The following is a 115,343-nucleotide window of genomic DNA, read 5'->3' as shown; positions in this document are numbered from 1 at the left end:
CTTTCTTCATAGCCTTGTCAGCCTGCTCGTCAGTAAGCGTGCCGTCATGTGAACGCATTGAAATGGAGTATGAAACAGACTTCTTGCCCTTTTCGATCTGCTCGCCCTTGTAAACGTCAAAAAGCGTTACCTTTTCAAGTATCGAGCCAACAGCCTTGCTTATAGTCTTTTCAAGAAGAGCCGCAGGAATATCGTCATCACAAACGATAGACAGATCTCTTGTTGTAGCAGGATACTTAGGCAGTGGCTTATATGTCTTCTGAGCAACACAGCTTGCCATAAGCTCAGGAACATTTATCTTGCCCACATAAGCTCTTGCGTCAATGCCGTAGTTCTCCAGAACTCTCGGGTGAAGCTCGCCAAAAATGCCGATCTCCTCACCATTTACTTTAACAACAGCAACTCTGCCTGGGTGGAAAGCATAGAACTCGTCAAAGCTACATTCAGCAGTAGCCTTTTCAAATTCAACTTTCTGTGCGCCAAGCTTAGAGAGCAGACCCTCGACAAAACCCTTTATGTCATAGAAATCAGCCTTTGTTTCAGTGTCATAGAAACCAAAACCAAGTCTTTCAGGCTCGTTAGGAAGCACCTCTCCCTCAACAGGTATATACTCGTTTCCTCTCTCAAAGATATAGCACTCAGGGTTGCGGTAGCTGTAGTTTCTTGCAAGCACTTCACATACAGACGGAATGATAGTCGTTCTCATAACGCTGGTGTCCTCGCCAAGAGGGTTTGTGATAACAACTGTCTTTCTCAGTTTTGAGTCAGCAGGAAGATTTATCTTGTCAAAATACTTAGGCGAAATAAATGAGAATGTAGATATCTCGTTAAGACCCATAGCGAGCATAGATCTCTGTATATGTCTGTCAAACTTCTGCACCTCGGTGAGCTTAGCCTGAGCAACGCCTCTTACGATAGTGTTTGGAATCTTGTTGTAGCCGTAAAGTCTAGCAACTTCCTCTGCCACGTCAGCCTTGCAGGCAATGTCCACTCTGTACCAAGGTGAAACTACCTTGCCGTCCTTTATCTCAAAGCCAAGTCTTGTGAGATATTCAACCATGTCGCTCTCAGGTATTTCAGTACCAAGAAACTTATTTATCCACTCAGGGTCAAAATCAACCGTCTTAGGCGTTTCGTCCTCGTAATTCTCATCAATGTAAGTCTTTACGACCTCACCTGCACCAAGCTCTTCAACAAGCTGGAAAGCTCTCATAAGAGCCTCGTAGCACTCATGTGGGTCAAGACCCTTTTCATATCTTGCAGAAGCGTCACTTCTCATGCCAAGCTTCTTGGCTGTAGTTCTTACGCTTGCGCCGTCAAAGCAAGCAGACTCAAATACAACAGTAGTTGTATCGTCCATGATACCGCTGTATTCACCACCCATAACGCCTGCAACTGCAACAGGTTTTTCAGCGTCAGCAATAACGAGCATCTCTTCTGAAAGCTCTCTTACCTCGCCGTCAAGAGTTGTGATAGTTTCTCCTGCTTTAGCGTTTCTGATGTTGATAGATGCGTCCTTAACATATCTCAGGTCAAAAGCGTGCATCGGTCTGCCGTATTCAAGCATAACATAGTTTGTGATATCAACAAAGTTGTTGATAGGTCTAACGCCGCAGCCTCTGAGTCTTTCTCTCATCCAACGAGGTGACGGACCTATCTTTACATTCTTAACGATACCGGCCATATATCTCTTGCAAAGGTCAGTGTTGTGTATCTTTACCTTGAGCATATCGTTGATATCCCCGTCAATGCCCTTGAACTCAGGCTTCTTGACCTTCAGCTCAGTGCCGAAAGTAGCCGCAGTTTCTCTTGCAAGACCGATAACAGAAAGGCAGTCAGGTCTGTTTGAAGTTATCTCAAACTCAACTGTCGTATCATTATATCCTATAGCCTCATGTATATCCTTGCCTACTGTCTTGTCGCAGTCATCGCCAAGAATGAAAATTCCGTCCTCTATAGCATATGGGAAATCGTGAACAGAAAGTCCAAGCTCGCCCAGTGAGCAAAGCATACCATTAGAAGCAACGCCTCTCAGCTTGCCCTTTGTTATCTTCACCTGCTTGCCCTCATGTAGAACAGATGACTTGTGCTTTGCAACAGGCACAAAATCGCCCTCATGAACGTTCTGAGCGCCGGTAACTATCTGAACAGGCTCGTCCTCTCCCACGTCTACCTGAGTGATGAACATATGGTCAGAATCAGGGTGACGCTCCATAGAAACTACCTTGCCCACAACAACGTTAGAAATATCCTTGCCCTCCTGCTCAAAGCACTCTACCTTTGAGCCTGAAAGCGTCAGAGCGGAAACAAAATCCTTTATCGGCATATCGCAGTCTACATAGTCTGCAAGCCATTTCATTGACAAATCCATTTATTATTCCTCCGTAATCTTATCATTTACCGCAGTTTTGTATCTTCTCGTCCAAGTCCTTTAAAAACAGCGGTCTATAAATATAGAAATCCTTCCACCGCTTTATGTTCACAGTATATTTTATCCCGAAATTATCAGTTATCTCAGCTTTCATGCTGTCATTGACACCCTTTGTGCTGTGAACTATGGTCTTGAACTCTCTAATATCCGTATATTTTATAAGCAGTTTAGCCTTAGGCACATACATATATCTGTCAAGTAGATAAAAGGTCTTGTATTTGAACTCGCTTCCCTCTATCTCGCTTTCCAAAGCCAGCATATCCTGAGCGTCAAATTGCTCCAGCCTTGCAAGGTTCCCTCTGTATTGTTTTACCTGCCTTTTAAATCCTCTTATTCCGATAAAAAGCAGGATACCAAGAAAAATCACCAGAAACCCACATAACACTAGCATATCCCATGCACTCTGCTGTTCTTTTACAAGCATGACCGATAACCCACCGCCAACGCCTACTATCAGCGCCATAAGTATGCTGATAGCCGCCGACGTTACAAGCTTAGCCTTTGACGGCACAAGCTTTCTGTAAAGCCTGCTCTGGCTCATAACTTCATTCATCAGAACTGCTCTAAAAATCTCATATCGTTCTCATAAAGCAGACGCATGTCATTGATGTTGTATCTGCCCATTGTTATTCTTTCAAGACCGATACCAAATGCAAATCCGCTGTAAACCTCAGGGTCAATGCCACAGCCCTCAAGTACCTTAGGGTGTACCATACCTGCGCCGAGAAGCTCTACCCAGCCCTCCTGCTTGCACATTGAACAACCCTTGCCATGGCAGTTGAAGCACATAAGGTCAACTTCAGCAGAAGGCTCTGTGTATGGGAAGTGGTGCGGACGAAGTCTTATCTGAGTGTCCTCGCCATAAAGACGCTTCATAAGAAGCTCCAGCGTACCCTTAAGGTCAGCCATAGTGATGCCCTTGTCAATAACAAGACCCTCTATCTGGTGGAACAGCGGTGAATGTGTAGCGTCCACTGTGTCAGAACGGTAAACTCTGCCAGGTGAAATAATTCTGATAGGCGGCTTTCTCTTTTCCATTGTTCTTATCTGAACAGAAGAAGTCTGTGTTCTAAGAACAACGTTCTCATTGATGTAGAATGTATCCTGCGTATCTCTAGCAGGGTGAGATTTAGGCATATTCAGTGCCTCGAAGCAATAATGGTCTGTTTCAACCTCTGGACCGTCAACGATATCAAAGCCCATGCCAAGGAACACTTCCTCTACCTCTTCAAGAGTAGCGTTCAGAGGGTGAGGTCTGCCTATTCTTGTTTTCTTGCCCGGAAGCGTAACATCTATAGCTTCCTCTGTAAGCCTTACCTGCTCCATTTTGCTCTTAAGCTCTTCCTTACGCTTATTGAGAGCATTCTCGATATCAGCTCTTACCTTGTTTGCAAGCTGACCGATAACAGGTCTTTCCTCTGCGGAAAGCTTGCCCATTTGCTTAAGTATGGAAGTTATCTCTCCCTTTTTGCCAAGAAATCTTACTCTGAAATCTTCCAACAGCTTGGCGTCATCAATATGTGAAAGTTCTTCTTTCGCACGCTCGTCAATGCTTTTCAACTGTTCTTTCATTACTTATCCTCCTATAAAAATAAGCCCTGCCCCGACTAAACAGGACAAGACTTTGAAATTCTTGTTTATACCACCTATCAGTAAAGAGCCAACACTCTTCCGTCCTTAACGCAGACAGACGTTCACGCTTACTAAAGACTATCTCTCATTCGGCATGACCACTCGCAAGTGAACTTCATTTTGTCAGGATATAAAGCCGCTTTCAGAAAACGCACACACGCCGCAGCTTCTCTCTGAAGACCCTTAGCAAAACTACTCTCTCGGTCATAGTGTTTTAAGTGTATTGATACAATAATATGTTATCACATTCTGCCCCACATTTCAAGGGCTTAACAAAAAGTTTACAACTACAGCCCATGCTTATGAAGTCTGTCCCACTTCATATCCTCCTCGGAGTAATAATCGTCCTCCTCGTCCTCTATCTTGTTGTATTCCTTGTGTGGATAACCTATCTTCTCATAAAAGTCATTGATAAGCACAAGCTTGCCCTTAGTGTCCTGAAAGCTCAGAGCTATCATACCGTCCTCAGGCACAAAAGCTTTCTCCCTGCCCTCTTTGTCCTTTACCACAAAGCTTGACTTCTCCACATTTTTCAGCACGCAAACGAGTCTTCCCTTGTTTGTCTGATAAGACTTCTCTATCTCCTCATAGTAAAGACATATGTGCAGATAGCTTTTAGAAAGCCCCATGCGCTGAGAGTGTTCAATGTGATCCTCATATATCCTCGTGTAAACATCAGCGTCCCGTGAAAGCGAGTAATACCAGTACATAAGCCCGCCCACAGAACAATTGCAAGCCCCCAGCAGTATAAGCAGGACCTTTGCAAAGACCGCACTTGCAAACACCGCACCAATTATGATGATAACGACCCCAAGCAGGATATTCTTATACATATTCCTCTGCATTTTCCTGTATTCTTCGATATCATGTGCCGCCTTGACCTGCCTCTCCGCCCTTGACAGCTTCGGAGGATATTCATAAACCGCCTGCAAAACATTCACCTCACAACTCTTTGACTTTTCCATAGCAAGTACAGATTTTGTATAGCGTTTTTGTTACATATTTACAAATAGCGTATAATATGCTACAATATATTCATTACCTAAGGAAATACACTGACCAACAAGGTTTATTATACACATCATTTCCGTTTGGGCAGGTCTCTACATATACAACTAAATAAGACTTTGTAAACTCTCCGTATAAAAAATCAATAGTGTTTTTAAAATTGGACGTTGTGGTTACTATATCAGTTTCGTCAAATGAAATAGTGTAAACATCATTATAACTAGAATTTTGTGGTGTGCTTTCACTTATGCACAACTCATAAAATTCTTCAAGTGTAGTGTACTCTTCTCCGTAAGTCCAAAACTCCGTATAGTGATTATTTACATATTCAGCCTTGCTATTTGAATACTCCTGCAACTCTTTTTTCATCGCATCAATATCTGCCTGCGTTATCTTATCACTTTTCTTAGTTGTCGCCGTCACGACCCCCGAATACTTGCCATAGTGATTATTATTCGTCTTTTTGTCGTCCTGCTTGCAAGCCCTTATCTTGAACTGATACTTTGTCGCAGGCGCAAGCTTCTTCACAGTGTAGCTTGTCCCTGTGGTCTTGCCTATCTCTTTCCATTTGCCTTTTATGTTCTGATAAATGCGGTAATTTGTACAGCCTATCTTCGTCCAAGAAAGCTTAACGCTGTCAGTGCCAACACTGCTTACCTTCAGCCCCTTGCAAGCCTGCGGATTGGTCGCCGTGTTCCAGTTTGCGGAATATTCTCCGTAAACTTTCTTGCCCTTTACAGTCTTGTATGCCCTTACTTTAAAATTTTCTCTCGTTGCATTAGGCAGCTTCTTAACTGTGTAGCTCGTACCCTTGCAATCCCCAAGCTTGTTGTACTTGCCGTTTTTTCGCATATAAACAGTGTAACCGCTCGCACCCTTTACCTTGCTCCAGTTGAGCTGTATCTCACTGTTTGAAAGCGTCTTAGATTTAAGCCCCGTTACCTTGCCAACACTCGCCGCTTCCGCAACGATAGCCGTCTGTGAGAATATCCCCATATCCTCCGCCGCAGGTACAACAGCCCCCGTACCCATAAGCATTGCCGCCATAACAACAGCCGCCGTTTTCTTCATACCATTCTTCATAAAAAGCACCTCTCCCGATTCTCTATAATTCCCCATATGTCATGGTAATATTATATAATACCATAAAGCCAAATATTTGTCAATACTTTTACAAAAAAATATAAAATGTTGAAAATTGCAAAATAAAATATCCTGCAAAATTCCGTAGGGGCGAACACTGTTCGCCCGTCGAAGCAACAAACAAAAAGCACAACACCCACCAAGAGCATTGTGCTTTTATCATATCTAAATCAATCAGCTATTCTTCTTGCTGTCATTCTCTCTTATCTCAACACGGCGTATCTTACCGCTGATAGTCTTAGGCAGCTCGTCCACGAACTCAACTATTCTAGGATACTTGTAAGGCGCAGTTGATTGCTTAACATAGTTCTGAAGCTCCTTAGCAAGCTCAGGAGAAGCAGTGTAGCCCTTTGCAAGCACGATAGTAGCCTTAACTACCTTGCCTCTGATAGCGTCATCAGCCGCCGTGATAGCGCACTCAAGTACAGAAGGGTGTTCCATAAGGATACTCTCTATCTCGAAAGGTCCTATACGATAACCCGAAGCCTTGATAAGGTCGTCCGTTCTTCCAACATACCAGTAGTAGCCGTCATCGTCCATGTAAGCAGTGTCGCCTGTGTGATACATACCAAATCTCCAAGCGTTGTCCGTTGCCTCAGGGTTTCTGTAATACTCCTTGAACAGCGCAGGGTTCTCGCCTCTCTTAGCGTAAACAACGATCTCGCCTGTCTCGCCTACCTTAACAGGCTTGCCCTCGTTGTCAACTATACCGATATTGTAAAGCGGTGTAGGCTTGCCCATTGAGCCCGGCTTTGGCTCCATGCCGTAAAGATTGCCCACAAGCACAGCGCCCTCTGTCTGACCGAAGCCCTCCATAAGCTTAAGACCTGTGTACTCATACCACTTGTTGAATACCTCAGGGTTAAGAGCCTCACCGGCGATACAGCTATATTTCAGTGAAGAAAGGTCATAGTTTTCAAGACCCTCCTTGATGAAAAATCTGTACATTGTCGGAGGTGCGCAGAAAGAAGTAAGCTTGTAATCCTGAATTACTTTCAGCACGTTTGCAGGAATAAATCTGTCGAAGTCATATACAAAAGTTGTTGCACCGCAGATAAACTGACCAAACATCTTGCCCCATGCACACTTAGCCCAGCCTGTTTCAGAAACAGTAAGGTGCAGTGAGTTCTCGTCAAGATGATGCCAGTGCTTAGCAGTGATAATGTGTGCCGCAGCCAGTGAATACTTGTGCAGTACCATTTTAGGATATCCAGTCGTACCAGAGCTGAAATACATAAGCATTGACTCAGTAACGTGTGTTTCGATCCTCTCAAAAGTCTTTGGATACTTGTCCATTTCGCTGAGAAAATCTATCCAACCCTCTTTAGCACCGTGAGTGATAAACTTCTCTTTCATGCCGCTGTACTGCTCAAGAGCTGAATCCACCTGATTAGGAACATCGTCCTCCGCAGTTGCCACGATATAAGATATAGACGCAGCGTCAAAGCGGTAAACATAGTCTTTTTTCTTGAGCTGACAAGTTGCAGGCACAAGGATAGCGCCTATCTTCATAAGACCGTAAGCAAGGAACCAGAACTCATAATGACGTTTAAGAACAGCCATAACAAAATCGCCCTTCTTAACTCCGTGTGCCAGCATCATGTTAGCCACCTGACTGCTCTTTTCAGAAAGATCCTTGTAAGTGAAGATATGCTCCTCACCCTCCTCGTTGACCCACTGCATAGCCACCTTATCAGGCACGTTCTTAGCCAGCTCGTCTATAACGTCATATGAGAAGTTGAAGTTCTCAGGCAGGTCAAGCTTAAAGCTTTTAAGTCTGCCCTCGCTGTCAAGCTCCTCGTCAACAAACCTCTTGTAAAAATCAGCCATTACAAAACTCATATATGAAATCCTCCGTTTTAATTATATCCTGTTTATCTCATGACAAATGCTCACTATGTCCTGCGGAACTTCCGCAATATACTTCGCACCTGCATTTTCAAGTTCTTCTCTGCCCCTGAAGCCCCATTCACAGCCAATGCAGTCAAGACCCGCATTTTTTGCCGTCATAACGTCCACATCAGAATCTCCGATAAGCACAGCTTCCTCAGCCTTGACCCCAAGCGTGCCAAGAATATTGTATATTATCTCAGGCGCAGGCTTTGTCGGAACACCGTCCTTTTTGCCCTCGATCAGGTCAAAATCTTTCTCACCGAAAATATTCTTTACAATGTAGTTCACAAAGCCGTCAGGCTTGTTTGAAGCCACCGCCGTCATAATGCCCTCATTGCGAAGCGTGTCAAGCACCTCGCAGATATGCTCATAAGGCTTGGTCTTGTTCACACATCTCTTGTTGTATTCCTCAGAGAACTCAGCATGATACTTTTTGATGTTCTCCTCGCTTCTCAGCTTCTCAGGCAAAGCCCGCTCAACAAGCTTCAAAGTACCATTTCCCACTAAATGCTTGTAGGTATCATAATCAAACACAGGAAACCCATATCTCTCAAGAACCGCATTCATGGCGTCCCCAAGATCATAAATAGAATTTACAAGCGTTCCGTCCAAATCAAAAATAAATAGCTTTTTCATAAAACCAGCTATATAAAAAGCCTTTCCTCCCTCCGACTTTCCATAAACTTGTCGGTCACCATGCACTAATTCTTACACTTATCGCAAGTTTATACACATATCATAACTTTGTACACTTATCATAAGTTTGTACATCAATCGCAAATTTATACACTTGTCTAAAAATCACGAGATTTATTATACACTGATATTGTGGCTTGTTTATGAACATACACACCTGTAATTGTTAAATTAAAATTCACAAAGATATCTATGTGATACATATTTACGTGAATAAGCAAATTGTTTTAAACAAATATAGTCTGTTCAGCAAATATTTTAAGCCCTATACATATTAAAATAACTCCCCCAACTATCCTTGCCTTGCTTTTGAGTTTTCCGCTGAATTTGTTACCAAGCATAAACCCACAGAACGATAAGGCCGCCGTAACAACACATATAAAAGCTGCCGACCTGACTATGCCCACACCAAGTGCCGCAAAGCTTATGCCCACAGCCAGTGCATCCACAGAGGTGGCAAATCCCTGCACAAGCACCGCCCCGAAAGTGAGCCTGCCCCCTGTCTGGATCTCATCGTCCCCCGAACCGCATATCATGTTCAATCCTATGAACCCAAGCAGTATCAAAGCTATCCAGTGGTCGAACCTCTCTATGTATTCCGCAAAATTCATGCCCAGCGCATAGCCGATCGCAGGCATTATCCCCTGAAAAAGCCCGAATATGATACCGCACATCAATGCTCCCCTGACTCTCCCCTTTCTGACACAAAGCCCATTAGTCACCGATACCGCAAAAGCGTCCATAGAAAGTCCACACGCAGTAAGAAAAAGCTCAAAAATACTCATATGATCCCCCTGTATAATTTATAAAAAACAGATTTACATTTAATCTTGACTTCCCTTATATTTTTATCTGCACCCACACTTTTTACGCCTGCTACCACGCCTTTTCTGTAGGGGCGAACAGCGTTCGCCCATCGAAGCAACAAACCCATGCTTTTATCAAATAAAATAGCCCCACTCAACAAAAAAACGCCATCTCCGTAAAATACAAAATAACATCTTTGCATTTTCCGAAAACAGCGTCATACCGTTATATTTTATTAATCCTCACACTTTGAAGCAAGAAGCGAGCTGTATTGATTTCTGAACTGTTCAAATCTGCCCTCGTCAAGAGCCTCTCTTATCTTCTCCGTGAGCGTGTTGTAGAAATACAGATTGTGCATAACTGCCAGCCTGCCGCCCAACTGCTCCTCAGACTTGAATAGATGACGAATATATGCCCTGCTGTGATTACGGCAAGCAGGACAATCGCAATGCTCGTCAATAGGTCTAGGGTCAGTTTCATACCTTTTATTAGTGATGTGCATAATGCCGTTCCATGTGAACAGCGTTCCGTGACGTGCATTTCTGCTTGGCATTACGCAATCAAAGAAGTCCACGCCCCTGTAAACAGCCTCTATTATGTTTGTCGGTGTGCCAACGCCCATGAGATATCTCGGCTTATCCTTTGGCATAAAAGGCTCGACCTTTTCGATAATGTTATACATTACCTCAGTAGGCTCACCCACCGCCAGACCGCCAATAGCAAAGCCCGAACAGTATTCCATTTCTCTTATGCGCTTCATATGCTCGATACGCAGATCCTCATAAGTACAGCCCTGATTGATACCGAACAGCATCTGATGCTTGTTTATAGTCTCCTCAAGTCCGTTGAGCCTTTTCTGCTCAGCGACACATCTCTCAAGCCACCTTACCGTTCTATCACAGCTTGCCTTTGAATAGCTATGCTCAGCAGGGTTCTCTACACACTCGTCAAACGCCATTGCGATAGTAGACGCAAGGTGCGATTGTATCTGCATACTCTCCTCAGGGCCCATAAAAATCCTGCGACCGTCAACATGAGAGTTGAAGTACACGCCCTCCTCTTTGATTTTACGCAGCTTGGCCAAAGAAAATACCTGAAATCCACCGCTGTCTGTAAGAATAGGCTTGTCCCAGTTCATGAACTTGTGAAGTCCACCCATTTTGTATATAACGTCATCGCCCGGTCTGACGTGCAAATGATAGGTATTGCAAAGCTCCACCTGCGTTTTAAGCTCGTTTTTTAAATCAATGGAAGAAACTCCGCCCTTTATTGCCGCCGAAGTTCCCACGTTCATAAATACAGGCGTCTGAATAGTTCCGTGAACAGTTTCAAACTGCCCCCTGCGTGCAGCACCCTCTTGTTTAAGTAATGTAAACATAAATTCTCCTTATAAATTATTTTTTCAGCCTATTCCATATCATACAGCTTCATAGTTTCAATATTTCTGTACTCATGCTTTTCATAATATCCAATAAGCTCTCCCTCATCATTTCTGAGAGCTATCATGTAAACGTCCTTATTTTCCTTTTCGTTGCGGAAAGTATACACCTTGTTGTTGCCCTTATCCTTTTTGAACCATGCAATGACCTGCTCTATCTTGTCATTAGAATCCCCGTTGTGACAGCCCTTTATGGATCTGCCCACAAGAGCCGCTCCTCCACGCTTTTCATATCTTTTGACCGCTGTCGGGTTCATATATACTATCGTATGCTCAAGGTCACAAATAACCACAGGTGCATCGTCTGCGTCAATAACGCTCTTAAAAAAGTTATTTTCCATTTCCGTTCTCCTTTATGATATCATTCCTGCCCCTTATTCCTTTAAGCACCATATCCAGAGGTACACCAAATGTTTTTATGCAAAGCACCAATACAATAGGTATCGCTGTAAGTGCCAAATAAAGCTCCCAACGTTCAGGAAAAGCCTTTGCAAGATATGCCTGATAACCATAGTATGTGAGCATATAAACAATAGTCCTGTGCCAGAAGTACACCTGCAAAGTCCTGGAGCCGCACTTTGTTATCAGTGGAATCTTCACATCAAGCCCAATACCAAGCACCGCCAAACAAAGCAGTGCCGAGATACCCATAACAAGAAGCCTGCTCAAAAAAGTGCAATCCATGTCCGTTGCTTCAGATATGGAAAAATAAGAGTTTCTTCCCGTAAGAAGCATTCTCAGCGGATAAACAAGCTTTGTTTTTTCAAAGCAGAAATAAGCCCAAATGCCTATCACTCCCAAGGACAGCACCCTCATATACCACTTCTTCACAAACTCAGCCACCTTTTCAGGGTCAAGCACATATCCGCAGTAGTAAAACGGGAAAAACACCACTATCCTGGATAGCTCATATTCATCGCCCACGCTAGGGTCATACCCTGCCGCAAGTGCCGTCACCATAGACGCCGTAAGCACCGCCCAAGGTCTGCTGTTTCTTAACAGATAGCAAAGCCCCATAAACGCCGCCATTGCAAACATATACCAATATACACCGTCGCCGCCTAAAAGGTCAAAGAATATCTCGCCATCACTGTTTTCCTTGTCAAAATCCGTCTGAAATCTCACCTGCGACCAATAATTCAGGCATTTCATTAACATTCCGATAACAACAAATCCAAGCGTCTTTCCAAGCACTTTCCTGCCGTCATCATGCCCCCTGTTGAACAGTCCTGATATGAATAAAAACAACGGCATATGAAAAGCATACAGAAACACAAATGCGCCGCTGAAAACCTTTGCCTGCGGTACACCTGTTTCACCACCGCCGTCACCAAAAAGCTTGACAGTGCTGTCGTCTATCAAATGCCCCAAGACCACAAGCACTATAAGCAGAAATTTCATATTGTCATATAAATAAAGCCGCTTTTTCTCCCCTGACTTAACGTCATTCATATAGAAAAAAACCTCCGTAAAACAAAGTTTGAAATGAGATATCATCGCCGCAGGCGATACCTTAATTCCTCACTCAGATATTATGAGCATACAATCACCAAAGCTGAAAAATCTGTATTTCTCCTCCACAGCTATCTTGTAAGCATTCATAGTGTTCTCATAACCCATAAATGCAGAAACAAGCATTATAAGCGTGCTTTCAGGCAGGTGAAAATTAGTAACAAGTCCGTCAAGCACCTTGAACTCAAAACCAGGATAAATAAATATCTCCGTGTAACCGTCACATGGAACTATCTTTCCGTCATTGAATGCCGCCACGCTCTCCAGCGTCCTGCATGAAGTAGTACCCACCGCAATAACACGTCCGCCATTTTTCTTCGTTTCATTTATCATATCTGCAGTTTCACGGCTAAGCTCATAATGTTCCCTGTGCATCTTATGGTCAAGGACCTTGTCCTCCTTAACAGGTCTGAACGTGCCAAGACCAACGTGCAAAGTAACATACGCAATGTTCACACCCATTGCCTTTAAGTCCTCAAGCTGTTGTTCAGTGAAATGCAGACCGGCAGTCGGCGCAGCAGACGAGCCAAGCTCATGAGCATAAACCGTCTGGTATCTGTCCTTGTCCTTCAGCTTTTCAGTAATGTAAGGTGGCAAAGGCATCTGACCTATCTCGTCAAGTGTGGCAAAGAAATTCTCCTCGCACTCAAATCGTGCGATACGGTTTCCGTCCTCCAACACATCAATTATCTCCGCTTTCAGCTTACCGCCGCCAAAAACAAATCTTGTGCCTATCTTAGCTTTTTTGCCAGGTCTGCAAAGGATCTCCCAGACCATGTTCTCTTTCTGCTCCACAAGCAAAAACTCAATGAACGAGCCTGTGTCCTCACGCTCGCCGTATATCCTCGCAGGAAGCACCTTTGAGTCGTTAAGCACAAGCAAGTCACCTTTTTTGAGATAATTGCATAGATTATAGAAATGGTCATGAACCACCTCTCCCGTCTGCCTGTTTATCTTCATCATTCTCGAAGCATTTCTAGGCTCGACAGGGGTCTGTGCAATAAGCTCCTGTGGCAGGTCATAATAAAAATCCGATCTTTTCATGTTGTTGATATCAAGCATTTTAAATATCTCCTATTTATAATAATATAATAATGTACATGAATAACTTTGTAGGGGACGGCGCCCCCGACGTCCCGATGTAAAATTCCCGACCCAATAGCCGTCACCGCTCTGTAAGTCTAATTAATTTCATATAAACTTATTAATTTACAGAAAATTAAAATATTTTTATCTATATGTATTGACAGAACGCTAAATATTTGTTATCATTAAACAGAACAGATAGAGGTGCAGTTGAAATGAGTATCATTTTTCGTGTGACCCCACACAACAGCGTCCCAACGCCTATGGTAAATGAGAAAGGTAAAACTGCCGAAGCGGAGTATCGGGAACACTCCTGCTGACTGTTAGTTTAATAGACTATCAGTTGTCATCATTACAAATGGTGGAGTGCTATCGGCATAAATTTTTATGTCAACATTCTTATTATATTGTATGATGAACTGGTTTTCAACCAGTTTTTTTATTATTTGTTTATTTTTTATGTTTTGTGCAAAATAACATTTGAACAGTGCGTGATTTTAGTGTATAACGCCAAAGAAAATTGTTACCATGGCACAGGAAAAGGAGTTTTAATAATGAAAAAGTACAATGTCGGTATCATCGGTGCAACAGGAATGGTAGGTCAGAGATTTTCTCTGCTTCTTGACAAACACCCATGGTTCAATGTAGTATGCGTTGCCGCTTCACCACGTTCGGCAGGCAAAAAGCTCAAGGACGCAGTTGCAGGTAAGTGGAAGCTTTCAGAGCCTCTGCCGGAAGCTATCGGTGAGCTTACAGTTCTGAACGCCGAGGAGGACGTTGAGAAGATCGCTTCAATGGTAGATTTCGTATTCTGCGCAGTTGATATGAAGAAAGACGAGATAAGAGCCCTTGAAGAAAAGTATGCAAAGGCTGAATGCCCTGTTGTATCAAACAACTCCGCACACAGACATACTCCTGATGTTCCAATGGTCATTCCTGAGGTAAACCCTGAGCATATCGAGATAATCGCTTCACAGAGAAAAAGACTTGGCACAAAGAGAGGATTTATCGCAGTTAAGTCTAACTGCTCACTCCAGTCTTACGTTCCTGCTCTTGCTCCTCTTATGGATAAGTATAAGGTAACAAAGGCTCTTGCCTGCACATATCAGGCAATTTCAGGCGCAGGCAAGACATTTGAAAGCTTCCCTGAGATCCTTGACAACGTTATCCCTTATATCGGCGGCGAGGAAGAAAAGTCTGAGAAAGAGCCTCTTAAGATCTGGGGTCATATCGAGGGCGACGTTATCGTTGACGCAACAGCTCCAGCTATCACAACACAGTGCCTGAGAGTTCCTGTTTCCGACGGTCACACAGCAGCAGTTTTCGTATCATTTGAGAATAAACCTTCTAAGGAAGAGATCCTTCAGGCTTGGAAAGATTTCAGCGGTGTTCCACAGGAGCTTCAGCTTCCAAGTGCTCCAAAGCAGTTCCTTAACTACTTCACAGAGGACGATCGTCCACAGGCTAAGCTCGACAGAAACCTTGAGGGCGGCATGGCAGTTTCTATAGGCAGACTGAGAGAAGATTCACAGTATGACTATAAGTTCGTTTGCCTTTCACACAATACACTGAGAGGTGCGGCAGGCGGAGCAGTTCTGCTGGCCGAGCTTCTTGCAGCAAAGGGCTATTTTGACTAATATAACACATATATACGCACGAAAGGAGTGCTGTTTATGAAAAAGACTATTTTCACAGGCGCAGGCGTTGCTATCGTTACACCTATGAACGCTGACGGCTCTATCAACTTTGACAAGCTGGGTGAGCTTATCGATTTCAACATCGACAACGGCACAGACGCTATCATAATCTGCGGAACAACAGGCGAAAGTGCTACCATGACAGATGAGGAGCATATCGAGTGTATCCGCTATGCTGTTGAAAAGACAAATCACAGAATTCCTGTTATCGCAGGCACAGGCTCAAACCATACAGAGTATGCCGTAAACCTTTCTAAGAAGGCTGAGGAGCTTGGTGCTGACGCTCTGCTTTGTGTTACACCTTATTATAATAAGACTTCACAGGCAGGACTTATCGCACACTTCTCCGCTATCGCAAAGGCTGTTACACTGCCTATCATTCTTTACAACGTACCGTCAAGAACAGGTGTGAACATTCTTCCTGAGACCTGCCGTGAGCTTGCAAAGATAGACAATATCGTTGCTATCAAGGCAGCAAGCGGAAACATCAGCCAGATAACACAGGTAGCAGCTCTCTGCGGCGATGACCTTGATATCTATTCAGGCAACGACGATCAGATCGTTCCTATCATGGCTCTGGGCGGAAAGGGTGTTATTTCAGTTCTTTCCAACTGTATGCCATTTGAAACTCACGAGATCGCACAGCTTTGCCTTGATGGAAAGTATGACGAAGCAAGAGAAAAGGCATTCAAAACACTTGATTTTGCAAAGGCACTTTTCAGCGACGTAAACCCTATCCCTGTCAAGGAAGCTCTTAACCTTATGGGCTTTGAGGTCGGCGAGTGTCGTCTGCCGCTTGTAAGAATGAGCGATGATAAGATAGAAAAACTGAAAGCGTCAATGAACGCTCTCGGACTTATCAAGTAAAAAGAAATACAAAGGGCGGAGAAATTCGCCCTTTATGTTTATAACAAAATTTTAAGGTGTGCTGTAGGGGCGAACAGCGTTCGCCCGTTTCCCTGCACATACTGGTCAATAAATAAAAAGAAAAGGAATGATATAAATGACCAAGATCGCAATATGTGGCGCCTGCGGAAAAATGGGCAGGTTCATATATGACGTTATATCAGAGCGTGACGACTGCACAGTAAGCGCCGGTATCGACAAATTTGGCGAGGCTTATGCAGACTTCCCTGTAGTAAAAGAGCCTGCCGACCTGCCTGAAAAGCCTGATGTAATAATCGACTTCTCACACCCTTCCGCACTGGACGGACTTCTCAGCTATTGCCTTTCAAACGGCACTGCCCTTGTAATAGCTACCACAGGCTATACAGAAGAGGATACAGCGAAGATACACAAGGCTTCCGAGCAGATACCTGTTTTCTTCACATTCAACATGACCCTTGGTATCAATCTTCTTGCAAATCTTGCAAAAACTGCTGCAAAAGTTCTTGGCGGTCAGTATGATATCGAGATAATCGAGAAGCACCATAACCAGAAGATAGACGCTCCGTCAGGCACTGCTATCATGCTTGCAGACGCAATAAACGAGGAGCTTGACAACAAGTATCACTATGTTTACGATCGTCATTCTGTAAGAGCAAAGAGAGAAAAGACAGAGATCGGTATGCACTCTGTCCGTGGCGGCACTATTGTTGGCGAGCATGAGATAATCTTTGCAGGCAGAGATGAAGTCATCTCCCTCAAGCACGAAGCTCATTCAAAGCAGGTTTTCGCTGTTGGTGCAGTGAATGCAGGCGTTTTCCTTTGTGGAAAGCCGGCAGGACTTTACGCAATGAGCGATCTTCTTGCTTCACTTTAATTAAATATCAGATACAGTGGGCGTCCTTGACGTCCTGCTCTTTCGGAGATTTTTTTTACACTCTCAGGCTGCTGTTTTATACGGCAGCCTTTTTTTCATACAAAAAAATAGCCGTGCGTGATTTTTTCCCGCACAGCCATTTCATTACATATTCTTATCAAGCTCCAAAGTCGTTTTCTCACGCTTTGTGAGCTTTTTCCATTGTGCTTTGTACTCTGCATAGACCATTTTCCACTCGGCTTCATCAGGAACATATCCACCGAAGCAGGTCTTTTCAAAAAAATCTATAAGACCGCCAAGCTCAACTCCACGCCTCTTAACAAGATATTCTCTTATCATTTCAGGCGTGTATCCCGATAGCTTTTCATTAGAAGCTATGGTCAAAAGCCTTACCACACGCCTGTAAAGCCTTATGACTTTGTCGCCGTTATCTCTGAATTTAAGTGACAGTCTGAAAAATACCTCGATAATTCTGTTAAGGAATACGAAAACCACAAGCACAAACGCCACACCGATAAACAGTACGATCCTGCTGAAATAGCTTACAAAAGTTGAAACATCAAAGTTCGTACCATTTGCACTGTAGTCACGCTGATAGCCCGGAACTGTCGGGTCAAAAGTCATCCAGCCAATGCCTGTGATAAAGACCTCTACAAAAGCGTGAGCATGGCTATCTCTTACCACAAACTCTCCACGTTCATTCTTTTCATATGCTGCAAAGCCCTCAACATACCTTGCTGGAAGTCCCAGTATTCTCGCCATAAGCGTCATGCTTGTGGCATAGTTCGTGCAGTTTCCACGCTTGCTCGTGAAAAGAAAATATGCGATAGACTCATCGTCAGGCTCATACTCGTTATCGTAAACATAGCCGTTCTGCTCAAAATAATCCACAAGCGCCTGAGCTTTCTCATAATCATTTTTGCAGTTTTCCGTTATGCTCTTTGCAAGAGCCTCCATTTTTCCACCTTTATCGTCATATGCAGAAACGTCTGTGTACAACGCATATATCTTATAAATATTCAGCGCTTGATTTGATGTGACATCTCCGTTTGTCAAACCATAAGAAAGCAGCAGTTTGAACTGATTTTCGGTCATATCAAGATTTGCCGCAGCCTGTCTTTCGTTCTCCGTTTCAGGGATATACTCAAAGCTAATGCCAAGCTTATTTCCTGCGGTGTCATATGGTCTGTAGACCTCACTGTGAGTTGTTTTGATATAAACGTTGTTCTCACCTGGGGTTATCATCAGCGGGGCAGGGATATAGCTAGGGGCAAAGCTGTCGCTGAACTGATTCATGACTGCCTTTTCACTGAACAGATCATCAGGAAACTGTGACCTGTCCACGCCAAGATCCTTGGTGTAATCCTTATCTGCAAGTGACTTTGCTATGCTGTAAACATAGCTCGGTGAGTTCACCTCGTTGTCACCGTAAAGATGAACATTTTTGTCAATATCAAAATCGTAGAAGCTATCGTCTGTTACCCACTTCTCGTTTCTGAAAAGGTCAAAGGATTGTCTGCGGAGGTAAATGACCTGTTCGTCAGAGGTTGTGGTGAAGTTGAAAAGTATCTCGCCCGTTGCGTCTGCGCCAAATCTTGGGGAAGACTCATCACTAAGATTGTCATATGTGCCACTGCTTTTGATATTCACATCAAAGAAGTTGCTGTTTTTTTCAAGATAAGATGTCTTTGAGGAAGTCGGCATAAGCATTGCAAGCGCACCCACAAGGGTAACGAAAACCGCCGATGCCGCCACATAAGAGCCGTTTATAACAAGGTCATGCTTGCTCTCATCTGAAACAAGTCTGCTGTGCACCATAAGTGCAATGAACACAGTGAGCATTATGGTTATGTCAAGAGTATCCATTGAGTCGGCTCGCTTTCCGTAAATAAAAAACGGAAAAAGCACAACGAGCATCGTTCCAAAGCTTCTATAGCGCACAATGGTGAAATAATAAAGCACCGAAATGATAAAGAAGCCTAGTCCCACAAACAGGAAGTAGAAATATTCATCTATCTGACCTATCTCCTGCCTGTTTACATAAAACCAATTGATAAATGATTTTCCAGAATGTTCAAATCCAGCACGAAGAAGCTGAAAGCCCAAAAACAGCACTGCCACCATAAGGGCGGTATAGACAAGACCTCGCAGGACTTTTTTCGGCTTCAGCCACTCAAAAAGAGCAAACAGCAGACATTCATAGACCACATATCCAAAAGTATAAAGTCTGACATTGTCTACAAGATAGGTCTTAAAGATTATGTTCATGACCACTGCTCCAAGGAGCAGCGGCAAAGCATATTTTGAAAGAATATTCACAAGGGTGTTTTTTATCTGAGCAGTTTTAGTATTCAAAAGCCACACCCCCTATGTCATTTTACGAAACTCGAAAGTTTCGTCTACAAGCCACATATTTTCTGTCTGCTTATCAAGGCCGCTAAGACGTGTTACTACAAAAGAGCCGTTAAATTCTTCCATGAGAGAAGAAAAATCCCCCTGAGAAGTCGCCATGCAGGCTGTGAAGCAGATAGGAGCTGTCTTGCCTATCTCATGAGAAAAGGCAAAACGCTTTTCCTGCGGATATGGTGCTATTGCCGCAAGGTCGTTTTGAAGCTCTATTATATCACCTGCCTGCTTTATTTTCATGCTTTTCCAGCCGTCAAGATAATAATTATACTCACTCTCGAAGCCTTCCATAATAAGCATTGAAAGCATTGCAAGGCTCGCTTCGACTATATTATCAATATTCATAGCAAACATAGGGTCATGATTTTCGCTTGGTATATCAAGGAAAAACGCCTGACTTGAAGCCGTGACCTTTTCATCAAGGCGCACCATAAGCTCGTCACGCTTTGAAGAAAGCTTCCAGTTTATTCTTTTCAGCGGGTCGCCTATCTCATACTGTCTGTGGTCATAGCCCGGAACGCCTGTAAGACCAAGTGCATTTTCATCTGATTCGCTTTCGTTATCGTCAAATGAAGCGTTCTCGGAAGTTGCTTTAAGAAGCTCTGTTTGAGAGCCAGTGTCAGGGATATTCGGCATTATCTTTATTTTTCCCACGGCTTTTTCATAACGTGAACTGTCAAGGTGCAGGGTGATTATTCCAAGATAGTCATGCAAACGTATGCTTTTTATTTTCACTGTGCCAAGACCTGCATAGCGTGTTTTCAGCTTAATGCTGACGCTTTGCTGTCTGCCGCCTGCCACGATAGTTTTAAATTCAAGTGGGCTTACAGCACCGATATTATCTGAACACTCTGCCGTTACCTCAACAACGCATGAGGGAATAATGCGTATTGCATTTAAAAGCATTATGTCAGCGTCAAACTCCTCGTTCTTTGCACTTATTTCTGTGGAAAGCTTTATGGCTGCCACAAGTTTATGCTTGGTAAGAAGAAGTGCCGCAAGAGATATCACAAAGGCTATGGCTAAAAGATAAAGCACAAGCGTACCGCCGCTTCCGTTTATATAAACTCTAAGCAGTATCGCCACCGCCACGCAGGTAAGATAACCTAAAAGATTTTTCATGGGGTCATATCCTCTATTTCTCTATTGCGTCAGGTGATTTTACTGTAAGAGCGATATTTTCAAGAGCTTTCCTTTCATTTTCAAAGGCGGATTTGCCTTTAGGAGAAAGCATAAGTCTATGTGCAAGAACGTCAGGCATAACAGCCTTGACATCATCTGGCATGACAAATCCTCTGCCCTGAACAAAGGCATAGGCTTTTGAAGCTTTGAGAAGTGCGATGCTTCCACGGGGAGAAACGCCAAGCTTTACATAATCTGAATTTCTTGTTGCGGTAACAAGGCTCAGGATATATTTTCTCACGGAAAGCTCTACGGTTACATTTTCAGCGTAGCCCATAAGCTCACGGACGTTTTCAAGGGTCATGACAGGCTGGATATTCTTTGCAAAGCCTGATCTTTCGGCTCTTGACATGATATCAAGCTCATCATCATATGAGGGATAGCCCATTGATATCTTCATAAGAAATCTATCCATTTGGGCTTCAGGCAAATGATAAGTGCCGTAAGTTTCCACAGGGTTTTGTGTGGCAAGCACCATAAAGGGCAATGGAAGTTCATGAGTTTTACCGTCAATTGATATCTGATGTTCTTCCATGACTTCAAGCAAGCTTGACTGAGATTTTGGGGAGGCTCTGTTTATTTCGTCTGCCAAGAGGAAATTGCACATTGCCACACCCTCTTTATACTCAAGCTCATGAGTTTTCTGGTCTATCATAGAAAAGCCAACGATATCGGACGGCATAACGTCAGGGGTAAGCTGGATACGGTTATATTTGCCGTCCACTGACCTTGCAAGGGCTGATACAAGCTGAGTTTTGCCTACTCCAGGTACGTCCTCGATAAGAACATGACCGCCGCAAAGCATGGCTGTGATTATTTTAAGCACAGAGTCTGTCTTGCCGACGATAACTTTTTCGATATTATCTGTGAGAAGTTTTACCTTTTGGTTCAATTTTTTTATCCCCCTTTTTATCAGGTGTTCTGTTTGGTGTGAGCGATATCATTTTTCTTTTTAAAAGAACCACATTTTCGATACCTGTGGTATGCGGGAACATATCAACGGGCTGGATAAGCTGTGCTTTATAGCCTATTTTTGCAAGAAGCTTCAAATCACGCTCGAGAGTTTCTATTTTACAGGAAACGTAGACTATCTTTTCAGGTCTGAGTTTGCCCAAGGCTTCAACAAATTCTTCTGTTGTGCCTGCTCTTGGAGGGTCAAGGAAAACTGTATCACAACTCTCCCCTGCCTGCGCAAGCTTTGTCATGAACTCACCTGCGTCCTCATTATAAAATCTGATATTGTCAAGCTTATTGAGCTTGGCATTTGAAACTGCGTCCTTTACGGCTTCGGCATTAAGCTCAACGCCTGCCACGTCTGCACCGCTTTTTGCAGCGATAAGACCGATAGTACCTGTTCCGCAATATGCGTCGATAACTTTATCGCCTTTTTTAAGCTCTGCACAAGAAACTGCTTTAGAATAGAGCTTTTCGGTCTGCTCGGGGTTTACCTGATAGAAAGAATGAGGTGAAATTCTGAACTTACAGCCGCACATCTCGTCGGTGATATAGCCTTTGCCGTACATTATAATATCACGGTCGCCCAAAGTAAGAGGAACTCTGCCTTTATTAACGTTTTGGACGATAGTGGTTATATACGGATGTTTTTCAGTGATAGCTTTAACGAAATTTTTCTTTGCAGGAAATATGGGGGTAGCTGTAACTAGCACGAGCATTACCTCGCCTGTTGTTTGGGAGGTACGGATAAGGGTATGCTTAAGAAGGCCCTGACCACTTTCCTCGTTATATGGAAGGATACGGAAGTCAACCATAAGCTCTTTAAGGGTAGCGACTATTTGCTGTGCTCTTATATCCTCCAAAAAGCAATCGTCAGTTATTATCATGCTATGGGTAGAGGACTGATATACTCCTGAGACGATACGCTTTGAGCTATTGACCTTATAGACAGTTTGGACTTTATTGCGATAATTATAGGGGTCGTCCATAGTTATTATCTGCTGAGGTCTGCAAAAGCGGCTCAACATTCTATCGGCTTTTGCCTGCTTCCATTCTATTTGCTGGGCGTAGACCTTATCCAACTGACAGCCGCCGCAACGTTTAAAGCAGCTACATTTTTTCTCGCCTGTTGACTTATCGATAGTGGTATGTTTATTCATCACATTTACTCTTTTCATTATGTATAAATTTTATTTTAAGTATACCATTTTATATGAATAATGTCAACAAAGGCGGTTATAACAATTAAATTTAGCATGTAGTGCTACAATAGATATTGGACAAAATTAAGAAAAAAGAAAAGAGAGATAGACAAAAATCTGATAAAATAAAGTTACCACACCAAATTCAAATCAGAAAGGAAGCCTATCTCTCATGAATAGTATAACACAAGATATGAAGTTTCGTCAATCCTTAATGAATTACGCAAAGAAATATGGAGTGAGCCGAGCGAGCAGAAAATACAATAAATCACGTTCATATATATATTTCTGGCTGAAACGCTGGGACGGAAGTGTGGAGTCCCTTGCAGTTAAATCACGCCGACCGCATCATCATCCCAATGAGCATACCAAGGAAGAAATAGATCTTATCAAAAGGTATCACAAACGGAACCCGACACTTGAGCTTCCCGAACTATGGCATCGTCTCAGGAAGCAAGGGTATACACGCTGTCTTGAAAGTCTTTACAGGGTTATGAAAAAACTAGGAATGCTTCCGAAAAAGCCGAAGAAAGCGACGTATAAACCAAAGCCATACGAGCAGATGACATACCCCGGAGAACGTGTTCAGGTGGACGTAAAGGTAGTTCCGAGAAAGTGTATAGCTGACCCAGAGATGAAGCTGTACCAATACACGGCGATCGATGAGTATACCAGGATAAGATTTTTATACGGATATGAGGAGCAAAGCACCTATTCTTCAGCAGACTTTGTAAAAAGGCTGGTGAAATGGTACAAACGCAGAGGAATAACGGTGAAATGTATTCAGACCGACAATGGATTTGAATTTACTAACCGCTTTTCGCCAAGCAAAAGAGACAAGAAAACGCTGTTTGAGAATACGCTCTCACAACTTGGCATTGAACACAAACTCATTCGTCCATATACGCCTAGGCACAATGGCAAAGTAGAGCGCAGTCACCGAGAAGATCACAACAAATTCTATTCGTGCCATAGGTTTTATTCCTGCGACGACTTAAACGTGCAGCTAGCTGCACGTTTAAGTCGAACAAACAACCGTCCTATGCGTCCCCTCAAATGGTTTTCGCCTATCGAATTTCTTAATAATAGTGTCCAATATGATTGACAAACCTACAGGCGGTTATAACAATTAAATTTAGCAGTATGCTCATGGGGTATAGCTAAGGTGTGTCGGTATAAATATTCAATTTTCAAGCTTCAGACGGAGTGCAGGAAGTGCTTTTCTGTGCGATCAGAACCTCTCATCGTGTTCACCTAACTCACGTTGACAAAATGTTTCCTCATACACTGTCGCTCCGCAAGGTTTCCGATTTGTGGTGAAACCTCTTCTACTTATACACGAAAAGTGGGTATTTTGTTGCAGAAAAAATGCAACAATTGCAGAAATGTTGCCAAATTAAATTATAAATCATTTGTTTGCACAAATTTCGGGGTGTGAATTGGCGAATTTGACGGAAAACGCATGAAAATTGTATAGTATTTGGGTATAAAAATACCGCCCGACCTTAGTCAAGCGGTTACTTGTATTATTCAATATCAATAAGTCCTGCGTTGAAACGAAAATTGACCCACACGCTCACGTGGAGCGTGGCTGGGATAAACTACAAAAACATAACGTCAGCATAATATTTCAACTCACACGCTCACGTGGAGCGTGACCGCCTCGCCGTAGCGGAGCAGTAAAAATTATTAAATTTTTATGCCTTTTGATTTAGCCTCTTCTTCTTCAGCTAAATAATCTTCGTAAGCTTTCTTTACTTCGTCCGGTGCATTTGGGGATATGCCGCATAATCCGTCATCATCAAATTCCGCATAGTCCAACCATATTGGCATTTCTCTCATATTATCACGTTCCTTTTAAACTAATATATTTTTCTTTAGCTAGCTTAACTATTTCTCGGGAAAATTTCAACTCACACGCTCATGTGGAGCGTGACTTCTATTATATCACTTTTGCCCGATTTGTCAACATTTCAACTCATATGCTCACGTGGAGCGTACGTTAAAGTTACATATTTAGCAAAAGTTTAATTCTAAATAATCAGGCATTTCCAAACTGTAGGGTACATAGCCAGGATTTTCTGTGAATGTTTTATCCTTATCATATTCACCATTTACATATTTATCTAAGTTAATAGATTGCTCTAAATATTCAAAGTTCCACTCAAATTTACAAGCTTCCCAAATAGTCATATCTGAATATTCTGCAGAAGGACTACTCAAAAGTTCTTTAAGCAACTTTTTTTCTTTATGCGAAAGTTTCCAAAGCTTTTGGTCTTCTGCATTTTTATTATCAACATAATCTGCTGAATTAAATAAAATTCTAACCACCTTAGCAGCATATCCATAATAAACGTTATTATAAAATTTGAAATAAGGATGTCCTTGCCTTTCAGAATCGGGATTTACAGCGATACTTACATTATTCTGATTATCCCTACATACAGTTGACATTTCATCTAAGTATTCTTTCAAAAATAATTTAATCATTGCATGATACCTCTCTTTTTTTTACATTATCGTATTTCAACTCACACGCTCACATGGAGCGTGACCAAGCAGGCAATGTCAGGCGTAATGCTGTACTACATTTCAACTCACACGCTCACGTGGAGCGTGACGCGCGGCAGAAGTGCTATAAATTTAGGAAAGTTATTTCAACTCACACGCTCACGTGGAGCGTGACCAAGGGCTAGTATGCCCGCAGGAGCCGTGAATATATTTCAACTCACACGCTCACGTGGAGCGTGACATGGTTCTTGTTTTAAGTATATCGTTTGACAGAGTATTTCAACTCACACGCTCACGTGGAGCGTGACTGAATTTTTTGACAATGAAATGTATATCCCCAAAATTTCAACTCACACGCTCACGTGGAGCGTGACGGGAAGATTTTGACTTTACTTTGAATAAATTAAATTTCAACTCACACGCTCACGTGGAGCGTGACGATGCACGCCCCACGATCTGACAGCTGACACGCAATTTCAACTCACACGCTCACGTGGAGCGTGACCGGGTCATAAATTCGTCAAACAGTATATATTTAATTTCAACTCACACGCTCACGTGGAGCGTGACTTGTAACTCTCGGATTTGCATTACATACCATGCATTTCAACTCACACGCTCACGTGGAGCGTGACCAACCATTTACAAAAACTCATGTAAAGGATTTAAATTTCAACTCACACGCTCACGTGGAGCGTGACATAACCAATATCACACGGCTTCTTATCTCTGTCATTTCAACTCACACGCTCACGTGGAGCGTGACTCCCAACTATCTGTCAAAATGTCAGGGGCTGTTATTTCAACTCACACGCTCACGTGGAGCGTGACAATTTGTCAACAGTACAAAGGCTCTTGAAATGAATTTCAACTCACACGCTCACGTGGAGCGTGACTACTCGCTTCACCGCTTTAACACTTTACTATACTAATTTCAACTCACACGCTCACGTGGAGCGTGACAGAAATGAATATTATTCACTAAAAAAGATTAATATTTCAACTCACACGCTCACGTGGAGCGTGACAATATAACGAAAATTGTATTGACGAGATAAACAATTTCAACTCACACGCTCACGTGGAGCGTGACAAATAGCATTTTTGTGGTTGCCACGTTGCAACCGATTTCAACTCACACGCTCACGTGGAGCGTGACCGACTCGTCCGAAGTGCAAGGCTTTGTAAAATAATTTCAACTCACACGCTCACGTGGAGCGTGACCGTGCAGATTTCCCGAGATTAGCCGAATGGATTATTTCAACTCACACGCTCACGTGGAGCGTGACATATCGATATTTTCAAGGTTTTCCCTCTTTGCCATATTTCAACTCACACGCTCACGTGGAGCGTGACTTGGTCATATGCTACACGCCATCGTAAAACGTCCATTTCAACTCACACGCTCACGTGGAGCGTGACTCTAATTGGTCATGAACGTTTTAAGGACGTTTTCGCATTTCAACTCACACGCTCACGTGGAGCGTGACAATTTGTCAACAGTACAAAGGCTCTTGAAATGAATTTCAACTCACACGCTCACGTGGAGCGTGACAAGGTCGTTGGTTCAAATCCAGCTCCCGCAACCAATTTCAACTCACACGCTCACGTGGAGCGTGACGTATATCAATTCCAATGACTGGAAATGACAGTGCATTTCAACTCACACGCTCACGTGGAGCGTGACGCGAATTTTTAGTTACTAGAAATGAAAATATCGGATTTCAACTCACACGCTCACGTGGAGCGTGACTGAGTTCCAATTTCTAATCGGTCATGAACGTTTCATTTCAACTCACACGCTCACGTGGAGCGTGACAAACCCTTTGTTACCATATCACGCACAAATGTTTATTTCAACTCACACGCTCACGTGGAGCGTGACGCGTTAAAATTTTACAATGACAAAACAACGCTAAATTTCAACTCACACGCTCACGTGGAGCGTGACTGATTTAACACTTGCACTTGAATATTCTGACAGCATTTCAACTCACACGCTCACGTGGAGCGTGACCTTGCAAAATTGTTGTGTTCTGCCACTCGCTTCTCATTTCAACTCACACGCTCACGTGGAGCGTGACAACAGGAAAACGCCGCCGCATTTCGATAACTGGCATTTCAACTCACACGCTCACGTGGAGCGTGACCACATGGCATACAGGCTATAGCCAGTACGTGAAATTTCAACTCACACGCTCACGTGGAGCGTGACGGCTACAGTGGCAGACCATGCCGCTAAGATCGCAATTTCAACTCACACGCTCACGTGGAGCGTGACTCACTTGATTTTGAATATTGTGTTCCAAAATAGATTTCAACTCACACGCTCACGTGGAGCGTGACTTATCAGATAGCTGATGAAATGCTCAAATACTGTATTTCAACTCACACGCTCACGTGGAGCGTGACGGTTCGCCCTGTGCGAACATTGGTGAGATTGAACGATTTCAACTCACACGCTCACGTGGAGCGTGACTATGCAAAAGAAGCTGGCAAATCTGCTGACAGTGCATTTCAACTCACACGCTCACGTGGAGCGTGACGGCAGAGGCACAAGGCTCTGCGAGGGAAAGACAATTTCAACTCACACGCTCACGTGGAGCGTGACCAGTCCATTATTCGGGATTGTGTTATAAATTGGTCATTTCAACTCACACGCTCACGTGGAGCGTGACAGGGTATGCACCCTGGGCTGGAAGAGGGGAAAGGATTTCAACTCACACGCTCACGTGGAGCGTGACTCGTAGAGAATGCCTGTGTAAAGAATGTATACTCATTTCAACTCACACGCTCACGTGGAGCGTGACGAGTAGTTTTCTATGGGGTTATATTCCAATGACAATTTCAACTCACACGCTCACGTGGAGCGTGACATTTGTGGCAGGGATACAGGTGCATACGCATTTTATTTCAACTCACACGCTCACGTGGAGCGTGACCAATGCACTGGAAATTGTGACCACGCAATCAGCATTTCAACTCACACGCTCACGTGGAGCGTGACTGCCCATTGTAATTTTGGTCATAACTGTAAAAAATTTCAACTCACACGCTCACGTGGAGCGTGACCATTTCAGCCGATGTAAAAACTGTAAATAATTTATTTCAACTCACACGCTCACGTGGAGCGTGACAATTTCGGAAGAATGGAAAGACTTGGCAGAGGAAATTTCAACTCACACGCTCACGTGGAGCGTGACAAATGCTTGAATAGTTGCAACTATTTTTGTAAAAATTTCAACTCACACGCTCACGTGGAGCGTGACGCATGAAATAATCGGAGAGGCTGCAATAACAACTATTTCAACTCACACGCTCACGTGGAGCGTGACCTCCACATTAGACTTTACCATTTTTTGAAAACTATTTCAACTCACACGCTCACGTGGAGCGTGACTTTGCAGACAAGTTTGGCGAACGTGATTTTTACATTTCAACTCACACGCTCACGTGGAGCGTGACGGGATATGAAGAAGAAAATTCCGTCAGGCTACAATTTCAACTCACACGCTCACGTGGAGCGTGACATCCACCCATAAAACTTTTGTGCAATAGGCAAAATATTTCAACTCACACGCTCACGTGGAGCGTGACGCGTATGGCTTCGGGTCGCTCACACTGGATCTGCATATTTCAACTCACACGCTCACGTGGAGCGTGACTGAACCAACTAATAAAATTGTTGTAACACAGTCACATTTCAACTCACACGCTCACGTGGAGCGTGACTGGTCTTGTCTCATTATCGGTTTGCTCTCAATGAGATTTCAACTCACACGCTCACGTGGAGCGTGACGCGGTGAAATCCAGCTAAGAGACCAAGACGGCAATTTCAACTCACACGCTCACGTGGAGCGTGACCAATGACGTGATATCCAAACGGCTGAAATCTATCAATTTCAACTCACACGCTCACGTGGAGCGTGACACGCTACCGCCTGTGAAAATAGTCACCCGTGACATTTCAACTCACACGCTCACGTGGAGCGTGACACTGGAAAACTATGGTGAAATCAATCCACAGGCATTTCAACTCACACGCTCACGTGGAGCGTGACGAATTTGTTTGACTATACTGACAAAACCTATCATGATTTCAACTCACACGCTCACGTGGAGCGTGACCGATTATACGCAGATCTTCATCAATCCCCATAAATTTCAACTCACACGCTCACGTGGAGCGTGACTCCGAATACAAATAGACTTTCAGAACGCCCATAGATTTCAACTCACACGCTCACGTGGAGCGTGACTTTCAGCTTCCTCAAAATTGCCATCGTCAATAAATTTCAACTCACACGCTCACGTGGAGCGTGACTCAAACGCCTTTATCAGCTCGTCCGAAACGTGCCATTTCAACTCACACGCTCACGTGGAGCGTGACATAGATACTATCATATAATTTCAGCGGATGTTGAATTTCAACTCACACGCTCACGTGGAGCGTGACACAGACTCTAACAGCGGCTCATGCTCTTATGGATATTTCAACTCACACGCTCACGTGGAGCGTGACCGTGTATGTATGGGGATTTTCAAAATTTTAGAAATTTCAACTCACACGCTCACGTGGAGCGTGACGTAGGGAACCTCTGAATAGCCACTCAGCTTCACATTTCAACTCACACGCTCACGTGGAGCGTGACATGTAGCCAATATCACATGGCTTCTTATCTCTATCATTTCAACTCACACGCTCACGTGGAGCGTGACCCTATTGCGTATCTCAAAAAGTCCTTATCCATAAATTTCAACTCACACGCTCACGTGGAGCGTGACACGAGCCTTACAAAATTATGGTAAAAGATTATCATTTCAACTCACACGCTCACGTGGAGCGTGACTGAAGAACGTCGTCAATCCGCAAACCATAACGGAATTTCAACTCACACGCTCACGTGGAGCGTGACCGGCGTGGAGCGACCAACAGGAGCGACACGCAATAGATTTCAACTCACACGCTCACGTGGAGCGTGACTGCGGCGCGCCCAAGCGTGAGCGCGGAGTATCGATTTCAACTCACACGCTCACGTGGAGCGTGACCTGGCTCAGCTGAACACGCTTGTGCAGAAGTTGCGATTTCAACTCACACGCTCACGTGGAGCGTGACATATAAAATGTTCAAATTTTAAAGATGATGATTATTTCAACTCACACGCTCACGTGGAGCGTGACGTAGCTACAAATATGGTATACTATAGATACAGTAATTTCAACTCACACGCTCACGTGGAGCGTGACTTAATCAATAATTGATAAAAATCAAATATTATAATTTCAACTCACACGCTCACGTGGAGCGTGACGGTGACTTTACATTTATGGGAACATATGGAAACATTTCAACTCACACGCTCACGTGGAGCGTGACTCATTGCTAACCTATTCGGCGGCGTTAATGCCGCATTTCAACTCACACGCTCACGTGGAGCGTGACACAGCCGCCGAAACCAATCAGCCGCCTATGGTCATTTCAACTCACACGCTCACGTGGAGCGTGACATAATAACCCCCGCAGGGGGTTTTAAAATTCGGATTTCAACTCACACGCTCACGTGGAGCGTGACCCAATAGTTTAAATACCGTAACATTATCAAGAGATTTCAACTCACACGCTCACGTGGAGCGTGACTATTCTTTGAGAAATTCAATGACCCTTTTCTAAATTTCAACTCACACGCTCACGTGGAGCGTGACGGCGACCTGTACCCCTTTCTGACGGAATGGCTTTATTTCAACTCACACGCTCACGTGGAGCGTGACCCAGAAATTCGGAAAACTGGATTAAAAACATTTTATTTCAACTCACACGCTCACGTGGAGCGTGACTTTTAGTATTAGCAGTAAACTTATTTGTGATCGGTAATTTCAACTCACACGCTCACGTGGAGCGTGACTGAATTTAATCAACCATATTTTTAGGATAACATAAATTTCAACTCACACGCTCACGTGGAGCGTGACGTGAATTTAATCAACCATAAAAGAAATAAAAAGTCATTTCAACTCACACGCTCACGTGGAGCGTGACCTTGCTATATACAATATATTGTATGCTTATATTTTATTTCAACTCACACGCTCACGTGGAGCGTGACGATACAATTATTTATATATGTGATTTTGGCAAAATTTCAACTCACACGCTCACGTGGAGCGTGACACCATATTTTTAGGATAACATAAAAGAAATAAAATTTCAACTCACACGCTCACGTGGAGCGTGACACAGTAAGGGAAGGGAATAAACCAAAAACCAAAATTTCAACTCACACGCTCACGTGGAGCGTGACGCTAATACTAAAAAGCGGAAAAGCTAAAATGAAAAATTTCAACTCACACGCTCACGTGGAGCGTGACGAAATAAAAAGTCAAGTGTAGAACAGTAGAACAAATTTCAACTCACACGCTCACGTGGAGCGTGACCTGCCAAAAATTACAAAAAATTATCGGTTAATGTGATTTCAACTCACACGCTCACGTGGAGCGTGACTTAATCAATAATTGATAAAAATCAAATAATATAATTTCAACTCACACGCTCACGTGGAGCGTGACGCAATATGGCAGGGACAGAAAATGCCTATGCAGCATTTCAACTCACACGCTCACGTGGAGCGTGACTCTCGTAGCACTGTTCTACAGATACCGCAAAGATATTTCAACTCACACGCTCACGTGGAGCGTGACTCGGGTGCAGATATCCTCAGCGTTTTTCCTTTACATTTCAACTCACACGCTCACGTGGAGCGTGACATGATGATATCAAAATCATCAGGTGAAAACCTGTCATTTCAACTCACACGCTCACGTGGAGCGTGACCGTGTACAGCCAAACCTAGCAAGAGATGATACTAATTTCAACTCACACGCTCACGTGGAGCGTGACGAAGGTTTTTACGCCAAAGCAAATTGCAATTATCATTTCAACTCACACGCTCACGTGGAGCGTGACCTTGTAACTCTCGGATTGGCATTGCAGACCATACATTTCAACTCACACGCTCACGTGGAGCGTGACCCTCTACATTTACCATTCTTGTAAAGATACGCTATTTCAACTCACACGCTCACGTGGAGCGTGACCTGCATTATTATCACCACGTTTTAGCCCTGTTGTGTCATTTCAACTCACACGCTCACGTGGAGCGTGACGTGGGTATAGAAAACCTCATCAATCGGAATTTGTTATTTCAACTCACACGCTCACGTGGAGCGTGACCTCGTCAGGTGTAGCCTTATACAGCTTGTCAAAAATTTCAACTCACACGCTCACGTGGAGCGTGACGGTCATGATCGTGGGCAACAATCAGAGCGGCATTATTTCAACTCACACGCTCACGTGGAGCGTGACTAGTAAACAAATTAAACAATTAAATATGGATCTATTTCAACTCACACGCTCACGTGGAGCGTGACAAATAAGTTTACTGCTAATACTAAAAAGCGGAAATTTCAACTCACACGCTCACGTGGAGCGTGACCATGGGCGTGGCTATCGGTTCGGAAATCGGTTTTATTTCAACTCACACGCTCACGTGGAGCGTGACGAAGGTTTTTACGCCAAAGCAAATTGCAATTATCATTTCAACTCACACGCTCACGTGGAGCGTGACAAATTTCCGCAAGATCACCGCAAGCTCTGATACATTTCAACTCACACGCTCACGTGGAGCGTGACGGGATTGAGTATTAAAATTTAGGCGTATTTTAGTATTTCAACTCACACGCTCACGTGGAGCGTGACGCGGGATTCTATAGCCGCAAATAACATATTTGTCATTTCAACTCACACGCTCACGTGGAGCGTGACAAATCTTGATGCCGATGATTCTATTGAGCGTATAGATTTCAACTCACACGCTCACGTGGAGCGTGACTTAATCAATAATTGATAAAAATCAAATATTATAATTTCAACTCACACGCTCACGTGGAGCGTGACGCCATGAATGACCGCCCACATTTATAAACGTTTCATTTCAACTCACACGCTCACGTGGAGCGTGACAACATTGTATGAATTATGATACAATTATTTATATATTTCAACTCACACGCTCACGTGGAGCGTGACCATGTGGTCATTTTGAGTATATAGGGCGGTTATATATTTCAACTCACACGCTCACGTGGAGCGTGACTCAAGAGCATCCGCAAATTCCAGAACTGAATCAATTTCAACTCACACGCTCACGTGGAGCGTGACATAAAAATAGTAAACAAATTAAACAATTAAATTATTTCAACTCACACGCTCACGTGGAGCGTGACTTAGCAGTAAACTTATTTGTTTTGTGATTGGTAATTTCAACTCACACGCTCACGTGGAGCGTGACTAACTATCTTTTGCGGAATGCGTTTATCCAGGCTATTTCAACTCACACGCTCACGTGGAGCGTGACGCGGTTTTATGGATATGTTAATATACTTAATTAAAATTTCAACTCACACGCTCACGTGGAGCGTGACGTGTGTTTATGGATAATTTGCACAAAAAATCAACACATTTCAACTCACACGCTCACGTGGAGCGTGACAAACACGCAATAGGCTTCGGTCCTCTACATGACATTTCAACTCACACGCTCACGTGGAGCGTGACCTCGCTCAATCGTAACCGAATTCATCGGGCGTGTATTTCAACTCACACGCTCACGTGGAGCGTGACAACCCCAAATTGGGTACAAATATGTACAAATTTATTTCAACTCACACGCTCACGTGGAGCGTGACCGCTCTTTGGCACTGCGTGTTTGCAGTACCAGCAATTTCAACTCACACGCTCACGTGGAGCGTGACGTCTTATTAGTTTTAATTTCTTTAAGGTATTTCATTTCAACTCACACGCTCACGTGGAGCGTGACCAAGATTTAAGAATTGGTCAAGCTGATACAGAAATTTCAACTCACACGCTCACGTGGAGCGTGACTCTCGTTCCTGCACTGCCCTGCTCTCCATTAATATTTCAACTCACACGCTCACGTGGAGCGTGACAATATGAAAACGGCGTAAGACCAATCCCATTTGAAAATTTCAACTCACACGCTCACGTGGAGCGTGACCGTTACTAGACGAACCACCACCGCTAACATCATCATTTCAACTCACACGCTCACGTGGAGCGTGACACTCCGAAACCTCTTTCATACTGAAACCGCTGTTATTTCAACTCACACGCTCACGTGGAGCGTGACAAGCGTTCCACAGAAATTCAACAACAGCTTTTACAATTTCAACTCACACGCTCACGTGGAGCGTGACACTTGATGTTGTGTATATCTGGTGCTTGCTCAACGTGATGCGGACTTATTTTTTTATTTAATGGGTATCGGTTTGATTTTGTTCACTGTGCATTCATAAATAGCATGGCATTTTCATGCGAACTTACTAGGGATTTGTGGATCACTTGGGGTACGCAGGTCAAAATATTAGGACACCTTCGGGGTCATAGGTCTCTTTGGTGCCGTAGTGTTCTACTCTATGCTTCCAATTGTTGCCTAAGTAATATATCCGCAGACTATCATGCTTTGGGTCTATTATTTTCAGAAGTTTATCTTTCACTTTCAGAAAAGTGCCATAGTCTACGTCTATTTCAAACACGCTGTTCTGCACTCGCTGTCCATAATTTTGACACTCTTTCGACACTTTTCTCAGCCTTGTTTTACCCTTATTATCTGTTGTTGATACATCATAGCTTACTAAGGTCATCATTTATATCACCTCTATTTCAGCAAATAGTTCGGGTACTCATCTAGCTCGCCACGGATATATTTTGCGAGAAGCGAGCTTTGCACATATGGGAGTAGCCCTTGCTGTATCTTTTCGCCTAGATATGGGTGGACTATGCTTGTGCGCTTACGCTCCTGCCATGCGGTGAGGACTTTTTTCTTGCCCTCTTTGGATAGGTATACTGCGCCACTGACCTGAGTTTCAAAGTCCTCGGGCTTTATCATTTTCAAGTTTATCATGGTAAGCACAAGTCGCTCCACCACGCTACGAAATTCCTCTACAAGGTCGCAGGACAGGCTGCTTCTGCCTGAACGCAGGGCGTGGTAAAAGCCGAGGCAGCTATCAAGTCCTACGCTTTCAAGGGCTGATGTATATGATGAAATTGCGATAGTATACAGAAACGAGAGCATGGCGTTTACTCTGTCGAGGGGTGGGCGTTTGGTGCGGTTGGCAAGGTAAAAATCTTCTTTTTGGTGGAGTATCAGTCGGTCAAATATATCAAAATATGCCTTTGCACAGCTTCCCTCTATACCCATGATGATATCTTTATCGGAAGTTTCATAGACGGTCTTTATGCCGTTTTCAAGATATTTTATACAATCTGTAAGCGCTCCGTCACTGTTTATATCCGGGTTATCGTGGAGCGAACGTCTGATAAGATAACGTGTATTTGAAAGCTTTGCGGCGACAGTATTCCTGATAAGGTCGAGCTGAGGGGTAGAAAAAAGCTCAAACTGCTCTTTTCGCAGATAGACGTTGCCCTTTGTTTTGCCCTGAACTCTTGCGAGAAATTTACCTTGAGGAGAAATAAAATTAACGGCTATGCCATATTCTGCACACTTGCCCATAAGCGCAGGTGAACAGCCCGAATAGCTGAAAATATAGATATCCTCAATATTAGTAAAAGGCACACGGAACTTCTCGCTGTCCTCTGCCCTGCACACTATGTTTTCGCCGTCAAGTGTGAGGTAGGCAGTTTCTTCGAGAATATAAAGTGAATTGAGCAGTTTACGCATTGTTTTCGCCTCCGTTCATGGAGAAAATCGTATTTTTCACGCTATATTTCTTCACTTTTGGAAAGCACATATCCGACAGTGAACAGCCTGAACATTTCTGACCTTTTACACGCTTTGGGATAATATCCGCTGCAAGTATCTCACGCATTTTTCCAAGATAGTCGCAAAGCATTTTATCATACTCTGCGCCCTGAGTATCAAAGGGCAATTCTGATCGTCTGCGCACATCTGCATAGTACAGAAAACATCGGCTATTGCAATGAAACACGTTATCCACGCAAAGCTTCTGCGCATAGACTTGTATAGCGTCGGTCTGATTGAACTCCCCTGATTTGGGTCTGGTGGGTTTATACTCCACAATTTCCACACGGAATGTGCCGCCCAGAGTATCTATATAGTCGCCGCATTTGTCACGGACGAACTCGATACAATCTACAACTCCGAAAATATTGTACTTAGGGTCATCGTTATACACTGCCACGTCACTTCGGACGATCTTACGCTTATTTTCAAAGTTACGCTCACCGCTGTGGACGTTCTCATGGAGGAGGTTTGCTTTGACGACAAAGGCGTTTTCAGCCCAGTCGTCATTAACTTCTAAAAGAGCAAACCTGCGTGGACAATACATATAATGCTGTATGTCACGGATATTGATAGTTACATCTTCGCTCATCAGAGCTTTTCAATAAGGGTAACGCCCTCAGGCATATCCTTATCTATGGTGATGTCATAGTCTGAGTAATGTCTTGGAGTTGTCACGCCGTCTTTGAGCTTAACTGACACCTTGTCAAAGAGGATATGTGCAGGGGCATTGCCCAGGGCGGAATCATGCTTGAACACGATAAGCTTACGCATACAAAGCTTTCCTCTTGCGGCGCTTCTGTCATGCTCGAACATATTGATGATAGATGTCCAAAGAAGCTCAAGGTCGTCCTCGCTAAAGCCTGTTATCTTCTGAGCGAGCATTGCGGAAACATAGCCCTCGCCACGATAGAGAGCGTATGGGATTATGCTCTTTTTGCCCATTTCGGTCTCACCGCTCTGCTGTCTGTCTTCTGTTGTTCTTGCCTGTCTTGTGATTGTGATATTCTGAGCAAAAACAGGGTCGATACTTCTTGCAAAGTTGAGCTGTACAGGACCTCTTACAATGCCGCACGGGTCATCGCCTGTACTCATTACTGCACCGAAAGTTCTTACGTCAAAGTAGTTCTGACAGATATAGTCACGAGCCTGCTTAACGTCATCAGGATTCTTGCCTTTCTGCTTTGTGGCAAGTCCAAGGGTATTATAAGCTTCGGTGAACTTTGTATTGAGGGCTTTGTCTGCCTTGATAAGGATATTGTAGCCTGCTTCGCCCTCTTTGGTAAGCTCCACAAAGTTTCTTATCTTCCTTTTAAGGCACACGTCTGTAACGATACCGAGGCTTGTTTCAGGGTCTGTTCTAGGCATATTGCCTGCGTCAGGGTCGCCGTTTGGGTTGCCGTTCTCAACGTCAAAAAGCATTACAAATTCATATCTGTTCTTGATTGCGTTTTCCATAATATTTCGTCCTTTCTTTATTCTTCTGATTTTGCTTCGGGTTTAACTTCAGAATTTTCTTCCGGCTTATCTTTTGACTTTTTTGTGTAAAGATCTCTGTACTGCTGTGCATAACCTACAATAAATCTGCCCTGATCGTCATTTGAAAGAGTCTGAGGAAACTCACCATTCAGATCATCAATTATCTCAAGGCACTTATCATTGTAGTAATTACGAAGTTTCGAACTCTCAAACTTTTTCAAATGATTTTGTGAAAGCGAATAGAGTTTAGGAAATACAGTTGCAGGTCTTGAACAAGCTGATGAGAAATAAGTATCTTTGATAGTTGTGTTAATTGTTGCCTTTGAAGAATCCTGCTGGATCTTTTCAAGCACTGCGAAAAGTCTTCCGCAAAGATAAGCCTGATTTTTGTTTTCAAGGTCTAATGACATTTTGATCTCCTCCTTATTATGTTTACGATTAATGCAGCCTTTTATCAAGCCTGCCCTTGTATCATTGAGTTTTATAAAATGGTTGTTCTCCTCGTCACTGTCGGTCTTGACCCTTGTTATTACTGTGAAAAGCAGTTCGTCAGGGTATCTTGTGCCTTTGAGTATTGCTTCAAAAAGTGCGGCGGTGAGAGGTGACGGAACTTTTTCTTTGGACGATTTCGGTGAGATCAGCTCACGCTTGATACGTTCAATACTCACTTGGCGCTGACCCTCAGTGAATGAAATATCCTGCTGATGTTTGAGTACATTGTCAAATATCTTGCCGAACTTATCGTGGAAGATGAACTTCTGGGATATTCTTGAACTGTTTGGAGTAAAGCCTGCAACGTAAAATTCTACGTTAGGGTCATAAGGCATATCGGCTGTCCTGCCCTGTTTAAGCTGGGTCATGACAGTGTTTATGTTTCGGTCGGCTTCGGTCACAACGGTTTTATTTAATTCGTCCTCAAATCCGCTGAACATACCGGCAAACATATTGCATTCTTCTGCATCGTTCTTCTTCATTGCGAAATAGACTATTGTCATATCGTCAAAAGTCTTGTAATGGCTTCTGTCAGCAAGCAGAGAATTAAGTGCAGAGGTATACATTTTCATAGCTTTCTCAGAAACATTGCTGTTGTAGGACTGCTTCTTGCCATAGGACTCAAAGGCAGATTCTTTCATGCCAACGAGGACACAGCCTGAGGACATTCCACCTTTGATACCCTTTATTTTATCATGGATACGGGCTTGCGGGAGCTTCTCACCAAGAATGGAACAGGTGGATAGTTCGGTATCGTCACTGTCGATGTCGGCGTTAAGCTGGGCGAGATAATCCTCATAGGCGGCTTTGAATTTGCTGTCATTGTGAAGCTTAGTTTCAGGTGATCCGTCAAGTCCAAACTCATAGTAGGAGCTTGAATACTCCTTGCCTAGGGCAAGAAGGTGTGGGTTTTGGGTTTCCTGCTCAGGTTCCCATGTACGGATAAAATTAAGATAGGCTTTGCAGATAGGTGAGTCGATATTCTCAAAGAACTTCTCATTCCATTCGCAAAAGCATTTGTGTGATTTTGCCGCTTTGTTGGTAGCGTCTGTAGGGGTCAAAGTTCCTTTATCATAGTTCAGACCGAATATGTAGAGTGGTCTGTGTTCGATCGTGTTTTTGTCTATGCCCGGTTTCTGCGTTCTTACGGGAAGCTGTTCCATTACTGGATCATAGACTGTTTTTGTCTTTTTATTTTTCAGAGGGATAATTCGGGGTACTCTCAAATCGTTTATTGCGGCTATCTTGCCCTCGGGGGTAAGAAGAATTTCAAAGTGTATGGCTTGCTTACAATAGCCTGCAGGAGTTTTATTCTCCTGCAAAGCACTGTAATCGCACAAGGCTTTTATCAGCATTTAATCTCCTCCCTGTATTTTGCAACATCGATAACACCGTCTATCATATGCGGACGGTAGAAAACTGCGTCGGCCTTGTCAGAAAACTTAGGGTCATTCCAATCATTATTGACAGGCTTGCCTCCGTCCTCAAACTTCATGCCGTAAAGCATAAAGCCAAGGTCTTTATCACCCATATTTTGCGGTGCTATCTGCGTAAGGTCAAAGTCGTCAACAAGTTCAATACTCTTTATTGCAAATTCACGACAGCCAAGGCATGGCTGTCTGAAATGCTGGCCGTTTCTGAGACGTCTGAGCATTATGTTATAATGCTTCTCATCAGATTCGTCTGGGTGGTCTGATTTAAGATAGGTGCGCTCAAACGTGAACTCGATACCGTATTTCACATTTTTCAACACCATTGCCGCACGCTGACTTCGTATCTCCGAGGTGTACATCTCCGCTGAGCCTCCGCCTTTCATTTGCTGTTTCACTGATGATAACAGCAGCTTATCTTTGACCTCGTTTCGTCGGATATTGGTAAACTCGATAGGGTTGAACACCACTATTTTGTTTATCTGATAGCGCACGGCAGGCTTCCAATATACTGATTTGATAAGTCCCTCCAGTGCGCTTGGGGTAGGTACGTCGTAGCTTACCCTCTCAACTTTCATTTCAGGTCGCGAAAAGCAAGCGTAGTCACCTGTCACGATGATCTTAAAACCATAGCTCATTTTTACATCACTCCTTTTAAACTTGTATTAGTATTAGGTACATTGTTTTTGCTCTACATATATGGTACACCATTATGAATAAAATGTCAATAGTTTTCATGTATAAAAAAAGTGTCGGATTTTAGGCATATTTCACAATTCCACGTTCAATGGTTTGTGGTATAAAAAAGTTGACTTTTTAAAATAATGTTTGTATAATATATTTGTCTATGCTTTACGCATATGTGAGTTGAAAAATATTCGTATTCGGTACGATATGGAATGCAGCAAGTGGCAGACTGTCTTGGTGGCAGCCTGCCATTTGTTTTAGATGAAATAATCATGCATTGCGGCTTGGGTGTTCAAACCTGTTTCATTATTATAATAGCTTTGATTTTCAAGAATGAATATGCCTGTGCCGTGATCTTTGAGAACACCCTGAGAATAAAGATCCTTGAAAACATTCATATAGACGGACACTGAATATTTCTGCAATGCTCTTCTTACTGACATATCACCCTTACGCAAGGTTTCAACAAGTTCATGGCAAGTCTGGTCGTTAGGATCGTCGATAACGATAGAGATAGTGTCGGCGGAGATGTATTCAAACTGCATTGCATAGCTTCGAAATGGTATGCTGTATGGTGACATTAAGCCTTGGCGGTCGAATGAGTTGCTTTGTTCGTTATATTTCGCAATAGAGTTTTCAACTATACGACTTTGGTTGAAGTCGAAAATGCCGTCGTAGTATTCTTTAATACAATCATAGGACGTTATGTCTTGGTACTTTTCCAGCAAACCTTTAGTCTTGTTAATTCTCATGGCAAGGTCGCTTCCCTTGCGATATGTTTCGTCAATGTCAAAAACGTACACATAGCCCTTGTCATCTTTACCCTCACGATTACATCTGCCCCCTGCCTGCAAAATGCTGTCTAATCCTGAAAGCTGGCGGAAAACTGTGTTAAAGTCAAGGTCAACGCCTGCTTCTACAAGTGAAGTTGAAACTACTGTGATATGCTCGCCATTTTCAAGCTTATTTCTTACTACTTCTATGACACGGCTTCTGTGGGCTGGGGTCATATTGGCGGAAAGGTGATATTTTTCACCTTGAACAAGGCTATAAAGCTCTGCCGCTGTTTTCTTGGTATTCACAACGATCAGGGCATTTTTACACCGAGAGGCATTTTCTGCAATGGTTTCAAGAGTGGTTTTGCCCATGTCTTTATATTCGCATTTCTTGAAATACTTAAAATTGGTTCGGTCGGTAACAAGCTTATTATAGTTCACATCAGGCAGGAACTTATCAAAAAGCTTAGAATAATCTGGCATTGTGGCGGAGAGAAAAAGGGCTTCGCTGTTAAGATACTTTGTTATATAGCCCACAGCTTTAAGGCAGGGGCGAAGAAGTTCTGTTGGAATAAGGTGTATTTCATCAAAAACTATCACGCTGTCACGGAGATTGTGGAGCTTTCGCAGTGCTGAGCCTTTATAATGGTATATGGATTGGAAAAATTGCACGCTTGTGGTGATTATAAGTGGTGCGTCCCAATTTTCGCAGGTCCTTTTGAGCTTCTCTGCGGTTTTCTTTTCTTCCTCTGTGTCGCCGTCATAGGAATAGTTTGAATGGTGCTGTAGGACAGGGAGAACGTCGCCGAACATTTTTTCAAACTTATTAGCGGTCTGTTCTATTATACTTGTGTAAGGTATGACGTATATGATTCTCTTCTTTCCGCTCTCTAAGGCTAGTTTCAAACTACATAAGGTTTTTCCGCTACCTGTTGGCATATCAAGAATTGAAATATGACTTTTATTGACCGAATTATCAAAAGCTTGTTGCTGGATACGGCTTCTTGCTTGCCTTAACGGGTTATCTGACGGCATATCACTTAATTCTCTGTTCAGTTTATCAAGTGCCTTTTCAAAATCACCGCTCATGCCACGTTCAACATTTTTATTGCAAAATATTTCGGTATCGAGAAAATCTGCGTCTGTCAGGCAAGAGAACACGTACTTGGTGAAAAAGGCGTAACGCTCGATAAGCTCGGTGGGGTCTTTTGTAGAAAGCAGTTCATTACGCAGCGGCGTTCTTTCTTCCTGAGTCAGTGTGGCAAAGTCTATCTCAGTGGTGTATGCACTGTAGTCATTATCGCCCGTGTATTCATTTTCTCTTTTTAAAGTGCCGCTGAGAGTCGGGCTGTCGGAATTGTCTGCGCGTGTGCCGCCGTCCATAAGTCCTGTGTGGTGTCCTGCGATGCAATACTCCATAAGGGGTGCGAAACAATCGTTTTTATCTGCAAGATTTTTATACTCTATCGCTCCGCAGGCAGCGTGGCTGAATTTTACTTTGTCATCATCAAGCCGTTTCTGAAAGTTAATAGCATACTTACCTATATCGTGATAGAGGCTCGCTTTTTTCGCAAGGGGTTTCAAAAGATCTACTGAAAAGTCCTCCGCCAATTTGCTTACGCCTATAAGGTGGGCTTTTACAGTTTGCCTTTCACCATCCTCACGGGTGTGTGCGTAATATTCCATGGTCATTCCTCCTTTTTTAGATAGACAAATCTATCTATATTTTTATTATAGCATACAATTTAATACTTGTGGGGAAAATTTTTGTACACATAAACAAATATTTGTACAAATTATTATATTTTTATTATAATACATTATAATATATAGGTCAACATAAAGCATTCGACATTTTCAAAATTCGACTTGATTATTATTTAAAAATGTGTTAAAATTAAATTATAAGTAAATTTGTATTTTTTTAAAATGTTATGAGAGGAATTTATATGAAGTACAAACTTTTATACAATAAGATCACAGTAGTGGCTCTTTCGGCGATGTTGTCGCTGAGTGCTGTATCATGCGGTAAGCTTGACACGAGCAAGCTTGACGGAAACGCTTTGACCGTGACCGAAACCGAGAGCAAAGCGGAAGTCAAAAAAACTGAGGACAGCTCCAGCAAAAAAGCGGTCGAGGTGAATGAAGAAGAAAAGGAACAGCCAAGCTACACCTGCTCGCTGGTTTGCGTGGGCGACAACCTTATACACGACAACATTTATAATGAAGCGCTAAAGCTTGGCGGTGGTGAAAAATATGATTTCACGCAGGCTTATGAACACGTTACAAAGTACATAGAAGGCACTGATGTGGCTATAATCAATCAGGAAACGCTTGTTACAGACAGCGTTGAACCACAAAGCTATCCTATGTTCGCATCGCCAACTGCTGTGGGCGACAAAATAGTTGACATGGGCTTCAATGTGGTTTCTATGTCAAACAATCATGTTCTCGACCAAGGTGAAGAGGGGCTTATAAGCTCTCTTGATTACTGGGACACAAAGGGCATTGTGCATTACGGTGCTTATCGTTCGCAGGAGGACGCTGACACTATCAAGACCATGGAAGTCAACGGCATAAAATTTGCTTTTCTGGGATACATGGAGCACACCAACGGCAATTATCTCAGCGGTGACGGTGCTCAGGTGATATATCTTGATGACGAGGACAAGATAAAGGCTCAGATAGAAGAGGCTGACAAAATGGCGGACGTTGTTGTGGTTTCATGTCATTACGGCACAGAGATACAGAACGAGCTTAACGAACAGCAGACGGAGATAACACCTAAGCTTGTGGAGTGGGGTGCTGACCTGATAATAGGCACGCAGGCGCACACTATCAGCACTTGCGGATATCTTGACAAGCCTGAGGGCGGACAGGCATTCGTTTACTACGGTTTGGGCAACTTTATTTCCACTATGTATGACACAAAGTCGCTTGTAGGACTTATTGGCAAGCTCAATGTTGTGAAGGACCCTGACACCAATGAGGTGACATTCGAGAACGTTAAGGCGATACCGATAATATCGCACTTTGAGGGTGATTCATACTATGGCGATTGGTACAACTGCACTGTTTATCCTTATGCGGAATACACTGACGAGCTGTTTGCCAAGAATTATGTTGAGGGCTTCACTCGTGAGAGCGTGAAGCAATGCTTGTCTTACATACCTGATGAGTTTCTTAGTATTGAGTAGTCGGGGCAATATGTAGGTGATGGCGCCCTCGACGTCCCGTTTGCAAAGTTGATTAAGAATATGATGTTTCTGCGGACGACTTTTATGCCGTCCGCTTTTTTTGGGTATTGTGTAAAGGTTTACATATATCTTAATAAATTTATATAATGTAAATATCAATTCATGAAATGTTTACACTAAAATATGCTCAATCCATTAAAATACTTGCACATATCACTTTTTTACTATTGCAATTTAGGCAAATATGCTATAAAATATACATAAAGGGGGAGGAACTGACTTCCCGATAAAATTTTCATTTTTTTATATTCTGAAAACTATTTTAAATTTACAGGAGGGTTTATTACATGAAATTTGCTGACGGTTTCTGGCTCAACCAGAGAGGCTACGAAGTAAACTATGCAAATCAGGCTTTCGAGATCGAAGAGATCGAAAACGGATTCCTCGTTGTGGCAACACCTTTCGTTGTATACAACAGAGCTATGATGCTCGGAAGTGCTAACCTTGAGATCGCTTACACTTCAACTCAGGAGAACTGCGTAAAGGTAAGCATCACACACCACAAGGGTCATGTTGACAATGGTCCGCACTTTGTTCTCGAGGACAAGGGCTTCAAACCACAGGTAACTGTTACAGACAAGGAAGCCGTACTTGTTACAGGCGACACAAAGCTCGTTGTTTCTAAGGAGAACTGGAGCTTCACATACTATTATAAGGATAAGAAACTCACAAGTGGTGGCTGGAGATCGACAGGCGTTATTTTTGAGAATGCTTACAAGCAGCAGGCAAGACTTCAGACACAGCTCGACGACACATTCTGGAGCTACCCTGCCGATCCTACAAGAACATACATCAGAGAGCAGTTCGACACTTCTGTTGGCGAATATTTCTACGGTTTCGGCGAAAAGTTCACAACATTCACTAAGAACGGTCAGAACGTTGAGATTTGGAACGCTGACGGCGGCACTTGTTCCGATCAGTCTTACAAGTCTATCCCATTCTATCTTTCTTCAAAGGGCTACGGTGTATTTGTAAACAGCACTGACAAGGTTTCATATGAGGTTTGCTCTGACACTGTTTCTAAGGTATCCATGACAGTTCCAGGTGAGAGCCTTGAATACTATGTATTCGGCGGTGCTAACCTCACTGACGTACTCAAGGGCTACACTGACCTTACAGGCAAGCCTTCACTGCCGCCTGCATTCTCATTTGGTCTGTGGCTCACAACTTCATTTACAACAACATATGATGAGGAGACTATCACATCATTTATCGATGGCATGGCTGAGAGAGATATTCCTCTTCAGGTATTCCACTTTGACTGCTTCTGGATGAAGGGCTTTGAGTGGTGTAACTTTGAGTGGGACAAGTCACAGTTCCCTGACCCACCTGCAATGCTCAAGAGACTTCACGAAAACAAGGGTCTTAAGACTTGCGTATGGATCAACCCATATGTTGGTCAGCGTTCAAAGCTCTTTGACGAGGGTATGAAGAACGGCTACTTCATCAAGAAAACTGACGGCTCTGTATTCCAGTGTGATGAGTGGCAGCCTGGTATGGCTATTGTTGACTTCACTAATCCTGAGGCTTGCAAGTGGTATGCAGGATATCTGAGGAAGCTCTGCGAAATGGGTGTTGACACATTCAAGACTGACTTTGGTGAGAGAATACCTACAAGAGATGTTGTTTACTATGACGGCTCTGACCCTATCAAGATGCACAACTTCTACACATATCTTTATAATGAGTGCGTATTCAATGTACTGAAAGAATATTTTGGAGAGAACAAGGCTTGTCTGTTCGCACGTTCTGCTACAGCAGGCGGTCAGAAGTTCCCTGTTCACTGGGGCGGAGATTGCTCAGGCAACTACAACTCAATGGCTGAGGTTGTAAGAGGCTGTCTGTCACTTTGTATCTCAGGCTTCGGTTACACTTCACATGACATGGCAGGCTTTGAAGCTACTGCTACACCTGACATTTACAAGAGATGGGCTGCGTTCGGTATGTTCTCATCACATTCAAGACTGCATGGTAACCAGTCATACAGAGTGCCATGGCTTTTTGACGAGGAGTCCTGCGACGTTCTGCGCTTCTTCACAAAGCTCAAGGGCAAGCTCATGCCTTATCTGTGGGCTCAGGCAATCAAGACACACGAGGTCGGCGTACCTGTAATGAGAGCAATGGTCATCGACTTTGCTGACGACCCAACTTGCCTGACGCTTGACAGACAGTATATGTTCGGCGACAACATTCTTGTTGCTCCTATCCTTAATGACGAGGGTATCGCTGAATACTATGTTCCAGAGGGCAAGTGGACAGATATTATCACCGGCAAGGTTCTTGAGGGCGGCAAGTGGTACAAGCACAAGTGCTCATACTTTGAGATACCTGCTCTTGCTAAGCCAAACAGCATTATTGCATACGGCAACTTTGAAAGACAGATAGAGTATGATTATCTTGAGGGCACAACATTCACTATCTACGAGCTTGAAGTCGGCAAGAGTGCAGTTTGCCCTATTTATGACACTGAGGCAAACAAGGTATTCGAGCTGACAGCTACAAGACACGGCAACAAGATCGAATGCGAATACACTGACACAAAGGCAAGCTTCAAGATCGCTGTGGCTAACACAGACAAGACTGTTGAAATTGCTCCTAACTTCAGCGGCAAGGTAATTATTGAACTCTAATGACTAAATAAAACTATCGCTCCGAGATATCGGGGCGATTTTTTTGCGTTCACACATAAAATCGGGGCAAAAGAGGGTAAAAATTCTGTATATTTGCTCTTGAAGAAAATATGAGATCGGGGTATAATATAGATAGTACGATTTGAGGAGTAATTTTATGAAATCAAGAATACGAAGTGCTATAACGAAAAAGATAATCGGCATAAATATCAGTTCGCAAAAGCGTGATATCATTGAAGATATTGCTAAAAGCGAAAATGCGGAGGCTGTTTTCTTTGACAATGAGATAATGGGACAGCAGGTGGGATATCTTTGCGGTTTCAAGGGCTTTGTCAGGTCTGAAAAAGAGGGCGAGGACATCACGGACGAGTGCCTTATTTTTTCGGGTATTGACGGCAGGAGCCTTGACCCTATACTGAAAAAGCTCAGGGAAAAAGGAGCTACGGTGAAGTTAAAAGCAATGGTCACATTGCATAATCAAAAGTGGAAGGTGGGCGAGCTTATAAAAGAGCTGAGGCGTGAACACATTTACATGAACGGAGGTGACAGAGATGAAAAGTAAATACAAGGCTATTATTTACATTATTCTGTCGGCTTTTTCGTTTGCATTCATGTTCGCATTTGTGCGGCTTTCGGGAGACTTACCGACGGTTCAAAAGACCTTTTTCAGAAATTTTGTGGCGTTGTTTTTCGCTATCGGAGTGCTAAAGAAAAACCACATACGCTTTCACATTGATGGCAAAAAGAACAATGCGGTCATTTTTGTGAGGGCGCTTGCTGGCACGCTAGGAATGCTTGGAAACTTTTATGCCATAGATCATCTTGTGCTGTCTGACGCTTCCATGCTAAACAAAATGTCACCGTTTTTCGTTATCATATTCTCTTTTATTTTCCTTAAAGAGCGGCTGACTTTCTTTCAGGGCTTCACTGTAATTTGTGCATTTATAGGAAGCTTGTTTATCATCAAGCCGAGTTTTCAGAACGTGAACTTCTTCCCTGCCCTTATCGGTTTTCTAGGAGGAATGGGAGCGGGACTTGCTTACGCTTGCGTAAGATACTTAGGACAGCATGGAGTAAATGGTGCGGTGATAGTTGCATACTTCTCGGGATTTTCCTGCTTGTTCACCCTGCCATTTCTAATATTAGATTTCCACCCTATGACGATTTTCCAAATACTTTGTTTATTGGGAGCTGGCGCAGGTGCGGCAGGCGGGCAGTTCGCTATAACTGCGGCATACACTCACGCTCCTGCAAGGGAGATATCGGTTTATGATTACTCGCAGTTGATTTTTACCACGATTTTGGGATATTTCCTTTTTGGAGATATTCCTGATGGCTGGAGCTTTCTTGGATATTTCATTATCATTGCAATGGCTGTGCTTGTTTTTCTTTACAACAACGTATGGCACAATGACAGCGAGGTCAAGGACTGACAAAAAGGTAAACAAAAAGAGCGTTTTTACTTTCTCGGTAAAAACGCTCTTTATTATTAATATTGTAGTTTAAGCTCCGCCTGCGATAAATCTCTTTAGATCCTGTGGGTTTACGCACTTTTCAAGCGCAACGTCCATGGAGATCGTTCTCGAACGAACGAGCTTTGCAAGCTCCTGATCCATGGTCTGCATTCCTGTTGCTTTACCTGTCTGCATAGCTGAACCGATAAGATGCACCTTATCGTCACGGATCATAGCTTTGATAGAGTCTGTTGCGTTGAGTATCTCACAGCAAGCTACACGGCTTGTGCCGTCGAATGTACGGCAAAGTGTCTGAGTACAGATACCTACGAGAACGGAAGCAAGCTGAGTTCTGATCTGATGCTGCTGGTGAGCAGGGAAAACGTCGATGATACGGTCGATAGTTGACGGTGCGGACGTTGTATGAAGTGTACTCATAACAAGATGTCCTGTTTCAGCGGCGGTAACAGCAGCTTCGATAGTCTCGAAGTCACGCATTTCTCCTACGAGGATAATGTCCGGGTCCTCACGGAGAGCAGCACGGAGAGCAAGTGAGAAGCTCGGTACGTCAGGTCCGATCTCTCTCTGGTTTACCATACATCTCTTATGAGCGTGCATATACTCGATAGGGTCCTCAATAGTGATGATATGAGCTGATTTATGGATATTTACATGGTCGATCATTGCGGCAAGAGTTGTTGACTTACCTGAACCGGTAGGGCCTGTTACAAGCACAAGTCCACGAGGTCTCATTGAGAACTCTGCAAGGATAGGTGGCAGGTCAAGGTCGGTAAGGGTCGGGATATCGTTTCTCAAAAGACGGAGAGCGATGGCCGTGTTTCCTCTCTGACGATACACGTTTACACGGTGACGGAAACCTCTCGAAGATACATATGTAAAGTCGGTATCAATATGGTCTTTGATAGACTGACGCTGCTTATCTGTACACATATCCTCGCATATTTTGAGAATTTCAATCTCGGTCATATCAGGATATGAGGAAAGCTTTCTCAGGTTACCGCCCTGTCTAACTATCGGCGGAATACCTACGGTGAAGTGCAGGTCGGAACAGCCAAGGGCTCTTGCTTCATCAAGAATTTTGTTAATGTCGATTGCCATTAGAATTTACCTCCATATATTTCTTTTTTATACAGCATATGTTACACGGATAAGTTCGTCCATTGAGGTCTTGCCTTGCTGAACAAGCTCTGAAACGTTGTCACGAAGCAGGTGACAGCCCTCTTTCTTTGCAAGCTCCTGAATTTCGTCAGCTTTTGCTCCCCTTGTGATAAGAGCCTGCATAGACGGTGTTGCGAGAAGGATCTCATGGATAGCGGTTCTTCCCTTATATCCTGTGTTATTGCACTTTGGACAGCCACATGGGTCGTACACCTGTACTGAATGGTCAAGACCCATAAGCTCATTTTCTTCCTCAGTTGACATTCTAGGCTTTTTGCACTCAGGGCAAAGCACCTTTGTAAGACGCTGAGCAACGATACCGATAAGTGAGGTTGCGACCATGTATGCCTCAACGCCCATATCCACAAGTCTTGTTACGGTAGAAGCGGCGTCATTGGTATGAAGTGTTGACAGAACAAGGTGTCCTGTAATAGCTGCACGGATAGCGATCTCAGCAGTTTCGGTATCACGCATTTCTCCGACCATTATGATGTCAGGGTCCTGACGGAGGATAGAACGAAGTGCTGCACCGAATGTCATGCCTGCCTTTTCGTTTATCTGGCACTGGTTTACACCCTCTATCTTCTTCTCGACTGGGTCTTCGACAGTGATAACGTTGTTGCTTGGTTTAGATATTTCGCCAAGTGCGGCGTAAAGTGTGGTAGATTTACCTGAACCTGTAGGGCCTGTTACAAGGACAACTCCCTGCGGCACTTTCAGGCACGCCTCAAATCTCTTATAGTTATAATCTGTCATACCCAGGTCGGTTATTTTTCTCAGTGACATATCACCTGTTGCGAGGATACGGAGAACGACTTTTTCGCCGTACACCATTGGAAGGTTAGATACACGGAGGTCAAGAGTTGTGCCGTCAACGACCTGTGACATACGGCCGTCCTGCGGGATACGCTTTTCTGCGATATTCATACCGCTCAAGATCTTGAAACGGGTAACAAGCGAAGTATGAAGTGCGGCTGAAAGAGTCATAAGCTCAATAAGGTCGCCGTTTACACGGATACGGATAACGGTTTTATCCTTGAATGGCTCGATATGTATATCCGTTGCGTCCTGACGCTGGGCGTTCTCGACGATAGCGGTAGCAAGTTTAACGATAGGAGCGTTCTCGATTCTCTCCTCGGAGATATCCTTGAGTTCTTCAAGGTTAAGTTCTTCCTCTTTTTGCTTTGTAGCTTCGTCAACAACGGAGTTAACCTGACCTTCTGAGTACATCTTACCGATTGCACGGTTGATAGATGACTTTGTGGCAAGGACAGGTGTTATGCTACAGCCTGTGATAACACGGAGATCCTCGAAAATATAGAAGTTGATAGGGTCATTAGTTGCAACGGTCATACGCTTTCCTATTTTGCTGACTGCGATGACGTTATACTTTCTTGCAGTTGCCTCCGGTATCTTCTTGACTATATCAGGCATAAGCTCAGTATTATCAAGGTCGATATAAGACACATTCAGTCGCTCGGCGAGAACCTGACAGAACTGAACATCGGTAACGAGCTTCATGTCAATAATGACATCACCAAAAAGTCTTCCCTTTTGCTCCTTCTGTTTGGCAAGGACTTCCTGAAGCTGTTCTTCAGTTATAAGACCTTTCTGTACCAGATACTGACCGATAGGGCCGTTTCTCATATATATTACTCCAATCCTCCGCATTGATTTAGGGATCCGACGCTGCGGAAACGTCTGCTGCGGTGCAAAAACCGCAAAAAAATCATATTATCTATTGTAATCTTCATGAAAGTATGATAAAATTAATATATTAACTAATGAATCCAAAGGAGGATCACTGTGGATAATTTAACCTTATCATACATAATCATTTATGTATTTGTGTTCATCTTCGGAGCGTGCATAGGCAGTTTTCTTAATGTCTGCATATACCGATTGCCGAAAAATGAAAGTCTTATCAAGCGAAATTCTCACTGTATGACCTGCGGTGAGCCGATCAAACGGCGTGACCTGATACCGATAGTAAGCTGGTGCATACTTCGTGGAAAGTGTCGAAGCTGCGGTGCAAAGATATCGGCAAGATACACTATAGTTGAAACGCTGAACGCACTGCTTTACTTATGGGTATTCTACCATTTTAATGGAATTTTCAATCCTCTGCGTGCGGCACTTGTCTGTCTGTTATTCTCTGCTCTTATCGTTGTATTCTTCATGGACTGGGACACTCAGCTTATCAACACATATGTGGTGATATTCATAGGTTTGCTTGGTATTGCAGAATACATCTTCTGCAGAGATCAGACGGGACTTACGCTTAAATCACACTTGATTGGATTTTTCATTGTGAGCGTGCCTTTGCTTATTATTTGTCTTATCACACATGAGAAAGCAATGGGCATGGGAGATGTATATCTCATGGCAGCCGCAGGGCTGTTTCTCGGAATGCAGGGTGCTTTGGTAGCGCTTCTTATCGGACTGATAACAGGCTCGATCGGTGGACTTATCCAGAAGCACCGAAGCGGTGATTCAGTATTTGCATTTGGTCCATATCTCTCCATAGGAATTGCTGTTGCAGCTTTGTACTCAGAGCAGATCGGTTCATGGTACATGGACTTTACTGGCCTTAACGAGATGATGAACGAAGCAATGCTGATAATAAGATAATTGCACAAATTCCGCAGTTTGATACTGCGGAATTTTTTTGCTCAAAAAATCCTCTTAATAGAAGTTTTCTGTTAAGGGGATTTTTTCAGCAATCAGACCCGTGGTGGGGTCTGATCGTGAAAGACTATAAACTACATCTTTACATAATATGTTTTTCCAAGATCACTGGTTGTAAGAGTAACATTAGTAAAGGCATTATCAATATTTTGCCACTCTTTTTCCCAAAGATTTACACGGCAAGGAACGTTATAAGGAATTGTTGCAGTTATAACATAACGAACTTCTCTGCCCTTATACTTAGAAATATCAATATTAGAATTACCAGTAAAGTTGTCTACAATGACTTCATTATCCGTTTCGTTGACTATCTTAGCATTCATATTACAAAAGTATCCATACATATAGGAATAATTATTACCTGCACTACAATCAATTATAATGGTAACTCTATCCGACTGACTGGTAGGCAAAGATGGCTTTTCAACAAATACAGCTTCAAACACTGTATCTCTAGTAATTGTAACACTGGTTATCTCGTCTGATGTACCTTCAACGACCCACTTAGAAAAAACCTTATTAGCGTCTGACGAAACAGGGGTAGCTCCTGGATAATTTGCATACTGTCCATCAGAAACATAAATAGTTGAGGCATTTATTAAAGAACCATTTAATTTAAACTCAACCTTATGCTTGTTCTGTACAACTGGAACGAAAACAACTGAGCTATCTGTAATAGAAACATCAGTAAGACCCTTTGAGTTATCTGATTTGTATACCCACTTAACAAAATCCTGTTTTATAGTATCCATGTCAGTTGGAATTCCCGGGTCATTTGCAAAGTCGCCATCATAGACTTTTGTTGTTGTAAATGTAGAACCGTTGATATTCTCAAACGTTACATTAAATTGGGCTTTCGGTGCAACAGGCGGATAAACACAGGAGAATACCATATCCTTATTTATTGTTATACCTGTTGTAAAATCAGCAACGTTATTCTTGCTGTCTACCCAATAAGGTGTGCCATAGCCTGTTCTTTTTGCCATGGTTGGCGGCGTTTGATAAAGTGTGCCTGCCTTGACCGACTTAGTATCTATCTGTTTACCACGAAGCGTTGGTTCAGGGTCGCTTGCAGAGTAGATAAACTTTACACTGTATGTTTTTGAACTTGAAACTGTTGTCTTATCGTAGAAAATATAAGTATATGTGTTTGAAGCGTCAAGGCTGTAATACTTTTCCTGCTGAGCTGTGCAACCTGCAGGAGCAGTAGTTGCCTGAGGATATTTGTCATAATCAGGAGTTAAAGAGAAATCTTTATAGTCATGAACTTTGTATGAATCGCCTTCATTTATGTTAATATTTGTAAGATTTACTGCTGCGTCCTTTTTATACTTTGTTTTCGTAAAAGTATAGCTTCCGTTCTCATATGTTGGCTGATAGGCTGTAAGAGAAACGTCGAGAGTACGCATTTTCTCAATATTGCTGATACTTGCACTGATATCAAACTTATAATTGTCGTAAAAATCAACACCTCTTGCAACAGCAGAATTATTAAAATTTAAGCCCTCTGTATTTACCTTACCTACATTGAGGATACAGCCTTTTGCACCCATTCTCTTTGCGGCTGTATCCGTGTCGCTGCCTGAATAGTTTTTCAGACTATAGCCACGAAGATTATTATTGTCAATAACGATACAGTTTGAATAGGTCACACCGCTTGCACCGATAGTACCAGAGTTTGAAACATCAGGCACACCAATATAATCTTTAAGCACAAGAACATTGGTCGAATATCTAAGCTCATCATCAAGATAGTCTATAAGACCTGAACCTATGATATTGCTTTCCATTGTTGCATCAGCGTCATGATAAACGTTATTTGCAGGTTTGATCATATTAAGGATAGCTCCGAGGATCACGCCGAAAATCGTTACCACAACGATAAGCTCAACAAGGGTAAAACCCTTGCGGTTTTTATTCATTTTCAAGATCCTCCCTCCTTATGGTGTTGATTGTGCAGCGTCATAGTCGGCCTGGTTTTTGTAATCAGAACCACCCATATAATGGATAACTACATAACCTGTAGCTTTACCTGACGCATCTTTTTCAAGATAATGGTCAAAGGTCGCATCTGTGATCTTAAATGCAGCTGCATCGGCTGTTGGAGCGCTGCTGTAAAGATCAGATGACTGTGAGAAGCCGAAATAATCGCTTCCTGTTACGCCTGAAAGCACAACGCCAAACTGCTGATTTCCACCGTCACCGATAGGGATAAGAAGTGAATTTCCTGATGAGTTATTATTTACATCAAAGAACTTTCCGCCTGTAAGCTCAGGAGTAAGAGCATAGAAATTCATATCTGCCCCTGAATTGTTATAAAACTTTACCCAGTAAACGCTCTTTTCAGGATTAGGCGTAATGTTTATGTCCTTACCCTGAAGAAATTTGAGCTGATAGCCTGCGTCTTCATCAATATTATTAAGCTTTGCTTTAAAGCCATAGGCTGTAGTATTGAACTTTATGCCGCTTCCAAAGTCTGCCTCAAGGGCAAACTCATTTGTAGTTTTGCCGCTTGAAGAGAACTTGTTTACCTTCAACTCGTTCATATTGACGGTCTTGTTATCATTATACTGCTCGGCATTTACTGCCTGAGTATACATTTCATTGTTGCGGTAGTAGTTTTCAAGATTCTGTTTTTTAGCCGCAACAGCAACTGTAACAAGCATAGCTGACATACCTGACAAAAGTGCCATTGCTATGATGACCTCTACAAGAGTCATACCCTTTTTATTTTTGCTGTTCTTTTTCATGAGTATACTCCTTTCAATTAATAGTGATCATATCTGTCAAGAGTATATCCGAATGCTGAATCGTCCTTACCGCCCTTCGCATTCTGCATTACAGAAGTAGTTGAAGGCTTAGTGTATACATAGAACGCTGTATTGGCATTACCAAAGCTGTTTGCGATAACTACACCGACTGCACAGCACTGAACGGTCATTTTTCCGCCTGCTGAGTCTGTAACATTAAGTCCACTAAGACCACTTGTTGCTATATTAACCATTGCTTCTGGTGAGTAGAATGAACCCTGGAAGAAACTGTTGTTTGTGGCGCTAAGCGTTGTATTCTCAGCAAATAAGAAAATGATACTGCTGTTTGATGGTCTGTAAGAACCTGCAACGTCCACTGATGTTGGATTAAGGATGAAGCTGCTCTGTGGAGCACCAGGATTACCCTTAGTATTTTTTAGTGTATCAGAGTTATACATACGAACATAAGTGTCATAATCAAATATTTTCAAGCCACTAAAGTTATAGTTACATGCGCTTGAACCCGAATGCTTGGACTTGCCTGTTACTGAGTCGATACCATTAAGTGTAATAGCACTGCCTGAGTCTGAAACAAAATAGCAGTTGTATTTTCTGTCACCTGTAGTTGTATCAATTATAGTTGAACGATTTCTGACAACTATAGTTGGAGACCAGCTTGAATCAAGACTAAGACCATTTTGAAGTCTTATAACAATATCGCCTGAAGAATCAGAAACATCAACGAGGATCCTTGAACCATTGCCATAATCATTGAACGAAAGATCAGATGCCCATGTACAGCTTGATGTTATTCTCAATTTGTAGCGGCTTGTAACTGGAGTCTTAGCTCCTGTTCCTGTAAGGTCTATTGGCTCAGTAAGCGTGTAGTCAACATTATTCCAATAGCTTGGATCGCTTGCAAAGGTATTGAAAGTTTTAGTGTTTTTGCCATTATAGAAAGCCTGATATTGTTCAGAGATCGTTGTCACATTAGTATCATTGCTCATGAAGAAATCTTCCGGATAATATACATAGGCATCAGCAGATACTGGTATCTGTGGCTTTGCGTCACGACCTGCTTTGCTAAGAACAGCTCCTTCATGAATATTTGAAGCCTGGCAGACGATCTTATCTTTACCCGTGATAGTGCCGGTAACATAAACAGAGCCTGTTACCTTAAGTGACTTTGTGACATTAAGATCACCCTCGACATAGAGAGAGCCATTGATCGTCTGACCATTTGCACCAAATGTTGCATCGCCATTATAAGCACCTGCGCCCTTATAAACGTAGAAGTTACCATACTGTGTATAGTCATTTCCGCCAATGTTAGCTTCACAACAGAACAAATCGACATCAAAACCTAAAGAACCAACGTCCATATGGTTTGAAGTGGAGAGCTTCTGACCGATATTAACATAGTTATATCCGTCTGCTCTTGCCATTGTGGAGTTGATGTGGAATTCATTTGAAACATCAAGGTTTTCAGAAATTGTAACAGTTGAACCCTGCTTTTCGTCTACAAGACTAGGCTTGAGCATGATAAGAGGCTGTGTTGAAACCTCAAAAGAACCATACATAAGATAAGAACCATAGATACTCGTATTGTTTGTAAATCTATAGACCTTACCAGTGGTATTATTGATACCAGCCATGTCACCGATAACGTTAAGGTTATCATAACCTGCGCCGCCGTTACCAACAAGCTCGATAGTATTTGTATAGTCGGCAGGCTTTGGATCTGTGCGAATAGAGATATGTGCTGCTACCTGTTCTGTCTTTCCAAGGTAAGTAGTTTCACAAGTAACAACGATGTATTTGGCACTTGTGCCCTCTTGTGCTACAGTTATCTTGGTAGTACCGATATTATCACTTTTACCGTCTACGCCGTTATAGCTTACGTTAGTGGTAGTACCCTTACCGCTGTTGGCGCTTGCAAGCTTTTTAAGGTTTTCGATAGCCTTTTTCTGCTGAGCCTTTGCCGTAGGGTCATTGGTTGGAGCAGTATCAGTTTTTATCTGATTAATAAAGCTTTCAAGAGTAGATGAAGCTGTCAGATAAGCCTGTTTGCTCTTATAGTTATCATTTGTTTTTGTCCTGTTTACCGAAACAAAAGAAACAGTTGCAGTCAAAAGTATTGACAGCATGAGCATGACAGCAACCGCTGTGAAAAGCACGACTCCGGGTTTGTTTCTTTGTTTCCTCTTCGGAGTATTCTTCATATTAACCACCTTTCTTAGTTTTATTATCACTTATGCTATACTTTTTTCATTTTACACAGGTTGATTACTTATATAAAATTTTTAATCATTATATAGCACTAATTGGCAGGATAAGAAATATTCCTTATCCTACCAAATAGTTTTCTCTTAGCTGGCAGAAGGATCAGCAAGCTTCTTCAAAACGTACATATTGAGTGTCATTGTACCGGAGATCTCGCTTTCGTTGACATTCTCAATGTTAACATTCTGGATAACCATGCTCTTTTCGTTGTTTGTCGTCAAGTTGTCAGCAAAATTCTTGAAACCTGAAAGCGAGCTTTTGAACTGAATGTCAAGGCTATAGTAACCTATTGTCTGTGCAGCTGTTTCATTGGTATCAGCTGCATTTTCATCTGTGTTTGCGTCTGCAGCTGATGAATCAATTGTGCTTGCATTATTGTATTCATCTACCTTAGTGTCAAAATCAGTAGCTGTTGCTGTTGACTCATAAGCAAAAGGCGAAAGAACTGTGCTGCCGTATGATGAAATAGTCATATTGGAGTTTTTGATTTTTACATCATCAACATTAAAAAGCTCACGAACCTTATCAGTAGCCTTGTATGCTACTTGATAATCATAGAAGTTAGCTGCGACCTGTGAGGTGCTTGTATAAAGTGTCTGAATCTCAGCGGCAAGGTTCTTATCCTTGTCTACCTGATCTTCAAGCTCGCTGAGCTGAACCTTTGCTGATTCCAGATCACTGCTTGCCTGACTACACTCATCAATGGCAGGCTTAATAAAAAGCATAAAACCTGCAACAATTATAAGCAGTACGAATACTACTATCAAAATCATTTTATCACGATAATTCAACTTCATAATTATTCACCCTCGCCCTCTTCTTTAAGATAAAGTGTCAGCGAATCAAGCGTTACGCCTGAGCTGCCGTCTTCACCGATCGAATATCCGTTGTATCCTACATCTTCCTGGAAGAGTCCTGTACCCACAAGGGCATCGATTGCTGTTTTTACATCTGACTGATCATCAAGCTCAACCTTAGTAAGTGTTACTGTACCAGCTTCAAGGTTATATGTAAAGCCTTCATACTTGAAAGAGCCAAGAGCTTCCTTGATATCGTCAAACATCTCACTTGACACGACCGGAAGTGTTTCAAGAGCTGCATTTGCTGATGTAACATAGTTTGAATAATCCTGCATGATCTTCATCTTATTGTGAAGTATCTGGTTCTGGGCGATCTTCTCATTGCAAACAGCTATCTTATCATTAGTCTTGTCTATATCTTTCTCGATAGAACTCTTCCTGAGATTAATAACAAGTGTTGCACCTGCGATAAGCACTGCGGCTGCCGCAGCGAAGATACCGCCTGTCATGAGCAGCGAACCCATTCCGCTGTTGCCGCCCTTACCTGTGGACTGATCGACTTCGAGGAGGTTGATCTTCTCTGTAGCCTTGTTTCTCTTATAGAGAGCACCGATAGCATTAGCGAATACTGTAAACTCGAAGTTCTCGAAACCTGTGATCTGAGCAGGCACACCGAGAACGGAAGCCTTTATATCAAGACCGTCAAGAGCGTCAACGAGTTTGATGTAGTCCTCGATAAAGCCATAGAGAATAACATTTTCAAGTCCTGAACCTCCTCTTGCCTTATTGAACTGCTCCATTCTGAAGATGTTCTCATTAAGAGCTTCAGTGATATAATCGTCAGAATCATAATCTTCTTCTGAGATAGGAACGTATCTGGCGAATGCCATCTGTCCATTCTCAAAAAGTGTAAGACCAAGGAAGTTCTTATCGATCTGGCAAACCAACAGTGGCATTTTCTCCATGTTGGACTTGTCAGCAAGAACGATTCTTGCGATAGAGTTACATCCGATGTTAACAGATCTGAGGTTCATGCCCATAATGTTATAAAGCTTTCTGTAGCTTTCAACTATCGTACTAGGGCAAGCTGTTGCAAGTACCTTCACTGCACCAGGATTATCCTCACCTGCTTCACCTACTACTGTATATGAGATAGAATACTCATCTGTGATACCCATTTCCTGGCTCATATGGTTCTGTACCATAAGCAGGAACTCATTACCCTTTGCCTTTGGAACTACAAGCTCCTTGAATACGATATTGCTCGATGAAAAAGTAACGATAGCGTCCTTATCCATCATGTCCTCAGCCTTGATCTGAGTGAGCAGTAACTCAGACAGACCTGAAAGGTTGATGACCTCACCATTAAGGATCATATCCTCAGGAACGTCTACCTGCAAAGATCTCTCGATCCTTATCTTGTTAGAGGAGTTATCACCTTTAACAATGTTGATTTGTCTATCAGAAATATCAAATGATAGCATTTATTCCTTCACCTCTTAAATTATTTTTCAAAACAAATATCTTCCCTCTCCGTTTTAAAGGAGAGGAGATATTTAAAATTAACGAACATAAAATGCAGACCCTTAGTTTTCCAGACCTGACAATGAACCGTAGAGCAGTGGGAAGATACCCGCAAGGCAAAGACCGATCGCAACACCCATGAATACGATGAGCAATGGTTCCATAAGTCCTACAAGTCTTGTAACGGCTGCGTCTGCTTCTTCCTCATAGTAGTCAGCAGTTTTCTCAAGGATCTCATCGAGAGCACCTGATTCCTCACCGACATAGATGATGGAAGTAAACATTCCTTCAAATATCTCTGTTTTTGCAAGTGACGCTGAAAGCGGTGCGCCCTGCTTAACTTCATCAACTACCTGAATGAACATCTTATCAACATAAGCATTTCCAAGTATTCTTGACGAACGTTCAAGACACTCTACCATTGGGATACCGCTTGAATAAAGTGATGAAAGAGTTCTTGCGAAACGACCCTCGTAGATCTTTACCATAAGCTTTCCGGCGGCAGGCATCTTTATCTTTATGTAGTCAAATTTAAGTCTGACTGACGGTACTTTCAAGGCGTATATCCAACCGAATATCAAAGCAACGACCACGATAAGAATGATATACCATTTTGCCTTGAAAAAGTCACTGAATGAGAAGAGAGCCTTAGAAAGTGCAGGCATCTGATCCTCTGGCATAAGACCTGCAAATATAGGCATGATGAACGTAAACATACCGATTACCATGACGATACAAAGAACGCCAAGTATGATAGGATAAGTCATCGCACTCTTTACCTTATTGTTCAGCTTGTTTGAGTTTGCATAGTAATCGCTCAGACGCTGCATTGTCATATCGAGCGTACCTGAGGTCTCACCTGCGTCTACCATTGAGATGAAAAAGTCCGGAAAGCTTCCTCTTCTTGTATCGAGGGCCTCGGTAAAGCTCTGACCTTTCTGAACATCGTCATAAACGCTTCTCCAAACATCCTTTGCACCCTTATTCTCCTCTTCCTTATAGAGAATGTCGAGCGCTTTAACAATGGTAAGACCCGATGTCATCATTGCCGCAAGCTGACGGCAGCAGAAAGCAAGTTCCTTAGTATTGAACTTGTGCACAGATTGTTTGCCTGCACCGCCCAATGCTTCTGTATAACTTATACAGAAAAGACCTTGTTCGTGGATCTTGTCCAGTACTTCCTGTGCATCCTCAGCCTCATAGATACCCTTTATGGTTTTTCCCGAGGTATCCTTAGCAACATAGGAAAATTTCTTCATAATATGTAGATACACCTCCACTTATTTATACATTTTGTGCATTCATAACAAAAAACTTTAAAAATACACAAAACGCATTTTTATAATTATAACATTATTTTCATCTTTTCGCAAGTGATTGAGTGCTTTTTAAGCGTTAATTTATTTACAAAATAATCTTCACAAATTTATCGAATTTGTACAAATAGAATAATTAAACTAACATTTTAAATAGTATTTAACATTTAAAGCGAGTTCATACAGATTTCTGATAGTAAATACTCTAATTTATGTTCAAATAATACAATTTATACTTTATTATCTGTCTTGCCCGCACTAAAAGATTTCATACTTTTGAGAATGACAGGATGCTTATGAACATACACTTTATAGGCTATCAGATAGAAACAATAGGCCGCTGCAAGAAGAAGTCCTATGCCGAGGATCACGCTTACAAGGTAGTTCATGCCCACGCCTTCATTCAGCCATATACACGGATAATAAAGCACCTTATAGAAGATATCTCCCTTGCCCTCCTGACTGAATGAATCCCTGAATATTGCAGGAATAAAATACACTAGAAGCATAAGAAGATACACTATTGTAATATTGACCCAGCTCCAATTTTCATATGCGGCATGGCGTTTTCCGTCGTCATAAAAAAGTCTTAAGAAAAATATAAGCATGACCGCAAAGCCTATAAATGAGTCTACATTACTATTTGTCATAAAGCTTTTGAAAGCAGATGTGCTTGACGGAAAGACCGTAACCAGAGCCGGTATCAGCACAATGCCTGCAAAGGCTGAAAACAGCGTAAGAACGATCATTATCCCAATTCTCGACAGAATGTACTTTAAAAATTTTATTGCCTCCATAATTACCTCCGCTTTATTCTTTTACTTATAAAGTCTTTATGCTTTACATCTCATATTACACGATAAAGTTTTCAAACTTTACATCTTTCAATTATCTGACATAGTTTTATCAAAGAGTTTATCCACAAGCTCTCTTAGATACATATTTTCTGTACGCTCAAGTTTAGGGTCTGCGTTTCTGATAAGCTGTGCGGCTTCCTGTGCTTTTCTTAGTATATCCATATCCTGTGACATATCCGCTATCTTCAATGCAGGAAGGCCATGCTGTCTGCTTCCGAAAAAGTCACCGGGACCTCTGAGTTTAAGATCTTCCTCAGATATCTTAAAGCCGTCGTTAGTCTTGCCCAAAATTTTAAGCCTTTTCACGCTTTCCTCATTCACGTTGTCTGTAATGAGGATACAACTTGATTTATATTTACCTCTTCCCACACGACCACGAAGCTGGTGAAGCTGGGAAAGACCAAATCTGTCGGCATTTTCTATTACCATTATTGCCGCATTAGGCACGTCAACTCCTACCTCCACAACTGTTGTGGAAACGAGCAGGTCTATTTTATGCTCCTTGAAGTCGTTCATGACCTGTTCTTTCTGAGCACCGCTCATTCTGCCGTGAAGAAGTCCCACAGTGTAATCTTTAAACGTACCCTGAGAAAGCTTTTTAGCATAGGTCTTAACGTCCTGCAAGTCCATGTCACTTTCATCTATCATCGGACAGACTATATAACCTTGTCTGCCCTCGTCAAGATATTTTTTCACATAGTTAAAAGCACGCTCGCGAAGCTTTCCTGTAACGGCATATGTTTCAACGGGCTGTCTGCCCTTAGGAAGCTCTTTCAGTACAGAAATATCAAGGTCGCCGTATATCATAAGGGCAAGAGTTCTAGGGATAGGCGTGGCTGACATAACAAGCTTATGGGGATTTTCACCCTTTGAAGCAAGTGCCGCACGCTGTCCAACGCCAAAGCGGTGCTGCTCGTCTGTTATGACAAGGGCAAGCTTTTTGAACTTCGTTGTCTGCTGAACAAGAGCGTGTGTTCCCACTGCAACGGCGTATTCACCGTTTTCAAGCCCCTCTTTCACAAGCTTTTTCTGTTTTGCGGTCATAGAGCCTGTGAGCAGTGCCACCTTTACGCCAAGCGGTTCAAGGAAGCCTTTCAAGGTTTCATAATGCTGTTCTGCAAGTATCTCAGTAGGCGCCATTAGTGCGCTCTGACAGCCATTTTCATACACAAAATATGCCGCTCCTGCCGCAACTGCGGTCTTACCCGAGCCAACGTCGCCCTGAACGAGTCTGTTCATAGGCTGTTCTTTCTGCATATCTCTGATACAATCCTCTATAGCGGTTTGCTGGCTGTTTGTAAGGATAAAAGGCAGAGCGTTATAAAAACTGTCCATATCCTGCGTTTTCAGCACAAAGCCGCTTTTTTCACGGCTTCGGCTTTTCATAAGCTGCATACCAAGCTGCAAAACAAGAAGCTCGTCAAAGACAAGGCGATTTTTCGCAAGCTCGCAGGTGTGCATATCTTTTGGAAAATGTATATTCTCCAAAGCATATTCAAGAGAACAGAAATTATACCTTTGCATTATGCTTTTTGGCAGCGGCTCATAGATATTCTTATTAAAAACATTCAGGGCGAGCCTTACTGTTTTTCTGAGCATTTGCTGACTAAGACCCTCTGTGAGGTGATAGACAGGCTGGACTTTATCTTCAGTATCGGCAGAAAGTATCACAGGAGAATTTATCTCTTTTCGCACAAGGTTTCCTGTTATCCTGCCGCAGAGGTAATACTCTTTATCCACTTCAAGCTGTTTATACATATACTCGCTGTTATAGATAACTATTACAAGGTCGGTGACATCATCGGTAAAAATGACTTTGTACACTGACAGACCCTTTCTGATACGGGCTTCAGGGAGCTTTTTAACTACTCTGCCCTTTACTATGCAAGGCTCGTTAGTTGGTGCGTCGGCTATGGGAACAGGCGAGGTATAGTCAATATAACTTCTTGGATAATGACAAAGCAGGTCATATACTGTCTTTACGCCTAATTTCTCATAACATTCGGCACGTTTTTCCCCAACGCCTTTTAGATACTCTATTGGTTTCTCAAGATCTTTTAACAAACCCTCACCACCTGTCAGCTTTTACTCCACTTAATACGATTATATCATACATCACATAAAAGGTCAATGACTTTTATTCAAATCATACATATTTACGCCATTTTTCCTGCACGTTTTGCATTTTTACACAAAAAAAGAACAGATGAAAAAATCATCTGTCCTTGATAAAAACTATATGTTATTATATTTTCTCGCCAAACTCAGAATACTCAATAGAAGCTCTGATGAAATCTCTGAACAGAGGGTGCGCTCTGTTTGGTCTTGACTTGAACTCTGGGTGGAACTGAACACCAACGAACCATGGGTGTACATTCTTTGGAAGCTCTACTATCTCAACAAGCTTTTCGTCAGGTGAAAGGCCTGCAAGCATAAGACCCTTATCTTCAAGAAGCTTTCTGTATTCATTATTGAACTCCCAACGGTGACGATGACGCTCACGGATAAGATTCTGTGGTGCTGAATAGATCTCAGCACATCTTGAATTGTCTGCAAGCTTGCATGGATAAAGGCCAAGTCGCATCGTGCCGCCCTTTTCTGTGATATCCTTCTGTGAATCCATGATATCTATAACAGGATATGGAGTGTCACCAAACTCGGAAGAATTTGCCCCTTCCAGTCCTGCAACGTGTCTTGCGAACTCAACAACAGACATCTGCATACCAAGGCAGATACCGAACATTGGTATCTTATGTTCTCTTGCATATTTGATAGCTTCGATCATGCCCTCGATTCCTCTGTCACCAAAACCGCCCGGTACGATTATGCCGTCGCAGCCGTGGAGCATTTCAGCTACAGTGTTCTCATTGAGATTTTCAGACTGTATCCACTTGATATCAACTTCTGCGCTATTCTCAAAACCGCCGTGACGGAGAGCTTCTGCTACGGAAAGATAAGCGTCCTCAAGCTCAACATACTTGCCAACAAGACCGATAGTTACTTTCTTGTTACAGCTATGAACTCTGCCTATCATTTCCTGCCACTCTTTAAGGTCTGGCTGTCTGCACTCAAGCTTAAGATGATGACAAACAACATCTGCAAGGCCCTCTTTTTCAAGCCAGAGAGGCACTTCATAAAGTGATGGTGCTGTAAGATTCTGTATAACGTCCTCTGCTCTTACGTTGCAGAAAAGACCTATCTTCTGCTTCATATCCTCTGGTATCTCCATTTCAGAACGAAGAACAAGGATATTAGGCTGGATACCGATAGAAAGCAGTTCCTTTACGGAATGCTGTGTAGGCTTTGATTTAAGCTCCTTTGAGCCTGAGATATAAGGCAGCAGGCACACATGTATAAATACGGAATTTTCTCTTCCAAGCTCGATAGAAGCCTGTCTGATAGCCTCGAGGAATGGTGTGGACTCGATATCGCCAACTGTTCCGCCGATCTCTGTGATAACTATATCTGTGTCAGTTGATTTGCCTACTCTGTAAAGACGATCCTTTATCTCGTTGGTGATATGAGGAACGACCTGAACTGTGCCGCCAAGATAATCTCCTCTTCTCTCCTTATTAAGAACTGTCCAGTATATCTTACCTGTGGTAACATTTGAATTGATAGAAAGATTTTCGTCGATAAATCTCTCATAGTGACCAAGATCAAGGTCAGTTTCCGCACCATCGTCAGTTACGAAAACCTCACCATGCTGATAAGGTGACATTGTGCCTGGATCGACATTTATATACGGGTCAAATTTCTGAATGGTAACGCTGTAGCCCCTTGCTTTTAACAATCTTCCCAGTGACGCAGCGGTTATGCCCTTTCCAAGACCTGATACTACACCGCCTGTTACAAAGACATATTTTGTAGGCATATCATTTTTCCTCCATATATCAAAAATAAAACACAAAAAAATCAGGTGAGATCATGTGGACACAACTCACCTTTTCGCTCTTACTAATATCATAACAAATTTTTATACAAAAGGCAAGTGTTTTTTCTATTTTTCTCTGAATTTTTTATAAATTATCAAATAGCTGCAATAATCTCTTGTAAAATTGTTGCAAATTAAAGCGGTTTTATTTGATTTTATAAAAATAGAGGTAATTTTAAAGTCAAATTCGTACGAAATTTATGTTGTAATTTGAGGTAAAATAGTATATACTATTATTGTATTATGCTTAAACGAGCTATAGACTTCCGGCTTGCTGACTTTAATCGGAAACGAGGTTTATTTTATGGACAACGACAACAAGAACACCTCCAACACTCAGGGAGATAAGGATTTACAGTCGCTAATATCCAATGCAATAGAAAATAGAAAGATACTTGATGCTTCAAACTCAAACGGACCTACGGGGGTCATACCTATCCCCTCAAAGGAACAGCAGAAAGCTGATCCGATACATGAGTCTGATCCAAAGCAGGATAAGACGCCAAAAAAGAAAAAAGGCTGGAGCAAGAAGAAAAAGACGGGTATTGCTCTTGGAATAATATTTGTAGTATTCATTATTATAATTGCCATTATCGTAGGTTTGTTTTTCCACTACACAGGAATGCTCGACAGAACTAAAGACACTAAGATAAATTCAGGCAAAGCGCCTATAAATTCCAGCGAGCTTACAAGTGAGGCGGATACATTTGACGCAAAGGAAAAAGAGGACGAGCTTAAGGCTCAGCTACAAAAGCAATCCTCCAAGATATCCAGCGAGGACGTAACGAACATTCTGCTCATTGGCGAGGATATCCGTGATACAGAAGAGGAGAGCCGTGGAAATACTGATGTTATGATGATAATTTCCATAAACACCAAGAACAAGACTATTACAATGACCTCCCTTATGCGTGATATGTACATTTACATGGCGCAGTTTGACGAGGGCAACAGGCTCAACAGCGCTTACTGGCACGGTGGCTGTGAGTATCTTGAACAGTGTATTGAGGATTATTTCGGTATCCAGATAGACAGATACGCAAGAGTGAATTTCTACTCGTTTATAGATATAGTTGAGACTGTAGGTGGTATCGACATGGAAGTGTCAAAGGCTGAAGCCGAGGGCATGAAGAAGCCGATGGCCGAACAGAACAAATACCTTAAAAATAAGAAAGGCACTGACTATATAAGCAACGACATATTTGCGGGCAAGAGTGATGAGGATAAGGTAAAGCTTCATCTTAACGGAAATCAGGCACTTGCGTTTGCAAGACTTAGATATGTAGGAAATTCCGACTATGAGCGTACCGAACGTCAAAGACGTGTTATCTCAGAGATCATAACCGAATCCAAGAAGCTCAGTCTTGTTCAGCTTGACAAGCTTCTGAACAAAGTCCTTCCTGAGATAAACACAGACCTTACTGATGGTGAGATCGCAAATCTGCTCCTCAATGCTTTTGACTATATGAAATATGATATCCAGCAGCTTAGAATACCTGCTGACGGCTATTTCACAAACGAAGTCATCTATAGCATGGACGTGCTTAATCCGGACTTTGCCGCAAACTCTGCGTTCATTCAATATATAGTTTACGGCAGTTGTAAAAACATTGACGAAGCTATCAAGCAGTATCAGGAAGAAAATGCTTACAACTACAGCTATGACACTGGGTATTACGGCTACTAACTGAATAATTGATATCCGCTTTCCTTTTGGGAGGGCGGATATTTTTTTGCTTCGTGCAAAAAAATATAAAAAAAATGGTTGACAAATACCCATAAGGGGTATATAATATATATGTCGCAAAAGATACCCCATAAGGGTATTTGATATAGTAAGGAGGCAAAAAAACATGGACAACAGAAATGATAAAGAACTGTCATGCGGCTGCTGTGATACTTGCAGGCACAAGCACACTCCCCGTGATGATAAGGAAATAAAACAGCTAAAGAATAGGCTAAGCAGAGTTTCGGGACAAATAAACGGCATTATCAAAATGCTTGACGATAACCGCTACTGCGGAGATATACTCATTCAGGTTGCAGCGGTTGAAAGTGCAATGCAAAGCTTCGGCTATCTTATTTTGCAGGAACATATGAAGACCTGTATGACAGAGGAGATACAAAGCGGCAACACTGAAGTTGTCGATGAAGTATTAGAGCTTATGAAAAAGCTTAAATAGAAAGGCAAATATCTATGAAAAAGTTAAAATTCAATGTAACTGGCATGAGTTGTGCAGCGTGTCAGACTCATGTGGAAAAGGCTGTGAGTAAGGTCAATGGCGTGATGGACGTAAACGTGAACTTGCTTGCAAACAAAATGACGGTGGATCTTGACGAGGGCGTAACTAACGCTCAGGCGGTCATAAATGCTGTTGAAAGTGCAGGATATGGAGCAAGCGAGATAGGCGACAAAGAAAACAAAACTGCATCACCTGTTGCGGCGGCTCAGGACGAAAGTAAAAAGATGAAGAAACGCCTATGGTGGTCTGTGGGATTTTTGATACCGCTGTTCTATATTTGCATGGGACACATGGCGAACATACCTTTCCCCCCTATTTTTGCAGGGCACAAAAACATGATGATATATGCACTCACTCAGCTTTTGCTCACAGTGCCTATCATTGCAATAAACTTTCACTATTTTTCAAACGGCTTCAAAAATCTTATCCACCGCTCTCCTAACATGGACAGCCTTATAGCTCTTGGTGCGGCGGCTTCATTCATATACAGTGTTTACGGCACTTACAGAATGGCTTACTTTATGGGCAGGGGCGACCTTGGTTCAGCACATGAGTATATGATGAATCTATATTACGAGTCATGCGGCATGATACTCACACTTATCACTGTGGGAAAATATCTTGAGGCTCGCTCAAAAGACAAGACGGCTAATGCTGTGAACAAGCTTGTGAGCCTTGCGCCTAAGACGGCAGTTGTTATCCGTGACAGCGAGGAGATGGAAGTTCCTGCGGAGAACGTAATGGTGGGAGATGTATTCCTGCTCAAAGCTGGCTGGTCTGTGCCATGTGACGGAGTTCTTATTGATGGGAACTGCACTGTTGACCAATCTGCACTCACAGGCGAGAGCATACCTGTAGACAAGGCAGTGGGTGACAGAGTTATGAGTGCAAGCGTATCGACTGGCGGTTTTGCTAAGGTAAGGTGTGAGAAGCAAGCTAAAGACTCAACACTTTCACAGATAATCGCACTCGTTGAGGACGCTTCCGCTTCAAAAGCGCCTGTAGCAAGGCTTGCAGACAAGATAAGCGCTGTGTTCGTGCCTATAGTTATAACGATAGCTCTTATTTCACTGGCAGTATGGCTGCTACTTGGCTATAGCTTCGCATTTGCTCTTAACATGGCAATATCAGTGCTTGTTATATCCTGCCCATGCTCATTGGGACTTGCAACGCCCACTGCAATAATGGTAGGAACAGGTAAAGCGGCACAGTTCGGTATCCTAATAAAATCCGCTGAAAGCCTTGAAACTGCTCACAGCATTGACACTGTTGTTCTTGACAAAACAGGAACTTGCACAGAAGGCAAGCCTGAGCTTATTTCAGCGCAAGCGTTTGGTGATTTTGATGTTTCAGAGCTTAAAATGCTTTGTGGCTCGGCAGAAAGCGGTTCATCACACCCACTTGCAAAGGCTGTTACAGGCCACTGCAAGACAAATGGCATTGAACTCTCCCCTGCTGAAAGCTACACAGAAACAGCAGGCGGTGGTATATCGGCTGTTGTTGAGGGCAGAAACGTTCTTATCGGTAACAAGCGGCTTATGGATAACAGCGGAGTTGACGTTTTAGCGGCAGAAAAAACCGCCCACGCTCATGCTGACAATGGTGAGATACCACTTTATGTAGCGATCGACAACAAGCTTGCAGGCATTCTGTTCATTGCAGACAAGATAAAAGAGACAAGTGCAGAGGCTATAGAGGGCTTCAAAAAGGCAGGCATTGAAACTGTAATGCTCACAGGGGACAACGAGAAAACAGCTAGAGCAATACAGAAAAAGCTTGGCATTTCACAGGTAAGATCACAGCTTATGCCTGAGGACAAGGCTACGATAATCAAAGAATTGCAGGAGCAGGGCAAAAAGGTAGCCATGATAGGCGACGGAATAAATGACGCTCCTGCCCTTACAACGGCAGATGTTGGAATAGCTATCGGTGCAGGACAGGATATTGCTATCGAGTCGGCTGATATCGTGCTAATGAAAAGCGATCTGAATGATGCTGTTACGGCTGTCAAGCTCAGCAGGAGCGTTATGAAGAACATCAAGGAAAACCTTTTCTGGGCGCTTATTTACAACTCGCTTGGTATTCCGCTGGCGGCAGGAGTATTCTACGGCTTGCTTGGCTGGAAGCTCAATCCTATGTTCGGTGCAGCGGCAATGAGTTTAAGCTCAGTTTGCGTTGTGACCAATGCGTTAAGGCTCAATCTTTTTAAAAGTGGCAGAGAAAACAAAGCCGCAAAGGCTGAAATAAATACTAAAACGGAGGACGGAAAAATGAAAAAGGTAATGAAGATCGACGGCATGATGTGTTCACACTGCACAGGCACAGTAACGAAGGTGCTTAATGCGATAGACGGCGTTACAGCAGATGTTTCCCTTGAGGACAAGTGCGCTTACATCACACTTGACAAGGACGTGGCTGACGAGGTGCTTTCTAAGGCGGTAACGGACGCAGGGTATAAGGTAAAGGGGATAAAATAACGCAGATATTTTATCTCACGCATAGTAATTGCGTATATGTAAAAACGGTGGAGAGTGTTTGTCATTCTCCACCGTTTTATTATTTACGCTATTCCGTTTTGTCATCGGTTTTCTCTGCCGTATCCTCCTGAATTATCGGCATTTCGACTATCGCCTTGAACATATCTCCATCTATTTCGATATTGAAGATACCACCGCAGGCTTCCGTGAAGCTCTTTGATATGGATAATCCCAAACCGCTTCCGCCGTCTGTTCGTGACTTATCCCCTCGCACAAATCTTTCAAGTATCTCTTCCTCTGTGAAGTTTATCGGCGTTGCCGAAATGTTCTTCTCGGCAAATACTATTCTGTCCGCTTTTTTGTACACATCAAGGAATATCCTTGTGCCGTCCATAGAGTGGTTCAGAGCGTTGTCAACAATGTTTTGGAACACTCTGTAAAGCTTGTCGCCGTCGCCCATTACCATTGCGCTGTCGGCATTTATGTTTATCTTTACTATCTTGCCACTGTCAGCTATCTTGTCCTCTGCGTCTGCGATGCACTGATTTAACAGCATCACAAAATCAAGCTTTGTTAGGTTTACATCAACGCCGCTTGTGGCTTTTGCTATGCTGAAAACGTCAGACACAATGCCTTTGAGCTTCTGCGCCTTTTTATCAAGTATCTTCACATAGCTCGAAGCTTCATCGTCAAGGTCCATTTTCTTCAACAGGTCGATATAGCTGATAATGGAAGTCAGCGGTGTTTTCAGGTCGTGTGAAACGTTTGTCACAAGCTCTATTTTCAAACGCTCAGACTGTATCTGCTGCTCCACCGACTCTCTCACCTTATCCTGAACTGAGTTGAGTTTTTCAGATTCAGCATACACAGGCGAAGTTTTTCTTATCTTGCCCTCATAAGGCTTTTCTTCTCCAAGGCAGTTTATCTGTTTGCTAAGCTTTGAAAGCTGTGAGAAGTCACGGATATCTAACACAATCAGTATCAAAGCCACAACAAGCAAGAACAGCTCAGATTCTGCACTGGAATAATAAGCGTATTCCCAAAACAGTATAACGCCTATAGCTATCGTTCTTATGGATAGTTTCACACCAAGCGGAAGTCCATGAAAATAGTGATAGAGGGAGGTTTCCTTATACTTGCGCCATAGGAACTTACATGATCTGCAAATAAGGCTTTCTTTGAATAAGCTTCTTGTCTTTATCTTGCCAACAAACTCCATAAGCGAGCCGAAGCCTGCAAAATATGCCAATGCAAACAAAGCTACAGCAAGTATATTTCTGAAAACGGAATTAGCCAAAGCATTGTCAAAAATATTTTTTGTGATGCTCACATAATAATTCCAGCAGGCGCCAAATACAAAAGCAAATGTAATAGCCAGTACCATTAGGATAAGGTAAACTTCCGTAGGCACTTTTTTTAGAAAATTGCCTTGCTTCCAGCGTTCAACGCTCTCAGGCTCTGCATTATATGCACAGATCAGGAGCAGATAACACACAAGCATAAATTCAATAACGCCAAAAACGATCACAAAAAGCTTGGCACGATACATATCATTCAAAGCCTCGGTGTATTCCTTTTCCATTGCCGTAAGCTTTTCAGCTTTCGGTGCAAAGAATACCGTTATACCTGAATCGTCATTGTCTGTCGCTTTGTAATCAGGCAGGTCATAGAGGTTTTCACATTTTGCCCATGTGTTTCCGTAATCGTCCTCATAATAATATATGCCGTTGTCATAGTCATAGTATTCATTGCCGTCATCAGTGTCATAATCGTCACCAATTTCTTCATCTTCAAGCCTGTCGGAATATTTCAGACCGTTTTTCAAATCAAGACCTTTAATAACATTATATCTTGAGTCTACATTATAGAAAGCGATTGGATCATAATTGCCGTAATTGTAAAAATATCTGCCGTAGTTATCATAATAACTTCCTCCTACGGGCACAAGATTGTCGGCATAAAACTCTTCTGTCACGTTATCCTGATACTCCGCTGTATTGTAATAGTAGTCAACTATCTGTCCTGATGAAGTTCTGTCGCTCATGACCTCGTTATCACGGCGGAGTATATAGTTTTTGTGCGACGATTTAAAAGCTTTTATCTTATCCGTTTCGCTGTCATAATTTTCTATATCTTTTATATTTGACAGATATCTTGTTTCGCCATTTTGAGTAATCCCCACATAGTAATCAAACTGACTATCAATAAGCTGGATACCGCTTTCTGTTTTTTTGTATTTATAGCGGTTGTAATCAAGATAATTCAGATAGTCATTGAGCAAGTGTCTAGACTGGGTGTAATTCCGATCCTCATCAACATATCTGAGATAAGCCGAAGCTGTAACGCACAGTTCCTCATACATTTCATTGGAAGCCAGCTTATAGCTTTCTGATTTAAGATAAGACTTACTGCTGCTGTCGGCATGGCTGTTAGCATAAAGCACCAAAGACAAGCAAAAGCCACCTGCAATAACGCAGGCAAGCACAAATGCTATAATTCTCATCTTTTTAGCTGAGAATATCTTAAACCATTCTGCCTGCTCAAATTTTCTCGATTTTGTAGCCAATTCCCCACACCACCTTCAAGTATTTCGGCTCTCTAGGGTTTATTTCTATTTTCTCTCTGATGTGACGAATATGTACCATTACCGTGTTTTCAACGGCATAAGCGTCCTCATTCCACACTTTAGAATAGATCTCCTCGGCAGAAAATATCCTGCCTGCGTTTTTCATAAGAAGCTCAAGAATTTTAAGCTCCGTGGCGGTGAGCTTGACAGGTTCTCCGTCAACCTTTAAGCTTTTTGCCTGAGTGTCAAGCTCCAGACCGCCTATTTCTATAATATCCGTTTTGTTTGCCGTGTCGATAGCGCCAAGCTGCATATATCTTCTCAGGTTGCTTCTTACCCTTGCCACAAGCTCCATAGGGTTATAAGGCTTTGTTATGTAATCGTCAGCGCCCATTGAAAGCCCAAGCACCTTATCTGTATCCTCAGATTTAGCGGAAAGCACAAGTATAGGGATATTCTCTGTTGCCCTTATTTTCATCATTGTAGAAAGTCCGTCCAGCTTAGGCATCATGACGTCAATGAGTATAAGCTGTATGCTGTTCTCAGTGAGCTTCTCCAAAGCCTCAAGACCATCATAGGCTTTTATTACCTTATAGCCCTCCATTTCAAGCAGTTTTGCGATAGCTCCCACTATATCTTTATCATCATCTACAACAAGGATTACAGGCTCCTTTATCTCCATATCGGCACGATCCTTTCTTTTACGTTTATTATTATAAGCCACATTCTTTAAAAACAGCTCAACATAATTCTTAATTAAATCTTATTAATTAAATCTTAATGTACTCTCTGATTATATCACATTTTTTCTGACATTACAACAAAAAAAGACGGGCGAAATAAATTCCGTCCGTCTTTATATGGCAAGTAATATTACTTATTCTTTTCCAAATATGCGTGATACTGATCGTTGAGAGTTTTAAGTTCTGAATCAACAGTACCCTTATACTGCTCTTTGAGCTGTGTCCACGTATACTGTGAGCCATTCTCATCTGTCTTCATAACTGAAGTATACAGGTAAGGAATAACAGCTTCCTTAGTATCATTTGTTGCAGCGTCATTATCTGACAGAGTTGTGGAGATGCCATAACCAGGGTCAAATATCTTAGTGAACTTGTCTGTAACAAGGTCAACGTAAGCTACGTTATACATATCTTCTGTCCAGTTAGGATTGTTTACAAAGAACTTCTCCTTCTCGATATCCTTATATGTATCCTGAGTATAAACTATCTTTGCACACTCGAGCCAGCACTTCATAGCGTCATTCTTTGTCGAACCCTTTACCCACATATACGCATTCATGTCGATAGTTGTATAAAGCGTATCAGAGTTAGGATCCTTTGGCATTGGAACTACGCCCCAATTGTCGCCGTCCTTTGGTGAATGTGTACCGGTAGAAGCCCATGGACCCATTGCATAGAAGAGGATATTCTTCTTGAATGCGTCGCCTGCCTGTCCTACCCAATCAGGATAGTACATACCATTCTTTGCGATATCATAAAGCATATCAGATGCTCTTACAAAGTCAGCGTCGTTAAGATTTGAAACATACTCGTCCTTATCAGCGTCATATGTGATAAGGGTCTTACCTGTTGACTGGAAGATAAATGGAGCAAACCAACCGTTTATGCCGTATCTCTCCTCGTCAGCAGCAGCGCCCTCAACATATTCTGACATCATGTCATACCATGCGTTCCAATCCCACTCGCCGTTCTGATAAAGCTCATATGGATCATCAAGACCAGCAGCGTCTATCATAGACTTATCATATGTGATAACAGAACCTGGCAGGAAGTTGATAGGTGCAACAAAGTGCTTGCCGTTGAGAGTGAACTGCTCTGCAACGTCCTTGACATCGCTCCACATAGCACTATCGAAATCAACGATATCATCAACAGGCTGGAACATTTCCTTGATACAGTTTGCAGGGAATGTCATAGACTGCTCATACCAGAACATATCCGGTGGATTGTTAGACATAAGTCTTGCTGCGAGCTTATCATACTTGTTCATTGATGAAGTCTGAGAATACTTGATCTTACCGCCCTTTTCCTCAAAAAGAGTAAGGTCAGTTCTCTTTTCCGGCTCTTTCTTAGTTGGGTTTATGTCAAAATAAGAAAGCCACTCCAACTCCTTTTCCGAACCATCAGGGATAGTAGCAATATCGTCGGTGCTTGCTACCTTTACCTTATCAACATAAGAGCTGCTTGAATCGCCGCCTGATGAGCTACCGCATGAAGCTACGCTCACTGCTGACAAGAGAGCCATTGCACCGGCAATAACACGCTTAGAATTTTTCATTATATATAACCTCCGTAACGGATCGTTTTCATTAGAAAACGTTTCCTTGATTCTTACATAGCTATTATATCACCGAATGTAATCGTTGTCAACAAAGTTACAATCACTGTTACATTCTTTTAAATACTTTTGGTGATTTCAACAAATAATCATTCATTTTTTTGGTGATTAAGCCTACAGCATAAAAAAAGCGGAAACCACATTCAGCCGTTTCCGCTTCATATAAAATGCGATATCTACGCTCTTACCAGCTTATTGATCCGTTTTGCTCTGGAATACTTCGCCACATAACGCCTTGTATCCTTACTGATAACACCGCTGAGAGCAAGCAACGCTATAAGGTTTGGCAATGCCATAAGACCATTGAAGATATCAGCGATCGTCCAAACGGCAGAAACCGTCATATATGGTCCGATAAATACAGCGAGGATATAGAGATATCTGTAGACCATGACCACCTTCATATTGCTGTTAAAAAGATATTCCATACACCTTTCACCGTAATAGTTCCAGCCAAGGATAGTTGTGAAAGCAAAGAACACAAGACAGACCATAAGAATAAATGCAGGTATCATTGACGGCAAGAAGGAGAAGCCGTTCTGGAAAGCGTGATTTGTGACCTCAACGCCCTCAAAAGGCTTGCCTGTTACTGGGTTGATAGCCTCGTAGCTTCCCATCATTACGATAGCAAGACCTGTCATAGTACATACAATGATAGTGTCGATAAAAGTGCCGCACATAGAAACAAGACCTTGTCTTACCGGCTCTTTTGTCTGAGCGGCTGCGGCTGCGATAGGTGCCGAACCAAGACCTGACTCATTTGAGAAAATTCCTCTGGCAACACCCTTTTGTATAGCAATGAACATTGTAGGAAGAGATCCGCCTGCAACAGCCTTGAAGCTGAATGCCTGTTCAAAAATAAGGGCAACAGCGTGAGGGAGCCTCTGAATGTTTATAACAATAAGTGAAAGACAAGCAACTATATAAACGACCGCCATAAAAGGCACAACTACCTGAGAAACACTTGAGATCCTCTTTATGCCTCCGATAATAACAAGTGCGGCAAAAATAGTTATCAAAAGTCCAGAGATTATAACAGCCCATGTATAGTCAGTACCAAAAATATTCACTGTATGTTCCTTTTTAGGATCAAAGAAAGCCTGAACTGCCGATGAGATACCATTCACCTGAGAGAAAGTACCGATACCAAAAAGACCAACGCAAGCGCCAAAGAACGCAAATACCTTTGCAAGCCACTTCCACTTCTTACCCATGCCGTATTCTATGTAATAGAATGGTCCGCCGCAAACGTGTCCGTCAGCGTCCATACGTCGGTATTTGATAGCAAGAAAGCCCTCGGAAAATTTTGTTGCCATACCAAGGAGAGCAGCTATCCACATCCAGAGGAGCGCTCCAGGTCCGCCTGAAAGCACACCAATGGCTGTTGCAACACCGACGATATTTCCCGTACCTATGGTTGCGGATAGTGCGGTGCAAAGTGCTGCAAAGCTCGATATCTCGCCTTTGCCACCATTTTCGTTCTGAAACATAAATTTCAAAGCCTTTGGCAGGTGGAATATCTGAAGAAGCCTTAGCCTAAAGGTGAGGAATATTCCCACAGCCATAATGAGTACGATAAGCGGTATGCCCCAGACATAGCCATCTATCGTTTCAAGTATTTTTGTAAATTTCTCCATGCCTTAAAAAATCCTTTCTTACAGAAAATAGGCAGTTTTTACGGAAAAACTGCCTTATTTCTCCCCTATCTATTTTTACGAAAGTAATTAGTCGCCTGTGGACTCTCTTAAAATTATCCTGTGGTCAACAGTATAATAATGATTATCCTTAGTAGTCTTATTCATGTTCTCAATAAGCTTTGCCACAACAAGCTCGCCCATTTTTGAGCAAGGCTGTTCAACCGTTGAAAGCGTAGGGATTATCCACTCACACATGGATATATTGTCAAATCCCATTATGGCGACATCTTTGCCCACATCAATGCCCATATCTATTGCCTTGTGCATTGCAGAGATAGCAAGCAAGTCTGACACAGCGAAAATCGCCGTAGGCTTCTCAGCAAGTGCATTGAAATATTCAAACGCTCTGCCTCCGCAATCATAGTCATAGGACTCTTTATAGATATATTCATTCTTTATTGCTATGCCATATTCTTTTAATGCTCTTATATAGCCGTTCTCTCTTGCAGTGGAGGAGATAGCCGAAGAGTTCGTTCCGATAAAGCCTATCCTTTTATGACCCTTTTTGATAAGAGCAGCGACAGCGTCAAACGCAGCCTGTTCATCGTCAACAGCAACAGTAAGCACATTTGCACCCTTCACGCCCTCACAGCACAGAGCAACGTTATAATTCTCTGCGAGCTTATTAAGCGAAGCTGCGTCATACTGAGTGCCAAGAAGGATAACACCGTCAACTGTTCTGTTAAAAAGCATATTCATCTGCCTTGTTTCAGCGGTCGAGGTTGAATAGGAAACTGCAGTTATGATATCGTAACCAACTTGTCCTGCATAGTCCTGCATACCCATGACTATCTTTGAATAAAGAGAATGTTCAGAGGTCGGCATAATTACAAGAATAACATTCGTTTCGCACTTTCTAAGATTTCTTCCCAGAAAATTCGGAGAATAGTTGAGCCTTGCAATAGTTTCATTGACTTTTTTTGTTGACTCATCTGATACGTTACAGCTTCCGTTGAGAACCCTTGACACTGTCGCCACTGAAACACCGGCTTCCTTGGCAACATCTTTTATTGTAATGCTCATAGATCTTATCCTTTCTGCGACAGCATACCGCTGAAATAGTCATACCATTATTAATTATAACATATTTTGAACAGTTCTCCAATATACATTCCTAACAAAAATGTAAACGTTTTTTAGGCTAATTTAATTAAGAAGCAGACTAAATGCTTGAAAAAGGAACAATGATATGCTATAATATCATAAACGAATGATTTTTGAAAGGAAAATACGCAATGCTCCATGGTTATTTTGATATACCCACATTTCACTATTTTGAAGAAAAAAACACCTGGTCTGGCAGCAATTACACCAATTTCAGCTACCGCATAGACCCTATTCTCGGCGATGAAAAAGAGCTTTATGTCAGAGTATGGTACGGCACAAAGTGCGTCACGGAGGTAACAGACTTTGTGGCAGAATATCACGAAGAATACTCTGAAAAGGGTCTTGAAAACGTTCTGGCAGACCTGACGAAAGAATTTGAGAAATTCAAACTCATCAGAAAAGAGCTTTAACAACAAAAAGGCGAACACGGTTTCTCTGCATTAGCAGAAACGAACTGTGTTCGCTTTTATTTTTTTGTTATCAATACCACTCGTTTTCCTGAGTATTATAAACGTCAGCAGAAGAATCCGTCTCCATCGGCGTTGTCATAGCATCAGCCACAGATGAAGAATCCTTATTGTTCACAGGCTTCTCAGGTGAGATAAGCTGCTCAGACATAAGTCTTTTGCCACTTTCATCAACAAGACCAACATCAACAGCTGTCTGAACTATACCATCAGCAATAGCTTGTCCATACTCGGTAAGGTGTTCGTCAAAAAGCTTATTGTCGATATCCTCGGTTATAAATCCAAGCTCCACAAGACAGCTTGGCATAACAGTGTCGGCATTTATGTAGTAGTTTACACCGGAATTGCCAACGTAGCCATACTGTACTCCTCTATTTTCAGATATACCTACCTTTTCAAGATCATCAAGTATATTCTGTGCAAGCTTTGTGTCATATTCAGGCTCAGAATTATTCACCCAAACCTCAACGCCCGAAATATCACCGTCATAGCTGTTTCGGTGAAGTGAAACATACATATCAGCCTTGGCGTTATTTGCCTTTGCACATCTTTCGTCAAGCTCAAGGAAAGAGTCATCATCTCTTATCATCACCACATTGACGCCGTATTTTTCGAGATATTTCTGCACCTCAAGTGCGACCTTTAAGTTATCGTCTTTTTCATATCTTGTTCCTGAGGCGTCAGTTGTGCCGCCGTCATAATCACCGTGACCTGCGTCAACACACACTGTAAAGTCCATATTTGAATACTTCGCAGGCTCGTCTTTTTTATCCTCAGCAGAAGAAGCGTCCTCCTTCACAGCGACAGAAGATGTATTATTCAATACCTTGTTTGTTTTTTGCGTATCGTCTCCTTTGATCTTTGATACTACCAAGGCTGTCAGCTTTACCAGACCAGTCACAATGCCGATAAGTATTATCAATGCAATAATAATTCTGTTCCAGTATATTTTTTTCTTTTTCACCCTTCTGACAGGCTTTCGTCCGTAGATCTGTTCAAACTCCTCATCTGAAAGTGTATTCATTAGATCAAAGCTCCTGTAAAAAATTTATCCATTTTAATTATACCACACGCTCAACATTATTTCAAGACTGTTTGTTACCATATTGTAAGAATTTCGTTACTTTTAACGATTTTGCATATCACAAGTCTATTAATATACGCTATCTGCACAATAAAAAAGGGTAAACAAAGACTGACACACAGCCTTTGCTTACCCCATTAAGCTCTTATTTTATTCCACCAATGTTCTCTCGTCACAATATTCGCAAACAAGCGTTGTGCCATCGCCTTTGAACCAATGTGGCAGATACTTTTCGTGGTGAGTGATACAGTTAGGATTTGAACAATCAATGTGCTTATGCACTCTGCCCTTCATAAGCGGCTGCGAAGCACCATCGCCGTTTATAACTGTAAGTATGAGTGCCATTCTGATATACATACCGTATTTTGCCTGCTTGAAATACATTGCTCTCGGGTCGTCGTCCACCTCGATAGCTATCTCATCTACTCTTGGCAGAGGGTGAAGCACGATAAGGTCAGGCTTTCCCATTGAAAGCTTTCTTGTATCGAGTATGTAATTTCCGCTCTGAGACTGATACTCCTCCTCAGAAGCAAAACGCTCTTTCTGTATTCTTGTCATATATAGCACGTCAAGCTCACCGATAACCTCTTCAAGGTCTGTAACTTCTTTGTACTCCATGCCTGCCGCTTCAAGGATATCCTTTACATACACAGGCAAAGCAAGCTCAGAAGTTGAAACTAATATGAACTTATTGTTTGGAAAACATACCATTGCTTTAATAAGGGAATGGACTGTTCTGCCGTTTTTAAGGTCACCGCAGAAGCCTATGGTCAGGTTATCAAGTCTGCCCTTTTCTTCTCTAAGTGTAAGCAGGTCTGTAAGTGTCTGTGTTGGGTGGAGGTGTCCACCGTCGCCTGCGTTGATAACAGGGCAATCAGCAGTGAGTGCCGCAGCCTTTACCGATCCAGCGGTAGGGTGACGCATTACCATGATATCGGCATAACCGGAAACTATCTTTGTGGTATCCTTGATATTCTCTCCCTTTGCAACGGAAGAAGTGGCAGGATTGTCAAAGCCTATTATCGTTCCCCCAAGACGTAGCATAGCGGTCTGGAAAGACATCTGCGTTCTTGTTGACGGCTCATAGAAAAGAGTACCCATTATCTTGCCCTTGCAAGCCTCGCTGTAGGCGGCAGGATTTTGAACTATCTTATGACCGAGATCAAGAAGTTTCAGCCACCAAGATACTGGATAGTCATTAAGATCAATAAGATCAAGTCTGTTTTTTTGCTCACTCACATCAAACACCCTCTCAAATATTCAGACATACATTATGCCGCACATTCCTTGTACGGCATTTTCTTTATTATATCACATCTGTTCCATTTTTTCAAGTACATAGCCCATATTATTTGAGCAAATCAAAATTTGTTTCATCTGCAAACTGGTCGCAGTCATACATAAATAATATCTGGTCATATGCACTCGTATCTGCCACGTCAGAAAGGGTCTTGCCCTCCTCTTTGAGCTTGTCAGGATCTACCAAGGTTATCTCGCTGTAGTGTGGGGTAAGAAACGGCACAAGGGTATTGGCATAGCTTCCTTTGATGATAAGAAGCTTTGGTGCGTCCTCTGCAGTTGTCTTGACCGTTGCCTTAGTAAAGTTGTCACCTTGCAGGAAGATAGCCGTTTTATCTGCTGTTTTCAGTGCAGATCTAAAATAAACAGATTTTGAGGTAAGCACCTGATCTCCTCTGTAAAGCTCCACAGAATCAACAGTAGTTTTATACTTTGAACGGAAGATGTTCACTCTGTCTGCGCCTATGCTGTTATAGCAAAGTTCACTGTAAAGTCCTCCATAATAAGAATTTGAGGTATATTCTTGATCGTAATTGGACAGAACGACCGGCTCAAAACCCAGCTCTTTTATGCCGTCTGCATAGGCAAAATACGCCCCGAAGGAAGTCCACTTTCTATCTGTACGATAGTAAACGTAATTATTTCTTGCAGAATACATAGGAAAAAATGTATCTATAGTGTCTATCCTGCTGTCTAGGTCATAATAGATATTATCTATCATTTCACGCTGGTCTGTGTTTGAAGTATAAGCAGGCAGCTTAGCAGAATAGATACCTGCGGCAGTCGGAGCTAACATAACATATACAGGTGTATCTGTGTTTTCTGAAAATTCATTTATCTGCGAGATATTTTTATCAAGCCTGTCCTTATCAAAATCTGTGATCTCTACAAGACGATTTTTAAGGATATAGATATTATCAAAATTTTTCTTACCAGTCATCACAAACATGGTCGTTCTGAGCGACTTCCAATTTGAGCTTAGAGGAAAATTACTGCTAACATAGGTCTGAACGTTATGTCTTATATCTGAACTGTCTGCCTTTTCACTTTCAGATCCATGTCTGCCCATCACGAGAGTATATGCCGCAAACATTATGACTATTACAAAAAATGCGCTTACTGCGATATAATCAGCAGCCTTTTTCATTAATGTTCACTCCTCCCATTTTATCTCACGAATAAATTCATAGACGAATTACCTCCGCCCACAAGAAACGCTGTACTGATAAGCAGAAATCCTATAGTGAGCATTGGCTCGATTATGTAAACTATATTAGTATTGAGCTGCATTATCCTGCGTTTGAGATATCTGCCGATACCTGTTGCAAAAAAGCCGCAGATAAGATACATCACAACTCCTGTTTTTATCACATACGATGCTAGAACATCTCCTGCAAAGCTTCCCCCGCCGAACATTGCGGCAACATATCCGCAGGCTGAAGGCAGGCTGTCTATCGCAAGAAACGGCAGACCTATAAGAAACAGAACATTCATCACCGCACATCTTACCCATGTCGGCACAGCCGCAAGAATATTTTTCAAGAGATATTCTATTCCAAGCATAACACAAATAAACGCTGCCCACAGCATTGTGTGTCTGCCGTAGCCATACCAAACCGAGCCTGCAAGCACAGACAGTATCAATGCCCAAAGGCAAACGCTGTCTTTACTTCTACATATAGGTCTGTAGAAATAATCTCTCACCCAACTATAAAAGGTGCAGGCAAATCGTTTTATAAGCTCATTGAAGCCTGCTGACATAAACGGCAGATCAAAGTTATCAGGAAGTTCAAAGCCGAGCATTGAACCAATACCCTGTGCAATATGCGAATAAGCTCTAAGCTCATAGTAGAACGCAAAGGAGAAAGCTATTATCCCAAGCCATGCGCAAGCGGCGGAGAGCGAATCTGCACTTACTCCCCTTATGTGCTGCCACATCTCATACATAGGATCCGACAGAAAAAGCTTCTCCGCAAAGCCTATAAGCATAAGCTTTATGCCCTCTGCAAGCTTTCCAGAGGTTATGACAGGTTTTCTAAGCTGTTCGCTTATATCCGAAAATCTGAGTATCGGTCCACAGTAAAAGCATGGGAAAAAGCATATATATTGAGATACCAAAAGAAAATTCTTCTCAGGCTCTATTTCTTCCCTATAAATATCCATGCAGTAGGAAATGCCATGGAGAGTGAAAACGCCCGCTCCCCACACAGGGAAAAGCTTTAGCATTGCGCCTTTGCCTGTGAATATAGACGTCACGTCATAGCTGCTGTGACCGCTTCTTATGAATACAAGAAGCACTGCCATATTTGCTACCACCGATAATATGAGCCATAGCCTTTTAAGTCCTTTTTTGTCTGCAAAGCGGTGGATAAGCCTGCCGCAAAAGTATGATACAACAGCACACACCACCATTGGTATTATCCCCCATGTGGACACCCACAGACACAGCACAACTGTTCCAAGCAGGAACACGGCTTTTCTGAAACGCACCCCTGACAAAGCGTATACTCCCATAAAAACAGGAAGAAAGAAATATAAAAATTCAAGACTAACCAACGCTATTCTCCTTGTCTTTATTGTTTTCTGAGGTCAATTCCTCTATGAGTGCTTGCAAGCTTTCTTTATCGAGCATTGTGTTCACCACTTCAAGCAGCGCATTTGCAGTGAGCTTTTTGGGCAGCGACAGCTTTTCGCACACAAGCTGTCTGAGCCTGCTGCTGTCAGGTCTGCCGCTTAGACCCAGCTCATAAAAGTCAAGCTTGGTCATGAGTTCTCTGTCTGCGACCTTTTCGCCTATAATGCCTGCTTTTTCAAAGGCTTCCCTGATAATATCCGCAGGAACGCCCTCGACCCCTAACAAGCCCTCTTTTGACGGCTCTGTTTTGCGCTTTTCTTTGCCGAATATCTCAGGAACATACACGTTCACGATATCGCCTTTGGGGACGATACCCTTTATATGCCCTCTTATGCGAAAGCCAGCCGTGTCGGAATCAGTAAGAATGGCTATTCCACCATGCTGAGCATAGTATCTTATAAGCGCTGCCTTGTCAGGGTCTTTATAGATACGAAAGCCGTTAGTGACGATTATAACGCCTTCAACTATGGACGAAAGCTTTATCTTATCATATTTTCCCTCAACGATTATTGCCCTTGATATTTTAAGTTTTTCCATTTACTAACACCTTAACGCCATTGACCTTGCAAGCCCCTGCTCGAGGGTGAGCATATCTCCGTCTTTTCCCCGTGACCTTGTTTTGAGCATAAGGTCAGTTTCAGAAAGTATCTCAAGCGTTTTTCTTATACGCTCCGCCGAGATATTTCCGCACTCGGAATAGGCGTTTTTTACTGCAAACTCTCTATTTTTCGCATAGGAAAAATCTTTAGCCACGTCTGCAACGCTCCTGCCAGAGGAACGTGCAAGCTTTGCCCTATAGATATCCGCAAGGGAAAAGCCGATTATTCCTATTATAGCATATGGTTCATAATTCTGCACATCGAGTTCACGCAAACGTGTGAAGACCATTGCCGCATTGCCTCTGAGGATATTTATTGCAAGAGAATATCCGTCCGACTCGATACGCCTGATACAAAGCAAGTCGATATCCTCTCTTGTTACCTCCCTGCCCTCTGCATAAGCCGAAAGCTTTTCAAGCTCCTTGCTGATAAATGCAGTGTCGCACAAACAGAGGTTTGCAAGATACTCTGCGTTGCTTTTTGTTATGGTACAGCCGCTTTTTGCAAGATAGGTGGATATAGACTTTCCAAGGTCGGAAGCCCTTTTGTATTCAAAGTTGCAGACAGTGCCATGCTTTTCGCAGAAATCTGCAAAGCGCTTGTTTTTGTCTGTAAGATACTTTTTGTTCTTGAAAAGGTCAACTCCTGTGGCATAGATTATCACTGTGGTAGTTTCGCCAAGAGAGCCCAGGATCTTTTTCAGGTCGTCCAGATCGTCCTTAGTCACTGCGTCTATATTAAGGTCGTTTATAGTCACCACCACACGTTCAGCCATAAAAGGCAGAGCTTCGCAAGCGTCTGTAAGCATTGGAAAATCAAGATTTTTGCCGTCAAGCTTATGAAAGTTCATGACCTGAGCGTCAGCAGGGCAAAGCTTGTTCACAAGCCTTTTTGTAAAGCTTTCAAGTGCCGCTGTATCATGTCCGTAAAAATAATAAAGGCTGTCGATATCATTCTCTCTTATCGTTTTACCAAGAGCCGAAGCCGTAAGCAAAGCCATAGTCCGTCCTCCTTATCTGCGAATTTTTCATATCTATCATCAATGGGTATTCTTCATCTGTTGTGTCAAGGTTTCTGCTGTTTATGGTGACAGAACCTTTTTCTATAGTGACCACACAGCCCTCGGTGGTAATTTTATAGCCGTCCTCCAGTGCTTCTATCTTAACACCGTTCCAATCAAGCTGTGCGCCTGTCATGAACGGCAGTTCACTGTCATTATCAGGCTCGCCATTTATATAAAATCTGTCAGGTCGTATAGTCATCTGCTCGTTATATTTCGTTATAGTGTAATACTGTTCGCTTTCTATAAATGCGCCCTTTAGCTCTTTTATGCCGTAAAGCTCCAAAAAGCTTTCCATACCGCTGTTTAGCTTGCCCTTACTACCGATATCGAAAACCATACCTTTTGTTTTATCATACAGCACAGCCTGCACTGCATTTCCTTTTGGCATTACAACTATCTTTACCGAGCCTCCAAAAGCAAGAGAAAAATTATACACCGCTGTCCAACATACAAGCATTAGAGCAGTGCAAAAAGCCCCAAGCTTTACTGACTTTCTCAGAAACATGACCGCCACAGGCACAAGGCAGGTAACGAGCATTACAATACCAAGTGGTCTTACTCCACGAGGAAGATAGGCAAAGCTGAATTTTGAAAACAGCTCAGCAAGAAACAGAACAACTTTCAGAAGATACTTTACCACCGTCAGCACAGGATAGGCTATTATTGCCGCACCGCCTGTTACCGCAGTTATTACCGTCAGACCCAGAGCAAGGGTACACACAGGCACCAGCAGGATATTTGATAGTGGTGCAACAAGAGATATCTCACTGAAAAACATTAGCTGAACAGGCATTGTGCAAAGAAGTATCGTCACCGCTGTGACTATTTCACGCTCAATGTTGCCAAGAATATCCCTGCGCTTTACCATCGTCACCGCTTTCGGGCATACAACGCTTATAACAAACGCAGCTGTGAATGACAGCAGAAACGAACTGTCCGCCGCCGCATAGGGCGAAAGAGTGAGTATTACAACAGCGCAAAGGCAGAGAGTATTTGCAGGGTCTGGTCTGCGGTAAAGGAGCGGTGCGGCAGTGACCAAGGTCAGCATAACAGCCGCCCTCACAACGGATACTGAAAATCCTGCAAAGACCGCAAACGCCCACATTGCCACAGTTTGGACGGCAAATATCACACGCTTATCCTTGCTTAGTTTCTGCATTAGCCAGCCTATCATGGCACTTATTATGACCACATGAGTTCCCGACACGGAAAATATATGACCTATGCCACTACGATAGACCGTGAGCTTCGTTTGCTTTGAAAGCTCAGTTTTATCTCCGCAGAGCATTGCAGCGGCAAAACCACCCTCATCTCCGCCTATGATATCGTTTATCAACATGAACATCTTGTCACGATAGTGCATTATACTGCGTAAAATGGTGTTTCCGCCGCCTGTGACTTCTATGCTTTCAGCGGTCGAGCCTTTGAGAAAAACGCCTTTAGGTCTGTTATACTGTTCTGATTTGAAATTGATGCTGTCTTTTATCCTGCTGACCTTTACTGTCGCCACGATATTGTCATAGTAATCATATTCAATGTCATCTGCATAAAAGGTCAGCCTGCCTTTTACTCCCCCAACAGTACCATTGACACTTAGTCGACAGGTGTCAGAGCCTATATAGCTTATGTCGGTTATCTCGCCTTTAACTGTGACGGTCTTTCCGTCTAAAGCTGTCAGTTTATCATAGAAAATGTGAGTATAAGCGGTATTGACTCCCACCGCTATCAGGAACGAAACAAAGCAGAGAGCTATATGCTTTCGGTATCTCTTAAAAAGCGCAAAGGCTGTAATGGCTACACACGCTGACGCAAGTGCGAAAACTGCATTGTTCCTGCCCCAGCCAATGGTACATAGAAAAAGTCCTGCAAAATACGAAAAGCCGATATAACAGCTTTTTCTCACCACTGCCGCCGTCCCCCTTAAAACTAAGGGCGGATAAGAAATTTACCCGCCCGTTTGATTTCTTTAACCGGCTGGCCAAGCAAGTGGTCTGCCTGCAAGAAGATGAAAATGAATGTGGAAAACACTCTGTCCTGCCTGCTCGCCGCAGTTGGAAACAACTCTGAAACCGTCCTTAAGGTCGAGGTCTTTGGCAAGCTTTGCGATAACTTCATAGATATGTGCGATAACTGCACTGTTCTCAGGGGTTATTTCGTCAAGCTTTGAAATATGCTGCTTAGGGATAACAAGATAATGAATCGGAGCTGTAGGAGCAATGTCCTCAAAAACGTATGTCAGCTCGTCCTCGTATATTTTCTTTGAAGGTATTTCCCCGGAAATAATTTTACAAAAAAGACAATCTTCCATTTATCTCTCCGCCTTTCAAAAAGGGGTAGGCTGCACAGCATTTTGCACAGCCTTTGCCCATATTATTTTACAAATTCGCCAACTATTTCGTTTACCTTGTCAAGTGCCTCGTCTATCTTAAATCTGTCACCAATACCAGCCATAGCAGAGTCAGGACGTCCGCCGCCCTTACCGCCTGTGAGTGCGGCTACCTTGCCTGCTATCTTTCCTGCGTGTGCACCCTTTGCCACAGCATTCTTGCCGCAAACTACAACAAGGTTTGCCTTTTCACCGTCAACGCCTGCAACAACTGCAACTGCGTCAGCTTCTCTTGCTTTAAGCTCGTCGCCCATTTTTCTGAGCATATCAGGTCTTGTGTTGGTGAGCATTGCAGTAACTACCTTAACGCCGTTGACCTCATATGGGTTATCGAACAGCGACTTTGTTTTGAGATTTGTTATCTCTGCCTGCAAAGCGTCTCTTTCCTTTTCAAGGTCCTTGACTTCCTGCATGATAGTGTGGCATCTCTTTACAATGTCCAGTGGATTTGCAAGCTTAAGGCTTTCAGCCGCCTGCTGGATAGTTGCGGCTCTTTCCTCAACAAGCTCCAGAACGCCTCTGCCTGTTACGGCTTCGATACGTCTTACGCCTGATGCTACAGAGCTTTCGGAGATTATCTTGAACAGACCTATTCTTGAAGTATTGTCAAGATGTGTACCGCCACAGAACTCGATAGAAGCTGTTTCGTCACAGTCACCCATTGTTACTACCCTTACAGTTTCGCCGTATTTCTCACCGAACAGAGCCATAGCGCCAAGCTTCTGAGCTTCTGCGATAGGCATTTCTTCCATTTTTATATCAAGAGCTTCAAGGATATACTTGTTTACAAGTGCTTCGACCTTGAGCTTCTCCTCTGCTGTCATTGCGTTGAAGTGAGAGAAGTCAAATCTAAGTCTGTGGGCGTCAACGAGCTGACCTGCCTGATGAACGTGCTCACCGAGAACTTTTCTCAGTGCAGCCTGAAGCAGATGTGCGCAGCTATGGTTTCTCATAACAGCATAACGTGTCTTTCTGTCAACAGTGAAGTGAGCCTTCTGACCTACAGCTATCTCGCCCTCTTCAACAACTGCCTTATGAGCGAACTTGCCTGCAACGACCTTCTGTGTGTCAACGACTCTGCACTTACCGCTTTCTGTAACGATAGTACCGATATCGCCCACCTGTCCGCCGCTCTCTGCATAGAATGGCGTCTGTGAAGATACGATATATACTTCATCGCCAGCCTTTGCGTTTTCGATAAGCTCATCATCAGTTGTGATGAATGATATCTCGCTGTCGCCCTCGAGCTTGTCATAGCCGATAAACTCAGTGTGGAAATCCTTGTCTATCTTATGGAAAACAGTTTCATCAGCACCCATATACTTTGTTGCAGCATGAGCGTTCTTGGCTGTTTCTCTCTGCTTTGCATAGCACTCAGCAAAGCCCTCCTCATCACAGGTCATGCCCTTTTCTTCAAGGATCTCTCTTGTAAGATCGATAGGGAAACCGTATGTGTCGGAAAGCTTGAAGCAGCTCTCACCGTCAAGCTCCGTCTTGCCGTCTTTCTGCATCTGTGCGATAAGATCGTCAAGTATCTTCATACCTCTGTCGATAGTGGCATTGAAGTTCTGCTCCTCAGTTGTGAGCACCTTTACGATATAGTCATACTTTTCTTCAAGCTCGTTATACTCACACTTGTTGCAGTCAACAACAGTTTTTACAAGGTCTTTGAGGAAAAGTCCGTTTATACCGAGAAGCTTTCCGTGACGAACGGCTCTTCTGAGCAAACGTCTCATAACGTATCCTCTGCCCTCGTTTGACGGCAAAATTCCGTCTGATGCCATGAATGTTACAGAACGGATATGGTCTGTGATAACTCTGATAGAAACGTCCTTTTTGTACTCCTTGCCGTACTCACAGCCTGCTATCTTACAAACATGATCTCTGATAGCCTTTACTGTATCAACGTCAAAGATAGAGTCAACGTCCTGCATGATAGAAGCAAGTCTTTCAAGACCCATACCTGTGTCGATATTTTTCTGCTTGAGCGGAGTATAAGTGCCGTCCTCATGTCTTTCAAACTGTGTGAACACAAGGTTCCAGAACTCCATGTATCTGTCGCAGTCGCAGCCGACCTTACAATCAGGCTTGCCACAGCCATATTTCTCTCCTCTGTCGAAATAGATCTCTGAACATGGACCGCAAGGGCCGTCTGTTCCTGCCTCCCAGAAGTTGTCTTCCTTGCCCATTCTTACGATATGATCCATTGGAACGCCGGCGTCCTCATGCCATATCTTCTCAGCCTCGTCATCGTCCTCATAAACAGAAATATAAAGTCTGTCCTTTGGCAGTTTGAGTACCTGTGTAACATACTCCCAAGCCCATGCAATGGCTTCTTTCTTGAAGTAATCACCGAATGAGAAGTTACCAAGCATTTCAAAATATGTGCCATGTCTTGCCGTCTTACCAACGTTTTCAATATCGCCAGTTCTGATACACTTCTGACAAGTTGTCATTCTTGTTCTAGGAGGTGTTTCCTGACCTGTGAAGTAAGGCTTCAGAGGCGCCATACCTGCAACGATAAGCAGCAGGCTGTTATCGTTCTGAGGTACTAGAGGGTAGCTCTTGTGTCTTAAGCAGCCCTTGCTCTCAAAAAATTTTAGATAAGATTCACGCAGTTCGTTAAGTCCTGTCCATTCCATAAATTCAGATCCTTCCAAATGAAATTATTCGCAAAATAAAAAAACGGCTCGTCCCTAAACATGGGACGAAACCGACAGTTCCGTGTTACCACCCAAATTGCCGAACTCATCGCCCGACCACTCGAAGCCCTTTAACGCAGAGCATACGTTGCTGTTTTCAGCACCGCTCAGGTTAGCCACCGAACTTGCCGCAAAGGCTTTCACCCACCGCCTTTTCTCTTTACCGACACTGTTTCGGATAATTCCGTCACCGCATTTTGCATATATTGATATTATAAAGCATAAGCCGACGATTGTCAAGCACTTTTTTATTAATAAAATATCCATTGCTAAAAGCAGAGGGAAATGCTATAATGTTCAGGGTGATTTATATGTATGTTTGTCCGATATGCAAAAAACGGCTCAGAAAGCTTGACAACGTATGGCACTGTCAGAATGGTCACAGCTTTGATATTGCGAGAAAAGGATATGTAAATCTGCTTACCACAAAGGGCAGAAACCCTAAGAACGCAGGGGATAATGCGGAAATGGTAAATGCGAGAACGGATTTCCTCGACCGTAACTATTATCTGCCGCTTGCGAAGAAAACAGCTGAGGTAATGGGCGGTCTGCTTGAAAATGTGAAACAGCCTTATATTATCGACAGTGGCTGCGGTGAGGGCTTTTACACTGTGAACTATGCCAAGGCACTGCCAAAGGCGAAGTTTTACGGCATTGACATATCAAAGGCGGCAGTTGCCCACTGCATGACGAGGATACATTGCGGGAATATCACAAATTGCGAATTTGCAGTGGCATCGTCATTTCAGCTTCCGTTTATAGACAAATTTGCAGACCTTATCGTATGTACATTTGCACCTGTTTCAAATGACGAATACGCAAGGGTGCTGAAAGACGGCGGAAAGCTTGTGGTAGTTTCTCCGTCCCCAAGGCATCTGTTTGAGCTTAAAGAAGTGCTTTATGAGAAGCCTTACGAAAACAAGCCCAATGTATACGGACTTAATAAATTTGACGAGTCAGAGGAGATGATTTTTGAATACCCTGTGGTGCTTGAAAGCCAGGAGGATATTTTAAATCTTTTTACAATGACTCCGTATTACTACAAAACATCTGCCGAGGCAGTGGAAAAGCTTAAAAAGGTGAACAGGCTTGAACTTACCTGTGGCTTTTCTATCAGGACATTTACGAAAAAGAGAGGTTTTTGATACATGAATAAAGATATTTTCTGCAAAGGATATACTTGGGGATTTTTCTCCAAGAGAGGTGATTTTCAGACGGAAGCGGCAGAAAAGTCAATGGAAAGGCTTGCTTCAAACGGCTTGAACTGGATATGTATCCCTGTAAACGCATTGCAGGAGAGCTTTGCAAGCACAAGGGTTTTCAGTGATTATGAGAGAACACAATCTGACGAAGACATTGCCTTCGCTATAAAAAAAGCAAAGTCACTGGGACTTAAAGTCTGCCTTAAGCCTATGGTGGATTGCCTTGACCATTCATGGCGTGCAAGGATAGACTTCCCGCCTGAGAACCCTGAATATTGGGACAAGTGGTTCAGATCATACACAGCTTTCATGCTTCACCATGCAAAGCTTGCAGAAAAACTCGGTTGTGAAATGCTCTGCACAGGCTGTGAAATGGCAGGAATGGACAAGCAGTCTGACAGATGCAGAAAGCTTATTGCACAGGTGAGAGAGGTCTACAGCGGTATCGTTATGCACAACATCAATCACGGCGACGAACAGCGTTTCGATTGGCTCAGCGACGTGGATATCATTGGCATCTCAGGCTACTACCCTGTTACAGACGGCGTGAACAGGGACAAGAAACATATGCTCAGTCGCTGGAACGAAGTTGTCGGCTCACTTGAAAAGGCTCACAAGCATTTCAACAAGCCTATAATGTTCGCTGAGATAGGTGTGCGAAACGAGGAGGGCTGCACGCAGTACCCTTGGGATTTCCATGACAGGCTCGACAAGCCACTTGACGAGCAGGAACAGGCAGATTTCTATGACACAGCCATGGAAGCAACTTGGGATCTTGACTGGTTCTGCGGTTACTTCTGGTGGGATTGGAAAGCTATCCTGCCGCCAATAGAGAAAGCCAAGAAAAACCGTGACTTCACAGTTTACGGCAAGCTTGGCGAAGAAGTGCTGAAAAAGTGGTACACAAAAGATTGATATGTACAAAAATATGGACTGTTTATCATTGGATAGACAGTCCGTTTGTTTTTATATGCGTTGGTGAATGACGGGCGAATGTAAGCGTGTTGCCGTCCCCTATATTTACAATTTTTGCGTATGGGCGATCTGAGGTCGCCAGTTAATTATATTTTTACATACTGAGCAGTACAAATAATCGTACTCTTATCCAACCGCCGCAGGTATTTTTTCTTTCCCTCGTTTAACAATGACAGGGTATTCCTTGAAAATATGTCTGCGTAAAAAATTATCCGCAAGCACACCAATATAGGATAACCCAAACCACAGAAAAGCAAATGGCAGGCATATCTGTCCGTCAAAATTCAGCGGCACTTCCTCATAGCTCCATATGCCCATGCCGAGATAGCGGTTGAGATACTCCCCTGCAAGAAATTCTATGGCAGTGATAAATGCTGCCGACACTGCAAGCACAGACAGCAGGCTCACTCCTCGCCTGCGCTCGCCATTCATGATATGGATAACCAGCATTGAAGTTCCCCCAAGCACCCCCATTGTGATATGAGAATATCCTCTGTTAAGTATTTCCATGAAGCCGTAGCATATTGCACCCACTGAAAAAAGCGTAAGTATCTTATACATCTTTGCCGACACATTCTCACCGCCCTGTTTTTTATCGCCCTAATATTAAAATGTACAGAAATCAGTGATTTAAAACCTTGAAGACAAAATAAATTTATGGCAATTTCAAGATACAAAAAACGGACAACCCAAGCTGTCCGTTTTATTGTACTAATATGATATTTTATACCTGCCAGCTGTTAAGATATTTCTCCTGCTCAGGTGTAAGCTTATCTATCTCAAGCTCCCAGAATTTAAGCTTTCTGTTTGCAACTTCCTTGTCTATCTCATCAGGAACATAAACTATCTTGTCTGTAAGCTTGTCTTTGTTTTTAACAAGATAAGCCGCAGAAAGGGCTTGGATAGCAAAGGACATATCCATTATCTCGGCAGGGTGACCGTCGCCTGCGGCAAGGTTTACAAGTCTGCCCTCGCCGATAACATACAACCAATTACCGTTTGGAAGCTTATAACCGTCAATATTGTTTCTTGCAAGCTTGCTTTCAACAGACAGCTTTTTAAGTCCAGCCACGTCTACCTCGCAATCAAAGTGACCTGCGTTACAGAGTATAGCACCATCTTTCATGTTCATGAAAGCTTTCTCAGTAATAACGTCCTTACAGCCTGTTACAGTAACAAAGAAGTCGCCCACCTTAGCGGCGTCAACCATTTTCATTACCTTGAAGCCGTCCATAACAGCCTCCATAGCCTTTATTGGGTCGACTTCGCAGACGATAACGCTTGCACCAAGGCCCTTTGCTCTCATTGCAACGCCCTTGCCACACCAGCCGTAGCCTGCAACAACAACGTTCTTGCCTGCAACGATAAGGTTAGTTGTTCTGTTTATTCCGTCCCATACAGACTGACCTGTGCCGTATCTGTTATCAAAAAGATACTTGCACTTTGCATTGTTTACAAGCATCATAGGGAATTTGAGCTGACCGTCCTTGTTCATTGCAATAAGACGGATAATGCCCGTAGTAGTTTCCTCACAACCACCGATAACGTTCGGTATCAGCTCAGGGTATTCATTGTGGATAAGGTTTACAAGGTCGCCGCCGTCATCTATAATAATGTTTGGACCTACCTTAACTACCTCGGATATATGTCTGTGATACTCCTCGTCAGTTGCGCCATGCCATGCAAAAACGTTCAAGCCGTCATGCACAAGACCTGCCGCAACATCGTCCTGAGTAGACAGCGGATTGCTTCCTGTGATGTACATTTCAGCACCGCCTGCTGCAAGGACTTTGCAAAGATAAGCGGTCTTAGCTTCAAGGTGGATAGAAAGTGCAACTTTCAGCCCCTTAAAAGGCTGATCTCTCTTGAAATCTTCCTCAACGCTTCTGAGCAATGACATATTCTGTCTTACCCATTCTATCTTTCTTTTACCGCTTTCCCACAAGCTTTCATCTCTTATTTCGCTCATTTTATCAATTCCTTTCGGTTTATTATTCGATCAATATTATAATTATACCCTATTTCTCCCCGTTTGGCAAGAGGTCAAAAGCAATTCATTATACTTCGCAAATTTACAGCACGTTCATAAAATTAAATTAAACAATTTCTTGACAAAAAAACAAGGTAAGCGTATAATAATATTATGTGTGCGAATAGTAAAAACGTGCATAAATCATGATTTTTAAGGAGTGTGTACAAATGGACGACGCCAGTCAGAATACGATCGCCCCTCGATTGCAGAGCGGCTCGCCCGTTTGTGGCAGCCTTTTTGTGATCTAAATATCAATTTTAATTGAATAGGACGATCTGTGTTTTGGTAGATCCTTATATTTGTACAGAGTTGGTATAAGTACAATTATTTGTACTGTTGTGCTTATTACCGCTGCTGTTAGGGGGAAACATTATGTTTAACACAGTATTGGAGCTGTTAAAGAAAAGAAACTACAAGGCTATCCGTGAAATATTTATGGATATGAACGAAGCCGACGTGGCTGCTCTTTTGCAGCAGTTTTATGACGATCACGAGGTCGAGAAATACGAGCTTCCGTTGCTGTTCCGTCTTTTGAACAAGGACGTTGCGGCTGACGTTTTCGCTTATATGGACAGCGATACACAAATGATGCTTATCAATGCCTTTACGGATAAAGAGCTTCAGGAGATCGTTGACGACCTTTATCTTGATGATACGGTAGATATTATCGAGGAAATGCCTGCAAATGTTGTTGCAAGGATAATCAAGTCTGCTGACGCAGAAACGAGAAAGCAGATAAATCAGATACTCAAATATCCTAAAGACAGTGCAGGCTCTATTATGACCACCGAGTACGTTTATCTTCACAGAAGCTACACCGCCAAGGAAGCACTGGATTGGATAAGACACGTTGGTATGGTCAAGGAAACTGTAAATACACTTTATGTCACTGAGAACAGAAAGCTCGTGGGAGTGCTTTCACTGCTTGATATCGTAACTGCTGATGATAACGATAAAATAGAGGATATAATGGAGGACAACGTTATTTCCGTTGATACTCTTGAGGATAAAGAGTATGTTGCTTCCATGTTCTCAAAATATGACTTTCTTTCTTTGCCTGTTGTTGACAGAGAAAACCGCATGGTCGGTATCGTTACATTCGACGACGCTATGGACGTTATCGAGGAGGAGACCACTGAGGACTTCTCTAAAATGGCTGCCGTTGCGCCAAGTGACGATTCCTATTTCAAGACCTCTGTTTTCACTCATGCGAAAAACAGAATAGCATGGCTTTTGATACTTATGCTGTCGGCTACCCTTACGGGTGCTATCGTAAACAAATATCAGTCTGCTTTTGCGGCTGTCCCTGTTTTGGTATCGTTCCTGTCAATGCTTAGTGGCACAGGCGGAAACTGCGGCTCTCAGACCTCGACCCTTGTTATAAGAGGCATGGCGCTTGGTGAGATAAGAATGAAAGACTTTTTCAAGGTCATGTGGAAAGAGTTCAGAGTCGCGCTTCTTTGCAGCGTTATCCTTGCTATAGTCAATGCTATAAGAATAGTTCTGGTGTATCACGGTGACACATCTGTGGATTGCTACAAGCTTGCATTCACGGTAAGTATGGCTATCATGGCAACTGTTGTGCTTTCAAAGCTTATCGCCTGCATGCTCCCAATGGCTGCCAAGAAACTTCATCTTGACCCTGCTATCATGGCTGCCCCGCTTATCACCACTATCGTTGACACTTGCTCAACACTGATATTCTTCACATTGGCTACTATCGTATTTGATATAAAATAGAAAAAAATATGGCGGTTATCTCCTTTCAGGCTATCTTCTGCAAAGGTGCGGCCGCCCGTTTTATGGATAAAAATAAATTGGATTTTGATTTGAAAGGAAATAGTTATGGCTCAGAATTATGACGTAGTTGTTGTCGGTGCAGGTGCAGCCGGCGTATTCATGGCATACGAATTTGTCAAGCTTGACAAAAACATAAAAGTTTGCATTATTGATCAGGGCGGACCTGTCAGCAAGCGTAAGTGTCCTATAGATGGCAAAAAAGTTAAGTCCTGCATTCACTGCAAGGTATGCTCCATTATGCACGGCTTCGGCGGTGCAGGCGGAATGTCGGACGGCAAATATAACATCACAAACAATTTCGGCGGTGACCTTTACACATTTACCGGCAAGGAAAAGGCTATCGAGCTTATGCAGTATGTCGACAAAATAAACCTTGAAATGGGCGGTCAGGACGCTAAGCTTTACTCCACAACTTCTTCCGACATCAAGGCAATGGCTCTGAAATATGACCTTCACCTCCTTGACGCTCAGGTAAGACACCTTGGCACTGACAGGAATATGCAGATACTCCAGAACATCTATGACTTTGTCAAGGACAAGATAGACATAAAATTTTATGAAAGTGTTCAGGGTATAACAGGCAAGGAGAACGACTTCACTGTTATCACAGACAAGGACGAGTATCACTGCTCAAACGCTGTTGTTGCAGCAGGCAGAAGCGGTTCAAAATGGATATCTGAGATATGCGACAACTTTGGTATCAAAAGACGTTCAAACAGAGTTGATATCGGCGTTCGTGTTGAGATACCAGCGGCTGTTTTTGAGCATATCACAAGCAAGGTATACGAAAGCAAGATAGTTTACCGCACAAAGAAATACGGCGACCTTGTAAGAACATTCTGCATGAACCCATACGGTGAGGTAGTTACCGAGAATACAAACGGCATCATCACAGTAAACGGACACAGCTATGCTGACCCTGCGCTGAGAACTGAGAACACAAACTTCGCTCTGCTGGTATCCAACACATTCTCTGAGCCTTTCAAGGACTCAAACGCATACGGTGAGTCTATCGCAAGGCTGTCTAATATGCTTGGCGGTGGAGTGCTTGTTCAGCGTTTCGGCGACCTTGTTGCAGGCAGACGTACAAACGAACACCGCTTTGGTCAGACGTTCCTTAACCCTACGCTTAAAGCTACTCCGGGCGACCTGAGCCTTGTTATCCCAAAGCGACAGCTTGACGATATTATCGAAATGATATACGCTCTGGATAAGATAGCACCCGGTATGGCGAATATCGACACGCTTCTTTACGGCGTTGAGGTCAAGTTCTACAATTCAAGAGTTGACGTTGACGAGAACCTTGAAACTGCTGTCAAAGGTCTTTACGTCCTTGGCGACGGCTCAGGCGTTACGCACTCTCTGTCGCAGGCTTCTGCATCAGGAGTATTTGCCGCAAGGACTATTTCAGAAAAATTCAACTGATTTCATATATCACAAAAGCCGCACTGCCAAAAAAGCAATGCGGCTTTATTTTTATGCCTTACTCTTCAAGAAGCTTTATATATCCCTTAATGATATCAACGCACTTGTCATAGCTCATGTCGCTGGTATCAAGACACAGATTGTAGTTTTTCGCATTTGTCCAATCCCTGCCTGTGTAGTGACGATAATAATCGCTTCTCTCCTTGTCTGTCTTTTCGATTATCTTGACAGCCTCTTTTACAGAAACACCATACAGATCGACGATATTCTTGACCGCAGTTTCCATATCAGAATATATGAAAACCTTAAGCACGTCTTTTCTGTCACGGAGAATATAGTCAGCACACCTGCCAACTATTACCGCAGGCTCTCTGTCTGCAAGCTGCTTTATTATCTTCGCCTGATAATTGAAAAGATTTCTGTCAGAAGTAAAGTCGTGATCATCAGGGTCAAGAAGCTCACCCTTGTAAACTCCGCCCTTTCTCAGAAAAGAACCTTTCAGTTTTTCATCAACAAGCCCGAAAAAGCGTTCATTTATACCGCTTTCGTCGCTTGCAAGCTTTATAAGCTCCTTATCATAATATTTTATACCCATATCCTCTGACAGCATTTTTCCTACAGTTCTTCCGCCACTGCCGATTCCCCTTGCAATGGTTATGATCCTTGCCATAAAGCTCAACTCCTATTCACCTAAATATGCTTTCTTGACCGACTCATCATTGATAAGATCAGACGCCTTGCCTGACAGAACTATCTTGCCCGTTTCAAGAACATAAGCTCTGTCTGAGATAGCAAGGGCTTTCTTTGCGTTCTGCTCAACAAGCAGTACAGTTGTGCCGCTCTTTCTTATGTCCTCGATTATCTTAAATATGGTTGACACAAGTATCGGTGACAGACCCATTGACGGCTCGTCCATTACAACTATCTTAGGTCTTGACATAAGCGCCCTGCCCATTGCCAGCATCTGCTGCTCACCGCCTGAAAGAGTACCTGCTATCTGATTTTTTCTTTCTGCAAGTCTAGGGAAACGCTCGTATATATCCTGAATATCCTTCGGTATATTCTCCTTGTCTTTTCTTGTAAATGCTCCAAGCTTAAGGTTATCAAGTACTGTGAGGTTTTGGAATATTCTTCTTCCCTCAGGAACGTGTGCTATACCCATTTCCACGATCTTGTGTGCAGGAGTTTTTGTAAGCTCCACGCCGTTGAATTTGATAGAACCCGATTTTGCAGAGATAAGACCTGTAAGGGTGTGCAGAGTGGTGGTCTTTCCTGCTCCGTTTGCGCCTATAAGGGAAATGACCTCGCCCTCGTTTACCTCAAAGGAGATACCTTTCAAAGCGGCTATCATGCCATAATTGACGTGTAGATCATTGATTTCCAACATTGCCATTTTACTTACCCCCTTATTCGCCCAGATATGCGGTGATAACTTCAGGATTTTTAAGCACTTCCGCTGTCTTACCCTCACAAAGGAGCTGACCGAAGTTCAGCACAGACAGCTTTTCGCAGATACCTGAAACAAGGCTCATATCATGCTCGATAAGCAGCACCGTCATATCAAAATTATCTCTTACAAAGCGGATAGTATCCATAAGCTCCGCTGTTTCGTTTGGATTCATGCCGGCAGCAGGCTCGTCAAGAAGCAGCAACTTCGGCTGTGTTGCGAGGGCTCTTGCGATCTCAAGCTTTCTCTGATCGCCATACGGAAGTCCGGAAGCAAGCAGACTCGCCTTATCGTCAAGCTCGAAAACCTTCAGAAGCTCCAGCGCCTTTGCGTCCATTGCCTTTTCAAGCTTGAAATATCTAGGCAGTCTGAAAACGCCTGTAAAGGTGCTGTATTTATAATGATTATGAAGAGCGACCTTGACGTTGTCAAGCACCGTCATATCCTTAAAAAGTCTGATGTTCTGGAATGTACGGGCAATGCCTGCACGGTTTATTTCGATAGTGTTTTTGCCGGTGATGTTCTTTCCGTCAAGAACGATTGTGCCGTCTGTTGGCTTATAAACGCCTGTGAGCATATTGAAGATAGTGGTCTTTCCTGCTCCGTTCGGCCCAATAAGACCATAGAGCTGACCTTTTTCTATTGTTATGCTGAACTCGTCAACTGCGCGGAGTCCGCCGAATGAGATGCCGAGGTTTTTTACTTCAAGAAGTGCCATATCACTCAGCCTCCTTTACTTTTTCACGCTTGAACAAAGCCTTGAACTTAGCAGTATTTGCACTGATAAAGGTCTTTGTCTTTTCATTTGAGGTTATTATCATCATTACGATAAGGACGATAGAATAGATAAGCATTCTGTAGCTGTTTATGCTTCTTAGCATTTCTGGAAGCAGAACAAGCACGATAGCTGCGATAACACTTCCTCTGATACTGCCTATACCGCCCAGAACAACGAATACCAAGATAAGGATAGACAGGTTATAGTCGAACTTAGAAGCCTGGAGCGTATAGAAGTTATGAGAATAAAGCGCACCTGCACAGCCTGCCAGGAATGCAGTCAATGCAAAAGTAACAAGCTTATACTTTGTGATGTTAAGACCTACAGACTCGGCTGCGATAACATTATCTCTGATAGCCATTACTGCTCTTCCCGTTCTTGAATATACAAAGTTATAGGCAATGATAAGAGTGATAAGCAACATAACAGCGCCGATAATGAATGTAGAATCGTTAGGTGTGCCGCTGATACCCTGAGGGCCGTTCAGTATAAGCTTTCCGTCAGGCTCAAGGTTAAGGTTTGAGAGACTTTTGAGAGAAACGTGAACACCCTTAGAATCATAACCAAGGTAAAGTGCTGCGAAAACGTTCTTTATGATCTCACCGAACGCAAGTGTAACGATAGCGAGATAGTCACCTTTAAGTCTGAGAACAGGTATTCCTATAAGTATGCCGAACACTGCGGCAATTATTCCGCCTATAAGGATAGCCAAAGGAAATCTGATCCACACATTTTCAATAGTTTCAGAAGTAACGATAGAGAATATCGCACTTGTATATGCGCCAACGCACATAAAGCCTGCCTGACCCAAGCTAAGCTCGCCAAGTATACCAACTGTCAGGTTAAGGGATACTGCAAGTATAGAGTATACACACAGAGGAACAAGAAGTCCTGTGAGCATACTTGAGATATATCCGCCGCTGCTGAGTATCTGCATTACCACAAAGGCAACTATCACCATTGCGTATGTGATAAAGCTTTTTCTGGTCTGCGGCTTAAAAAACTTTGTTTTTGCGCTAGCCCCTTCTTTTTTCACAAAAAACCAATCCTTTCAGATAAAACAGAACTGCAAAGCAAGTCTGCTCGAAAATTTTAAGTTGACTTTTATACCTTTTCGCTTATCTTCTTGCCGAGGATACCTGTAGGCTTGATGATAAGCACAAGTATAAGAACAGCAAAAACGATAGCGTCGGCAAGCTGCGGTGAGATATAGGCACGTCCAAGTATCTCGATAACACCGATAAGGATACCGCCGATCATAGCGCCCGGTATTGAGCCGATACCGCCAAATACCGCCGCAACGAACGCTTTGATACCAGGCATTGCGCCTGTGGTGTTCTGAAGCGTAGGATAAGCTGAGCAAAGCAGTGCGCCTGCAATTGCGGCAAGACCTGAGCCGATAGCGAATGTAAGAGAGATAGTGCGGTTGATGTTTACGCCCATGAGCTGAGCTGCACCTCTGTCCTCAGATACTGCAAGCATTGCACGTCCGCTCTTGGTTTTGTTGATGAACAATGAAAGACCAACTACAATGAGTATAGATACGATTATTGCAACTGATGTTTCTCCGGAAATAACTATCTGTCCGTCAAAAAGCTTGATGCTCGGCACGTTTACAACTGATGTAAAGTTTACAGGCTTTTCACCGAATATAAGCAGTGCGATGTTCTGCAAAAAGTAGCTGACGCCTATGGCAGTGATAAGCACCGCAAGCGAAGTAGCTTGTCTGAGCGGCTTATACGCCACCTTTTCGATGACTATACCTAGAAGTGTGCAGGCAATAACTGCAAGAACTATGGAAAGCCAAGAGTTTAGTCCCCATGTGGTCATGCAGGTGAATATAACATATCCGCCCACCATAATAACATCGCCGTGTGCGAAGTTAAGCATTTTGGCAATACCGTATACAAGCGTATAGCCCAAAGCTATAACTGCGTATATACTGCCGAGGCTTATTCCGTTGATGAGGTTATTAAGAAAACCCATATACAAACATTCCTTCCTTTTGGAATAGACAAAGCACAAGATGTAATCACATATATTACATCTGTCCTTGTCATAAACACAATATACAATAAATTATAACATAACCCCGTAGTTTTTGCAACACATTTTAATGAAATAAATCAAAAAAACCGACAATTTTTCGCAATTGCCGGTTTTTTCATATTAAGCGTACTCTTTGTACGCACTTCATTTCAGCTATTACTGAGCAGTAGAAGCGGCAATGTCATCAGCTGTCAGTGCAGAATAAGCACCATTCTTGATGATAACAGCCTTAGGGTCCTTAGATACGGCACCGTCTTCGCCCCACTTCATGCCTGTACCTGTAAGTCCGTCATATGAGAAGTCCTTATCAGAGATAGCCTTTTTGAGCTTATCGCAGATATCAGAAGCAGACATATCAGCTGTGATGCCTTCCTTCTTCATGAGTTCTGCAAGTACCATTACGCCGTCATAAGCGTCTGCAGCGAACTGGTTAGGTGTTTCGCCGTTGTAAGCGTCCTTATACTTCTTAACGAAGTCCTGAGTTGCCTGATCCTGAGCTTCGGCAGCAAATGGTGTAAGGAGCATTACGCCCTCGCAAAGTGAAGTATCAAAGTTCTTGATAGAAAGAAGTCCGTCAAGACCGTCGCAACCGAAGAATGTTGGGTTGTAGTTAGCTGACTTGCACTGTGTAAGGATAAGTGAAGCCTGCTGATAGTAGATAGGCAGGAACACGAGGTCTGCACCTGCATTCTTAGCTGCGCTTATCTGAGCTGAGAAGTCAGTCTTGCTGTCCTTTGTGAATGACTGCTCTGCAACGATATCAAGACCCTTAGCCTCAGCCTCGGATTTGAATGTGTTGAAGATACCTGATGAATAAGCGTCAGAGCTGTCGTAAATTACAGCTATCTTTGTAGCAAGCTTGTTTTCTGCGATATAGTCGGCAGAACCTTTACCCTGGTTAGGGTCAGTAAAGCAAACCTGGAAACAGTTATCGTTCTTGATAACGTCCTGAGCTGAAGCAGAAGGTGTGAGCTGGAAGATGTTATCCTGCTTTGTCTTTTCAATAACTGCGAGGCAAGAAGCTGTTGTTACTGTTCCGACCATTACCTGCATACCATTGTCTTTCAGTGCGTTATAAGCATTTACAGCCTTATCGCCTGAGTCAGCCTCATCGTCCTCGAAAACGTATGAGAGCTTTGTTCCGTTTATTCCGCCTGCGTCATTTACGTCCTTGACAGCAAGCTCAATAGCATTCTTAACAGCAACGCCGTACTGTGCAGCGTCACCTGTGAGCGGACCGCTGCAGCCGATAACGATAGTATCGCTGTTCTTTTTTGCACCGTTTCCGCAACCTGCAAAGCAAGAAACTGCAAGGGCAGCCGAAACTGTTAATGCAAGAATTCTCTTGACATTTTTCATAATAATCTCTCCTTCGTTCACATATGTCACTGCATATGCTTTTTTCAATAGTATTAATATAACACGCAGAAGCCCGATTTGTCAATATTAAATCTTACAAATTTAACGTTATTTAAACTATGTTTATTGTTACAAACAATATGCGCGTTCACAGAAAATTAATTTTGTGTATTTTCAATGAACGATTTGCAAGTTTTTTGATAATATCCTGCATACATACACCACTGACTTATAAGCTGCATATGATAAAACAGCCACACGAAACCTGTGGTATATGAGATTCAGACAACATAAGGAGTGAACTTATTTGGATATGTTTGACAATCTGTCGTTAGGCAGGATACTTGCTGACGACACAGAGGATAACACACCTGCCTGCCCTTTTCCGAAAGGAAGATTTCCTGAGGACACGCCGCTGGCAATGGCATATGTGCCTTTTCAGATGTGGGAGAAACCTTATGAGGCAGATGTAGCACTTTCAAGAGGAACTATCTTCCCGTCCATAGACAAACCTTTTATAGGAGAGGAGGCTGTAAAGAATGCCCATACTAAGTGAAAAGGAGAGGCTTCTTAGAAAGATACAGGCGTGCAGCTTTGCCCTTGTAGAGGCTAATCTTTACCTCGACAGCCACCCTACCTGCAGAGATGGTCTGGCATATTTTGCCCGCCACAAGGCAGAAAAAGAGAAGCTTATTGCGCAATACAATGAGAAATATGGACCATTGACGATCACGCAGAACAATTCGTCCAAGAAATGGGAATGGGTAACATCACCTTTTCCGTGGGAAAGGAGTGTTGACTAATGTGGCAATATGAAAAAAAGCTGCAATACCCCGTTAAGATCGCTAACCCTAATCCTGCTTTGGCTAAGGTCATTATCTCGCAGCTTGGTGGCCCTGACGGCGAGCTTGGTGCAGCGCTTCGCTATCTCAATCAGCGTTACTCAGCCCCCTGTCGTGAAGTGCAGGCAATACTCAACGATATCGGCACAGAAGAACTTGCCCACATCGAAATGATCGGCACTATTATCTATCAGCTGACCCGTGACCTCTCCCTCAAGGAGATAAAAGACAGTGGTTTTGACACCTATTTTGTTGACCACACTACAGGCGTTTACCCTATAGCCGCCTCTGGTGTACCATTTTCTGCGGAAATCTTCCAAAGTACCGGTGACGCTATTGCTGATATACACGAAGACCTTGCTGCTGAGCAAAAAGCCCGCCTGACCTACGACAACATTCTCAGGCTTGCTGACGATCCCGATGTCCGTGATCCTATCAAGTTTCTTCGTGAACGTGAGATAGTCCACTATCAGCGCTTCGGCGAAGGACTAAGACTTATTCAGGATATGCTTGACAGCAAAAATTTCTACGCTTTCAATCCTAGCTTTGACAAATAATAAAAAAGCGGGCTGTTGTTATCAGTCCGCTTTTTTGTACATATATCAAAAATCTTCCTTGTCCATCTGCTTGCCGCTCCTGCTGACCTTTTTATTAAGTATCAGCGAAAAAGCCAGCGTTGCGGCTATGAGTGCTATCATCACAAGCACTGATTTTATTGTCAAATGCTTCAACTGTGCTCCAATATATGTCTGCACAAGCATTTCAGGCATCACTCCCATTATCGAGCCTAGAAGATATGGTCTGTAAGGCATTCGCAGTGCGCCGTGTATCATTGAAACAAGGTCGCCCGGCACAACTACCACTGCCCTTGAAATGTAGGAGGCGAACAGATTATTGTCATGCCCATAATTTACAAGCTTCCGTGCCTTAGGATATTTCATCTCAATAACACGCATGATATCGCCACCAGATATCCTTCCCACAAGATAAGGAACAGTAAAACAAACCGATAGTCCTATTACGTTCAACAAAATGCCCACCCAGAACGGATATATTGCACCTACGCACACAAAAATAGCCGCAAGCGGGAATACCACCGACAAGGACTTTAATCCATAAAACCCCAGAATAACAAATGCGGCAAGCCACAAATTGTCCGGGCAATAACTGAGTATCTCAGAAAACTCATGGTCTTTCAGAAAAAGAGCACAGCAAATTATTATGATAATAGTTAAAGCAAAGGGTACATATCTTCCATATTTTCGCACAAAGCTATCCATAACTCCTCGCTCCTCTCCGATTCTTTAGGGTATTATACCATATTTGAATGTTCAATTAATTATCAATCAATGAAAACTGTGTTACAACTTTCGCTGTCAAAACAAATTTATACTTTATCGTTCGTCAAATTGACCAACCATTCTCATTTTTGCACAATATCCCACTATCTCTATAATTTTTATAAGTAGAATTATGTCGTCTTATGTCGTGAAGTGTTCTTAAACAAGTCGATTTCTGTTTTAATTTATGTATATCTGATTAATAGGTTAAATTTGTACAATATTGCTATTGACCGACGTACCAATTAATGTTATAATTAATTATAAGAATTATTTGGGAGGTATTTTTATGAGATACACAGTATACAACAAAGCAATGAAACGTCCAGTTTTTCAAACAAATGACCTTGTAGAAGCCATTGACTATACACGCCGCCACCCAAGAAAGTCAAGACGACACTGCATATACGATGACAAACTAAAAACTTTTGATATAAAAAAAATAAGACATGCCGCAGGAATATAAAACGCACAGGGTGTAGAACTCTGTGCGTTTTTGATGTATTTATGAATAAACAAGTCTTACAGTCACTCTGCTGTAACCGCTCCATGTGCAGGTGAACAAGGTCAGATCCCAGTCGCTGCCACCACCTTTTATGAGCGATGGCGAATCCCAGCCGCTCAGCAGTTCGCTGTTTGTGACAGTATAGTTAAATTCTCTGCCATAAACATCGGTGAAAATGACCTGGTCACCTGAGCTGAGCTTATCCAGCTTATCAAAAAAGCCTGTGTAATTGTGAGCGCAGATTATAAGATCATTGTCTACACGTCTGCCGCTGTACTGACAAGCTGCAGTATTCATTGCAGCATAGCTCCAGCCACGAGTCACAGGGAACTCCTGCCCCAGTGTCGGGAATGAAATCAAGCCTATATATGAGTTGCCGTCAAGCACGATATCCTTATCCGGGTCATCTATCTCGCTGTCCGTGGATCGACTATCGTCAAAAATGTCAAAGGGTGAACTGCTGTCGCTGTCCTCTGAACTGTCTGAGATCTGCGTTTTCAGGTCACTCAGCACAGCCTCCATCCTTTTATTACTTTGCTTTTCATGAAAATAGTTGTAATAATTAAGGGATAATGCCGCCGCTATCAGCATTATCCCCATTATTATCAACAAAAGTCCTAGTTTTTTTTAGTCACTATTTTTCTCCTGTTGTAAAGGCGAGCCTATGTGGTTTCGCCTTTATTTCTCTTTTCTGCTTACTCTCCAACCTGCCGCGATAAGGATAACTCCACCGCCTATAAGTACAGGCACCGGCCAGTTGAGCGAACCAGTCTGTGGTATACTGTCAGGCGTTGAGCTTGATGAATCAGAGCCTGACGAGCTGCTGTCAGGTGTGCTTGAACTACTATCTGTATTACTCGAACTGTCTGACTTATATGTGTTCTCTATAAGAAACAGCTTGTCATTGCTTTTGGTAACAACTGTGTAGTTGGCAGGAATATCTATCTCCTTAACTGTCCACTCAGCCGCAGAATTGTCTTTCCAGAAATACTCCCAGTTGTTGTCAGCGTTAAGAGTAACAGTATCGAAAAGCTTGCCATCACGATATATCTCCACCTTGATATTATCAGGTATGAGCTTTTCCTGACCATCAGGAACTATCCACGACTTTCTTACACCATAATCACTGTCCCCTGCTGGGATCTCTTCGTATGTGAACTTGGTGTAAACTGTTATCTGACCCTCAGCCACGATATCCTTATCTATCTCGATAAGTGACGGAGAAGGTGTAAACTTAGCTGTTGTGTTTTCAAAACTCTTGCCTGAAACAAGATACAGACCCACAGAATCAGCAGAAAGCTTTACTTCACCGTTTGCGTCCGTCTTGCCTGTTGAAACCGGTGTTATGCCATCGGTTTTTGCGTAGTTGTCGAGCGTATCAGCGACAGCCTGCATTTTTGAAGCGTCAGTAAAATCAGACATATCTATAGGATAATCGCTGAACTCGCCGGTAAGGACAAAGTCAGCTTCTTTACGCTCACCGACCTTATATATGCTCCACTCGGCATTACTAACAGTCGTTGTATCATTTTTGCACACTATATCCACATTGATATTATCCGCCGCAGAAGCTGAGATCGTCATGCTTCCCAAGGCTGAAACAGCCATTGCCGCCGTACACAAAACAGCCTTTGCAAGCTGAGAAAATTTAAGTTTCATCTTTGCTACTCTCCTTATCAGGTAGATTTTCAACATTATCGTCACTCTCTGGCTTATCCAGCATTGCCACAAGCTCATCATGAGAGATTTTTTTGCGTTTTGAATCCACAAACCACCACACAAGCAGTACCACAAACAACGGTATTGCTACAAAAGGCACGACCACAAGAGAATCGAGCTGAACAGCGTCTGCCGTTATTTTTGAAACACTCTTTGTATCGTCCGCAGTTTCAACTCTCTTTGCACGAACAAGAAGCCTGTGAGAATTGACTCCGTATGGTGTACAGGTAGTCAACGTAACATGATCCTCACCTGGAATAATGTTCAGCTTATCCATTTCATTAGGCAGAACTATATAAACAGCCTCGACCTCATATGTATAGACCTCTTTCAACACTGTTATAGTGAACTCATCGCCCTCTGCAAGCTTATCAAGGTCGCTGAAAAGCTTTGCCGACGGCAGACCTCTATGTGCTGAAATGACCGAATGAGTGTCCGCTCCGCCAACAGGCAGGCTTGAACCCTGCAGATGTCCCACAGCGACATTTAACACGCCGTCACTTGTGCCATGATAAATAGGCAACTCCACCCTTATAGTCGGAATGGAAATATAGCCCATAACACCCGTCCCCGTGATATCTAGGATATCCTCATAGCCCTTGACCTGATCATAATCCACAAAAGGTCGGGCAAGCTTTGCTATCTCTTCATTATATTTTCTGGCTTGGCTGAGTATCTCTTCATTCTCCTTGTCAGAAAGGTCATTTGCCGCTTTCTGATAAGTCGCCACCGCACGGCTTTGCGTTTTTGAATTCCACCAATCGCTTATTGTTGGATATAACATCACGGAGAGCCCCACAAGCAATAACAAGACCAATAAAATTGTAGTTGATTTACCGCTTTTCTTCCTCATGGAGTCCTCCCTGATGCCTGCCGACCGAGATCGGCAGGACAAAGGTAAAAATAAATTCAAAAATTAGTCGTTCTTAGCTCTCTTCTTAGCAATGAGAAGCACACCTGCGCCCAGTACGATAGCTCCGCCTACACCGTAGAAGATCTGAGTACCGATACCGCCAGTTGTTGGAAGTGAGCCGCCCTTCTGGTTTATGATCTTAACTGTTGAACCGCTTGTGCCTGAATCAGTGCCGTCGAGCATACGAATGGACTGAAGCGTATTAGCAGGATCATATGTTGTGTCAAACTTGAACTCATATGGATCAGCTCTGTTATACTGAGCAGGAGCTTCTGTCTCAACAAGCTTGTAAGTTGTCTGATCATCAATGCCCTTGATAGTGAACTTACCTGTTGCGTCTGTCCAGATAGTATCTACAGAGCCTGCCTCATCGCCAATCTCAAGTCTGTAAACATTGTCTTCTATCTTGACAAGTCTGATAGCATCGCCATGAACATTTCTAAGCTGGAATGCAGCATTTGCAAGAGGCTCGCCCTTTTCGTCTACCTTGTTACCAACAAGTGAGAATGTCCAGTCATAAACTGTAACCTTAGGTGTTTCACCTTTCTCCTTACCTGTTGTGTCCTGAGGATTGTTTGAATATGTCAGATAAGCTGTGTTAGGGTTATTGTTCACGCTGTCAGGAGCAGTAACTGCTACCTTAGCTTTTTCATTGAGCTTAGCAGAATAATAAGTTTCGATCTTAGCAACTGTAGGATAGTTCTTTACAAGTTCCTTGATATCGAAAGTAGTATAGAAAGATTCCTTATAGTCGGTTGTACTGCTGTCGTCGCCAACTGTTGTGTTAGGACCTACTGTAACAGAAGTGATCTCCTGACCGTCAGCGTCATAGTACTTGTATGTAAGGTTATCATTGAATGTAAAGCCCTCGCTGAGCTGGTCACGAACTGTGTATGTATACTTGTCATAAGCTGATACATCGCTTGGTATAGTTGTTGTGATCTTGAATTCTACATCGTCACCGATTGCGTTGTCACCAACATCGCCCCATGTGTCACTCTCATTATGCTTGATCTGCTTTGTAAGTGTTGGCTTTGTCCTCTTTGGAGTAACGTTTGTTGTACCTGAAACGTTAAGGATAAGAGCTGAGTTAGCCTTATCAACACCATTATTTTCTGTTGCATCGACAACGAGATAATAGCCAGCATTTGGAAGTGGAATAGTGTACTCACCGTTATCTTCATAGGCGGTTACAGACTTATTGTCGATGATGCAGGCAGAAGCGGCTTTTGCAAACTTTGCAGTATCTTCCTTTGTCCAATGATCTGCATCTGAGATTATCTTTGCAACGTCTACCGCACTTTCAGCACTGTCAAACTGTGACATATAAGTGTTAAGACCAGGAGTTTTCAGGCTGGTAAGCAGAGCATCGCCATTAATGCCTTTGCCCCACTTGATAGTATTTGTTGCAGATGCCTGATCAAAGATCTGATAAGCCTTATATACTCTGTTTGTATCAGAATCCTTGATAACAATGTTATTAACGCCAGCATCAGTAGTAGCAAATACTCCGAATGCTGATGTTGCAGCAATAGCTGAAACTGACATAACTGTTGCAGCAGCAAGAGCTGCAAATTTCTTCATCTTCATAATTAATTATCATTTCATATTTGATTATTTATAGCGTTTTTTTGCGACGCTTTGTAACTAAAAGTATTGTTGCAGCAACAGTGACTGTTCCGCCTGCTGCCACGAATGGGATAACACCCATGCCGCCTGTTTCAGGCAGCTCTCCCAAGGTTTCCTCAGAGTTGTTATAGACCTGAACATACTGATCACCGTTCTTTGTCATATCAATGCAATTCTCATTTTCTGAGCCATTGTATCTGTAGTAAGCTTTGTATGACGATGTGCTTATCGGCTGACCGTTCACGTCTGTCTCCTCAAACCAATAGTAATACTTATTGCCCTTGATGTCATTTTCTTCAAGAGAAACGGCATTTGACCAGTTGTTATCAGCCGTGAGCGTTATCTGCTTCCACAAGAATACTTCACCGCTAGGTATCGCATCTTTATTAGGAACAGGTGTAACGTTCGTCTTCTCAGGTGTGCCAAGATCATTAGCTGTTACCTCATAAGAGCAACTGCTATCATCATTGACCTTTGCTGTAAGCTCAACTGTAACATCGGAAGTAATACCGCTGAGGTCAACTGTGAACTTGCTGGAATTATAAAGATCAGCAACAGACACACTTATATACTTACTTGAAGCGCTCCATGACGCAACACTCTGATTTTTGTCACCGTCCCAAACATCCTTATCTCTGTAGAACTCAGCAAGAACATCGCCAGACGAATTGATAAGCCTTACTCCGGAATATTTCATATCGCCCCTTTCGAGCCATGCGTTATTAAGGGTGAAGCTGAACTTAGCTGAGCCATACATGGTATACTCAGAGGCAAAGCTTCCGTTCTGAGCCATTTCTGCACCATTGCTTGTAAGGATCTTGAATTTAACATTCTGTCCCTTATCCATTGTGCCTGTAAACTTGTTATATTTTTCAGGCACATCAGCCTTATTTGTTGACCTATAGATATTGAACGTTACCTTATCATTGGTATGGGTATTGCTATCGCCGTCAGACCATGCCTTTTGCAGGCGAACATCCATATTTTCTACCTTCTGCGGGTTCTTGGTATTGACGATCGTATCAAAGCCCGTGGCACTGCCGTTATTTGAATAAGTATACGTAACGCCAAAGCCGTCAGGTATATTCTTTTCAAGAACATAGTAATACTTGTCCTTGTCAAGACCGTCAAGAGCTACCGTCCAATTCTTAGACTTTTCCAGAGAAACAGTTTTTATAAGTTTGCAATCTGTTGGTATTCCGTTATCTCCATTCACTCTTGAAGTTGAATTTGGTGCAACAGAGGACTCATAAACATCTGCCTCGATCTTGTCGATACCAGCAGGAAGCTCGCTGTCAGCAAGCTTGTTTCCAAGCTCATCACGCCATTCCTTCGTAATGTTAAGTCCCTTGACGTTCGTAACTGTAACATCAGTGTTTTTGCTCATTGCCGTTGCACTGTATACAGCCTCATATCCTGTTGCAAGATCGATCTCTTTGATATAGTAGTAAAGCTGCTTGTAATCATTGCCGACCTTTGTATATCCAGGAAGCTTTGTCCACTCATGTTTCCAATTGTTAGCTTCGTTAAGAGTTACCTCAGCACTGCCCCACTGAATATCATCTGGAACACCGCTTAAAACCTTAGTTGTAGACGAGCCAAGAAGAAACTTTACGCTCTCTGCCGAATGATTGCCGTTTCCATCGCTCCAAACCTTGCTTGCAGTTATCTTAAACTCTTTCAGCAGATTTGTTACTCTGAACATATCTCCGTTCTTCACGAACTGATATCCGTCCTCACCGACTTCACTTGGAACTACAGCCGGACGCACTTTAAAAGCAAAATATATAGGAGTTTCGTCAAGAAGATAACCCTCTGGACTTTGCTTTTCTATAAGCTTATAAAGATGACCCTCAGTATCTCCGGTGCCTGCGGCAGGTTCAAGGTCAAGGTTGTATGACCCGTCAGCATTTACATTGAATGTCTGCGCCTTATCCTGCGCCGAACTTCCCCAGATAACTGAATTTCTGTCTTTCGCAGCATTTTCTTTGAAATCTACTGCCGGGAGCCAATCGTATGTGCCATTTTCCAGCTTAGTGTATCTGTAGATCTCAAAAGAAGCCTTAAGCATAATACTATAGTCTCCGCTGTCTACCTTCATAAGCTTAAATGGCTCAACAGTTGTTGATGACGCCTTTGACTGATTTATCAACTCAAACTCGGAATCATTATCATCACTGTCATTTACAGCAGAGCCGTTTGTGTCAAATGATATATTATTGAACACATGGACTTTATAGCCATCGTTCTCAGCGTCCTCATCATTTGCAGGACTTCCTGTATAAACGTAAACTAATTTCAGGTGACGCTGATCTGGAACGTTTATTTCAAGTTTCTTTACAAAATCTCGTGTCTTCGCAGTCAGTGCGGAACACTTTACAGCCGAAAGCATTTTTTCATTGCTGACTTCAGTGTTTGAAAAGCCACTGCCATCCCTGTATTCATATTCGACTCTGAAAACACCGCCCGCCTTCTCAGAAGAAACCTCTTCCACAGGAACGGATATGCTTGAGCCAAAATCTAACCACTCGCTTCTCTTGTTGGCAAAGGCTTTTACTTCTTTGAAGCTGTTGCCGTCCATATAGCCATAAGCCACATAGTAACTCTTTATATTTCCGGTTTCGTAGCCTTCAGGCAAAGTTAGATCAATAGTACCCTTAGCGCCAACAATACTTTCACTTGGAATAAAGTTAGCGATAAACTTGCCCTTTTCGTTGGTAATAACATCTGCACTGCAAGAAACTGTGCTGTCAACTGCCTCCGGATCTGATATCACATAACTGTAATCACTCACAGCAAGCTCTGCACCCGTATCTGCGTCAAATACCTTGATAGACTTCAGATCCATGTCAACAGCGGAATTGCCATTTATGCTTACCGTTTTTGTCTGAATGTTACCCTGAGCGTCCTTTGTCTTAACTACAGCCGTGCCTCCGCACTTGATAACATCGTTGAGAGTTATCATTCCGTTTGTTGAGCATTTGAGCTTTTTAGGGTTAACATCAATGGTATAAGTTATCTCACAGCCGGTGGACTTCGGAGAAGAAGTTTTCTTCAAGTTCTTTTCCTTAACTGTCTGCGTCTGGCTTCTCTCCGGATATTTTCCAGGTTTATCCTGAACTGTGTTTTTGAACGCTGCAGTACCATTCTTGTAAACACCATTCTTAACATCATCGACCTTTACAAGTGTACTGTAGTAAGCTGTCCAAGCGTCCTGCTGATTCCATGCAGTCTTGAAAGTTACTGTATTGGCTGTCTTATCATAGAAATATTCAAACTGAGTTGTTTGTGCAAAATCATACTTATCAGAACTATTTCCAAATGAATACTTGAGATAATCCTTGTTCTCGTAGAATATCATTCCCGCCGGAAGCGTGTCCACGATCTCAACATTATCGTTACGCTTATAAGTGCCGTCCTTGTTGATATCAAGCCGCCAATCAAACCTGTAATACTCAACACCATTTACAGTAACAACAGGCAGGCTGCTAAGATCATGCACTGTGTCACCTGCTGTGCTGCTTGCAGCGTCATACTTTTCATAAGGTGCTTTGGAGCTGTCACCTATAGTAAACTTAGTCTTATCTGCACTAGGCTCGAATGTTTCACCTTTATAAGTAGCCTTGTTATTTACATTTATAATAGTACCTTCGTCAAGACCTGTTACATCTACGGTACTGCTATACTGTATCTGCACAAGGTTTATATTGTCAAATTCTTCACTATCATTGAACTTTATCTCAAATGAAGTGTTGTCGGCATTAGATACTACAGTGTAATTTGAACTGTTAAGCGGTTCATAGCTTCCTGTTCCATTTCTCTGAACATACATGATAATGGAATCAGTGTCAAGAACGCTCTTTATTGACTTGCCATCATTTGACGTAGCGTTCATTATATCGCTTATAGTCTTGCCCCTAAAGGAACCGTTTGTCTGCTTGACCTCTACCTGCCACTTATATGTAACACTACTTCCGTCCTGAGAAATGTCAAGAACTGTTTTTGACTTCTCGTTTACAGGCTTATAATAAACTGTCTTGTCAGAATGGAATCCGTCAATACCTGCAGTATTTTTCACTGCATAATTTCCATTGCTGTCAGGGTCGCCAAGATCATAGTCAGCAACCTTTGTTTCATAGGAAATAACTACCTCGTTATTGTCACCTATTCTGTCAGGCAAAACAAGCTCACCGTCACTTGCAACTGTTGCATCAAAGGTATCATTTCCAACCTTTATGCTGACAATCTGTCCTGCTTTAAGCATATTATCAGTTATTGTCTTGCCTTTAAGGGTAGAATTTTTGTCATTACATTTAACAGTTACTTCCCATTTGAGTATACCTAACGTGTTATTATCTATCCAACCACTTTTTGATATCTGATACCTATTATAAACAGTTTCACTTGATGTGATATCAGACCATGGTTGGCTTTTATCAGGTCTTTGCATTTTAACTGTATTTGTAGTTTCCGCCTTGTCAGGATCGATAGCTGTCACATACTCGATAGTAATTTTTGACGCTGTTGTTTTATCGTCAAACGTAAGCGTGTTTCCATTAAGTGTGTACTTTACATCTGAACCATCATCAGCTTTAAGTGCAAAGCTTCCTGGCTTTGCATCAGGGAATGCTTCATCATAAAGGTGATAGCCCTTGAGGTCTGCACCGCTAGGGTTGCTTACAACAATTTCCCATGTGACTTCGTTATTGTCGTAGTCAACATTCTTGCCTGTTTTTGAGATCTTATCCTTCTTTGACTCAGAATAAATAGTTTTATCTGCTTTTACTCCATTTCCGTCCTTATCATATGTGGTGGATTTGTTTTCCACCTTACCTGACATAACGAAATTCGGGTCGCTTGTAGGATATGGGGTCGTGTAGCTTATGGTAACATTTTCTTCGCTGAATCCAT

At 42.8% G+C, this 115,343-nt stretch carries 86 protein-coding genes, 1 CRISPR repeat array and 1 riboswitch (2 of these 88 only partly in view); of the genes, 21 read left to right on the top strand and 65 right to left on the bottom strand.

Translation table 11 applies throughout. The annotated features are described in order from the left end of the window. The 12 genes from pheT to queA all read right to left on the bottom strand — a co-directional run. Positions 1–2,371: the 5' portion of a phenylalanine--tRNA ligase subunit beta gene (pheT, locus tag RBI_RS11715; RefSeq protein ID WP_041337313.1), read on the bottom strand. It extends 44 nt beyond the left edge of the window; 2,371 of the gene's 2,415 nt are visible here — the first part of the coding sequence; the start codon lies at positions 2,369–2,371; the stop codon falls past the left edge of the window. Between the two features lie 22 nt (positions 2,372–2,393). Next, complete coding sequence (locus RBI_RS11710) at positions 2,394–2,984, bottom strand: hypothetical protein (RefSeq protein WP_041337312.1); 591 nt, start codon at positions 2,982–2,984, stop codon at positions 2,394–2,396. Continuing rightward, entirely contained in the window at positions 2,984–4,003 is a 1,020-nt protein-coding gene (pheS, locus tag RBI_RS11705; protein ID WP_022288228.1) for a phenylalanine--tRNA ligase subunit alpha, read from the bottom strand. Before pheS ends, RBI_RS11710 begins: the two co-directional genes overlap by 1 nt. A 347-nt stretch (positions 4,004–4,350) precedes the next feature. After that, positions 4,351–5,028 carry a hypothetical protein gene (locus RBI_RS11700; RefSeq protein WP_081856056.1) on the bottom strand — a complete coding sequence of 226 codons (678 nt, stop codon included), beginning with the start codon at positions 5,026–5,028 and terminating at the stop codon, positions 4,351–4,353. 73 nt (positions 5,029–5,101) lie between these two features. Then, complete coding sequence (locus RBI_RS11695) at positions 5,102–6,154, bottom strand: fibronectin type III domain-containing protein (protein WP_041337311.1); 1,053 nt, start codon at positions 6,152–6,154, stop codon at positions 5,102–5,104. 234 nt (positions 6,155–6,388) lie between these two features. Further along, a complete protein-coding gene (locus tag RBI_RS11690; RefSeq protein ID WP_081856054.1) occupies positions 6,389–8,056 on the bottom strand; it encodes an AMP-binding protein in 1,668 nt (555 codons plus the stop codon). 21 nt (positions 8,057–8,077) lie between these two features. Then, a complete protein-coding gene (locus RBI_RS11685) occupies positions 8,078–8,743 on the bottom strand; it encodes an HAD family hydrolase (RefSeq protein ID WP_041337309.1) in 666 nt (221 codons plus the stop codon). A gap of 287 nt (positions 8,744–9,030) precedes the next feature. Continuing rightward, entirely contained in the window at positions 9,031–9,588 is a 558-nt protein-coding gene (locus RBI_RS11680; RefSeq protein ID WP_041337308.1) for a manganese efflux pump MntP, read from the bottom strand. 257 nt (positions 9,589–9,845) lie between these two features. Continuing rightward, positions 9,846–10,988: a tRNA guanosine(34) transglycosylase Tgt gene (gene tgt / locus RBI_RS11670; RefSeq protein ID WP_022286921.1), complete on the bottom strand. Its 1,143-nt coding sequence runs from the start codon at positions 10,986–10,988 to the stop codon at positions 9,846–9,848. A gap of 29 nt (positions 10,989–11,017) precedes the next feature. Beyond that, positions 11,018–11,389, bottom strand: a complete 372-nt coding sequence (locus RBI_RS11665) for a PAS domain-containing protein (protein WP_041337306.1) — start codon at positions 11,387–11,389, stop codon at positions 11,018–11,020. Next, positions 11,379–12,500, bottom strand: a complete 1,122-nt coding sequence (locus tag RBI_RS11660; RefSeq protein ID WP_041337305.1) for an acyltransferase family protein — start codon at positions 12,498–12,500, stop codon at positions 11,379–11,381. Before RBI_RS11660 ends, RBI_RS11665 begins: the two co-directional genes overlap by 11 nt. A 69-nt stretch (positions 12,501–12,569) precedes the next feature. Then, entirely contained in the window at positions 12,570–13,622 is a 1,053-nt protein-coding gene (gene queA, locus RBI_RS11655; RefSeq protein WP_022286924.1) for a tRNA preQ1(34) S-adenosylmethionine ribosyltransferase-isomerase QueA, read from the bottom strand. Between the two features lie 215 nt (positions 13,623–13,837). Continuing rightward, a riboswitch (Lysine riboswitch) is annotated at positions 13,838–14,026 on the top strand. A 174-nt stretch (positions 14,027–14,200) separates the two neighbouring features. On the opposite strand from queA, the gene asd reads away from it, so the two are divergent. From asd to dapB, 3 genes are all read left to right on the top strand, one after another. Then, a complete protein-coding gene (gene asd, locus RBI_RS11650) occupies positions 14,201–15,283 on the top strand; it encodes an aspartate-semialdehyde dehydrogenase (RefSeq protein WP_022286925.1) in 1,083 nt (360 codons plus the stop codon). A gap of 36 nt (positions 15,284–15,319) precedes the next feature. Further along, positions 15,320–16,210, top strand: coding sequence for a 4-hydroxy-tetrahydrodipicolinate synthase (gene dapA, locus RBI_RS11645; RefSeq protein ID WP_041337304.1), 891 nt, complete (start codon positions 15,320–15,322; stop codon positions 16,208–16,210). 136 nt (positions 16,211–16,346) lie between these two features. Further along, entirely contained in the window at positions 16,347–17,105 is a 759-nt protein-coding gene (gene dapB / locus RBI_RS11640; RefSeq protein ID WP_041337303.1) for a 4-hydroxy-tetrahydrodipicolinate reductase, read from the top strand. A 144-nt stretch (positions 17,106–17,249) separates the two neighbouring features. Here dapB and RBI_RS11635 read toward each other — a convergent pair whose 3' ends face one another. From RBI_RS11635 to rlmD, 4 genes are read right to left on the bottom strand one after another with little or no spacing between them, the layout of a single operon-like run. Further along, positions 17,250–19,460 carry a transglutaminase-like domain-containing protein gene (locus RBI_RS11635; protein ID WP_051706885.1) on the bottom strand — a complete coding sequence of 737 codons (2,211 nt, stop codon included), beginning with the start codon at positions 19,458–19,460 and terminating at the stop codon, positions 17,250–17,252. 12 nt (positions 19,461–19,472) lie between these two features. Then, on the bottom strand, positions 19,473–20,633 hold the full coding sequence (locus RBI_RS11630; protein WP_041337302.1) for a DUF58 domain-containing protein: 1,161 nt from the start codon (positions 20,631–20,633) through the stop codon (positions 19,473–19,475). 13 nt (positions 20,634–20,646) lie between these two features. Next, positions 20,647–21,585, bottom strand: coding sequence for an AAA family ATPase (locus RBI_RS11625; RefSeq protein WP_041337301.1), 939 nt, complete (start codon positions 21,583–21,585; stop codon positions 20,647–20,649). Beyond that, positions 21,554–22,807: a 23S rRNA (uracil(1939)-C(5))-methyltransferase RlmD gene (gene rlmD, locus RBI_RS11620; RefSeq protein ID WP_081856052.1), complete on the bottom strand. Its 1,254-nt coding sequence runs from the start codon at positions 22,805–22,807 to the stop codon at positions 21,554–21,556. Before rlmD ends, RBI_RS11625 begins: the two co-directional genes overlap by 32 nt. Positions 22,808–23,021: 214 nt before the next feature. On the opposite strand from rlmD, the gene RBI_RS11615 reads away from it, so the two are divergent. After that, positions 23,022–23,954: an IS481 family transposase gene (locus RBI_RS11615; protein WP_038671504.1), complete on the top strand. Its 933-nt coding sequence runs from the start codon at positions 23,022–23,024 to the stop codon at positions 23,952–23,954. 584 nt (positions 23,955–24,538) lie between these two features. On the opposite strand, the gene RBI_RS14980 is transcribed toward RBI_RS11615, so the two are convergent. From RBI_RS14980 to RBI_RS11575, 9 genes are all read right to left on the bottom strand, one after another. Beyond that, positions 24,539–24,691, bottom strand: a complete 153-nt coding sequence (locus tag RBI_RS14980) for a hypothetical protein (protein ID WP_158455157.1) — start codon at positions 24,689–24,691, stop codon at positions 24,539–24,541. A 174-nt stretch (positions 24,692–24,865) separates the two neighbouring features. Continuing rightward, positions 24,866–25,339 carry a hypothetical protein gene (locus RBI_RS11610; RefSeq protein ID WP_041337299.1) on the bottom strand — a complete coding sequence of 158 codons (474 nt, stop codon included), beginning with the start codon at positions 25,337–25,339 and terminating at the stop codon, positions 24,866–24,868. A 33-nt stretch (positions 25,340–25,372) separates the two neighbouring features. Then, a CRISPR array of direct repeats spans positions 25,373–34,630; the repeat unit is 32 nt; unit sequence ATTTCAACTCACACGCTCACGTGGAGCGTGAC. A 159-nt stretch (positions 34,631–34,789) separates the two neighbouring features. Further along, on the bottom strand, positions 34,790–35,080 hold the full coding sequence (gene cas2 / locus RBI_RS11605; protein ID WP_041337298.1) for a CRISPR-associated endonuclease Cas2: 291 nt from the start codon (positions 35,078–35,080) through the stop codon (positions 34,790–34,792). 11 nt (positions 35,081–35,091) lie between these two features. Next, positions 35,092–36,114 (bottom strand): type I-C CRISPR-associated endonuclease Cas1c, encoded by a 1,023-nt coding sequence (gene cas1c / locus RBI_RS11600; protein WP_041337297.1) that lies wholly within the window; start codon positions 36,112–36,114, stop codon positions 35,092–35,094. Further along, the gene (gene cas4 / locus RBI_RS11595) at positions 36,107–36,787 is read right to left on the bottom strand and encodes a CRISPR-associated protein Cas4 (protein ID WP_041337296.1); all 681 of its coding nucleotides are present in this window, start codon (positions 36,785–36,787) and stop codon (positions 36,107–36,109) included. Before cas4 ends, cas1c begins: the two co-directional genes overlap by 8 nt. Then, positions 36,787–37,653: a type I-C CRISPR-associated protein Cas7/Csd2 gene (cas7c, locus tag RBI_RS11590; protein WP_041337295.1), complete on the bottom strand. Its 867-nt coding sequence runs from the start codon at positions 37,651–37,653 to the stop codon at positions 36,787–36,789. The genes cas4 and cas7c overlap by 1 nt, the downstream gene beginning before the upstream one ends. Before the next feature lie 17 nt (positions 37,654–37,670). Then, entirely contained in the window at positions 37,671–39,521 is a 1,851-nt protein-coding gene (gene cas8c / locus RBI_RS11585) for a type I-C CRISPR-associated protein Cas8c/Csd1 (protein ID WP_041337294.1), read from the bottom strand. After that, on the bottom strand, positions 39,515–40,234 hold the full coding sequence (gene cas5c, locus RBI_RS11580; RefSeq protein WP_041337293.1) for a type I-C CRISPR-associated protein Cas5c: 720 nt from the start codon (positions 40,232–40,234) through the stop codon (positions 39,515–39,517). The genes cas8c and cas5c overlap by 7 nt, the downstream gene beginning before the upstream one ends. A gap of 306 nt (positions 40,235–40,540) precedes the next feature. Continuing rightward, on the bottom strand, positions 40,541–42,745 hold the full coding sequence (locus RBI_RS11575) for a CRISPR-associated helicase/endonuclease Cas3 (RefSeq protein WP_051706882.1): 2,205 nt from the start codon (positions 42,743–42,745) through the stop codon (positions 40,541–40,543). 263 nt (positions 42,746–43,008) lie between these two features. Between RBI_RS11575 and RBI_RS11570 the strand changes: the two genes are divergently transcribed. From RBI_RS11570 to RBI_RS11555, 4 genes are all read left to right on the top strand, one after another. Then, positions 43,009–44,256 carry a CapA family protein gene (locus RBI_RS11570; protein ID WP_041337291.1) on the top strand — a complete coding sequence of 416 codons (1,248 nt, stop codon included), beginning with the start codon at positions 43,009–43,011 and terminating at the stop codon, positions 44,254–44,256. Between the two features lie 347 nt (positions 44,257–44,603). Then, positions 44,604–46,946 carry an alpha-xylosidase gene (yicI, locus tag RBI_RS11565; protein ID WP_041337290.1) on the top strand — a complete coding sequence of 781 codons (2,343 nt, stop codon included), beginning with the start codon at positions 44,604–44,606 and terminating at the stop codon, positions 46,944–46,946. Between the two features lie 157 nt (positions 46,947–47,103). Beyond that, a complete protein-coding gene (locus RBI_RS11560) occupies positions 47,104–47,508 on the top strand; it encodes a DUF3783 domain-containing protein (RefSeq protein WP_041337289.1) in 405 nt (134 codons plus the stop codon). Next, positions 47,498–48,379 carry a DMT family transporter gene (locus RBI_RS11555; RefSeq protein WP_041337288.1) on the top strand — a complete coding sequence of 294 codons (882 nt, stop codon included), beginning with the start codon at positions 47,498–47,500 and terminating at the stop codon, positions 48,377–48,379. Before RBI_RS11560 ends, RBI_RS11555 begins: the two co-directional genes overlap by 11 nt. 69 nt (positions 48,380–48,448) lie before the next feature. Here RBI_RS11555 and RBI_RS11550 read toward each other — a convergent pair whose 3' ends face one another. Next, positions 48,449–49,519 (bottom strand): type IV pilus twitching motility protein PilT, encoded by a 1,071-nt coding sequence (locus tag RBI_RS11550; protein WP_022286804.1) that lies wholly within the window; start codon positions 49,517–49,519, stop codon positions 48,449–48,451. Positions 49,520–49,546: 27 nt separating this feature from the next. Next, complete coding sequence (locus RBI_RS11545; protein WP_041337287.1) at positions 49,547–51,226, bottom strand: GspE/PulE family protein; 1,680 nt, start codon at positions 51,224–51,226, stop codon at positions 49,547–49,549. Between the two features lie 159 nt (positions 51,227–51,385). Here RBI_RS11545 and RBI_RS11540 point away from each other — a divergent pair, with 159 nt between their 5' ends. Beyond that, positions 51,386–52,210 carry a prepilin peptidase gene (locus RBI_RS11540; RefSeq protein WP_041337286.1) on the top strand — a complete coding sequence of 275 codons (825 nt, stop codon included), beginning with the start codon at positions 51,386–51,388 and terminating at the stop codon, positions 52,208–52,210. A gap of 131 nt (positions 52,211–52,341) precedes the next feature. On the opposite strand, the gene RBI_RS11535 is transcribed toward RBI_RS11540, so the two are convergent. From RBI_RS11535 to RBI_RS11495, 9 genes are all read right to left on the bottom strand, one after another. After that, a complete protein-coding gene (locus RBI_RS11535; RefSeq protein WP_148303616.1) occupies positions 52,342–54,189 on the bottom strand; it encodes a prepilin-type N-terminal cleavage/methylation domain-containing protein in 1,848 nt (615 codons plus the stop codon). Between the two features lie 18 nt (positions 54,190–54,207). After that, the gene (locus RBI_RS11530; RefSeq protein ID WP_041337284.1) at positions 54,208–55,017 is read right to left on the bottom strand and encodes a type II secretion system protein; all 810 of its coding nucleotides are present in this window, start codon (positions 55,015–55,017) and stop codon (positions 54,208–54,210) included. Between the two features lie 17 nt (positions 55,018–55,034). Continuing rightward, positions 55,035–57,239: a hypothetical protein gene (locus RBI_RS11525; protein WP_041337283.1), complete on the bottom strand. Its 2,205-nt coding sequence runs from the start codon at positions 57,237–57,239 to the stop codon at positions 55,035–55,037. A 147-nt stretch (positions 57,240–57,386) separates the two neighbouring features. After that, positions 57,387–58,097: a type II secretion system protein GspM gene (gene gspM, locus RBI_RS11520; protein WP_041337282.1), complete on the bottom strand. Its 711-nt coding sequence runs from the start codon at positions 58,095–58,097 to the stop codon at positions 57,387–57,389. Positions 58,098–58,099: 2 nt separating this feature from the next. After that, positions 58,100–59,584, bottom strand: a complete 1,485-nt coding sequence (gene pilM / locus RBI_RS11515) for a pilus assembly protein PilM (protein WP_041337281.1) — start codon at positions 59,582–59,584, stop codon at positions 58,100–58,102. Between the two features lie 102 nt (positions 59,585–59,686). Then, positions 59,687–60,883, bottom strand: a complete 1,197-nt coding sequence (locus RBI_RS11510) for a type II secretion system F family protein (RefSeq protein WP_022286796.1) — start codon at positions 60,881–60,883, stop codon at positions 59,687–59,689. Between the two features lie 287 nt (positions 60,884–61,170). Continuing rightward, the gene (locus RBI_RS11505) at positions 61,171–61,737 is read right to left on the bottom strand and encodes a hypothetical protein (protein ID WP_022286795.1); all 567 of its coding nucleotides are present in this window, start codon (positions 61,735–61,737) and stop codon (positions 61,171–61,173) included. An 87-nt stretch (positions 61,738–61,824) separates the two neighbouring features. Then, on the bottom strand, positions 61,825–63,861 hold the full coding sequence (gene recG, locus RBI_RS11500; protein ID WP_041337280.1) for an ATP-dependent DNA helicase RecG: 2,037 nt from the start codon (positions 63,859–63,861) through the stop codon (positions 61,825–61,827). Positions 63,862–64,042: 181 nt separating this feature from the next. Next, on the bottom strand, positions 64,043–65,671 hold the full coding sequence (locus RBI_RS11495; protein ID WP_022286793.1) for a CTP synthase: 1,629 nt from the start codon (positions 65,669–65,671) through the stop codon (positions 64,043–64,045). A 364-nt stretch (positions 65,672–66,035) separates the two neighbouring features. On the opposite strand from RBI_RS11495, the gene RBI_RS14285 reads away from it, so the two are divergent. The 3 genes from RBI_RS14285 (at position 66,036) to RBI_RS11480 (ending at position 70,451) form a co-directional block, all read left to right on the top strand. After that, entirely contained in the window at positions 66,036–67,418 is a 1,383-nt protein-coding gene (locus RBI_RS14285) for an LCP family protein (RefSeq protein WP_051706880.1), read from the top strand. A gap of 166 nt (positions 67,419–67,584) precedes the next feature. Continuing rightward, a complete protein-coding gene (locus tag RBI_RS11485) occupies positions 67,585–67,914 on the top strand; it encodes a metal-sensing transcriptional repressor (RefSeq protein ID WP_022286791.1) in 330 nt (109 codons plus the stop codon). A gap of 14 nt (positions 67,915–67,928) precedes the next feature. Beyond that, a complete protein-coding gene (locus RBI_RS11480; RefSeq protein WP_041337279.1) occupies positions 67,929–70,451 on the top strand; it encodes a heavy metal translocating P-type ATPase in 2,523 nt (840 codons plus the stop codon). Positions 70,452–70,539: 88 nt separating this feature from the next. Here the strand turns inward: RBI_RS11480 and RBI_RS14280 are convergent, their stop codons facing one another. The 5 genes from RBI_RS14280 to RBI_RS11455 form a co-directional block, all read right to left on the bottom strand. Further along, the gene (locus RBI_RS14280) at positions 70,540–73,017 is read right to left on the bottom strand and encodes a sensor histidine kinase (RefSeq protein ID WP_051706877.1); all 2,478 of its coding nucleotides are present in this window, start codon (positions 73,015–73,017) and stop codon (positions 70,540–70,542) included. Further along, positions 72,992–73,699, bottom strand: a complete 708-nt coding sequence (locus tag RBI_RS11470) for a response regulator transcription factor (protein ID WP_081856051.1) — start codon at positions 73,697–73,699, stop codon at positions 72,992–72,994. The genes RBI_RS14280 and RBI_RS11470 overlap by 26 nt, the downstream gene beginning before the upstream one ends. A gap of 191 nt (positions 73,700–73,890) precedes the next feature. After that, positions 73,891–75,318 (bottom strand): ABC transporter substrate-binding protein, encoded by a 1,428-nt coding sequence (locus RBI_RS11465; RefSeq protein WP_022286787.1) that lies wholly within the window; start codon positions 75,316–75,318, stop codon positions 73,891–73,893. A 236-nt stretch (positions 75,319–75,554) separates the two neighbouring features. Continuing rightward, a complete protein-coding gene (locus tag RBI_RS11460; protein WP_041337278.1) occupies positions 75,555–77,015 on the bottom strand; it encodes an alanine/glycine:cation symporter family protein in 1,461 nt (486 codons plus the stop codon). A gap of 87 nt (positions 77,016–77,102) precedes the next feature. Next, positions 77,103–78,098 (bottom strand): LacI family DNA-binding transcriptional regulator, encoded by a 996-nt coding sequence (locus tag RBI_RS11455; RefSeq protein WP_041337277.1) that lies wholly within the window; start codon positions 78,096–78,098, stop codon positions 77,103–77,105. Positions 78,099–78,310: 212 nt separating this feature from the next. Between RBI_RS11455 and RBI_RS11450 the strand changes: the two genes are divergently transcribed. Beyond that, positions 78,311–78,592: a hypothetical protein gene (locus RBI_RS11450; RefSeq protein WP_022286784.1), complete on the top strand. Its 282-nt coding sequence runs from the start codon at positions 78,311–78,313 to the stop codon at positions 78,590–78,592. A gap of 70 nt (positions 78,593–78,662) precedes the next feature. Here RBI_RS11450 and RBI_RS11445 read toward each other — a convergent pair whose 3' ends face one another. The 10 genes from RBI_RS11445 to RBI_RS14845 all read right to left on the bottom strand — a co-directional run bounded on the left by RBI_RS11445 (position 78,663) and on the right by RBI_RS14845 (position 90,684). Further along, positions 78,663–79,673: an N-acetylmuramoyl-L-alanine amidase family protein gene (locus RBI_RS11445; protein WP_041337696.1), complete on the bottom strand. Its 1,011-nt coding sequence runs from the start codon at positions 79,671–79,673 to the stop codon at positions 78,663–78,665. 210 nt (positions 79,674–79,883) lie between these two features. Next, a complete protein-coding gene (pyrB, locus tag RBI_RS11440) occupies positions 79,884–80,972 on the bottom strand; it encodes an aspartate carbamoyltransferase (protein ID WP_041337276.1) in 1,089 nt (362 codons plus the stop codon). 109 nt (positions 80,973–81,081) lie between these two features. Then, complete coding sequence (locus tag RBI_RS11435) at positions 81,082–82,179, bottom strand: DHHW family protein (RefSeq protein WP_041337275.1); 1,098 nt, start codon at positions 82,177–82,179, stop codon at positions 81,082–81,084. A 20-nt stretch (positions 82,180–82,199) separates the two neighbouring features. Then, complete coding sequence (locus RBI_RS11430; RefSeq protein ID WP_041337273.1) at positions 82,200–83,588, bottom strand: MBOAT family O-acyltransferase; 1,389 nt, start codon at positions 83,586–83,588, stop codon at positions 82,200–82,202. Then, on the bottom strand, positions 83,581–84,204 hold the full coding sequence (locus tag RBI_RS11425) for a toprim domain-containing protein (RefSeq protein WP_041337272.1): 624 nt from the start codon (positions 84,202–84,204) through the stop codon (positions 83,581–83,583). Before RBI_RS11425 ends, RBI_RS11430 begins: the two co-directional genes overlap by 8 nt. Before the next feature lie 3 nt (positions 84,205–84,207). Further along, positions 84,208–85,266, bottom strand: a complete 1,059-nt coding sequence (gene holA, locus RBI_RS11420) for a DNA polymerase III subunit delta (RefSeq protein ID WP_041337271.1) — start codon at positions 85,264–85,266, stop codon at positions 84,208–84,210. Then, the gene (locus tag RBI_RS11415) at positions 85,235–87,235 is read right to left on the bottom strand and encodes a ComEC/Rec2 family competence protein (protein WP_041337269.1); all 2,001 of its coding nucleotides are present in this window, start codon (positions 87,233–87,235) and stop codon (positions 85,235–85,237) included. The genes holA and RBI_RS11415 overlap by 32 nt, the downstream gene beginning before the upstream one ends. A 60-nt stretch (positions 87,236–87,295) precedes the next feature. Next, positions 87,296–87,637 (bottom strand): histidine triad nucleotide-binding protein, encoded by a 342-nt coding sequence (locus tag RBI_RS11410; RefSeq protein WP_022286776.1) that lies wholly within the window; start codon positions 87,635–87,637, stop codon positions 87,296–87,298. 62 nt (positions 87,638–87,699) lie between these two features. Then, positions 87,700–90,357 carry an alanine--tRNA ligase gene (alaS, locus tag RBI_RS11405; protein ID WP_041337268.1) on the bottom strand — a complete coding sequence of 886 codons (2,658 nt, stop codon included), beginning with the start codon at positions 90,355–90,357 and terminating at the stop codon, positions 87,700–87,702. 54 nt (positions 90,358–90,411) lie between these two features. After that, positions 90,412–90,684 (bottom strand): hypothetical protein, encoded by a 273-nt coding sequence (locus RBI_RS14845; RefSeq protein WP_147338633.1) that lies wholly within the window; start codon positions 90,682–90,684, stop codon positions 90,412–90,414. Between the two features lie 26 nt (positions 90,685–90,710). Here RBI_RS14845 and RBI_RS11400 point away from each other — a divergent pair, with 26 nt between their 5' ends. Next, positions 90,711–91,562: a putative RNA methyltransferase gene (locus tag RBI_RS11400; protein ID WP_242843704.1), complete on the top strand. Its 852-nt coding sequence runs from the start codon at positions 90,711–90,713 to the stop codon at positions 91,560–91,562. Positions 91,563–91,565: 3 nt separating this feature from the next. Further along, on the top strand, positions 91,566–92,534 hold the full coding sequence (locus RBI_RS11395) for a glycoside hydrolase family 113 (RefSeq protein ID WP_051706874.1): 969 nt from the start codon (positions 91,566–91,568) through the stop codon (positions 92,532–92,534). 186 nt (positions 92,535–92,720) lie between these two features. On the opposite strand, the gene RBI_RS11390 is transcribed toward RBI_RS11395, so the two are convergent. Together RBI_RS11390 and RBI_RS11385 are read right to left on the bottom strand one after the other, a co-directional pair. Beyond that, positions 92,721–93,167 carry a putative ABC transporter permease gene (locus tag RBI_RS11390; RefSeq protein WP_242843703.1) on the bottom strand — a complete coding sequence of 149 codons (447 nt, stop codon included), beginning with the start codon at positions 93,165–93,167 and terminating at the stop codon, positions 92,721–92,723. A 151-nt stretch (positions 93,168–93,318) separates the two neighbouring features. Next, on the bottom strand, positions 93,319–94,563 hold the full coding sequence (locus RBI_RS11385; RefSeq protein ID WP_022286771.1) for an adenosylhomocysteinase: 1,245 nt from the start codon (positions 94,561–94,563) through the stop codon (positions 93,319–93,321). A gap of 435 nt (positions 94,564–94,998) precedes the next feature. Here RBI_RS11385 and mgtE point away from each other — a divergent pair, with 435 nt between their 5' ends. Together mgtE and RBI_RS11375 are read left to right on the top strand one after the other, a co-directional pair. After that, positions 94,999–96,366: a magnesium transporter gene (gene mgtE / locus RBI_RS11380; protein WP_041337267.1), complete on the top strand. Its 1,368-nt coding sequence runs from the start codon at positions 94,999–95,001 to the stop codon at positions 96,364–96,366. A gap of 105 nt (positions 96,367–96,471) precedes the next feature. Beyond that, positions 96,472–97,851, top strand: coding sequence for an NAD(P)/FAD-dependent oxidoreductase (locus RBI_RS11375; RefSeq protein WP_022286769.1), 1,380 nt, complete (start codon positions 96,472–96,474; stop codon positions 97,849–97,851). A gap of 58 nt (positions 97,852–97,909) precedes the next feature. Here RBI_RS11375 and RBI_RS11370 read toward each other — a convergent pair whose 3' ends face one another. The 6 genes from RBI_RS11370 to RBI_RS11345 form a co-directional block, all read right to left on the bottom strand. Further along, positions 97,910–98,521 carry an AAA family ATPase gene (locus RBI_RS11370; RefSeq protein ID WP_022286768.1) on the bottom strand — a complete coding sequence of 204 codons (612 nt, stop codon included), beginning with the start codon at positions 98,519–98,521 and terminating at the stop codon, positions 97,910–97,912. A 12-nt stretch (positions 98,522–98,533) separates the two neighbouring features. Continuing rightward, positions 98,534–99,244 carry an ABC transporter ATP-binding protein gene (locus tag RBI_RS11365; protein ID WP_022286767.1) on the bottom strand — a complete coding sequence of 237 codons (711 nt, stop codon included), beginning with the start codon at positions 99,242–99,244 and terminating at the stop codon, positions 98,534–98,536. Between the two features lie 13 nt (positions 99,245–99,257). Continuing rightward, complete coding sequence (locus RBI_RS11360) at positions 99,258–100,016, bottom strand: ABC transporter ATP-binding protein (RefSeq protein ID WP_041337266.1); 759 nt, start codon at positions 100,014–100,016, stop codon at positions 99,258–99,260. Between the two features lies 1 nt (position 100,017). Continuing rightward, positions 100,018–101,037 carry a branched-chain amino acid ABC transporter permease gene (locus tag RBI_RS11355; protein ID WP_081856082.1) on the bottom strand — a complete coding sequence of 340 codons (1,020 nt, stop codon included), beginning with the start codon at positions 101,035–101,037 and terminating at the stop codon, positions 100,018–100,020. 143 nt (positions 101,038–101,180) lie between these two features. After that, positions 101,181–102,062 (bottom strand): branched-chain amino acid ABC transporter permease, encoded by an 882-nt coding sequence (locus RBI_RS11350; RefSeq protein WP_041337265.1) that lies wholly within the window; start codon positions 102,060–102,062, stop codon positions 101,181–101,183. A gap of 219 nt (positions 102,063–102,281) precedes the next feature. Further along, a complete protein-coding gene (locus RBI_RS11345) occupies positions 102,282–103,484 on the bottom strand; it encodes an ABC transporter substrate-binding protein (protein WP_041337264.1) in 1,203 nt (400 codons plus the stop codon). Between the two features lie 313 nt (positions 103,485–103,797). Between RBI_RS11345 and RBI_RS11340 the strand changes: the two genes are divergently transcribed. From RBI_RS11340 to RBI_RS11330, 3 genes are read left to right on the top strand one after another with little or no spacing between them, the layout of a single operon-like run. Continuing rightward, on the top strand, positions 103,798–104,040 hold the full coding sequence (locus tag RBI_RS11340; RefSeq protein WP_081856081.1) for a spore coat associated protein CotJA: 243 nt from the start codon (positions 103,798–103,800) through the stop codon (positions 104,038–104,040). Next, positions 104,024–104,287: a spore coat protein CotJB gene (locus RBI_RS11335; RefSeq protein WP_041337262.1), complete on the top strand. Its 264-nt coding sequence runs from the start codon at positions 104,024–104,026 to the stop codon at positions 104,285–104,287. The genes RBI_RS11340 and RBI_RS11335 overlap by 17 nt, the downstream gene beginning before the upstream one ends. Continuing rightward, the gene (locus RBI_RS11330) at positions 104,287–104,883 is read left to right on the top strand and encodes a manganese catalase family protein (RefSeq protein ID WP_041337261.1); all 597 of its coding nucleotides are present in this window, start codon (positions 104,287–104,289) and stop codon (positions 104,881–104,883) included. Before RBI_RS11335 ends, RBI_RS11330 begins: the two co-directional genes overlap by 1 nt. A 45-nt stretch (positions 104,884–104,928) precedes the next feature. Here the strand turns inward: RBI_RS11330 and RBI_RS11325 are convergent, their stop codons facing one another. Continuing rightward, positions 104,929–105,606 carry a TVP38/TMEM64 family protein gene (locus RBI_RS11325; RefSeq protein ID WP_041337260.1) on the bottom strand — a complete coding sequence of 226 codons (678 nt, stop codon included), beginning with the start codon at positions 105,604–105,606 and terminating at the stop codon, positions 104,929–104,931. Between the two features lie 349 nt (positions 105,607–105,955). Here RBI_RS11325 and RBI_RS14975 point away from each other — a divergent pair, with 349 nt between their 5' ends. Further along, positions 105,956–106,132, top strand: a complete 177-nt coding sequence (locus RBI_RS14975; RefSeq protein WP_158455154.1) for a hypothetical protein — start codon at positions 105,956–105,958, stop codon at positions 106,130–106,132. A 39-nt stretch (positions 106,133–106,171) separates the two neighbouring features. Here the strand turns inward: RBI_RS14975 and RBI_RS11320 are convergent, their stop codons facing one another. The 5 genes from RBI_RS11320 to RBI_RS11300 all read right to left on the bottom strand — a co-directional run. Further along, positions 106,172–106,771: a sortase gene (locus RBI_RS11320; protein WP_041337688.1), complete on the bottom strand. Its 600-nt coding sequence runs from the start codon at positions 106,769–106,771 to the stop codon at positions 106,172–106,174. Positions 106,772–106,849: 78 nt separating this feature from the next. Continuing rightward, positions 106,850–107,830: a Cna B-type domain-containing protein gene (locus tag RBI_RS11315; protein ID WP_041337259.1), complete on the bottom strand. Its 981-nt coding sequence runs from the start codon at positions 107,828–107,830 to the stop codon at positions 106,850–106,852. Further along, entirely contained in the window at positions 107,820–108,674 is an 855-nt protein-coding gene (locus RBI_RS11310; protein ID WP_242843702.1) for a class C sortase, read from the bottom strand. Before RBI_RS11310 ends, RBI_RS11315 begins: the two co-directional genes overlap by 11 nt. 132 nt (positions 108,675–108,806) lie before the next feature. Further along, entirely contained in the window at positions 108,807–110,393 is a 1,587-nt protein-coding gene (locus RBI_RS11305; RefSeq protein ID WP_041337258.1) for an isopeptide-forming domain-containing fimbrial protein, read from the bottom strand. A gap of 28 nt (positions 110,394–110,421) precedes the next feature. Next, positions 110,422–115,343 carry the 3' portion of a Cna B-type domain-containing protein gene (locus RBI_RS11300; protein WP_148303615.1) on the bottom strand. Its footprint extends 838 nt past the window's final position, so only the last 4,922 of its 5,760 coding nucleotides appear in the window; its start codon lies off the right edge, out of view; it ends in the stop codon at positions 110,422–110,424.

Origin of the sequence: Ruminococcus bicirculans (ex Wegman et al. 2014), from assembly GCF_000723465.1 — a bacterium.
In the GTDB taxonomy this organism is placed as follows: Bacteria; Bacillota; Clostridia; order Oscillospirales; family Ruminococcaceae; genus Hominimerdicola; species Hominimerdicola aceti.
The sequence above is the reverse complement of the archived record's forward strand: the minus strand, read 5'-3'. Positions and strand labels throughout refer to the sequence as shown.

What these genes read in the sequence shown, in the direction of transcription:
- RBI_RS11710 (WP_041337312.1), bottom strand. Translation starts at nt 2,984, where the DNA reads ATGAATGAAGTTATGAGCCAGAGCAGGCTTTACAGAAAGCTTGTGCCG.
- pheS (WP_022288228.1), bottom strand. Translation starts at nt 4,003, where the DNA reads ATGAAAGAACAGTTGAAAAGCATTGACGAGCGTGCGAAAGAAGAACTT.
- RBI_RS11700 (WP_081856056.1), bottom strand. Translation starts at nt 5,028, where the DNA reads ATGGAAAAGTCAAAGAGTTGTGAGGTGAATGTTTTGCAGGCGGTTTAT.
- RBI_RS11695 (WP_041337311.1), bottom strand. Translation starts at nt 6,154, where the DNA reads ATGAAGAATGGTATGAAGAAAACGGCGGCTGTTGTTATGGCGGCAATG.
- RBI_RS11690 (WP_081856054.1), bottom strand. Translation starts at nt 8,056, where the DNA reads ATGAGTTTTGTAATGGCTGATTTTTACAAGAGGTTTGTTGACGAGGAG.
- RBI_RS11685 (WP_041337309.1), bottom strand. Translation starts at nt 8,743, where the DNA reads ATGAAAAAGCTATTTATTTTTGATTTGGACGGAACGCTTGTAAATTCT.
- RBI_RS11680 (WP_041337308.1), bottom strand. Translation starts at nt 9,588, where the DNA reads ATGAGTATTTTTGAGCTTTTTCTTACTGCGTGTGGACTTTCTATGGAC.
- tgt (WP_022286921.1), bottom strand. Translation starts at nt 10,988, where the DNA reads ATGTTTACATTACTTAAACAAGAGGGTGCTGCACGCAGGGGGCAGTTT.
- RBI_RS11665 (WP_041337306.1), bottom strand. Translation starts at nt 11,389, where the DNA reads ATGGAAAATAACTTTTTTAAGAGCGTTATTGACGCAGACGATGCACCT.
- RBI_RS11660 (WP_041337305.1), bottom strand. Translation starts at nt 12,500, where the DNA reads ATGAATGACGTTAAGTCAGGGGAGAAAAAGCGGCTTTATTTATATGAC.
- queA (WP_022286924.1), bottom strand. Translation starts at nt 13,622, where the DNA reads ATGCTTGATATCAACAACATGAAAAGATCGGATTTTTATTATGACCTG.
- asd (WP_022286925.1), top strand. Translation starts at nt 14,201, where the DNA reads ATGAAAAAGTACAATGTCGGTATCATCGGTGCAACAGGAATGGTAGGT.
- dapA (WP_041337304.1), top strand. Translation starts at nt 15,320, where the DNA reads ATGAAAAAGACTATTTTCACAGGCGCAGGCGTTGCTATCGTTACACCT.
- dapB (WP_041337303.1), top strand. Translation starts at nt 16,347, where the DNA reads ATGACCAAGATCGCAATATGTGGCGCCTGCGGAAAAATGGGCAGGTTC.
- RBI_RS11630 (WP_041337302.1), bottom strand. Translation starts at nt 20,633, where the DNA reads ATGAAAAATCTTTTAGGTTATCTTACCTGCGTGGCGGTGGCGATACTG.
- rlmD (WP_081856052.1), bottom strand. Translation starts at nt 22,807, where the DNA reads ATGAATAAACATACCACTATCGATAAGTCAACAGGCGAGAAAAAATGT.
- RBI_RS11615 (WP_038671504.1), top strand. Translation starts at nt 23,022, where the DNA reads ATGAATAGTATAACACAAGATATGAAGTTTCGTCAATCCTTAATGAAT.
- RBI_RS14980 (WP_158455157.1), bottom strand. Translation starts at nt 24,691, where the DNA reads ATGAGAGAAATGCCAATATGGTTGGACTATGCGGAATTTGATGATGAC.
- RBI_RS11610 (WP_041337299.1), bottom strand. Translation starts at nt 25,339, where the DNA reads ATGATTAAATTATTTTTGAAAGAATACTTAGATGAAATGTCAACTGTA.
- cas2 (WP_041337298.1), bottom strand. Translation starts at nt 35,080, where the DNA reads ATGATGACCTTAGTAAGCTATGATGTATCAACAACAGATAATAAGGGT.
- cas1c (WP_041337297.1), bottom strand. Translation starts at nt 36,114, where the DNA reads ATGCGTAAACTGCTCAATTCACTTTATATTCTCGAAGAAACTGCCTAC.
- cas4 (WP_041337296.1), bottom strand. Translation starts at nt 36,787, where the DNA reads ATGAGCGAAGATGTAACTATCAATATCCGTGACATACAGCATTATATG.
- cas7c (WP_041337295.1), bottom strand. Translation starts at nt 37,653, where the DNA reads ATGGAAAACGCAATCAAGAACAGATATGAATTTGTAATGCTTTTTGAC.
- cas8c (WP_041337294.1), bottom strand. Translation starts at nt 39,521, where the DNA reads ATGCTGATAAAAGCCTTGTGCGATTACAGTGCTTTGCAGGAGAATAAA.
- cas5c (WP_041337293.1), bottom strand. Translation starts at nt 40,234, where the DNA reads ATGAGCTATGGTTTTAAGATCATCGTGACAGGTGACTACGCTTGCTTT.
- RBI_RS11575 (WP_051706882.1), bottom strand. Translation starts at nt 42,745, where the DNA reads ATGGAATATTACGCACACACCCGTGAGGATGGTGAAAGGCAAACTGTA.
- RBI_RS11570 (WP_041337291.1), top strand. Translation starts at nt 43,009, where the DNA reads ATGAAGTACAAACTTTTATACAATAAGATCACAGTAGTGGCTCTTTCG.
- yicI (WP_041337290.1), top strand. Translation starts at nt 44,604, where the DNA reads ATGAAATTTGCTGACGGTTTCTGGCTCAACCAGAGAGGCTACGAAGTA.
- RBI_RS11560 (WP_041337289.1), top strand. Translation starts at nt 47,104, where the DNA reads ATGAAATCAAGAATACGAAGTGCTATAACGAAAAAGATAATCGGCATA.
- RBI_RS11555 (WP_041337288.1), top strand. Translation starts at nt 47,498, where the DNA reads ATGAAAAGTAAATACAAGGCTATTATTTACATTATTCTGTCGGCTTTT.
- RBI_RS11550 (WP_022286804.1), bottom strand. Translation starts at nt 49,519, where the DNA reads ATGGCAATCGACATTAACAAAATTCTTGATGAAGCAAGAGCCCTTGGC.
- RBI_RS11545 (WP_041337287.1), bottom strand. Translation starts at nt 51,226, where the DNA reads ATGAGAAACGGCCCTATCGGTCAGTATCTGGTACAGAAAGGTCTTATA.
- RBI_RS11535 (WP_148303616.1), bottom strand. Translation starts at nt 54,189, where the DNA reads ATGAATAAAAACCGCAAGGGTTTTACCCTTGTTGAGCTTATCGTTGTG.
- RBI_RS11530 (WP_041337284.1), bottom strand. Translation starts at nt 55,017, where the DNA reads ATGAAAAAGAACAGCAAAAATAAAAAGGGTATGACTCTTGTAGAGGTC.
- RBI_RS11525 (WP_041337283.1), bottom strand. Translation starts at nt 57,239, where the DNA reads ATGAAGAATACTCCGAAGAGGAAACAAAGAAACAAACCCGGAGTCGTG.
- gspM (WP_041337282.1), bottom strand. Translation starts at nt 58,097, where the DNA reads ATGAAGTTGAATTATCGTGATAAAATGATTTTGATAGTAGTATTCGTA.
- pilM (WP_041337281.1), bottom strand. Translation starts at nt 59,584, where the DNA reads ATGCTATCATTTGATATTTCTGATAGACAAATCAACATTGTTAAAGGT.
- RBI_RS11510 (WP_022286796.1), bottom strand. Translation starts at nt 60,883, where the DNA reads ATGAAGAAATTTTCCTATGTTGCTAAGGATACCTCGGGAAAAACCATA.
- RBI_RS11505 (WP_022286795.1), bottom strand. Translation starts at nt 61,737, where the DNA reads ATGGAGGCAATAAAATTTTTAAAGTACATTCTGTCGAGAATTGGGATA.
- RBI_RS11495 (WP_022286793.1), bottom strand. Translation starts at nt 65,671, where the DNA reads ATGCCTACAAAATATGTCTTTGTAACAGGCGGTGTAGTATCAGGTCTT.
- RBI_RS14285 (WP_051706880.1), top strand. Translation starts at nt 66,036, where the DNA reads ATGGACAACGACAACAAGAACACCTCCAACACTCAGGGAGATAAGGAT.
- RBI_RS11485 (WP_022286791.1), top strand. Translation starts at nt 67,585, where the DNA reads ATGGACAACAGAAATGATAAAGAACTGTCATGCGGCTGCTGTGATACT.
- RBI_RS11480 (WP_041337279.1), top strand. Translation starts at nt 67,929, where the DNA reads ATGAAAAAGTTAAAATTCAATGTAACTGGCATGAGTTGTGCAGCGTGT.
- RBI_RS11470 (WP_081856051.1), bottom strand. Translation starts at nt 73,699, where the DNA reads ATGGAGATAAAGGAGCCTGTAATCCTTGTTGTAGATGATGATAAAGAT.
- RBI_RS11465 (WP_022286787.1), bottom strand. Translation starts at nt 75,318, where the DNA reads ATGAAAAATTCTAAGCGTGTTATTGCCGGTGCAATGGCTCTCTTGTCA.
- RBI_RS11460 (WP_041337278.1), bottom strand. Translation starts at nt 77,015, where the DNA reads ATGGAGAAATTTACAAAAATACTTGAAACGATAGATGGCTATGTCTGG.
- RBI_RS11455 (WP_041337277.1), bottom strand. Translation starts at nt 78,098, where the DNA reads ATGAGCATTACAATAAAAGATGTTGCCAAGGAAGCCGGTGTTTCAGTG.
- RBI_RS11450 (WP_022286784.1), top strand. Translation starts at nt 78,311, where the DNA reads ATGCTCCATGGTTATTTTGATATACCCACATTTCACTATTTTGAAGAA.
- RBI_RS11445 (WP_041337696.1), bottom strand. Translation starts at nt 79,673, where the DNA reads ATGAATACACTTTCAGATGAGGAGTTTGAACAGATCTACGGACGAAAG.
- RBI_RS11435 (WP_041337275.1), bottom strand. Translation starts at nt 82,179, where the DNA reads ATGAAAAAGGCTGCTGATTATATCGCAGTAAGCGCATTTTTTGTAATA.
- RBI_RS11425 (WP_041337272.1), bottom strand. Translation starts at nt 84,204, where the DNA reads ATGGAAAAACTTAAAATATCAAGGGCAATAATCGTTGAGGGAAAATAT.
- holA (WP_041337271.1), bottom strand. Translation starts at nt 85,266, where the DNA reads ATGGCTTTGCTTACGGCTTCGGCTCTTGGTAAAACGATAAGAGAGAAT.
- RBI_RS11410 (WP_022286776.1), bottom strand. Translation starts at nt 87,637, where the DNA reads ATGGAAGATTGTCTTTTTTGTAAAATTATTTCCGGGGAAATACCTTCA.
- alaS (WP_041337268.1), bottom strand. Translation starts at nt 90,357, where the DNA reads ATGGAATGGACAGGACTTAACGAACTGCGTGAATCTTATCTAAAATTT.
- RBI_RS14845 (WP_147338633.1), bottom strand. Translation starts at nt 90,684, where the DNA reads ATGGATATTTTATTAATAAAAAAGTGCTTGACAATCGTCGGCTTATGC.
- RBI_RS11400 (WP_242843704.1), top strand. Translation starts at nt 90,711, where the DNA reads ATGTTCAGGGTGATTTATATGTATGTTTGTCCGATATGCAAAAAACGG.
- RBI_RS11395 (WP_051706874.1), top strand. Translation starts at nt 91,566, where the DNA reads ATGAATAAAGATATTTTCTGCAAAGGATATACTTGGGGATTTTTCTCC.
- RBI_RS11385 (WP_022286771.1), bottom strand. Translation starts at nt 94,563, where the DNA reads ATGAGCGAAATAAGAGATGAAAGCTTGTGGGAAAGCGGTAAAAGAAAG.
- mgtE (WP_041337267.1), top strand. Translation starts at nt 94,999, where the DNA reads ATGTTTAACACAGTATTGGAGCTGTTAAAGAAAAGAAACTACAAGGCT.
- RBI_RS11375 (WP_022286769.1), top strand. Translation starts at nt 96,472, where the DNA reads ATGGCTCAGAATTATGACGTAGTTGTTGTCGGTGCAGGTGCAGCCGGC.
- RBI_RS11370 (WP_022286768.1), bottom strand. Translation starts at nt 98,521, where the DNA reads ATGGCAAGGATCATAACCATTGCAAGGGGAATCGGCAGTGGCGGAAGA.
- RBI_RS11365 (WP_022286767.1), bottom strand. Translation starts at nt 99,244, where the DNA reads ATGGCAATGTTGGAAATCAATGATCTACACGTCAATTATGGCATGATA.
- RBI_RS11360 (WP_041337266.1), bottom strand. Translation starts at nt 100,016, where the DNA reads ATGGCACTTCTTGAAGTAAAAAACCTCGGCATCTCATTCGGCGGACTC.
- RBI_RS11355 (WP_081856082.1), bottom strand. Translation starts at nt 101,037, where the DNA reads ATGGTGATAGTTGCCTTTGTGGTAATGCAGATACTCAGCAGCGGCGGA.
- RBI_RS11350 (WP_041337265.1), bottom strand. Translation starts at nt 102,062, where the DNA reads ATGGGTTTTCTTAATAACCTCATCAACGGAATAAGCCTCGGCAGTATA.
- RBI_RS11345 (WP_041337264.1), bottom strand. Translation starts at nt 103,484, where the DNA reads ATGAAAAATGTCAAGAGAATTCTTGCATTAACAGTTTCGGCTGCCCTT.
- RBI_RS11340 (WP_081856081.1), top strand. Translation starts at nt 103,798, where the DNA reads ATGTTTGACAATCTGTCGTTAGGCAGGATACTTGCTGACGACACAGAG.
- RBI_RS11335 (WP_041337262.1), top strand. Translation starts at nt 104,024, where the DNA reads ATGCCCATACTAAGTGAAAAGGAGAGGCTTCTTAGAAAGATACAGGCG.
- RBI_RS11330 (WP_041337261.1), top strand. Translation starts at nt 104,287, where the DNA reads ATGTGGCAATATGAAAAAAAGCTGCAATACCCCGTTAAGATCGCTAAC.
- RBI_RS11325 (WP_041337260.1), bottom strand. Translation starts at nt 105,606, where the DNA reads ATGGATAGCTTTGTGCGAAAATATGGAAGATATGTACCCTTTGCTTTA.
- RBI_RS14975 (WP_158455154.1), top strand. Translation starts at nt 105,956, where the DNA reads ATGAGATACACAGTATACAACAAAGCAATGAAACGTCCAGTTTTTCAA.
- RBI_RS11320 (WP_041337688.1), bottom strand. Translation starts at nt 106,771, where the DNA reads ATGGGGATAATGCTGATAGCGGCGGCATTATCCCTTAATTATTACAAC.
- RBI_RS11315 (WP_041337259.1), bottom strand. Translation starts at nt 107,830, where the DNA reads ATGAAACTTAAATTTTCTCAGCTTGCAAAGGCTGTTTTGTGTACGGCG.
- RBI_RS11310 (WP_242843702.1), bottom strand. Translation starts at nt 108,674, where the DNA reads ATGTTATATCCAACAATAAGCGATTGGTGGAATTCAAAAACGCAAAGC.
- RBI_RS11305 (WP_041337258.1), bottom strand. Translation starts at nt 110,393, where the DNA reads ATGAAGATGAAGAAATTTGCAGCTCTTGCTGCTGCAACAGTTATGTCA.